76 protein-coding genes and 2 pseudogenes are annotated in these 85565 nt (G+C 72.1%); 52 read left to right on the top strand and 26 right to left on the bottom strand.

What is annotated here, in order from left to right:
- Positions 1 to 597 precede the first annotated feature (597 nt).
- The 4 genes from AVW11_RS12770 (at position 598) to AVW11_RS39250 (ending at position 3778) form a co-directional block, all read left to right on the top strand.
- Positions 598 to 1794: a helix-turn-helix domain-containing protein gene (locus AVW11_RS12770; protein ID WP_240528168.1), complete on the top strand. Its 1197-nt coding sequence runs from the start codon at positions 598 to 600 to the stop codon at positions 1792 to 1794.
- 155 nt (positions 1795 to 1949) lie between these two features.
- Entirely contained in the window at positions 1950 to 2291 is a 342-nt protein-coding gene (locus AVW11_RS12765; protein WP_076044041.1) for a hypothetical protein, read from the top strand.
- A complete protein-coding gene (locus tag AVW11_RS12760) occupies positions 2284 to 2556 on the top strand; it encodes a DUF7848 domain-containing protein (protein WP_076044035.1) in 273 nt (90 codons plus the stop codon). The genes AVW11_RS12765 and AVW11_RS12760 overlap by 8 nt, the downstream gene beginning before the upstream one ends.
- Positions 2557 to 3199: 643 nt before the next feature.
- Positions 3200 to 3778, top strand: a complete 579-nt coding sequence (locus tag AVW11_RS39250; RefSeq protein WP_078857939.1) for a suppressor of fused domain protein — start codon at positions 3200 to 3202, stop codon at positions 3776 to 3778.
- 179 nt (positions 3779 to 3957) lie between these two features.
- Here AVW11_RS39250 and AVW11_RS35775 read toward each other — a convergent pair.
- Positions 3958 to 5165, bottom strand: a pseudogene (locus AVW11_RS35775) (tyrosine-type recombinase/integrase); the annotation flags it as partial.
- Positions 5166 to 5285: 120 nt separating this feature from the next.
- On the opposite strand from AVW11_RS35775, the pseudogene AVW11_RS39245 reads away from it, so the two are divergent.
- The 3 genes and pseudogenes from AVW11_RS39245 to AVW11_RS12735 all read left to right on the top strand — a co-directional run.
- Positions 5286 to 5486, top strand: a pseudogene (locus AVW11_RS39245) (polymorphic toxin type 30 domain-containing protein); the annotation flags it as partial.
- Complete coding sequence (locus AVW11_RS39240) at positions 5438 to 5608, top strand: polymorphic toxin type 30 domain-containing protein (RefSeq protein WP_420856377.1); 171 nt, start codon at positions 5438 to 5440, stop codon at positions 5606 to 5608. The pseudogene AVW11_RS39245 and the gene AVW11_RS39240, both read left to right, overlap by 49 nt.
- 918 nt (positions 5609 to 6526) lie before the next feature.
- The gene (locus tag AVW11_RS12735) at positions 6527 to 7144 is read left to right on the top strand and encodes a dihydrofolate reductase family protein (RefSeq protein WP_076044032.1); all 618 of its coding nucleotides are present in this window, start codon (positions 6527 to 6529) and stop codon (positions 7142 to 7144) included.
- Positions 7145 to 7199: 55 nt separating this feature from the next.
- On the opposite strand, the gene AVW11_RS12730 is transcribed toward AVW11_RS12735, so the two are convergent.
- Entirely contained in the window at positions 7200 to 7568 is a 369-nt protein-coding gene (locus AVW11_RS12730; RefSeq protein ID WP_143568836.1) for a hypothetical protein, read from the bottom strand.
- A 118-nt stretch (positions 7569 to 7686) separates the two neighbouring features.
- Between AVW11_RS12730 and AVW11_RS12725 the strand changes: the two genes are divergently transcribed.
- Entirely contained in the window at positions 7687 to 8625 is a 939-nt protein-coding gene (locus AVW11_RS12725; RefSeq protein WP_240528167.1) for a DMT family transporter, read from the top strand.
- A gap of 75 nt (positions 8626 to 8700) precedes the next feature.
- Here AVW11_RS12725 and AVW11_RS12720 read toward each other — a convergent pair whose 3' ends face one another.
- Positions 8701 to 9714 (bottom strand): Gfo/Idh/MocA family protein, encoded by a 1014-nt coding sequence (locus tag AVW11_RS12720; RefSeq protein WP_030855617.1) that lies wholly within the window; start codon positions 9712 to 9714, stop codon positions 8701 to 8703.
- A 242-nt stretch (positions 9715 to 9956) separates the two neighbouring features.
- On the opposite strand from AVW11_RS12720, the gene AVW11_RS12715 reads away from it, so the two are divergent.
- The 9 genes from AVW11_RS12715 (at position 9957) to AVW11_RS12675 (ending at position 17897) form a co-directional block, all read left to right on the top strand.
- Positions 9957 to 10967, top strand: a complete 1011-nt coding sequence (locus AVW11_RS12715) for a sugar ABC transporter substrate-binding protein (RefSeq protein ID WP_076044031.1) — start codon at positions 9957 to 9959, stop codon at positions 10965 to 10967.
- Positions 10964 to 12001 (top strand): ABC transporter permease, encoded by a 1038-nt coding sequence (locus tag AVW11_RS12710; protein ID WP_030855619.1) that lies wholly within the window; start codon positions 10964 to 10966, stop codon positions 11999 to 12001. The genes AVW11_RS12715 and AVW11_RS12710 overlap by 4 nt, the downstream gene beginning before the upstream one ends.
- Entirely contained in the window at positions 11968 to 12933 is a 966-nt protein-coding gene (locus AVW11_RS12705; RefSeq protein WP_225884972.1) for an ATP-binding cassette domain-containing protein, read from the top strand. Before AVW11_RS12710 ends, AVW11_RS12705 begins: the two co-directional genes overlap by 34 nt.
- Positions 12930 to 14111: an ROK family glucokinase gene (locus AVW11_RS12700; RefSeq protein WP_060177701.1), complete on the top strand. Its 1182-nt coding sequence runs from the start codon at positions 12930 to 12932 to the stop codon at positions 14109 to 14111. The genes AVW11_RS12705 and AVW11_RS12700 overlap by 4 nt, the downstream gene beginning before the upstream one ends.
- A complete protein-coding gene (locus AVW11_RS12695) occupies positions 14108 to 14701 on the top strand; it encodes a hypothetical protein (protein WP_060177702.1) in 594 nt (197 codons plus the stop codon). Before AVW11_RS12700 ends, AVW11_RS12695 begins: the two co-directional genes overlap by 4 nt.
- Positions 14702 to 14796: 95 nt before the next feature.
- The gene (locus tag AVW11_RS12690; protein WP_060177703.1) at positions 14797 to 15429 is read left to right on the top strand and encodes an MBL fold metallo-hydrolase; all 633 of its coding nucleotides are present in this window, start codon (positions 14797 to 14799) and stop codon (positions 15427 to 15429) included.
- A 123-nt stretch (positions 15430 to 15552) separates the two neighbouring features.
- Complete coding sequence (locus tag AVW11_RS12685; protein WP_030855153.1) at positions 15553 to 16338, top strand: exodeoxyribonuclease III; 786 nt, start codon at positions 15553 to 15555, stop codon at positions 16336 to 16338.
- A gap of 236 nt (positions 16339 to 16574) precedes the next feature.
- Positions 16575 to 17015: a DUF6278 family protein gene (locus AVW11_RS12680; RefSeq protein WP_030855151.1), complete on the top strand. Its 441-nt coding sequence runs from the start codon at positions 16575 to 16577 to the stop codon at positions 17013 to 17015.
- Between the two features lie 138 nt (positions 17016 to 17153).
- Positions 17154 to 17897, top strand: coding sequence for an amino acid ABC transporter ATP-binding protein (locus tag AVW11_RS12675; protein WP_030855148.1), 744 nt, complete (start codon positions 17154 to 17156; stop codon positions 17895 to 17897).
- 46 nt (positions 17898 to 17943) lie between these two features.
- Here AVW11_RS12675 and AVW11_RS12670 read toward each other — a convergent pair whose 3' ends face one another.
- On the bottom strand, positions 17944 to 19542 hold the full coding sequence (locus tag AVW11_RS12670) for a CocE/NonD family hydrolase (RefSeq protein WP_060177704.1): 1599 nt from the start codon (positions 19540 to 19542) through the stop codon (positions 17944 to 17946).
- Positions 19543 to 19674: 132 nt separating this feature from the next.
- The gene (locus AVW11_RS12665; RefSeq protein WP_030855146.1) at positions 19675 to 20868 is read right to left on the bottom strand and encodes a L,D-transpeptidase; all 1194 of its coding nucleotides are present in this window, start codon (positions 20866 to 20868) and stop codon (positions 19675 to 19677) included.
- A 269-nt stretch (positions 20869 to 21137) separates the two neighbouring features.
- Here AVW11_RS12665 and AVW11_RS12660 point away from each other — a divergent pair, with 269 nt between their 5' ends.
- From AVW11_RS12660 to AVW11_RS12635, 6 genes are all read left to right on the top strand, one after another.
- Positions 21138 to 22253: a lipid II:glycine glycyltransferase FemX gene (locus tag AVW11_RS12660; protein WP_420856376.1), complete on the top strand. Its 1116-nt coding sequence runs from the start codon at positions 21138 to 21140 to the stop codon at positions 22251 to 22253.
- Complete coding sequence (murJ, locus tag AVW11_RS12655) at positions 22250 to 23917, top strand: murein biosynthesis integral membrane protein MurJ (protein WP_076044028.1); 1668 nt, start codon at positions 22250 to 22252, stop codon at positions 23915 to 23917. The genes AVW11_RS12660 and murJ overlap by 4 nt, the downstream gene beginning before the upstream one ends.
- A gap of 41 nt (positions 23918 to 23958) precedes the next feature.
- Positions 23959 to 24642: a response regulator transcription factor gene (locus tag AVW11_RS12650; RefSeq protein WP_030855140.1), complete on the top strand. Its 684-nt coding sequence runs from the start codon at positions 23959 to 23961 to the stop codon at positions 24640 to 24642.
- A gap of 6 nt (positions 24643 to 24648) precedes the next feature.
- A complete protein-coding gene (locus tag AVW11_RS12645) occupies positions 24649 to 26094 on the top strand; it encodes a sensor histidine kinase (RefSeq protein ID WP_030855137.1) in 1446 nt (481 codons plus the stop codon).
- Complete coding sequence (locus tag AVW11_RS12640; RefSeq protein ID WP_143568835.1) at positions 26091 to 26633, top strand: hypothetical protein; 543 nt, start codon at positions 26091 to 26093, stop codon at positions 26631 to 26633. Before AVW11_RS12645 ends, AVW11_RS12640 begins: the two co-directional genes overlap by 4 nt.
- 65 nt (positions 26634 to 26698) lie before the next feature.
- A complete protein-coding gene (locus AVW11_RS12635) occupies positions 26699 to 27958 on the top strand; it encodes a cytochrome P450 (RefSeq protein ID WP_076044027.1) in 1260 nt (419 codons plus the stop codon).
- Here the strand turns inward: AVW11_RS12635 and AVW11_RS12630 are convergent.
- Positions 27918 to 28643, bottom strand: coding sequence for a hypothetical protein (locus AVW11_RS12630; RefSeq protein WP_030855131.1), 726 nt, complete (start codon positions 28641 to 28643; stop codon positions 27918 to 27920). The genes AVW11_RS12635 and AVW11_RS12630 overlap by 41 nt on opposite strands.
- Positions 28644 to 28877: 234 nt before the next feature.
- On the opposite strand from AVW11_RS12630, the gene ggt reads away from it, so the two are divergent.
- Complete coding sequence (gene ggt, locus AVW11_RS12625; protein ID WP_413081802.1) at positions 28878 to 30650, top strand: gamma-glutamyltransferase; 1773 nt, start codon at positions 28878 to 28880, stop codon at positions 30648 to 30650.
- A 16-nt stretch (positions 30651 to 30666) separates the two neighbouring features.
- Here the strand turns inward: ggt and map are convergent, their stop codons facing one another.
- Complete coding sequence (map, locus tag AVW11_RS12620; RefSeq protein WP_060177709.1) at positions 30667 to 31434, bottom strand: type I methionyl aminopeptidase; 768 nt, start codon at positions 31432 to 31434, stop codon at positions 30667 to 30669.
- 64 nt (positions 31435 to 31498) lie between these two features.
- On the opposite strand from map, the gene AVW11_RS12615 reads away from it, so the two are divergent.
- The 12 genes from AVW11_RS12615 (at position 31499) to AVW11_RS12565 (ending at position 43366) form a co-directional block, all read left to right on the top strand.
- Entirely contained in the window at positions 31499 to 31750 is a 252-nt protein-coding gene (locus AVW11_RS12615) for a helix-turn-helix domain-containing protein (RefSeq protein WP_030855121.1), read from the top strand.
- 147 nt (positions 31751 to 31897) lie between these two features.
- The gene (locus AVW11_RS37375) at positions 31898 to 32074 is read left to right on the top strand and encodes a hypothetical protein (protein WP_158076127.1); all 177 of its coding nucleotides are present in this window, start codon (positions 31898 to 31900) and stop codon (positions 32072 to 32074) included.
- Positions 32075 to 32388: 314 nt separating this feature from the next.
- The gene (locus tag AVW11_RS12610) at positions 32389 to 33051 is read left to right on the top strand and encodes a fasciclin domain-containing protein (RefSeq protein ID WP_060177710.1); all 663 of its coding nucleotides are present in this window, start codon (positions 32389 to 32391) and stop codon (positions 33049 to 33051) included.
- Between the two features lie 45 nt (positions 33052 to 33096).
- Positions 33097 to 33477, top strand: coding sequence for a PPOX class F420-dependent oxidoreductase (locus AVW11_RS12605; RefSeq protein WP_030855118.1), 381 nt, complete (start codon positions 33097 to 33099; stop codon positions 33475 to 33477).
- Between the two features lie 99 nt (positions 33478 to 33576).
- On the top strand, positions 33577 to 35337 hold the full coding sequence (locus AVW11_RS37370; protein ID WP_158076126.1) for a hypothetical protein: 1761 nt from the start codon (positions 33577 to 33579) through the stop codon (positions 35335 to 35337).
- A 229-nt stretch (positions 35338 to 35566) separates the two neighbouring features.
- Positions 35567 to 36409: a nitrilase-related carbon-nitrogen hydrolase gene (locus AVW11_RS12595; protein WP_076044024.1), complete on the top strand. Its 843-nt coding sequence runs from the start codon at positions 35567 to 35569 to the stop codon at positions 36407 to 36409.
- On the top strand, positions 36406 to 37701 hold the full coding sequence (locus tag AVW11_RS12590; protein WP_076044023.1) for an aspartate aminotransferase family protein: 1296 nt from the start codon (positions 36406 to 36408) through the stop codon (positions 37699 to 37701). Before AVW11_RS12595 ends, AVW11_RS12590 begins: the two co-directional genes overlap by 4 nt.
- A gap of 12 nt (positions 37702 to 37713) precedes the next feature.
- Positions 37714 to 39114, top strand: coding sequence for a dihydropyrimidinase (gene hydA / locus AVW11_RS12585; RefSeq protein ID WP_030855109.1), 1401 nt, complete (start codon positions 37714 to 37716; stop codon positions 39112 to 39114).
- Positions 39115 to 39135: 21 nt separating this feature from the next.
- Entirely contained in the window at positions 39136 to 40152 is a 1017-nt protein-coding gene (locus tag AVW11_RS12580) for a TIGR03842 family LLM class F420-dependent oxidoreductase (RefSeq protein ID WP_076044022.1), read from the top strand.
- A 275-nt stretch (positions 40153 to 40427) separates the two neighbouring features.
- Positions 40428 to 41252 (top strand): inositol monophosphatase family protein, encoded by an 825-nt coding sequence (locus AVW11_RS12575; RefSeq protein WP_076044021.1) that lies wholly within the window; start codon positions 40428 to 40430, stop codon positions 41250 to 41252.
- A gap of 74 nt (positions 41253 to 41326) precedes the next feature.
- A complete protein-coding gene (locus AVW11_RS12570; protein WP_076044020.1) occupies positions 41327 to 42745 on the top strand; it encodes a phytoene desaturase family protein in 1419 nt (472 codons plus the stop codon).
- Between the two features lie 102 nt (positions 42746 to 42847).
- On the top strand, positions 42848 to 43366 hold the full coding sequence (locus AVW11_RS12565; protein ID WP_076044019.1) for an O-acetyl-ADP-ribose deacetylase: 519 nt from the start codon (positions 42848 to 42850) through the stop codon (positions 43364 to 43366).
- A gap of 56 nt (positions 43367 to 43422) precedes the next feature.
- Here the strand turns inward: AVW11_RS12565 and AVW11_RS12560 are convergent, their stop codons facing one another.
- Positions 43423 to 43905 (bottom strand): Lrp/AsnC family transcriptional regulator, encoded by a 483-nt coding sequence (locus AVW11_RS12560; protein WP_037834552.1) that lies wholly within the window; start codon positions 43903 to 43905, stop codon positions 43423 to 43425.
- 136 nt (positions 43906 to 44041) lie between these two features.
- Here AVW11_RS12560 and AVW11_RS12555 point away from each other — a divergent pair, with 136 nt between their 5' ends.
- The 5 genes from AVW11_RS12555 to AVW11_RS12535 all read left to right on the top strand — a co-directional run bounded on the left by AVW11_RS12555 (position 44042) and on the right by AVW11_RS12535 (position 51269).
- Positions 44042 to 45019 (top strand): DMT family transporter, encoded by a 978-nt coding sequence (locus tag AVW11_RS12555; RefSeq protein ID WP_240528166.1) that lies wholly within the window; start codon positions 44042 to 44044, stop codon positions 45017 to 45019.
- On the top strand, positions 45012 to 46226 hold the full coding sequence (locus AVW11_RS12550) for an amino acid aminotransferase (protein ID WP_060177717.1): 1215 nt from the start codon (positions 45012 to 45014) through the stop codon (positions 46224 to 46226). Before AVW11_RS12555 ends, AVW11_RS12550 begins: the two co-directional genes overlap by 8 nt.
- A 297-nt stretch (positions 46227 to 46523) precedes the next feature.
- A complete protein-coding gene (locus AVW11_RS12545) occupies positions 46524 to 47633 on the top strand; it encodes a sulfite oxidase (RefSeq protein WP_076044018.1) in 1110 nt (369 codons plus the stop codon).
- Complete coding sequence (locus tag AVW11_RS12540) at positions 47630 to 48994, top strand: MBL fold metallo-hydrolase (RefSeq protein ID WP_076044017.1); 1365 nt, start codon at positions 47630 to 47632, stop codon at positions 48992 to 48994. Before AVW11_RS12545 ends, AVW11_RS12540 begins: the two co-directional genes overlap by 4 nt.
- A gap of 208 nt (positions 48995 to 49202) precedes the next feature.
- Positions 49203 to 51269 carry a SpoIIE family protein phosphatase gene (locus AVW11_RS12535; RefSeq protein WP_060177720.1) on the top strand — a complete coding sequence of 689 codons (2067 nt, stop codon included), beginning with the start codon at positions 49203 to 49205 and terminating at the stop codon, positions 51267 to 51269.
- A gap of 48 nt (positions 51270 to 51317) precedes the next feature.
- On the opposite strand, the gene AVW11_RS12530 is transcribed toward AVW11_RS12535, so the two are convergent.
- Entirely contained in the window at positions 51318 to 54137 is a 2820-nt protein-coding gene (locus AVW11_RS12530; RefSeq protein WP_063898478.1) for a SpoIIE family protein phosphatase, read from the bottom strand.
- 299 nt (positions 54138 to 54436) lie between these two features.
- Entirely contained in the window at positions 54437 to 55585 is a 1149-nt protein-coding gene (locus AVW11_RS12525; protein WP_060177722.1) for a glycerate kinase, read from the bottom strand.
- Between the two features lie 143 nt (positions 55586 to 55728).
- Here AVW11_RS12525 and AVW11_RS12520 point away from each other — a divergent pair, with 143 nt between their 5' ends.
- From AVW11_RS12520 to AVW11_RS12510, 3 genes are read left to right on the top strand one after another with little or no spacing between them, the layout of a single operon-like run.
- The gene (locus AVW11_RS12520) at positions 55729 to 57396 is read left to right on the top strand and encodes a BCCT family transporter (protein WP_076044016.1); all 1668 of its coding nucleotides are present in this window, start codon (positions 55729 to 55731) and stop codon (positions 57394 to 57396) included.
- 9 nt (positions 57397 to 57405) lie between these two features.
- Positions 57406 to 57906, top strand: a complete 501-nt coding sequence (locus AVW11_RS12515; protein ID WP_060177724.1) for an NUDIX domain-containing protein — start codon at positions 57406 to 57408, stop codon at positions 57904 to 57906.
- Between the two features lie 36 nt (positions 57907 to 57942).
- Positions 57943 to 58371, top strand: a complete 429-nt coding sequence (locus AVW11_RS12510) for a hypothetical protein (protein WP_030855062.1) — start codon at positions 57943 to 57945, stop codon at positions 58369 to 58371.
- A gap of 7 nt (positions 58372 to 58378) precedes the next feature.
- On the opposite strand, the gene AVW11_RS12505 is transcribed toward AVW11_RS12510, so the two are convergent.
- Complete coding sequence (locus tag AVW11_RS12505; RefSeq protein WP_030855060.1) at positions 58379 to 58768, bottom strand: SHOCT domain-containing protein; 390 nt, start codon at positions 58766 to 58768, stop codon at positions 58379 to 58381.
- Positions 58769 to 58971: 203 nt separating this feature from the next.
- Between AVW11_RS12505 and AVW11_RS12500 the strand changes: the two genes are divergently transcribed.
- On the top strand, positions 58972 to 60042 hold the full coding sequence (locus tag AVW11_RS12500; RefSeq protein ID WP_076044015.1) for a class I SAM-dependent methyltransferase: 1071 nt from the start codon (positions 58972 to 58974) through the stop codon (positions 60040 to 60042).
- On the opposite strand, the gene AVW11_RS12495 is transcribed toward AVW11_RS12500, so the two are convergent.
- From AVW11_RS12495 to AVW11_RS12445, 11 genes are all read right to left on the bottom strand, one after another.
- Positions 60024 to 60524 carry a methylated-DNA--[protein]-cysteine S-methyltransferase gene (locus tag AVW11_RS12495; protein WP_076044014.1) on the bottom strand — a complete coding sequence of 167 codons (501 nt, stop codon included), beginning with the start codon at positions 60522 to 60524 and terminating at the stop codon, positions 60024 to 60026. The genes AVW11_RS12500 and AVW11_RS12495 overlap by 19 nt on opposite strands.
- A 9-nt stretch (positions 60525 to 60533) precedes the next feature.
- On the bottom strand, positions 60534 to 62018 hold the full coding sequence (locus AVW11_RS12490; RefSeq protein ID WP_060177727.1) for an AlkA N-terminal domain-containing protein: 1485 nt from the start codon (positions 62016 to 62018) through the stop codon (positions 60534 to 60536).
- Between the two features lie 616 nt (positions 62019 to 62634).
- On the bottom strand, positions 62635 to 63417 hold the full coding sequence (gene pssA, locus AVW11_RS12485; RefSeq protein WP_220818446.1) for a CDP-diacylglycerol--serine O-phosphatidyltransferase: 783 nt from the start codon (positions 63415 to 63417) through the stop codon (positions 62635 to 62637).
- Between the two features lie 64 nt (positions 63418 to 63481).
- Positions 63482 to 64138 (bottom strand): phosphatidylserine decarboxylase, encoded by a 657-nt coding sequence (locus tag AVW11_RS12480; RefSeq protein WP_030855772.1) that lies wholly within the window; start codon positions 64136 to 64138, stop codon positions 63482 to 63484.
- 186 nt (positions 64139 to 64324) lie between these two features.
- A complete protein-coding gene (locus tag AVW11_RS12475; protein WP_060177728.1) occupies positions 64325 to 65530 on the bottom strand; it encodes an acyl-CoA dehydrogenase family protein in 1206 nt (401 codons plus the stop codon).
- 2 nt (positions 65531 to 65532) lie between these two features.
- Positions 65533 to 66045: a MaoC family dehydratase gene (locus AVW11_RS12470; RefSeq protein WP_030027414.1), complete on the bottom strand. Its 513-nt coding sequence runs from the start codon at positions 66043 to 66045 to the stop codon at positions 65533 to 65535.
- A 5-nt stretch (positions 66046 to 66050) separates the two neighbouring features.
- Positions 66051 to 67043 carry an HpcH/HpaI aldolase/citrate lyase family protein gene (locus tag AVW11_RS12465; RefSeq protein WP_076044013.1) on the bottom strand — a complete coding sequence of 331 codons (993 nt, stop codon included), beginning with the start codon at positions 67041 to 67043 and terminating at the stop codon, positions 66051 to 66053.
- A complete protein-coding gene (locus AVW11_RS12460) occupies positions 67040 to 69121 on the bottom strand; it encodes a protein meaA (protein ID WP_030855765.1) in 2082 nt (693 codons plus the stop codon). Before AVW11_RS12460 ends, AVW11_RS12465 begins: the two co-directional genes overlap by 4 nt.
- Before the next feature lie 31 nt (positions 69122 to 69152).
- On the bottom strand, positions 69153 to 70490 hold the full coding sequence (gene ccrA, locus AVW11_RS12455; protein ID WP_030855763.1) for a crotonyl-CoA carboxylase/reductase: 1338 nt from the start codon (positions 70488 to 70490) through the stop codon (positions 69153 to 69155).
- A gap of 387 nt (positions 70491 to 70877) precedes the next feature.
- Positions 70878 to 71696, bottom strand: coding sequence for a TetR family transcriptional regulator (locus AVW11_RS12450; protein WP_030855762.1), 819 nt, complete (start codon positions 71694 to 71696; stop codon positions 70878 to 70880).
- 163 nt (positions 71697 to 71859) lie between these two features.
- A complete protein-coding gene (locus tag AVW11_RS12445) occupies positions 71860 to 73656 on the bottom strand; it encodes a 3-hydroxyacyl-CoA dehydrogenase family protein (RefSeq protein ID WP_076044011.1) in 1797 nt (598 codons plus the stop codon).
- A 397-nt stretch (positions 73657 to 74053) separates the two neighbouring features.
- Here AVW11_RS12445 and AVW11_RS12440 point away from each other — a divergent pair, with 397 nt between their 5' ends.
- Positions 74054 to 74608, top strand: a complete 555-nt coding sequence (locus AVW11_RS12440) for a HEAT repeat domain-containing protein (RefSeq protein ID WP_030855760.1) — start codon at positions 74054 to 74056, stop codon at positions 74606 to 74608.
- A gap of 12 nt (positions 74609 to 74620) precedes the next feature.
- Positions 74621 to 75034, top strand: coding sequence for a RidA family protein (locus tag AVW11_RS12435; RefSeq protein WP_076044010.1), 414 nt, complete (start codon positions 74621 to 74623; stop codon positions 75032 to 75034).
- A 43-nt stretch (positions 75035 to 75077) separates the two neighbouring features.
- On the opposite strand, the gene AVW11_RS12430 is transcribed toward AVW11_RS12435, so the two are convergent.
- Both AVW11_RS12430 and AVW11_RS12425 read right to left on the bottom strand, forming a co-directional pair.
- Positions 75078 to 76652 carry an alpha/beta hydrolase gene (locus tag AVW11_RS12430; RefSeq protein ID WP_107423268.1) on the bottom strand — a complete coding sequence of 525 codons (1575 nt, stop codon included), beginning with the start codon at positions 76650 to 76652 and terminating at the stop codon, positions 75078 to 75080.
- 112 nt (positions 76653 to 76764) lie between these two features.
- Positions 76765 to 77796, bottom strand: a complete 1032-nt coding sequence (locus AVW11_RS12425; RefSeq protein ID WP_076044009.1) for an Rv2578c family radical SAM protein — start codon at positions 77794 to 77796, stop codon at positions 76765 to 76767.
- Between the two features lie 142 nt (positions 77797 to 77938).
- Here AVW11_RS12425 and AVW11_RS12420 point away from each other — a divergent pair, with 142 nt between their 5' ends.
- The 5 genes from AVW11_RS12420 (at position 77939) to AVW11_RS12400 (ending at position 83518) form a co-directional block, all read left to right on the top strand.
- Positions 77939 to 78475 (top strand): hypothetical protein, encoded by a 537-nt coding sequence (locus AVW11_RS12420; protein ID WP_076044008.1) that lies wholly within the window; start codon positions 77939 to 77941, stop codon positions 78473 to 78475.
- Positions 78476 to 78553: 78 nt separating this feature from the next.
- The gene (locus tag AVW11_RS12415) at positions 78554 to 79003 is read left to right on the top strand and encodes an SRPBCC family protein (protein ID WP_030855754.1); all 450 of its coding nucleotides are present in this window, start codon (positions 78554 to 78556) and stop codon (positions 79001 to 79003) included.
- A 265-nt stretch (positions 79004 to 79268) separates the two neighbouring features.
- Positions 79269 to 80102, top strand: coding sequence for a M55 family metallopeptidase (locus tag AVW11_RS12410; protein ID WP_076044007.1), 834 nt, complete (start codon positions 79269 to 79271; stop codon positions 80100 to 80102).
- A 1-nt stretch (position 80103) separates the two neighbouring features.
- Positions 80104 to 81507: a M20/M25/M40 family metallo-hydrolase gene (locus AVW11_RS12405; RefSeq protein ID WP_107423267.1), complete on the top strand. Its 1404-nt coding sequence runs from the start codon at positions 80104 to 80106 to the stop codon at positions 81505 to 81507.
- 13 nt (positions 81508 to 81520) lie between these two features.
- The gene (locus tag AVW11_RS12400; RefSeq protein ID WP_076044006.1) at positions 81521 to 83518 is read left to right on the top strand and encodes a prolyl oligopeptidase family serine peptidase; all 1998 of its coding nucleotides are present in this window, start codon (positions 81521 to 81523) and stop codon (positions 83516 to 83518) included.
- Positions 83519 to 83521: 3 nt separating this feature from the next.
- Here AVW11_RS12400 and AVW11_RS12395 read toward each other — a convergent pair whose 3' ends face one another.
- Both AVW11_RS12395 and AVW11_RS12390 read right to left on the bottom strand, forming a co-directional pair.
- On the bottom strand, positions 83522 to 84580 hold the full coding sequence (locus tag AVW11_RS12395; RefSeq protein ID WP_076044005.1) for a vWA domain-containing protein: 1059 nt from the start codon (positions 84578 to 84580) through the stop codon (positions 83522 to 83524).
- Between the two features lie 100 nt (positions 84581 to 84680).
- Positions 84681 to 85406 carry a hypothetical protein gene (locus AVW11_RS12390; protein ID WP_240528165.1) on the bottom strand — a complete coding sequence of 242 codons (726 nt, stop codon included), beginning with the start codon at positions 85404 to 85406 and terminating at the stop codon, positions 84681 to 84683.
- Between the last annotated feature and the right edge of the window lie 159 nt (positions 85407 to 85565).

Raw genomic sequence — 85565 nt, 5'->3', positions numbered from 1 at the left:
TCAGAGTTTCTTTACTTGATCAAGGCGGCCCGCTGACGCGGCCCGCGCGCTCCGGCCCCTCGGGGCCGCCGCCCGCTCCTGTCTCCGCCCCGCTTGCCGGCGGCCCCGCTGGTCCGGGCGCGCAAGAGTCGCCAGCGTGGATTGTTCTGGGGCTCTGCCCCAGGCCCCGGCCCTCTCTCCGAGGGGGAGGAGGCCGAATGTAGGTGCGGCTCCGCCGTGGTGATGGGCGGTCGGGGTCGCGGGAGGGGTCCCTCGTCGCCCGGTCACCGGAGGCATACCAGGAACCCCCGGGGGCCGCCAAGGCCGAGCGCAAGCGTCACGGGGTGAGCCTTGGCGGCCCCCGGAGAACCCTGGTACGGCGAAGCTGCCCGACCGACGAGGGACCCCTCCCGCTCAGCCCTGATCCTGGCGGGGCCAGCCCTGCGTGGTGATGGCCCCCTGCTCGGCACAAGTCGGTGGTGGGTCACCGCTTCGGGCGGGTATCTGCCGGATAGCCCTCGGTTGACTCGTCGGACCGGCGTACCGTGGCGCTGGAGGTGGTCAGCTGTGACTACGGAACTGGCGGACAACGTCCGTAAGTACCGGCGTCGGGCCGGTATGAGTCAGGAAGATCTTGCCCATGCCGCGGCCGTCTCGCCGGGCACGGTGCGCAAGGTCGAGCAAGGCGGAACGGTTCGGATGGAAACCCTTCACGCCCTGGCCCGCGCGCTGAGCGTGACCACAGGCGCGCTGATGGCGTCCGATGCCCCCGAACCCGTGGGCCGCACGGAGGAACCGAACCGGGTCAACCTGATCCGGCTTCGCGCCGTACTCACCCCGGCTGTCGGGCTCGTGGACCAGGGCGCCGAAGTGTTGGGCGAGGAACCCAACCTGCGAGCCTTCAGCCGGACGGTGGCAGACGCACGGGTCCTGTACTTCTCCGACAGCTACAAGAGCGTCGCGTCCCAACTACCGAACCTGCTGCGCGATGCATCAAGGGCCGTTGCCTACTACGACAGTGGAAACGAGCACCAGCAGGCCCTACTGGCCCGAGCCGAGGCGCTGCGGCTGGCCGGCACTTACCTCACCCAGGTCCGGCAGTACGACATCGCCTACACAGCCCTGGCCGGTGCGATCATGGATGCCCGGCAGGCCGGGGACATGCTCGCGGCAGGCTCGGGCGTCGGAGGTATGTGCTGGCTGCTGGTGCGGCAGGGCCGGCTGGACGAGGCGGAGCGGATCGCAGCCCAGAGCATGGACGCGGTGGAACCGAAGATCACCGGGGCGGAGCCGGACCACTACGCGGTGTGGGGCGGTCTGGCCATGGAGGCCGCAGCCGCAGCTGCCCGCAACAACCGCCCGGATGCGGCCAAGGAATACCGGAAGGCAGCCCGCGTGGCGGCAGCCGCCGTCGGTACGTCGCACCGCAACGTCTCCCGGCACTGGTCCGTCTTCGGACCGGTCACCGCCGCGATGAAGGCCCTCGAAGACTCCATGGTCGTAGGGGACGCGCGCGCCGTGGTGCGCAAGGCAGGCGAGCAAGAGGAGTTGTCGCCCAAGGCGTGGAAACGCTTGGGCAGGCCCAGCACGAACGACGGGAACCGCTTCACCCTCGACGTGGCGCGCGCCCACACGCGGACCGGGGACCTGTCGGCCGCCATGGATGAGCTGACCCGCGCCCGGGAGGCAGCCCCCGAGTGGATGCGGCACCAGAACATGGCCGCCGAGACCATGCAGGAGATCCTGGGTAAGCGCAAGCGCACCCTCACGACGGAGATGCGGGAGATGGCCTCCTACCTGGGGGTCGTCGGATAGCTACCACGCAACGCCATACTTCCGGCACCCTCCGTCGTCAACTGGCATGCCTCATGGATGGAGTGACGGACAGTCGGCCCCTACGGTCGCCGTATTCCATTCGGCGACCCAGGTGGGGGTGCACGGTGAGCACATCGAGGACCGACGCGGACCGCATGCGCCGCAGAGATCTTCACGACGCAGCAGCAGGTGTGACCGGTCCCCGCTTACTGCCATGGACCACTCAGGACGGGAACCCCTGCTACCTCAGCACCGACGGCAGGGGCTACCTCTCCTCACTCGCGGACAGCATCGAAGAGGTACAGCTCGACATGGGCCAGGAACTTCTGGAGCACGCTCGCCGAGTCGTGGCCTCCGGAGCCCAGATGCTCTCGGCCGCCGAGTACCGGTGGCTGGCATGCCGGCTGACCGAAGCCCTCACCGACGCGCTTCGGGTGGCGGAGTCGCGTGGACTGCGCATCGCGGACCCGCAGGAACGGGCGACCGGCCATGCCTGACGCCACCACCAACGCTCCGGCGCACAGGCGTTACCGCTTCCGCGAGTACCACGTGACCAGCGTCGTGGACTCCATGGCCCTGCCCGCCTTCGAGGCCGTCTGCGTCACCGGAGAAGACCACGGCTGCGGCACCACCTCCGGCGAGGTGCACACCGAGGACGAGTTGACCCGCTGGATCGCCGAGCACTGTGCCCAGACCGGCCACGACTTCTACCAACGCACCACCCGCGCCACCCTCCACGCTGAACCCGGCGCCTGGCAGTGAACGCCCCCGCCGTCGGCACCGCTGACGGCAGTAGCGACGGCAACAACCACGGATCTCCCCGCACAACCAAGGACGCCAGCGGAACCTTGAACCGCCTCTCACCTGCATAAACACAGGTGAGAGGGCCCTGGCCAGCACACGTACTATGTGCTGGCCGGCGCCACGCCAGTCCTGGTTCATAATTGCAACGGGGCTGATCAGGTTCCGCTTTACCGCTCTCCTGGGGCGGGTAATAAGGCTAGTGAGGCAAACGGTCTAAATGCTGCCAATCATGCCGGTGATCACCCAACGGCGTACCTGTCCAACCTTCCTGAGGGGGCGGCTCACTATGCGGGTAACGGGCACGATCTCGGGATGCACGTCTTCACAATGAAGCCGGGATTCAGGGAGGCATTTAGAGGCCTGGAATTTCCGCTGGAAAATTCAATGGGGCTAACCAAGGGGCTGACTGAATGGCGAATTCCGGCGAGTCGATTCGATGAGTTTAACTCGTATATTGATCATGGTCTGACTGAATGGTGGGATGCGGCCGACGGGCACTTCTTCCAGCCGCCAGGATCAATACATTCTCCGTAAGCCTGCTGGGGCGGGATGATCCTCATGGAGGGTCATCCCGCCCGTTGCGATAGAAGGTGGTGCTCAAATGGTTCAGTCTAGTAGTCCTGATCGGTTCGCTCGCTTCGTGGGGCGCTTGAGCTCTGCATTTGGAGCTGATCCAGAGATCCATGAAGTTGTGCCGCGTGTCCCGGCAGACGGGCAGGTCGTCTCGGTGACATACGCAGACAAGCCGGAGTCTGGATTCGTTACTGGAGTCACTTACGGGCTCTCTCTATTGGTGGATTCACCGGCCTCAGGGCGCGAGCTTTGCATCACCATGCATTCAGATGATCCGAGGTGGGCGATGGTTCCAGCTATCACCGTCGCCGCCTTGCGCGGCTTGTGTCCCTTTGATCCGGGGATGGTCATCGGCTACATGAAGCCATATGTGGAAGGCTCCGGCTTGAGCAGCCTTCTCTTGGGTGCACCTGATTCCAGGCTGGCAGTAGGCCGCAGGATTGATCTTGCTCTCTCGCCCGGACAGGATGCCGAGGATTCGGTAGAGCTTGTTGGCGCTTATCCGATCTACGCCTCGGAGAGGAAGTTTTTCCACGCTCACGGAGCCCAAATGGCATGGAACTCTGGGTGGGATCCGTCTGATCCGACCCGACCTTCCTTGATTTGAAGCGGAGCCATCCCCTGATCGGGTGACGTGGGAGAGTCCCCGCCGGCGGGTCAGATTTCCGGAAGTTAGTGGCTGCTATGGCGCTTTCGCCATAACAGTTCTCAGAATTACAGCGGCCCCACCGGGTTTGATTCCGATGGGGCCGCCGGGGTGTCTGACGGCAGTAGTTGACGGCAACGTCAGCGGACGGATGCTGCACAAAGTGGCGGTTCGTCGCCGTCGGGCCGGGGAGCGGGTTCGGCGGGGTGGCGGAGGGCGTTGCCGAGGAGGTTGATGGCGTCGCGCTGGAGGCGGAGTCGGACGTGGGCATACACCGTCGCAGTCACCCCGATGTGGGCATGGCCCAACAGCTCCTTGATCACGACGAGTTCGACTCCCTGCTCCAGCAGGAGGGTGGCCGCCGAGTGCTGGAGGTCGTGAAAGCGGATCCGACGGAGCGCGGCCCGGCGGAGAAGGGTGTTGAAGTGCCGGGTGAGCGTGGCCCCCTCGATCGCGCTGCCGTCGGGCCGCGTGAAGACGTACCCACTGTCCTTCCAGCCGGTGCCCGCCGCTCCGCGTTCCTGTAGCTGTTGGTCGCGGTGCTGTTCGAGGGAGCGCAGGCATGGTGTGGGCAGGGCGATGCGCCGTTCGGAGCTCTGGGTCTTGGTCGGTAGGGCGGTCAGGCCGCTGGAGTTGGTGCGCTGGAGGGTGCGGCGGATGCTGGCGGTTCCGCTGGCCAGGTCGAGGTCTTCCCAGCGCAGGCCGAGGAGTTCGCCCCTGCGGAGCCCGGTGTGCAGGGCGAGCTCGAACAGGGCGTGCAGCCGGTGGCCGTGGGTGGCGGCGAGGAACGCTCGGGCTTCCTGGGTGGTGAGGGGTTCGAAGCGTCGGGGGCGGGTGTGCCCATGCGGACGTTGCGGGCGACGTTGCGGGGGATTTCCTCTTCGCGGAAGGCGTGCTCCAGGGCGGACTTGAGGACAGAGCGGACGTAGGTCAGCGTCAGCGGGGAGAGCCGCTTGCCGCAGCACTTTCCGATCGCGCAGCAGCGCGGCCGACCGGCGGCCTCCGGTGCGTTGGGGTCGCGGGCGGCGTCGAGCCCGCGTGCGCAGCACTGGCAGGTGGTGCGGAGTTGGTCGAGCCAGGTGCGGACGTCCTTGGCAGTGAGCTTGGCGAGCTTCCTCCGTCCGAGGCCGGGGATGAGGTATAGGCGGGTGCAGGCGGTGTAGCGGGTGTGGGTGTTCTCGCGGAGGCGATGGATGGCGACGGTCTTCAGCCAGTAGGTGAGGAACGTGGCGACGCTGCCCTGCGCGGAGGGGGTGGGGACGCCGTGGTTGCTGGTGGCGATCTTCTCGGTGAGCTTGGCCAGGGCCTCTTTGCGGGTGCTGCCGTAGACGCGGACGCGCTTGCGGGTGTACTCACACACCGACATCGAGCCTGAACCCAAAGCGTTTCGGATCAATATGTGCTCGCAGGCGCTACGCCAGTACTCGTCCACAACTGCGGCGGATACGACCTGAGAGGGAAGGATCCGATGAGCATCGTTCCCGACGACGCGGGTGTGCGAGAGTTGACGCCACATTCGAATGGTGGATCACAGTACGGCCTTGAGTTTACCTGGAAGAATAATGCAATGAAGACCGTCCGTCTTCGGATTCGCGGTCCAGACGGGACAGCTCCTCCTGGATCCAACTCGGCAACGGGCGAGACCTACAGAGTGCAGATTGGGCGCCAGTACAAGATGAAGCTGGAAAGCTGTTCCACGAACAGGTACACAGCCCGAGAAGCCCCAACTTCAATCCTGATGCGGCAAATGCCACCCACATCCCATGGCCTAAACAGTTTCCGGGGTTGTGATGGCTGTCGGAACTGAGGGCGTGGTCGCGCTGGTCAGGCGAATTATCTCGGAGTCCCCCTGATGGGTGAGCGGCAGGTGCCGAGAACGCGAGCGACTGGTCACACCTATTCGACCAGGAAGAGGCTGATACGGTCGTGCGATTGCTCGCAATTGCTGCCTCAATCGAAGAGGATGTGCGAGTTCGGGAGACTCAACTCCACACCATTCTCGAAATCTCCGACTCGGTCGCACTGAGGAAAGAGTTGCTCCATCCGTTGCAGCGATTGAATCCCAGAGATTTGAATGCCGGGCAACTGGGATATCTCGGAGAACTTGACATCCGACTGGTAGGTGAATGATGAGGCGTTGGGTAATTTAACGCCGCGATGGACGACTCTTCCTAAAATCATCAAATAACCCTGAAGCCCTACCTCGGCTAGTCCAAGGTGGGGCTTCAGGGGCGTTTGACGGCAACGGGGCCGGCAATGCCAGCGGACGGCGGCCGCAGGGGGGAGGGTTGCCAGGGCCGTCGTCGGCCTCGCCGAGTGCGTCGTTGAGCGTTTCGACGGCTTGGTGCTGGGCTCTGTGGCAGGTGGGTGAGGCCGCTGGCCGTTCCGGTGACGAGGCCGAGGTCTTCCCGGCGGAGGCCCTGGGCCGGGGTGGGTGGTCCTGGTCCTCAGGCGATGTTGCGGGGCAGTCGGCTCGTCGGATTCCCAAACGGGTCGGGTTTTCCCTCACCGTTCGTTGTAGTGCCGTACGCACTACTTCGACGCACATGGTGGGCTCTGCTTCTTGCCCCGGCTTCGGAGGCCGGGTCGGACGCTCGTATGCGGGGACATGCCGGTCGGAGCAGCTCGGTGCTTGCGTGGCGCAGCGGTGAGTTCGTGGTAGTCCGGGAGCTGCAATCGGTGACGGGCACCTATAAGGAGCGCAGAGGCATGGCCGAGCTGACACTGACCACCTTCGTGACGCTGGACGGCGTGATGCAGGCGCCCGGCGGGCCCGACGAGGACCGCAGTGACGGGTTCGAGTACGGCGGGTGGGCCGCGCCGTACGTCGACGAGGGGATGGGGGAGTTCATCACCGAGGTGTTCGGGCGGGCCGGGGCGTTCCTGCTCGGGCGGCGGACGTACGAGATCTTCGCCGGCTACTGGCCTCGGCACGACGACCCCGCCGACCCCGTGGCGGGTGGGCTGAACCGGCTGCCCAAGTACGTGGCCTCGACCACTCTGAAGGAGCCGGCCTGGGGGCCGGCGACCGTGCTCGACGGGGAGAACCTGCAGAGCGAGATCGTCCGGGTCAAGGACGCGCTGGAGGGCGAGTTGCAGGTGCACGGGAGCGGACGGCTCGCGCAGTGGCTGCTCGCACGGGACCTCGTCGACGAGATCAATCTGCTGGTGTTCCCCGTGGTGCTGGGGGTCGGCAGGAGGCTGTTCCCCACCGGCGGGCTGCCGACCGCCTACGAGCTGACAGCCTCCCGTACGACGCCCGTCGGGACGGCCGTCCACACCTACCGGCCGACGGGCCGGGCCTCCTTCGGCACCGTCGGTGACTGACCGGCCCCACCCGGTTCGACGGGCACGCGCCCGAAGCCGTCTGCCCGCGCCGCCGCTACCGGCGGTCCAGGGCCAGTTGGACCACGCGGCCCTCGCGCAGGACCAGGAGGTCCGGGGACTCGTGGGCGTGGTGGCGGATGCGGCCGACCGGGCCCGGCGGGCGGATGTGCGGGGTGAGGAGGAGCAGCAGGTCCTCCAAGGCCGGGAGCTGGTCCTCGTGGATCTCCTGGCGGGCCGTCAGGGCCCAGCCGTCGCGTTCCGCCGGGCCGAACTCGCCCACGAGCATCCCTCCTATGTGCCACGCCGGGCCGCGGGGCGAGAGCAGGCCGTCCCCCGTCAGGTGGCGGCGCACCTGTGCGAGTACGGCGTCGGGCGTGGTGTCGAGCAGGTCGAACGCCAGATCCACGGCGTAAAGATCAGCCATGCGCCCGACTCTACGGGGCAGAGGTGCGAGGCCCGGAAACGGGTCGCCCCGCATGATCGGCTCCGGTACGGTGTGCCCCGCAACCGTGCGAGCCGCCGATGTCTCCACCTCCTCCCCAGTGACGTTGGAGACCTCCGTGGCCGTCGCCTCGCCCACCCTGCACGCCGCACCCCGCCGGGCCTGGCTCGCCGATCTGCCCGTCCTGGCCGTCGCCGTCGTGTGGGGCGGGAGCTATCTCGCGGCCAAGGGGATCACCACCGCGCACACCGTGATCGCCGTACTGGTGCTGCGGTTCGCGCTCGTCCTGCCCGTGCTCGTCGTCGCCGGGTGGGCGCGGCTGCGCGCGCTCACCCCCGCACAGCTGCGCGGCGCCGGGCTGCTCGGGCTCGTACTCGGCGGGATCTTCCTGCTGGAGACCTACGGGGTCGTCCACACCTCGGCCACCAACGCCGGGCTGATCATCAGCCTGACCATGATCTTCACCCCGCTCGCCGATGCCGCGGTGAAGCGGAGGGCACCGTCCGCCGGATTCCTCGGCGCCGCCGCGCTGTCCGTCCTCGGCGTCGTGCTGCTCACCCAGGGCGCGGGCTTCACCGCGCCCGGCCTCGGTGACCTGCTCATCCTCGGCGCCGCCCTCGCCCGGACCCTGCACGTGCTGCTGATGGCCCGCTCGGAGGGCGTCCGCGGCGCCGACCCGCTGTCGCTGACCACCGTGCAGCTGGGCGGGGCCGTGCTCGTCTTCGCCCTGCTGGCCGCCGTACCGGGCACGGGGGCGACACCCTGGGCCGCGGCGGCGGACTTCGGCCCCGCGCAGTGGGCCGGCCTGGCGTTCCTCTCCGTCTTCTGCACCCTCTTCGCCTTCTTCGTACAGATGTGGGCCGTACGCCGCACCTCACCGTCCCGGGTCGGCCTGCTGCTCGGCACCGAGCCGTTGTGGGCGGCCGCCGCGGGCATCGTCGTCGGCGGCGAGCACCTCGGGCCCCTCGGCTACGCGGGCGTCGTGCTGGTCCTGTTCGGCACCGCCTGGGGGCGGCGGGCCCTCACATCCGCCTCCTGAGCGTGTCCGGAAAGCGCCGCAGCCGGCAGCCGGCCTCCGCCATAGGGTGGCCCAATGCCCTGCTCACCGATCCGATTACCGATCCGGCAGGTCCGGGAGCTCCTCCAGCCGGACCCGGCGCCGCTCCCGCCGCGACAGCTCGCAGGCCTCCGCGACCCGCAGCGCGGCCAAGGCCTCCGGCCCGTCGCAAAGGTTCTCGCCCGCGCCGCGCACCAGGTGCACGAAGGCGTTCAGCTCGGCCTCGTACGCGGGGCCGAAGCGTTCCAGGAAGCCGGTCCACGGCTTGCTCGCGGCGGGCGGGCCGTTCGGTTCCGTCGAGGCGATCGGCGTCCGGTCGTCCAGCCCGGCGGAGACCTGGTCCCGTTCCCCGGCCAGCTCCATCCGCACGTCGTAGCCGGCGCCGTTGCAGCGGGTGCCGGTGGAGGTGACCAGGGTCCCGTCGTCCAGGGTGAGGACCGCCGCGGCCGTGTCCACGTCACCCGTCTGCCGGAACTGCGGCGGACCGGCGTCCGATCCGGCCGCGTACACCTCCACCACCTCGTGCCCGGTCACCCACCGCACCATGTCGAAGTCGTGCACCATGCAGTCCCGGTACAGGCCGCCCGAGGTCGCCAGGTAGTCGGCGGCGGGCGGCGCCGGATCGGCCGTCGTCGTCCGTACGGTGTGCAGCCGGCCCAGGGCGCCGGAGCGGACCAGCTCCCGGGCCGTGAGGTAGCCCGCGTCGAAGCGGCGCATGAAGCCCACCTGGAGCAGCCCGCCCAGCGCGGACACCTCGCGCAGTACGGACAGGGTGCGGTTCAGGTCGGGGGCGATCGGCTTCTCGCAGAACACCGGGAGCCCGCCGCGGATCGCCCGGACGACCAGCTCCGCGTGCCCGTCGGTGGAGGAGGCGACGACCACCGCGTCCACCCCCCACGTGAAGACCTGCTCCACGGAGGGCGCGGCCGTGGCCCCGAGCCGGTCGGCGAGGCGCGCCGCCCGCGCGGGATCGGAGTCGGCGAGCAGGAGCGAGCCCGCCTCCGGGTGGCGGGCGAGTGTCGCCGCGTGGAACGAGCCGATCCGGCCAGTCCCGATGAGCCCGATGCGCATGGACTCAACCTGGCCCCGTCGGGGGAACCTGTCAATCCGCTCGCGTCGATCTTGCGGATTTCGCGTGCTGATCTGCGATCCCGCCGTGTCGATCTGCGGGTGCATGCCCCGATGGCCCTTCATGGTCCACTGTGGCGGATACTGGGCGGCTGAAACCGGAAATGACCGAATGGTGACGGACGCGCCGGCCGCCGAGACGGCCGACGAGACGGACGAGATGCACGAGGGAAGGGCGCGGCGACGTGGCTAGGGTTCGGACAGGGGTACGCGTGGTGGGCGCCGTGCTCGCGACGGTACTGGGGGCCTCGCTCGCGGGATGCAGCAGTACGGGCGGCAAGCGCGCCGAGGAGCGGGCGAAGGCCGCCGAGGCGGGCCGGCCCGCCGTCTCCACCCCGCGCTGGACCTTCGCGATGGTGACCCACGCGGGCGACGGCGACACCTTCTGGGACATCGTCCAGAAGGGCGCCAAGGAGGCCGCGGCCAAGGACAACATCAACTTCGTCTACTCCCACGACGACCAGGCCCAGCAGCAGGCGCAGTTCGTGCAGAACGCCATCGACCAGAAGGTCGACGGGATCGTGGTGAGCCTCGCCAAGCCGGAGGCCCTCAAGGACGTCGTCGCCAAGGCCGTCAAGGCCGGCATCCCGGTGATCACGGTCAACTCCGGGTCCGCCCAGTCCGCCGCGTACGGGGCGCTCACCCACATCGGCCAGGACGAGACGATCGCGGGCGAGGCCGTCGGCAGCGAGCTGAACAAGCGGGGCCGCAAGAAGACGATCTGCGTCCTGCACGAGCAGGGCAACGTCGGCCACGAGCAGCGCTGCGCCGGCGCGAAGAAGACCTTCTCCGGGACGATGGAGAACCTGTACGTCGAGGGCACGAACATGCCCTCCGTCCAGGCGGCGATCCAGGCCAAACTCCAGGCGGACCCCTCCGTCGACGCGATCCTCACCCTGGGGGCGCCCTTCGCCCCCACCGCGGTCAAGGCCAAGGAGGCCGCCGGGAGCAAGGCCGAGGTCGACACCTTCGACCTCAACGACTCGGTGGCCCGCGACCTCAAGTCCGGCGCCCTCGGCTTCGCCGTGGACCAGCAGCCCTACCTGCAGGGATACCAGGCCATCGACCTGCTGTGGCTCTACCGCTACAACGCCGACGTGCTCGGCGGCGGCCGCCCCGTGCTCACCGGGCCGCAGATCGTCACCGCCGCCGAGGCCGCCGAGCTGGAGGAGTACATCAAGCGGGGCAGCCGATGAGCGCCGCCGCCACCGCCGTCGACGAACGGCTCGCGCCGGCCTCCCTCGTGCGCAGGCTGCTCGGGCGGCCCGAGCTGGGCGCCGTGGTCGGAGCCGTGGCCGTCTTCGTCTTCTTCTCCATCGTCGCCCCCACCTTCCTCCAGGCCTCCAGCCTCAGCACGATCCTGTACTCGGCCTCCACCATCGGGATCATGGCGGTCCCCGTGGCCATGCTGATGATCGGCGGCGAGTTCGACCTCTCCGCCGGTGTCATGGTCACGACCTCGGCGCTGGTGAGCTCCATGTTCAGCTACCAGATGACCGCCAACGTCTGGGTCGGCGTCCTGGTGTCCCTGCTCGTCACCCTGGCCGTCGGCTTCTTCAACGGCTTCATGCTGACCCGCACCAGACTGCCCAGCTTCATCATCACGCTCGGCACCTTCCTGATGCTGACCGGCCTGAACCTCGGCTTCACCAAGCTGATCAGCGGCACGGTCTCCACCAAGTCCATCGCCGACATGGAGGGCTTCCCCTCCGCCCGCGCCCTCTTCGCCTCCAAGTGGGAGATCGGCTCGGTCACCTTGCAGATCACCGTCCTGTGGTGGCTGGCCCTGGTCGCCGTCGCCACCTGGATCCTGCTGCGCACCCGCGCCGGCAACTGGATCTTCGCCGTGGGCGGCGGGGCCGACGCGGCCCGCGCGGTCGGCGTGCCCGTCGTGAAGACCCGTATCGGCCTCTACATGGGCGTCGCCCTGTGCGCCTGGATCTCCGGCCAGCACATCCTCTTCTCGTTCGACGTGGTCCAGTCGGGCGAGGGCGTCGGCAACGAGTTCCTCTACATCATCGCGGCGGTCATCGGCGGCTGTCTGATGACCGGCGGCTACGGCTCCGCGATCGGCTCGGCGGTCGGCGCCTTCATCTTCGGCATGACCAGCAACGGCATCGTGTACGCCCAGTGGAACCCCGACTGGTTCAAGTTCTTCCTCGGCGCGATGCTCCTGCTGGCCACGCTGCTCAACGCATGGGTCCGCAAGCGGGCGGAGGCGAGCAAGTGACCACCACCGAGACCACCGCGGCCGCCACCGGGGCGAGCGCCCTGGTGAAGCTGGCCGGCGTAGCCAAGTACTACGGCAACATCCGCGCCCTCCAGGACGTCTCACTGGAGGTCTCCGCGGGGGAGATCACCTGCGTCCTCGGCGACAACGGTGCGGGCAAGTCCACCCTCATCAAGATCATCGCGGGGCTGCACCGGCACGACGCCGGCACCTTCGAGATCGAGGGCGAGGAAACCGTCCTCGCCAACCCCCGCGCGGCCCTCGACCACGGCATCGCGACCGTCTACCAGGACCTCGCCGTGGTCCCGCTCATGCCCGTCTGGCGCAACTTCTTCCTCGGCTCCGAGCCGACGAAGGGCCGCGGCCCCCTGCGCCGCCTCGACGTGGACCTCATGCGCCGCACCACCCGCGACGAGCTGCTGCGCATGGGCATCGACCTGCGCGACGTGGACCAGCCCATCGGCACCCTGTCCGGCGGGGAGCGGCAGTGCGTGGCCATCGCCCGCGCCGTCCACTTCGGGGCGAAGGTCCTCGTCCTCGACGAGCCGACCGCGGCCCTCGGGGTCAAGCAGTCCGGCGTGGTCCTCAAGTACGTCGCCGCCGCCCGCGACGCCGGCCTCGGTGTGGTCCTGATCACCCACAACCCGCACCACGCCTACCTGGTCGGGGACCGCTTCGTGCTGCTCAAGCGCGGCACCATGGCGGGCAGCCACACCCGCGACTCCATCACCCTGGACGAGCTCACCCGCCAGATGGCGGGCGGCTCCGAGCTCGACGAGCTGAGCCACGAACTGGAGCGGGTGGCAGAATCGGGATCGGGCGTCGGCGTCACGGACGCCACAGCCCGCGGAGCCGGCCGCACCGGCCCGGCGGGCCCGGCCGACCAGGCCTCCCGCACCACCGCACCCACGAGGGACGACACGACTCGATGAGCACGTACCGGGACTTCACGCTCACCCACCGGGGGTCGGCGCGAGGCACCGTCCTGCGCACCATCGGCACCCGTGAGCGGCGGTCGCACCTGACCGCCCCGCGCGTCCCGACGGTCGGCATCGACATCGGCGGGACGAAGGTGATGGCCGGCGTCGTCGACGCCGACGGCGTCATCCTCGAGAAGATCCGCACCGAGACACCGGACAAGTCCAAGAGCCCCAAGGTCGTCGAGGACACCATCGTCGAGCTGGTGCTGGACCTCTCCGACCGGCACGACGTGCACGCCGTCGGCATCGGCGCGGCCGGCTGGGTCGACGCCGACCGCTCCCGGGTCCTGTTCGCACCCCACCTGGCCTGGCGCGACGAGCCCCTGCGCGACGCCCTCCAGTCACGGCTGGCGGTCCCGGTCATGGTCGACAACGACGCCAACACCGCCGCCTGGGCCGAATGGCGCTTCGGCGCCGGACGCGGCGAGGACCACCTCGTCATGATCACGCTCGGCACCGGTATCGGCGGCGCCATCCTCGAAGGCGGCCAGGTCAAGCGCGGCCGGTACGGGGTCGCCGGCGAGTTCGGCCACATGCAGGTCGTCCCCGGCGGGCACCGCTGCCCCTGCGGCAACCGGGGCTGCTGGGAGCAGTACAGCTCCGGCAACGCCCTGGTGCGCGAGGCCCGCGAACTGGCCGCCGCCGACTCCCCGGTCGCGTACAACATCATCGCCAGGGTCGGCGGGAACGTCTCCGAGATCACCGGGCCGCTGATCACCGAGCTGGCCCGCGAGGGCGACGCCATGTGCGTCGAACTGCTCCAGGACATCGGCCAGTGGCTCGGCGTCGGCATCGCCAACCTCGCCGCCGCCCTCGACCCCTCATGCTTCGTGATCGGCGGAGGCGTCAGCGCGGCCGACGACCTGCTGATCGGCCCCGCCCGGGACGCCTTCCGCCGCCACCTCACCGGCCGCGGCTACCGCCCCGAGGCCCGCATCGCCAAGGCCCAGCTGGGACCCGAGGCGGGTATGGTCGGCGCCGCCGACCTCGCCCGGCTCGTCGCCCGGCGCTTCCGCCGCGCCACCCGCCGACGGGTCGAGCGCTACGAGCGCTACGCGCAGCTGGGCCAGCTGGGCCAGCTGGGCCGCAAGCGCGAGACCGCCGCACCCGAGGACCAGGACCAGTCGTGAACCCGCCCACCCTGCCCCACCAGGCCTCCGCCCCCGACGAGGGCGGCACGCCCCCGCCCGCCCCCGAGGACCGCCGGCACGTCGTCAAGCGCCGCTGGATCACCGCGATCATCATCCTGCTGCTGATCGGCGTACCGGCGGGCTACCTCGCGATCTCCACCCAGCAGAGCCGCGAGAGCGGGCGCGACAAGGCCGCCAAGGTCGGCGCGTCCAAGGTGCGCCCCGGATGGCCCTCCAAGGTGCAGCGCAGCATCTACGAGGTGCCGATCCCGGCGAAGGCCTGGAAGGTCGGATTCCTGGAGACCAACAACTGGCGCACCAGCCGCCTCTTCACGCAGTTCGCGGTGACCCCGGCCGACCTGGACGCCTTCCTCGCCTCCGTCGGCAGCAGCCGCGCCGAGCTGATCGCCGGCGCCGTCACCATCTCGCCGCACGACGCCGACGTCGCGGGCTGGAGCTGGAGCCCCCGCGCCGCCTGGTACGGGACCAGCCTGGAACAGGCCGACCCGCGCCCCAGCCGGGACATCACGGTGGACCTCACGGACCCCGAGCACCCCAAGGTCTACGTGGTCTCCACCACGACCCCCTGATCCGCCGGACACCCCCCAAGGGCCGTCCCGTGATCCCCGGCGGGCNNCGTGCGCTGATCCACCGGGGATTACGGGACAGCCCTTAGCCTGGGATCATGAAGCTCACCAAGCGGCTGCATTCCTGCGTCCAGTTGGACAAGGACGGGCACACGCTCGTCATCGATCCGGGCGCCTTCAGCGAACCGGACGCGGGCCTGGGGGCGGACGCCCTGCTGGTCACGCACGAACACCCCGACCACTTCGACGAGGGCCGGCTGCGGGCCGCCCTCGACGCGAATCCGGCGGCCGGGCTGTGGACCCTGCGCAGCGTCGCCGAACGGCTCGCCCCCGCCTACCCGGGCCGGGTGCACACCGTCGGCCACGGCGACACCTTCACCGCGGCCGGGTTCGAGGTGCAGGTGCACGGCGAACTGCACGCGGTGATCCACCCGGACATGCCGCGGGTCACGAATGTCGGCTACCTCGTCGACGGATCCCTCTTCCACCCCGGCGACGCGCTGACCGTGCCCGGCGTCGCGGTGGAGACCCTGATGGTGCCGGTGCACGCACCCTGGAACAAGGTCTCCGAGGTGATCGACTACCTCCGCGAGGTGGCTCCGCGCCGGGCCCTCGACATCCACGACGCCTACCTCGCCGACATCGCCCGGCCGATCTACGACTTCGCCCTGGACAAACTGGGCGGCACCGACCACGGGCGGCTCACCGCGGGGGAGAGCGCCGAGCTGTGACGGCCGGGCCGTGCCGGTCGGGGGCGACGGCCGGGCCGTGACAGCCGGGGTGGCGGGCCGCCATGCCGGGCCGCCGCGACGGTCGCACGGTCGCTGTCGGTGCCGGGCGGTAGGTTGGCAGGTATGCGTATCGCCACCTACAACGTCAACTCCATCACCGCCCGGCTGCCGCGCCTGCTGGCCTGGCTGGAGAGCTCCGGCACCGATGTCGTGTGCATCCAGGAGACCAAGTGCTCGGCGGAGCAGTTCCCGCACGAGCAGCTGCGCGAGCTGGGCTACGAGGCGGCCGTCAACGCCACCGGCCGCTGGAACGGCGTGGCCCTGCTCTCCAAGGTCGGCCTGGACGACGTGGTCACGGGGCTGCCCGGCGGCCCCGACTACGAGGGCGTCCAGGAGCCCCGGGCGATCTCCGCCACCTGCGGCGGCGTCCGGGTCTGGTCGGTGTACGTGCCCAACGGCCGCGAGGTCGAGCACGACCACTACGGCTACAAGCTGGCGTGGTTCCGCTCCCTGGCCGCGGCCGTCGCCGAGGACGCGGCCGGCCCCCGCCCCTTCGCCGTGCTCGGCGACTTCAACGTCGCCCCGACCGACGAGGACGTCTACGACCCGGCCGTGTTCGCCGGCCTCACCCACGTCACCCCGGCGGAACGGGCCGCCCTGGAGGCGCTGAGCGCCGCCGGCCTCTCGGACGTCTTCCCGCGCGCGCTGAAGTACGACCGCCCGTACACCTTCTGGGACTACCGGATGCTCGCCTTCCCCAAGAACAAGGGCATGCGCATCGACCTGGTCTACGGCAACGAGCCCTTCACCAAGGCCGTCACCGACGCCTACGTCGACCGCGAGGAGCGCAAGGGCAAGGGCGCCTCCGACCACGCGCCGGTCGTCGTCGACCTCGACCTCGACCGCTAAGGGCTGTCCCGTAATCCCCCGCGGGCGCACGACGACAGCTACGGCACCTCGCTGCGTTGTCGGAACGCCCGAATACGCCCAGTATGAGGACGCCCCTCCGCCTTGCGATGCACCGCATCTGACGCCGTGCGCTGATCCACCGGGGATTACGGGACAGCCCTTAGGCCGGCGGCCCGCCGAAACGGCCCAGGCGCGCCCTGTGGCCACCGGAGGATCCTGGTGCGACGCTGGGCGGTATGAACATCCCTTTCCTGGACAACTGGCTGAACCGGCGTGAAACACATCAGGGTGCGGGGCTCGCCGCCGCCCTCGTGGAGGACCCCGAGGGCGTCGCCGAGTTGTTCTCGGAGTGCGAGATGCTGCGGGTCCACGCCCGGGCGGCCGGGCTCGAACTCGACGGGAGCCCGGCCTCGTTGGAGGCCCTCGACCAGCTGATGCCCCGCTGGCGGCGGGACCCCGAAGCGGTGCCCTGGCTCGGCAACGACGCGGGCTTCTACCTCGGCACCGTGATCGTCCGGACCGTCCCGGGAGCGGCCTGGCAGGTGTGGCCCAACGGCCAGCCGGTGATCCGCCTGGCCTCGGGCCGGGAGCTCAACGTCATCGAGTCGGGGGTGTCCTGGGCGATGAGCGGTTCCCCCGAGCTCAGCCAGGCGTACGCGGAGGCCTCCGAGGGCTGATGCGTTCCCGGCGTCCGCCGCGGCCGACCGCTGCGGGGGCTGCGGACGGCTGCGGGCGGCGTGTCGCGGCGAAGTGCCCTTCCGCTGCTGGATAGTTTGCGCTGACCGGCATCCGACACCGAGTGGGCAGGGCAGCGCATGGCCGTCGATCCGTTGATCGAGCTGCGGGACGTCAACAAGCACTTCGGACCGCTGCACGTGCTGCGGGACATCAGCCTGACCGTCGGCCGCGGGGAGGTGGTGGTGGTCATCGGGCCCTCCGGCTCCGGGAAGTCCACCCTGTGCCGGGCGATCAACCGGCTGGAGAGCGTCGAGTCGGGCACGATCCTGATCGACGGGGAGCCGCTGCCCGCCGAGGGGAAGGACCTGGCCCGGCTGCGCGCCGAGGTGGGGATGGTCTTCCAGTCCTTCAACCTCTTCGCGCACAAGACCGTCCTGGCCAACGTCTCGCTCGCGCAGGTCAAGGTGCGCGGGCGGGCGCGGGGCGAGGCGGACCGGCGCTCCCGCGAGCTCCTGGACCGCGTCGGCCTCGCCGACCAGGCCGACAAGTTCCCCGCCCAGCTCTCCGGCGGCCAGCAGCAGCGGGTGGCCATCGCCCGCGCACTCGCCATGGACCCCAAGGCCCTGCTCTTCGACGAGCCCACCTCCGCACTGGACCCGGAGATGATCAACGAGGTGCTGGAGGTCATGCGGCAGCTCGCCCGGGAGGGCATGACCATGGTGGTGGTCACCCACGAGATGGGCTTCGCCCGCTCCGCGGCCAACCGCGTGCTGTTCATGGCCGACGGCCGGATCGTCGAGGACCGCACCCCGCAGGAGTTCTTCACAGCCCCCGAGAGCGACCGGGCCAAGGACTTCCTCTCCAAGATCCTCAAGCACTGAGGGTCGGGAGCGGGTGCGCCCGCGCCCGGCCGCCGGGGTGGTTCACTCACTGCTCGCGCAGCGGCACCGAGACGTAGCTGGGGTCGCCGGGCGGCGAGGAGAAGGTCAGTTGCGCGCCGGTGGGGTTGTGCTCGATGTAGAGCGGGTCGACGGTGTCCACGACGAGGGCGAGCCGGTGGCCCGCGGGCACGTCGTAGGCGGTCGAGAAGAGCTCCAGGTCCACGCCGAAGGCCCGGCCCGGGGTCTTGCCGTGGAAGGTGTAGGGGGCGTTGCTGACCAGCTTGCCGATGCCGAGCGGGCCGACGTCGTAGAGGTACGCGACGAAGGTGCCGTCGCCCTTGGTGGGCGTGAGCGTGGTGTGCAGCCGGACGGTGCCGCGGATGCGGCGGGCCTCGTCGTAGCGCCCCGACTGCCAGACGGCGGCGAAGGAGCGGGGGAGGAGCGGGATCGAGGCGACCGGGGGTGCCTTGAAGAACTGGTCGAGGACGCTGGAGAGCAGCACGACGCCGCCGTTGGCCCCGGAGTCGACGTTCGCGAACAGGTGCTCGCTGTCGGAGAGCGCGAGCCTCTCGGTGCCGCCGGAGCCGACCGAGGCCCAGTCGGCGTAGCCTTCGTAGCCGCTGTCGCTGCGGGACTTGATCTGCACCGCGGCCTCGGTGTCGATGCCGTTGCGCTCGCCCTTGAGGTAGCGGTCGAACCAGCGGTGGGCGCTGGTCCAGGTGTCGTTGGGCAGGCCGAGCAGGCCGGTGCCCTCGGCGGTGGCGTGGTCGCCGGGGCGGAACTCCAGCCGCTTGGGGCCGGTCAGGCGCTCGTAGAACTTCGCGTACTGGTTGGGCGGGAAGACCGTGTCGCCCCAGGCGTTGCCGAGCATGATCGCGGCGCCGTTGGCGTTGATCCGGTCCACCTGCTCGGCGGCCGACCGCTTCCTGCCCCACTCGATCATCTGCTGTTCGCGGTCCAGCCGGGAGCCGAGGAAGTCGTCCAGGATCGACCGGAGTTCGGGGCCGGGCCGGCCGGTGAGGTAGCCGGCGGCACCGAGCAGCCCGGCGGCCTGGCGGTGCTGGGTGCGGCCCGAGTAGATGGATTCGATGAGGTCGGCCCAGCCGCTCATGGCGACCACGGCCTTGACGCGCGGGTCGTGCGCCGAGGCCAGCAGGCTGATGCCGGCGCCGTACGAGACCCCGCCCAGGCCGATGCGGTCCGCGTCGGCGGGGGTGTGGGCGAGGGCCCAGTCGATGACGGCGGAGACGTCGGCGACGTCCGGCGGGCCGGCCACCTCGATCTCCCCGCCGGAGAGCCAGAAGCCGCGGGAGGTGTAACTGACCACGACATAGCCGGAGTCGGCGAGCTTCTTGGCCTGGGCGATGTATTCGATCTGCGGCATGCCCCAACTGGTGGGCAGCACGATCAGCGGGTAGGTCCGGCCGCTCTGCGCTGCGGCAGGCGTGAAGACGTTGCCCTTGAGGGTGATGCCGCCCGAGCCCGGGATGTCGTGAAAGCGCAGGTCCGCCGCGGCGGTCTGCGGGGCGGCGGCGGTGGCGGCCGCGCTGGGTGCGGGAGCCGCCTGGGCCTGGTGGGGGGCCAGGCCCAGGGCGGTCGCCGCCAGGAGTGCCGCGACGGCCGCGGCGGTGGTGGTGCGTTCCATCGGTCGCTCCTCGCGTGCACCGGAGTCCTGAAAGTGACCCGACGGTAACGGGAGCGGCTTACCGAAGGTAACCCGTCGGTAAGTTACGTGGTGGTAACAATTGAACGAGAGTCAGGAGGAGAGGTCCGCAGGTCAGCCGTTCTGCGGGGCGGCCGACAGGGCGCTCTTGGTCTTCCACTGGTCCCAGGAGAGGTTCCACTCGCCGTAGCCGTTGCCGATGTCGGCGTTGCCCTTGGAGCCCTCGCCGACCACCTCGAAGGCGTCGCCGATCTGGGACTGGGCGAAGAACTCCTTGGCGTTGGCGTCGCTCATCCCCACGCAGCCGGAACTGCTGTTGCTGCGGCCGAAGTTGGCCTCGTTCCACGGCGCGGCATGCGCGTACATGCCCGACCAGGTGAGCCGCATCGAGTAATCGACCATCTTGTCGTAGGCGTTGTCCAGGCCCACCGTCTGGGAGTCCATCCGGATGGTGCCCTCCTTCGACATGATCACCATCTTCCCGGACCAGGACGCCTTCTTGCCGCCCGGGGTGCCGGCCGAGATCGGGATCGTCTTCTGCGTCTGCCCGTTCTCGGTCACCGTGAGCTTCTTGGTGTCGAGGCTGACCTGGACCCGGCGGTCCTTGCCGATCTTGAACTCGGTGTTGTAGTCCCGGGCGAACATCCCGCCGCCCTTGCCCGAGTCCACGCCGTTCAGGTTCATCTCGACCTTCACGTCGGTGCCGGACTTCCAGTACTCCTTGGGACGCCAGTCGACGCGGTCGTTGCCGGAGTGGTCCTTGATCCAGCCCCAGGAGCCCTCGGTGTTGTTCGAGGTGGTGACCTTGAGCTGCTTCTCCACCTCGGCCTTGTTGGTCACCGGGTTGTCGAAGACGAGCGACACGGGCATCGCCACGCCCACCGTGCTGCCCTTGGAGATGTTGATCGAGACCTTGTTCACCTTGTCGGCGGCGCTGGTCCTGAACTGCGTGGTCGCGCTCTGGCTGTCGGTGTTCTGCGCCTCGACCTTGTACTCCGCGCCGGCCGGGGCGTTGCGCTCCGAGGTCCAGGTCCTGCCGTCGTCGGCTATCTTCCCGGGCAGCTCCGCACCCTTGGCGTCGGTCACCTTCACCGCGGCGAGCTTGCCCTCGGCGACGGTCACCGTCACCGGCTGGCCCGCCTTGACCTGATCGCCCGTGAGGTTCACCGAGACCGCCATGGGCGCCTTCGGCTTCGACTCGTCCTTGCCCTTGCCGTCGCTTGCGCCGTCACTCCCGCCCGAGCAGGCGGTCAGCGCGGCGGCCAGGAGTGCGGTGCCCGCAATGGCGGTGCGGCGTGTGCGGCTCAACGAAGGGCCCCTTCGAGTCGTGGTGGTGGACGTTCTCAAAAGAAGATGAGAACGGGGCGACTTTAGGTTGCACAAACAGCAGAAAAGATCAGCCTTTCTGTTGTGACCTCGACCGCAGCGAAACGGTCATCATCCGGTCACATTCGTTGCGCACTTCGGTCACGGGTGGCTGTGAGAGTCCTGTGAACGACCCCTCAGGACGATCAGGAAGGCCGTCAGCCGTGTGCGCACTACTCGTCACCCCCGCCCGGCAGGACCAGGACCACGAGATCCGAGTGCGCAGGCTGTCCGTCCCCGAATACCAGTCCTTCCTCTCCAGGACCCCGGCGGCGAGCTTTCTGCAGCACCCGTCATGGGGCCGGGTGAAGGACCTTTGGCGCTCGGAAATGATCGGATGGCACTGTCCGGGCGGCGAGATCGAAGGTGCCGGACTCGTTCTCTATCGGCAATTCCCCGGCACCCGCAAATACTTCGCCTACCTGCCCGAAGGGCCCGTCGCCGACTGGTCCGACCCGCGCATCGACCGCTGGCTGGACCCGCTCATGCGCCATCTGCGCGCCGCCGGCGCCTTCGCCGTCCGCATCGGCCCCGGCCCCGCCTACCGCCGCTGGGACGCGGCCACCGCCAAAGCCGGCACCGGAACGGGCCGCCAGATATCCGACGTCCTCGCCACCGAGGTCGACCCCGTGGGCGCCGCCCTCGCCGACCGGCTGCGCACCCGCGGGTGGAAGCGCTGCGGCGGCGAGGACGACGGCGACGCCCAGCCCCGCCACGTCTTCCGCGTCCCGCTCGCCGGACGCAGCCTCGACGACCTGTGGTCCGGCCTCAACCAGGAGTGGCGGCGCAACGTGCGCAAGGCCGGCAAGGCCGGCGTGGAAACCGTCCTCGGCACCGCCGCCGACCTGCCCGAGTTCTACCGGCTGCTGCGGATCACCGAGGAGCGCGACGGCTTCCGGCTCGGCCGCTCCCTCGCCTACTACGAACAGCAGTACCGCGTCCTGAACGAGGAACAGCCCGGCCGGATGCGGCTCTACCTGGCCGTCCACCGCGGCGAGATCCTCGCCGCCCACACCATGATCAGCACCGGCAGCAGGGTCTGGTACCAGACCGGCGCCTCCGCCGACCACCGGCGCGAGGTACGGCCCAGCAACGCCCTGCAGTGGCGCATGATGCGCGACGCACACGCCCTCGGCGCCGACGAGTACGACATGCGCGGGGTACCCTCCACCCTCGACCCCGACGAACGTTCCTTCGGGCTGCTGCGCTGGAAGCTCGGCACCGGCGGACAGGTCGTCGAAACGCTCGGCGAATGGGAGATCCCGATGGACGGAGTGGCCAACGCGGCGCTCTACAAGGCGTTCCAGGCCTACCTGGCCCGACGGTGACGGCCACCGACACCCGAGCGGCCGGCCCCGCCGCCGACAGCCCGGCACCGGCGAAGACCTCGGTGCTGCGCAGCGGCGCGCTCATGGCGGCCGGTTCGATCGTCTCCCGCGCCACCGGCTTCATCCGCTCCGCCGTCGTCGTCGCCGCCCTGGGCACCGGACTGCTCGGCGACGGCTACGCCGTCGCCAACACCGTCCCGAACATCCTCTACATCCTGCTCGTCGGCGGCGCACTCAACGCCGTCTTCGTACCCGAGCTGGTCCGGGCCGCCAAGGAACACGCCGACGGCGGCGCCGCCTACACCGACCGGCTGCTCACCGCCTGCACCGCGGCCCTCGTCGCCCTCACCGCCACCGCCGTGGTCGCCGCCCCGCTGATCGTCTCGGCGTACACCGGCTACCGCGGCGCCCAGGCCGACACCACCGTGGCCCTGGCCCGGTACTGCCTGCCCCAGATCCTCTTCTACGGGCTCTTCACCCTCCTCGGACAGGTCCTGAACTCCCGCGGCCGGTTCGGCGCGATGATGTGGACCCCCGTCCTCAACAACGTCGTCGTCATCGCCGTCTTCGGGCTGTTCCTGTACGTCTCCCACGACGCCGCCGGCGGCCTCACCGCCGCCGAGACCCGGCTCCTGGGCCTCGGCACCACCGCCGGCATCGTCGTCCAGGCCCTCGCCCTGATCCCGCCGCTGCGCGCGGCCCGCTTCCGCTGGCGCCCCCGCTTCGACTGGCGCGGCAGCGGCCTCGGCCGCCCCCTGCGCAACGCGGGCTGGACCGTCCTGCTCGTCCTCACCAACCAGATCGCCTACTGGGTCGTCACCCGGCTCTCCACCGCCACCGGACAGCGCGCCGTCGACGCCGGCCTCGCGGGCGGCGCCGGCTACACCGCCTACAGCAACGCCTACCAGCTGTGGATCGTCCCGCAGGGCATCATCACCGTCTCCCTCGTCACCGCCCTGATGCCCCGGATGAGCTCCGCCGCCGCCGACGGCGACCTCGGCGCCGTCCGCCGCGACGTCTCCTACGCCCTGCGCTCCAGCGCCGCCCTCGTCGTCCCCGCCGCCGCCCTCATGGCCGTACTCGCCCCCTGGGTGATGGGCGGCGTCTTCGGCTACGGACGCACCGGCGCCGCCGACATCGAGGTCATGGCCGGCATGCTCGCGGCCTTCGCCCCCGGACTGGTCGCCTTCTCCGCGCAGTACGTCCTCTCGCGCGGCTTCTACGCCCTCTCCGACACCCGCACCCCCTTCCTCCTGAACCTCGTCATCGTCACCCTCAACGCCGCCCTGTCGGCCGCCGCCTACCTCCTGCTGTCCCCGCGCTGGGCGGTCACCGGCATGGCCGCCGCCTCCTCCGTCGCCTTCCTCGCGGGCGCCGCCGCCACCGGGTACGCCCTCTCCCGCAGGCTCGGCCCGCGCACGGGCAGCCGCAGCGAACGGCGCGCCACCGCCGTACGCACCCACCTGCGGCTGCTCGCGGCCTGCGCACCCGCGGCCGCCGCGGCGTACGCGGCCGCCCGCGCCGCCGAGGAATTCGGCGACTTCGCCGCGGTCGGCGCGGGAACCGCGGCCCTCGCCCTGGTCGTCGTCCTCCTTGCCCGGCCGCTGCGCCTGGCCGAGATCACCGACCTGGCGGCCTCCCTGCGGCGCAAGACCGGCCGATAGCGGGAGGAAGAGCCGAAGAACCGTCTTGGGATACTGACCGGATGCCACGCGTACTGCTGATCGAGGACGACCCTTCCATCCGCGAAGGGGTGGGCCTCGGCCTGCGCCGCCGCGGCCACGACGTACAGGCCGCCGAGACCGGGGAGGACGGACTCGCCCTGATGGCGAGCTTCCACCCCGAACTGGTGCTGCTCGACCTGATGCTGCCCGGCATCAACGGCGTGCAGGTCTGCCACCGCATCCGCCAGACCAGCGAAGTGCCGATCATCATGCTCACCGCACGCGGCGACGACTTCGACATCGTCATCGGCCTGGAGGCCGGCGCCGACGACTACATCGTCAAACCCGCCCGCACCGAGGTCATCGAAGCCCGCATCAAGGCCGTCCTGCGGCGGCTCAGCGACCCGGTGGGATCCCGCCCCGGCATCGAGACCCACGCGGAACTCGCCATCGACCGCGCCGGACTGACCGTCGCCAGGAACGGCGAACGCATCGCCCTCGCACCCAGCGAGATCAAACTCCTGCTGCACCTGTCGGCCTCGCCCGAGCAGGTCTTCTCCCGCCAGCAGCTCCTGGAGTACGTCTGGGACCACAGCTACCACGCCGACGCACGGCTCGTGGACGCCTGCGTCCGCCGCCTGCGCCACAAGATCGAGGACCCCGCCCGCAGCCCCCGCTACATACAGACCGTGCGCGGCTTCGGCTACCGCTTCGGCCCCCTGTAGGCCCCGGTGCGACGCATAGCACCCCTGGGGCTGCGCACCCGGCTGATAGCGGCCTTCCTCCTGGTCGCCGCGATCAGCGCCGGAACCACCGCGGCCCTGACCTACCAGCAGGCCCGCAACGCCATCCTCAAACAGACCCAGGACACCGCCGTCAGCACCCTGCGCGACCAGGTCGAGCAGCAGGAGATCCGCCTGCCCCTGGAGCAGCAGGAACTCCAGCGCATCGTCATCGAACTCGGCAAGCGCGGCAAACCCCACCCGTGGATCATCTTCGGCGAGTACGGCGGCGTGCACGTCTCCACCAACCCCGGCACGCCCACGTCCACCGTGATCACCGACAGCCTGCGCGACCGCGTCCGCAACAACCAGTACGCCGCCTTCCAGCGCGTCGAGGACCAGCGCGGCAACCCCTGGCTCACCATCGGCGTCCCCGCCGTCTTCGAACACAACGGGCTCACCGAGGCCACCGGGGTCGTCTTCTACGCCAGCGTCCCGCTCTCCACCGAGAAGCAGACCGTCGAGGCCATGGTCGAGGCCGCCCAGCAGGGCGCCGTCCCGGGCCTGGCCATCGCCGTCGTCCCCGCCCTGCTGGCCGCCCGCAGCGTGCTGCGCCCGGTCCGCGACATGCGCCGCGCCGCCCAGAGACTCGGCCGCGGCCGCCTCGACACCCGCATCGAGGTCCGGGGCGCCGACGAACTCGCCGGACTCGCCCGCACCTTCAACGAGACCGCCCGCGCCCTGGAACAGTCCGTGCGCGAACTCCAGGAGGCCGAGGTCCGGGCCCGCCGCTTCGCCTCCGACGTCTCCCACGAACTGCGCACCCCGCTCGCCGGGATGCTCGCCGTGACCGAGGTCCTCGACGAGGACGCCGCACGCCTCGACGCGGACACCGCCAAGGCCCTGCACCTGGTCAGCGCCGAGACCGGCAAACTCGCCGTCCTCGTCGAGGACCTCATGGAGATCTCCCGCTTCGACGCCCGGGCCGCCGAGCTCAACCTCGACGACGTGGACATCGCCGAAGCCGTCCGCAAGACCCTCGAACGACGCCACTGGGACGACGACCGCGTCGTGACCGCACTGCCCCACGGGGTGCGCGCACGCCTCGACCCGCGCCGCTTCGACGTGGTCCTCGCCAACCTCGTCGGCAACGCCCTGCGGCACGGCGGAGCCCCCGTGCACGTCACCGTGCGCACCGCGCCCGGCGAGGACGGCGAACGGCTCCTCATCGACGTCGCCGACAGCGGCCCCGGCATCGCCCCCGACGTGCTGCCCCACATCTTCGACCGCTTCTTCAAGGCCGACGCGGCCCGAACCCGCTCCGCCGGCAGCGGCCTCGGACTCGCCATCACCCTGGAGAACGTCCGCCTGCACGGCGGCACCCTGCGGGCTGCCAACCGGCCCGCCGGCGGCGCCCTCTTCACCCTCGACATGCCGCTGGAGGCCCACGTATGACAGGGAGGAAGACGAGAGCCGGCGCGGTGTCGGCCACCGCCGCACTCGCGGGCTGCGCCCTGCTCCTCGCCGGCTGCGGGATCAAACGCACCGGGGTGATCGAGAGCGGCCACGCCGCGACCGTCAAGGTGCCCGGCAGCAAGAACGCCGCCACCCTCTACTACGTCTCCAAGGACGGCGACCGGGTCGTCCCGGTCCCCTTCTCGATCGGCACCGACTACATGCTCGCGCCCGTGCCGCTCCTGCGGATCCTGCTGGACGGCCCCACCGGTCCGGCCTCGGCGGCCGGACTCACCACGGCCCTGCCCAAGGTGCCCGTCTCGGACGCCGACTCCGAGAGGGTGGCGGTGAGCACGTACTCGCCGGAGAAGGGGGTCACCGTCGGGGTGCCGTTCCCCGTGGCCGGCCTGTCCGACATGGCCCGCAAGCAGCTGGTGTGCACCTTCGGCGTCTCCGCCGTGCGCGATACCGTCACCCCGGTCGCGATCCGGGGCACCGACACCACCCTCCCCGCCGCCGACTGCAACCCGCGGCGCTGACGCGGCGGACATCCGCCCGCGGCGCGCCCTTGCGGGCGGGGCCGCCGGCCCGCCACGGTGGCCCCATGGACCACGCCGCGGACGTCCCCGACGTCTTCGACCCCCGCATCTACGCCGCAGGCGTCCCCCACGAGCGCTACCGGCTGCTGCGCGACGCCCACCCCGTCGCCTGGCAGCCGGAGCCCGAGATCGCGCCCTGGCCCGCCGGCCCCGGATTCTGGGCCGTCACCCGGCACGCCGACGTCGTCCGGGTCCTGCGCGACCACCGGACGTACTCCTCCTGGCTGGGCGCCACCCAGATCCGCGACCCCGACCCGGCCGACCTGCCCTTCCTGCGCCGCACCATGCTCAACCAGGATCCACCCGAACACGGCAGGCTGCGCCGCCTCGTCGCCCGCGCCTTCACCCCCGCCCGCGTCGACGCGTTCGCCGGGCGGGTACGCGAACGGGCCCGCACACTGCTGGCCGCCGCCCGGGACGCCGCCGAGGACGGCGCCGCCGACCTCGTCGGCACCGTCACCGACGAGTACGCGCTGCTCAACCTCACCGACCTGCTCGGCGTCCCGCCCGCGGACCGGGCCCTGCTGCTGGAATGGACCGTACGGGTCATCGGCTACCAGGACCCCGACGACGCCCCCGCACCGCTCCTCGGCCCCGACGGCAAGCCCCTCAATCCGCGCTCCCCGGCCCTGCTCGGCGAGATGTTCGCCTACGCCCGCGCACTCGCCGCACACAAACGCGACCACCCCGGCGACGACGTGATGACCGCCCTCGCCACGGCCGGGCTCGACCCCGCCGAACTGGAGATGTTCTTCTTCCTGCTCACCGTCGCGGGCAACGACACCGTACGCAGCGCCGCCCCCGGCGGCCTCCTCGCCCTCGCCCACGCCCCCGACGAACACCGCCGGCTCGCGGAGGGAAAGGCCACCGCGCAGAGCGCCGTGGAGGAACTCCTGCGCGTCCACCCGCCGGTCCTCAGCTTCCGCCGCACCGCCACCGTCGACCACGAACTGGCCGGGCAGCCGGTCCGGGCCGGCGACAAGGTCGTCGTCTTCCACGCCTCCGCCAACCACGACGAGCGCGTCTTCGCCGACCCCGGCCGCCTGGACCTCGGCCGCACGCCCAACCCGCACGTGTCCTTCGGGGACGGCCCGCACGTCTGCCTGGGCGCGCACTTCGCCCGCCTCCAGCTGCGCACCCTCTACGAGGAGTGGTGCGCGGCCATGCCCCCACCCGAACTCGCCGGGCCGCCGAAGCGGTTGGTGTCGAACTTCATCAACGGGATCACACGGCTGCCGCTGCGGGTGTCCGGGCCGCCCGGGTGACGTCCGCGACCAGCTCCGTCACGTCCGGCCCGTAGGCGTCGGAGTTGACGACCTTCAGCACCAGGCAGAAGGAGTCCGCCCCGTACTTGCGCGCCAGCTGCGTGTGCTGCCGGTTCAGGTACCGGGCGGCGGCCTGGTTGCTGACCGCGGTCTGCCCGGACAGCAGGAACACCGGCCGGCCGCCCTCCCCGCCCGTCAGCCGGGCCAGCAGCACGTACTCCTCCAGCCCGTTGCGCCACCGGTAGGTCTCACCGCCCACCTGGATCGCACCCCGGTTCTCGTGCTGCTCGGAGTCGGTGTTGACGGTGATGCCCGGCAGCATCGACGCCAGGTGCGCGGTGGTGCGGGCGTTGGAGGTCGGACCGCCGACGCAGAACTCGGCTCGGTCACCGAAGCCCTGACGGGCGGTGTCGTGCGTGACGACCTGCACGTTCGCCCCGCAGTCCTTGATCAGCGCGGAGATCTCCAGCAGGGCGAAGGCGTCGTTGCGGTGCAGGGAGGATTCCTTTCCCCCCATCTGCCGGTTGACCACGAACAGGCAGTCGGCGCCGGTCGGCAGACCGAAGAACGCCTGCTTGCGGCGGAGCGCGCGCCGCCAGAGGTAGGTCCGGGAGAACCAGCCGAACCCGCCGCTGACGGCGGTGGCTATCACCCCGAGCACGATGTTGCGCACGTCGTCGTCCATGCGCGGGATGCTAGCGGTGCCGGCGGCGGGGATCACCGGCCCGGTGCCCTTGCGCCCCGTTCCGCCCTCCGGTGTCCCTTTCACCCGCCGGTGGGGCGCCACGCCGGACGGTGCCACGCCCGACGGCGCGCCCCGGCAGACGCCCTGACGGGGCGCCGGGCCCGGCGCTAGGCTCGCCCCACGCTGCCACTGGAGGTCCGGATGCACCGTCCCGCCGTCGCCCGCACGTTACCGATGCTGACCGTCGTCGCCGCACTCGTCGGGGCCGGAGCCGCCCCGCCCTCCGCCGCCGCCCCGGCACCGCCGGCGAAGGTACCCGTCGCCGCCGGCCACGGCGGAGCCGTCGCCAGCGTCGACGCCGACGCCTCGGCCGCCGGGATCGCCGTACTGCGCTCCGGCGGCAACGCCGTCGACGCGGCCGTCGCCACCGCCGCCGCGCTCGGCGTCACCGAGCCCTACTCGGCGGGCATCGGAGGCGGCGGCTACTTCGTCTACTACGACGCCCGCGCCCGCCGGGTGCACACCATCGACGGCCGGGAGACCGCCCCGGCCACGGCCACCGCCGCCCTCTTCCAGGAGAACGGGCAGCCGATCCCCTTCGCGGAGGGCCAGACCAGCGGCCTCGGCGTCGGCGTCCCCGGCACCCCCGCCACCTGGAAGAGCGCCCTCGACGCCTGGGGCAGCCGCCCGCTGCGCCAACTCCTGCGGCCCGCCGAGAAACTGGCCCGCGACGGCTTCACCGTGGACGCCACCTTCCGGGCCCAGACCGAGCTCAACGAGGCCCGGTTCAGGGACTTCCCGGACACCTCGAAGCTGTTCCTGCCCGGCGGCTCCCTGCCGGTCGTCGGCTCCACCTTCAAGAACCCCGACCTCGCCGACACCTACGCCGAACTCGCCCGGAAGGGGACCGGCGCCCTCTACCGGGGCCCCATCGCCGACGACATCGTCCGCACCGTCCGCACGCCCCCGGTGGACCCCGCCGCCACCCGCCGGGTCCGGCCCGGCGACCTGACCGCCGGCGACCTGCGCGCATACGGCACCAAGCGGCAGGAGCCCACCCGGGTGGGCTACCGGGGCCTGGACGTCTACAGCATGGCGCCCTCGTCCTCCGGCGGCACCACCGTCGGCGAGGCGCTGAACATCCTGGAACGCACCGACCTGTCGAAGCTGTCCGGGGCCCAGTACCTGCACCGCTTCATCGAGGCCTCCCGGATCTCCTTCGCCGACCGCGGCCGCTGGGTCGGCGACCCGGCCGCCGTCGACGTACCGACGCGCCAACTGCTCTCCCAGCGCTTCGCCGACTCCCGCGCCTGCCTGATCGATCCCGACCGGGCCCTGACCAGCCCGCTGGCCCCCGGAGACCCGCGCCACCCGCAGCCCTGCGCCACCACCGGTCAGGCCGCGCCGACCACGTACGAGGGGGAGAACACCACGCACCTGACGGTCGCCGACCGCTGGGGCAACGTCGTCTCCTACACCCTGACCATCGAGTCCACCGGAGGCAGCGCGATCACCGTCCCCGGCCGCGGCTTCCTGCTCAACAACGAGCTCACCGACTTCTCCTTCGCCCCGGCGGCGCCCGGGGTCCCGGACCCGAACCTGCCCGGCCCCGGAAAGCGGCCGCGCTCGTCCATGTCCCCGACGATCGTGCTGGACGACGGCCGGCCGGTGCTCGCGGTCGGCTCGCCCGGCGGAGCCACCATCATCACCACGGTCCTGCAGACCCTGACCGGCCACCTGGACCGCGGCCTGCCCCTGGTCGACGCGATCGCCGCACCGCGGGCCAGCCAGCGCAACCAGACCACCACCGAGCTGGAACCGGGCCTGTGGAACAGCCCGCTGCGCGCCGAGCTGGAGGCCCTGGGACACGGCTTCCGGCAGAACCCGGAGATCGGCGCCGCCACCGCGGTCCAGCGGCTGCCCGACGGCCGATGGCTGGCGGCGGCCGAGACCTCCCGGCGCGGCGGCGGCTCGGCCATGGTCGTACGCCCGCACGGCACACCGTAGGGCCGCCCGACGGCGGTCACGGCGCGGTGAGGATCCGCGGGCCGCGTGCGGTGATCGCGACCGTGTGCTCCGAGTGGGCGGCGCGGCTGCCGTCGACGGTGCGCAGGGTCCAGCCGTCGCCGTCGCACCGGTAGTCGTCCGTACCGCCCGCGATCAGCATCGGCTCGATGGCGAGGACCATGCCGGGGCGCAGCTTCATCCCGCGCCCCGGCGGGCCCTCGTTGGGCACGCCCGGGTCCTCGTGCATGCTGCGCCCGATGCCGTGGCCGCCGAAGCCGTCGGGGACGCCGTATCCGGCGGACCGGCAGACCGTGCCGACGGCGTGGGCGATGTCCCCGATCCTGTTGCCGGGTACGGCGGCGGCGATGCCGGCCGCGAGGGCCGCCTCGGACGTCCCGATCAGCCGCAGGTCCTCGGGGCGGGCGCGGCCCACGGTGAAGCTGACCGCCGCGTCCCCGGCCCAGCCGCCGAGCTTCGCCCCGCAGTCGATGCTGACGAGGTCGCCGTCGGACAGCCGGTAGCCGTCGGGGATGCCGTGCACGATCGCGTCGTTGACGGAGGCGCACACCACCGCGGGGAAGGGCGCGGGTGCGAAGCTCGGCCGGTAGCCGAGGAAGGGCGAGGTCGCCCCGGCCCCGCGGAGCACCTCGCGGGCCACCCGGTCCAGGTCCGACAGGGCCACTCCGACGTGCGCGGCCTTCCGTACGGCGGCCAGGGCGCGGGCGACGACCCGGCCCGCGGCGCGCATCTTCTCGATCTCGGGTGCTGTCTTCAGTTCCACCATTCCAATAACTATACCGGTATAACTGTAACGGGATACTTATTGGCCGTCCGGGTAGGATGGGCTCATGGTCCGTACCCCTCTCACCCCCGAAGAGCGCGAGCGCGGCGAGCGTCTGGGCGCCCTGCTGCGCGAGGCCCGTGGCACCCGCAGCATGGTCGAGGTCGCGGCCGGGGCCGGGCTCTCCGCCGAAACCCTGCGCAAGATCGAGACCGGTCGGGCGCCCACCCCCGCCTTCTTCACCGTCGCCGCGCTCGCCGAGGCGCTCGGGCTCTCGCTCGACGACGTGCTCAGGCGCTGCGCGGCCGTACCCGCCTGAGGCCCGGGCCGCCGGGGCCGCCGCCCCGCCCGCCGGGACGCGCGCCGTCGCGCCGCGGGGCCCCGCGCGGTGCCGTTCGGGCGGCAGCCGGGGCCGAACGGCCCAATCCGGGGTGGGACTTGCCGCGCACGGGGCAGGCGTGAAGGCGTGTCAGCCACGAACGCAGCCGAACGACTCGGATGCGCAGCCGTCGGCGCCCTCCTCGCCGGAGGGCTGCTGCTGGCGGCGTGCGCACTGCCGGACGACCGGCCGGGTCCCGTACGCGAAGCGGACGGGCGGGAACGGACGGGAGCGGTGGAGCCGGGCGGGCCGTACGGCCGCTGAGTGGTGACACCCCGCTCTCATCCGGCGGGGTGAGCACCCATCCGCCGGGCGGACCACACCGAATCCGAGGTGTGAGTACCTTCCGCACCACCCTCGCCCGACCGCGTCCGCCGCTCGTCGCCACCGCCCCGGGCAGGCGGTCCCTCCGCTCCCGCCGCCGCCGGGCACCCGCCGTCTCTCCGCTCCCGCCGCCGCCTCGGGCAGGCCCGTCCCTCCGGGCCCCCTCCGGCCCGCCTCGGCCCGCCGCCACAAGGCACAGCGGCTTGGCCGCCGTGCCCTGCATCCGATCACCCCAGTGCAAGGAGCAGCCGATCATGAACAACACCCGCACCGCCACCCGCATCCGCCGTACCGCGATCGCGGTGGCCGCGGCCGCCGTCCTGCCCTTCTCGCTCGCGGCCTGCTCCGACTCCGGCGGCGACGCCGGCGCCGCCCCCGCCGCCGGGTCCGCCCAGGACCGGGCGGCCGACACCCCGGCGGCCGCCGACGGCGCCGTGACCGCCGAAGGACCCTTCGGCCCGGCCTGCGCCGGCGTGCCCAAGCAGGGAGCGGGCTCCTTCGAAGGCATGGCCAAGGACCCGGTCGCCACCGCCGCCTCCAACAACCCGGCCCTGTCCACACTGGTCGCCGCGGTCAAGAAGGCCGGCCTCGTCGACACCCTCAACAACGCCAAGGACATCACCGTCTTCGCCCCCACCGACGACGCCTTCGCGAAGATCCCGAAGGCCGACCTCGACAAGGTCCTCGCCGACAAGGCGACGCTGACCAAGATCCTCACCTACCACGTCGTCGGCCAGAAGCTCACGCCGAGGCAACTGGAGAGCGGCACCTTCGAGACGCTGCAGAAGGGGGAGCTGACCACGGACGGCCTGGGGGAGGAGTACAAGGTCAACGGCACCTCCAACGTGGTCTGCGGCGAGGTGGAGACCGCCAACGCCACCGTCTACCTCGTCGACACCGTCCTGATGCCGAAGTAGCGGGTGGTGGGCCGGGCCGCCGGCCGTCCGCGCTAGGGTCCGGGTATGGGTCTCCAGGAGCTCGGCAGCGCGCGGTACGTCAGCCTCACCACCTTCCGCAAGGACGGCACGCCCGTGGCGACGCCGGTGTGGGCGGTCGCCGACGGGGGTGAGCTGTACGTGTGGACGCGCAGCGACTCGTGGAAGGTCAAGCGCATCCGCAACGACGGGCGGGTCACCGTCGCCGCGTGCGACGTGCGCGGGCGTCTCGAGGAAGGCGCGACCGTGGTCGAGGGGCAGGCCCGGCTGCTCGACGAGGAAGGCCTGCGCCGCGTGCGCAAGCTCATGTCGCGCAAGTACACCTGGCAGTTCTGGGCGGTGGACGTGCCCGCCGCTCTGGTGCGGCGGGGGAAGCGGCCGCACACCGCGATCGCCGTCAAGCTTTGAGACTCCCGTAGCCCGCCCGTAACACGGGTGGGGTCCAATGCGGTCATGGAGACCGCGACTTCACTGGCGATCAGTCAACTCTCCGGATACTTGCGGGGATTGACGCAGAGGCTGGATGCCGGGGCAGGCTGGTACGGGGAGTTCCTGCGCCGGGATCCGGAGGGCATGCGGGCCTGTCTGGACGGGGCGGCGATACCCCCGTGGGACGTGATGGAGTCGCTGCTGAGGGACCTGGCGGGGGCGGCCGGCGCGGAGCTCGCGGCGCGGGAGACCGTATACGCGGCGCGGCTGCGGGCGGCGGCCGTCACCGTGTGGGACCGGCTGCCGGGGGGTGAGGAGGAACTGCGGACCCTGCTCGCGGCGGCCGCCGCCCAGCGTGCCGGGTCGGAGGCCGCCCTGCGGAGCCTGACCGCCCGCCTCGGCGGGAGCGCCGACCGGGCCGAGACCGACGCCCTGACCCGCGAACTGTCCTGGACCCAGGACGACATGGCCCGCGCCGCGGCCCGCCACGAAGACCTGGCGGCCCGACTGGCCGCCCTGGAGACCACCCCCTCGCCGACCGCCCGCCACCAGGGATCCCCCCACCCGCCCCGGCCCGCGACCCGAACGGAACCCCGACCTGCGCCGGCGGCGGGCCCCGACGCCGGCGCTCCGGGCGCGGGGGCCTGGCGCGCGTCAGCGCCGGGAAACATTGCGCCCGCGATGCCGCACGCCCGGCCGCAGGCCCCGGACGGTGCGGGCGCGGGGGCCTGGCGCGTGTCAGTGCCGGGTGGGGGTGCCACCGCGGATCCCGCCGCCTCGCCGCACGCCGGGCCGCAGGTCCCGGACGGTGCGGGCGCGGGGGCCTGGCGGGCGTCGGTGCCGGGTGGAGGTGCGTCCGCGGAGCCCGCCGCCTCGCCGGGCGCCCGGCCGCAGGCCCCGGACGGTGCGGGCGCGGGGGCCTGGCGGGCGTCGGTGCCGGGTGGGGGTGCGCCCGCGGAGCCCGCCGCCGTGCCGCACCCCGCGGCCCCGGCCCCGGGGGGAGGGGGCGACGAGGCAGCGGCGGAGTCGGCGGCGCTGCCGCCCGTCGGGCGGGCCGAGGGGCGGTGGCTGCGCGGGGCACGGCGGGCCGGGGGCGCCCGGTACGCCGGGGCGGCGGCTGCCCAGGCCCAGGTCTTCACCCCGCCGCCGGGCCACCCGGACGCCGAGGCCGCCGGCGGGCCGGGGAGTCCGCAAGGACGTTCCGTACCGCGCGGCGCCCGGTTCGGCCGACCCGAGCCCGAGCCGCAGCCCGAGCCGGAGCCGCGGCCCGAGCGGGCGACCGCGGCGGAGACAGCGCCCGCCCCCGCGCAGCCGGCCGGCAGGCCGCGGGCCGTCGCCGCCGAGCTGCTCACGCTGCGCGCGCAGGGCCGTACCGGCGAGGCGCACGCCCTCCTGTGCCAGGCCGCGGCCTGGCCCGCCGGGCAGCTGCCCGAGCTGGCCGCCGAACTGGCCCGCGCCGGCCTCGCGGCCGACTGGACCACCCTGCTGTGGGAGGCGGCCTCGCTGCCGCCCGAACAACTCGCCGCGGCGGCCGCCGCCCTCGGCGACGCCGGCCGGGAGGCCGACCGCGACGCCCTGCTGCGCCAGGGTGTCGCCCGCCCCTCCGCCGAGGTCGCGGACGCGGCCCTCGCGCTCGGCGCGGCCGGCCGCAACCGCGAGGCCGACGCCCTGCTCGGGGCCTTCGTACGGGTCCGCACCGCCGAGGAGGCCGCCGCCCTGGCCCGGCACGACCCTCGGTGGCTCGCCCCGCGCCTGCTCCACGCCGCCGGTCTACTCCCCGGCGCCCGCCACCGCGACCTCCTCCACGCCCTGCGCGTGGCCGGCATCGTCGCCCCCTAGGAGACGTCCGCGAGGCGGCCGATTCCCCTGCCGCCTTGCGGACAGCCCCGGTTCATGTCGTCAAAGCCCCGCCCGCTGACCGCAAACGACCACGACGCGACGTAACGTGATCGACTACTCCAACCGTGCACGGCGGTCTTGCCCCACGCTGTGACGAGGCCTACGTTCTACTCCCTACGCACTCCGTCTACGTGCGTAGAACCGGCGTTCCCGTCGCAAGGAGCAGCTCATGGCCCAAGTCGTCCGCGCCGCGCTGGTCCAGGCCACCTGGACCGGAGACACCGAATCGATGATCGCCAAGCACGAGGACCACGCCCGCCGGGCCGCCGCCGAGGGCGCGAAGATCATCGGTTTCCAGGAAGTGTTCAACGCCCCCTACTTCTGCCAGGTCCAGGAGCCCGAGCACTACCGCTGGGCCGAGGCCGTCCCCGACGGCCCGACCGTCCGCCGCATGCAGGACCTCGCCCGCGAGACCGGCATGGTCGTCGTCGTCCCGGTCTTCGAGCTGGAGAGCGAGGGCTTCTACTACAACACCGCCGCCGTCATCGACGCCGACGGCACCTACCTCGGCAAGTACCGCAAGCACCACATTCCGCAGGTCAAGGGCTTCTGGGAGAAGTACTACTTCCGCCCGGGCAACCTCGGCTGGCCCGTCTTCGACACCGCCGTCGGCAGGGTCGGCGTCTACATCTGCTACGACCGCCACTTCCCCGAGGGCTGGCGCCAGCTCGGCCTGGCCGGCGCGCAGCTCGTCTACAACCCGTCCGCCACCCACCGCGGCCTCTCCGCCCACCTCTGGCAGCTGGAACAGCCCGCCGCGGCCGTCGCCAACGAGTACTTCGTCGCCGCGATCAACCGCATCGGCCGGGAGGAGTACGGCGACAACGACTTCTACGGCACGAGCTACTTCGTCGACCCGCGAGGGCAGTTCGTCGGGGACGTCGCCAGTGACAAGGAAGAGGAACTCCTCGTCCGCGACCTCGACTTCGACCTGATCAAGGAGGTCCGCGACCAGTGGGCCTTCTACCGCGACCGCCGCCCCGACGCCTACGGAGGGCTCGTACAGCCGTGACCGACCCGACCCCGCTCCACAACCGCCACCGCACCGTGCTGCCCGACTGGCTCGCGCTCTACTACAAGAACCCCATCGAGCTCACCCACGGTGAGGGACGCCACGTCTGGGACGCCGACGGCAACCGCTACCTCGACTTCTTCGGCGGCATCCTCACCACCATGACCGCCCACGCCCTGCCCGAGGTCACCAAGGCCGTCTCCGAGCAGGCCGGACGGATCATCCACTCCTCCACGCTGTACCTCAACCGGCCGATGATCGAGCTGGCCGAGCGGATCGCCGCCCTGTCCGGCATCCCCGACGCCCGCGTCTTCTTCACCACCTCCGGCACCGAGGCCAACGACACCGCCCTGCTGCTGGCGACGACGTACCGCCGCTCCAACCAGATCCTGGCGATGCGCAACAGCTACCACGGCCGGTCCTTCTCCACCGTCTCCATCACCGGCAACCGCGGCTGGTCCCCGACCAGCCTGTCCCCGCTGCAGACGTACTACGTCCACGGCGCGGTCCGTACCCGGGGCCCCTTCGCCCACCTCGACGACACCGCCTTCACCGCCGCGGCCGTCGCGGACCTCGACGACGTCCTGGGCCAGGCCCGCGGGGGAGTGGCCGCCCTCATCGCGGAGCCGATCCAGGGCGTCGGCGGCTTCACCTCCCCGCCCGACGGCCTGTACGGCGCCTTCCGCGAGGTCCTCGACCGGCACGGCATCCTGTGGATCAGCGACGAGGTGCAGACCGGCTGGGGCCGCACCGGCGACCACTTCTGGGGCTGGCAGGCCCACGCCCAGAACGGCCCGCCGGACATCCTCACCTTCGCCAAGGGCATCGGCAACGGCATGTCCATCGGCGGTGTCGTGGCCCGCGCCGAGGTGATGAACTGCCTGGACTCCCAGTCCATCTCCACCTTCGGCGGTTCCCCCGTCACCATGGCCGCCGGCGTCGCCAACCTCGGCTACCTCCTGGAACACGACCTCCAGGGCAACGCCCGCCGCGTCGGCGGCCTGCTCCTGGAGCGGCTGCGCGGCATCGCCGCCGCCGTGCCCGCCGTACGGGAGGTCCGCGGCCGGGGACTGATGGCCGGCATCGAACTGACCAGGCCCGGCACCGACGAGGCCGATCCCGACGCCGCCTCCGCCGTCCTGGAGGCCGCCCGCGAAGGCGGCCTGCTGCTCGGCAAGGGCGGCGGCCACAACACCAGCGTGCTGCGCATCGCGCCGCCTCTCTCCCTCACCGTCGCCGAGGCGGAAGAGGGCGCCGAGATCCTCGAACAGGCACTGCGCAGCGTGGAGTAGGGGGAACCTCCCATGAGCAACCGCACTCTGATCACCGGCGGCCTGGTCGTCACCGCCGCCGACGAACTCCACGCGGACGTCCTGATCGAGGACGGCCGCGTGGCGGCGCTGGCCGCGCACGGCTCCGCGGCCGCCGGCGCCTGGACCGCCGAACGCACGATCGACGCCACCGGGAAGTACGTCATCCCGGGCGGCGTCGACGCGCACACCCACATGGAGCTCCCCTTCGGCGGGACCTCCGCCTCGGACACCTTCGAGACGGGCACCAGAGCCGCCGCCTGGGGCGGCACCACCACCATCGTCGACTTCGCCGTGCAGAGCGTGGGCCACTCCCTGCGCGAAGGGCTCGACACCTGGTACGCCAAGGCCGACGGCAACTGCGCCGTCGACTACGCCTTCCACATGATCCTCTCGGACGTCAACGAGGGCACCCTGAAGGAGATGGACCTGCTGGTGGGGGAGGGCGTCACCTCCTTCAAGCTGTTCATGGCCTACCCGGGCGTCTTCTACAGCGACGACGGGCAGATCCTGCGCGCGATGCAGCGCGGCGCCTCCAACGGCGGGCTGATCATGATGCACGCCGAGAACGGCATCGCCATCGACGTCCTCGTCGAACAGGCCCTGGCCCGCGGCGAGACCGACCCCCGCCACCACGGCGAGGTCCGCAAGGTGCTCCTGGAGGCGGAGGCCACCCACCGCGCCATCCAGCTCGCCCGGGTCGCGGGATCCCCCCTGTACGTGGTCCACGTCTCGGCGGAGGAAGCGGTCGCGGAGCTCGCGGCCGCCCGCGACAAGGGACTCCCGGTGTTCGGGGAGACCTGCCCGCAGTACCTGTTCCTGTCCACGGACAACCTCGCGGAGCCGGACTTCCAGGGCGCCAAGTACGTCTGCTCCACCCCGCTGCGGCCCCGCGAACACCAGGCGGCGCTGTGGCGGGGGCTGCGCACGAACGACCTCCAGGTCGTCTCCACCGACCACTGCCCCTTCTGCTTCCGGGGCCAGAAGGAGCTCGGCCGCGGAGACTTCTCGAAGATCCCCAACGGGCTGCCCGGTGTGGAGAACCGCATGGACCTCCTGCACCAGGCCGTGGTCGACGGCCACATCAGCCGCCGCCGGTGGATCGAGATCGCCTGCGCCACGCCCGCCCGGATGTTCGGCCTCTACCCGAAGAAGGGAACCATCGCACCCGGGGCCGACGCCGACATCGTCCTCTACGATCCGCACGCCGAGCAGGTCATCTCCGCCGAGACGCACCACATGAACGTGGACTACTCGGCGTACGAGGGCAAGCGGATCACCGGACGCGTCGACACCGTGCTCTCGCGCGGCGAACTGGTCGTCGACCGGCGGGAGTACACCGGCCGGGCCGGCCACGGGGCCTTCGTCCACCGCTCCACCTGCCAGTACCTGTAAAGAGCGTCAAGGAGCCGCCCGATGGACTTCGGCCTCGTCCTGCAGACAGACCCGCCCGCCTCCCAGGTCATCAGCCTCATGAAGCGCGCCGAGCGCAACGGCTTCCGCTACGGCTGGACCTTCGACTCCGCCGTGCTGTGGCAGGAACCCTTCGTCATCTACAGCCAGATCCTCGCCAACACGCAGAAACTGCACGTCGGCCCGATGGTCACCAACCCGGGCACCCGCACCTGGGAGGTCACCGCCTCCACCTTCGCCACCCTCAACGACATGTACGGCAACCGCACCGTGTGCGGGATCGGCCGCGGCGACTCCGCGATGCGCGTCGCCGGCCGGGCGCCCAACACCCTGGCCCGGCTCGGCGAGGCCATGGACGTCATCCGCGACCTCGCCGAGGGACGCGAGGCGTCCGTCGACGGCAACCCGATCCGCATCCCCTGGATCAAGGACGGCAGACTCCCCGTCTGGATGGCCGCGTACGGCCCGAAGGCGCTGGCCCTGGCCGGGCAGAAGGCCGACGGGTTCATCCTCCAGCTCGCCGACCCCTTCCTCACCGAATGGATGATCCACGCGGTCCGCGAGGCCGCCACCGAGGCCGGCCGGGACCCGGCCGCCATCACCATCTGCGTGGCGGCCCCCGCCTACGTCACGGCCGACGACTCGGCCGGAGCCCTGGCCCACGCCCGGGACCAGTGCCGCTGGTTCGGCGGCATGGTCGGCAACCACGTCGCCGACCTGGTCTCCCGCTACGGAGAGCACTCCAGCATGGTCCCGGAGGAACTCACCGAGTACATCAAGGCCCGCCAGGGCTACGACTACAGCCACCACGGGCGGGCCGGGAACCCGTCCACCGACTTCGTCCCCGACGAGATCGTCGACCGCTTCTGCCTGCTGGGCCCGGCCGAGGCACACATCGACAAGCTCCGCGCCCTGCGCGACCTGGGCGTCGACCAGTTCGCGGTCTACGACATGCACGACGCGAAGGAGTCCACGATCGACGCCTACGGCACGCAGATCATCCCCGCCCTGAACACCTGACCCGCCCCGCCGGCCCGGCCGCCACGGCCCGGGCCGGCCGGCAGGGGGCAGGCCTTCCCGCAGCCGCGCAGGCCCAGGCCGAGCCGCCGGCCCCTGCTCCCCCGTCGGGCACGCCGCTCCTCACCCCACCCCGCCCGCGGCCGTCGCCGCAGCGGCTCCGGGGCCGGCCGGGGCGGCGGCCGCGGCGGCGGGTTCACCCGGAGGTCACCCGGTGTCCGCGTCCGTGTCCGGTACCGGCGGTGGGGTTTGTCGGCCGGGCGTGCTTTGCTGGAGGCATGATCGATGAGTTCCTGGCCCAGGGCCTGCCCGATGTGGAAGAGGCCGTCCGCAAGGCGGCGGCGGTCGAGATCATGCCGAGATTCAGGCAACTCGCCGAGCACGAGGTCGTCGAGAAGAGCGGCCCCCACGACCTGGTGACCGTCGCCGACCGCAGGGCCGAGGAACACCTCACGGCCTCCCTGACGCGACTGCTGCCCGGCTCGGTCGTGGTCGGCGAGGAAGCCGTCCACGCCGACCCCACCGTGTACGACGCCCTGCGCGCGGACGCCCCGGTGTGGATCGTCGACCCCGTCGACGGGACCCGCCAGTTCGTGGGCGGCGACCCGGCCTTCTGCACCCTGGTCGCCCTGGCACAGCGCGGCGAGATCCTCGCCTCCTGGACCTTCGCCCCGGCACTGGAGGAGCTCGCGACCGCCGTACGGGGGCAGGGCGCGTACGTCAACGGGCAGGTGATCCACAGCGGTTCGCCCGAACCCGGCGCCGACCTGCGGGTCGCCATCGCCCACCCGCTCTACACCACCGACGAGAACAAGCGCACCCTGGCCCGGCTGGACGTGCCCGGAGTCGCGGCCAGGCCCTGCGGTTCGGCCGGCCTGGAGTACCTGAAGGTGGCCCGCGGGGAGGTGGACGCCCTCGCTTTCACCTGGCCCTCGGCCTGGGACCACGCGGCCGGGCTGCTGCTGGTCGCCGAAGCCGGCGGCGCGCAGAGCACCGTCGACGGGGTCCCCTTCCGGGTGGACCGCGACAACGCCCTGCCGTTCGCCGTCGGGCGGGACGAGGCCACCGTCGTACGCGTCCGGGAACTGCTCCGGGGCCGATAAGGGGTCCGGCAGCGCGTACACCTCGCCATATCCTGGGGGTGCAGGCGCCGCCGCCGGAAACGAAGGAGTCGCAAGTGCCGTCGATTTTCGATGTGGTCGTGGTGGGGGCGGGGCCGAACGGGCTGACGGCCGCCGTCGAACTGGCCCGGCGCGGCTTCTCGGTGGCCGTCTTCGAAGCCGCCGACACGGTCGGCGGCGGAGCCCGGACCGAGGAGCTCACCCTCCCCGGCTTCCGGCACGACCCCTGCTCGGCGGTGCACCCGCTCGGCGCCGGATCACCGGTGTTCGCCACGATGCCGCTGAAGCGGTACGGGCTGGAATGGCTGCACGCCCCGCTGCCCATGGCGCACCCCTTCGACGACGGAACGGCCGCCGTCCTGTCGCGCTCGGTCGCGGAGACGGCGGCGTCCTTCGGGCCGCGTGACGCCGGAGCCTACCGGCGCCTGGTCGGGCCGTTCCTCGGCCGATGGGACACCCTGGCCCGGGACTTCATGTCCCTGCCGAACACCGCGCTGCCCCGCGACCCGCTGACCCTCGCCCGCTTCGGGCTCGCCGGCCTGCCGCCCTCGACCTGGCTGCTGCGCCGCTTCCAGGACGAACGGGCGCGGGCGCTGTTCGCGGGGCTGGTGGCCCACGTCATCGCACCGCTCGGCGGAATCGGGACCGGCGCCGTCGGCCTGGTCTTCGCCCTCGCCGCCCACGCGGGCGGCTGGCCGATGGCCCGCGGCGGCTCCCAGTCCGTCTCCGACGCCCTCGCCTCCTACCTCCGCGACCTCGGCGGGTCCATCCACACGGACTTCGAGGTCAAGCGGCTCGATGACCTCCCGCCCGCCCGCGCCTACGTCTTCGACACCTCGCCGACCGCGCTGGCCCGGATCGCCCGCCTGGGGCGCGTCTACGACGGCTACCGGTACGGCGCCTCCGTATTCAAGATCGACTACGCGCTGGACGGCCCGGTCCCGTGGACGGCCGAGGAGCCGCGCCGCGCCGGAACCGTCCAGATCGGCCCGCGCACGCGCGACATCGACGCCGCCCTGCAGCTCGCCTCGGGCGGCCGGGCCCCCCGCACGCCGTTCCTCATCACGGCGCAGCCCAGCCTGGCCGACCCCGGCAGGGCCCCCGAGGGCAAGCACGTCTTCTGGGCGTACGGGCACGTCCCCACGGGCTGGGACGGCGACCTCACCGAGGCCGTCGAGCGCCAACTGGAGCGCTTCGCGCCGGGCTTCCGCGACCTGGTCCTGGCCCGGGCCACCGCCGGCCCGCCCCAGCTCGCCGCCCGCAACCCCAACTACGTCGGCGGCGACATCGCCTGCGGAGCCGCCTCGGGCCTCCAGCTCCTGCTGCGCCCCAGGCTCAGCCTCTCCCCGTACACGACGGCCCACCCGGCGGTCTTCCTCTGTTCCTCCGCGACCCCGCCGGGGCCGGGCGTCCACGGAATGTCCGGTCACAACGCCGCCAAGGCGGTCTGGCGCCACCTGCGCCAGGCCGGCTGAGGCCGCACGCCCGCCCCAGGGGTGTCCTGCCGGGCAGGCGGGGCTCCCTGATCCGCCCGACCGACGAGGCCCCCCGGCCCCCCGACCCGCGAAAGGACCGCCATGGTCCGCATCACCCTGGTCCGCGGCGACATCACCGCCGAGCGGGCCGACGCCATCGTCAACGCCGCGAACTCCTCGCTGCTCGGCGGCGGCGGGGTCGACGGCGCCATCCACCGCAAGGGCGGCCCGGAGATCCTCGCGGCCTGCGAGGACCTGCGCCGCGGGCACTACGGCAAGGGCCTGCCGACGGGCCGGGCCGTGGCCACCACCGCCGGCCGGCTGGCCGCCGAGCACGTCATCCACACGGTGGGCCCCGTCTGGTCGCGCGAGGAGGACCGGTCGGAGCTGCTCGCCTCCTGCTACCGCGAGTCGCTGCGCGTCGCCGACGAGCTGGGCGCCCGTACGGTCGCCTTCCCGGCCATCTCCACCGGCGTCTACGGCTGGCCCATGGACGACGGGGCGCGGATCGCGGTGCACACCGTCCGGGCCGCCCGCACCGAGGTGCAGGAGGTGCGGTTCGTCCTCTTCGACGAAGCCGCCCACGCCGCCTTCGCGGCCGCGGTCGCCGCGGCCCGGTAGGAGCCCGCGCGTCGCGTCGCGCAGGAGGCCGGCGGGGCTCGCCGGGTCGGGCGTGGTCAGCGCGGGCGGCGGGAGGCGCCCGGCGCCGGCTTCGGGTAGGTCCGGGACTGCTTCACGCTGCCGTAGGCGAAGCTCGACTCGATCGAGGCGATCCCGGGGATGGCGTGGATCCGGTGGCGCACCAGGGCCTCGTACGCCTCAAGGTCCTCGATGACGACCCGGAGCAGATAGTCGCTGCTCCCCGCCATCAGGTAGCAGTCCTGGATGTGCTCGATCCCCGCCACGTGCTCCTCGAAGAGCCGCACGGCCTGCGCCGTGTGCCGCTCCAGGCGGATCCGGACGAAGACGGTCACCGGCAGCCCGTAGGCGACCTGGTCGACCATGGCCGTGTAGCCGCGGATCAGGCCCGCCTCCTCCAGCCGCCGGACCCGGCGCAGGCAGGGCGACGGGGACAGCCGGACCCGGTCGGCCAGTTCCTGGTTGGAAAGGCGCCCGTCCGTCTGCAACTCCCGGATGATCTGCAGATCGACTGCGTCCACGGCCACTCCTTGGCAGATTCTGCCCCAAACGTATGTCCGAGCGGCAGAACTGGCAATCGGCTGCCCCGGCCGAAGCCCTACCGTTGCCCTCGAACGGACCGGACCGGCCCGTGATCCTGAGGCTGGAGTGGATTCCTTGGTCGCGACGCACACCACCCGGGCGACCCTGCCTCCCGATGCGGCGGGCCCGCGCGCCGGACACCCCGGCCGGCGCGGGCTCTCCCCCCAGGCCCAGGGCATGCTGGCACTGCTGGTGACGGTGTCGATCTGGGCGGCGTTCGCGCTCAGCGCCCGCGCCCTGAGCCAGTCCTCGCTGCTGCCCGCCGACGCGGCCCTGCTGCGGTTCGGCCTCCCCCTCGTCGTCCTCCTCCCCGCCCTGTGGCGCCGCAGGCGCGCCATCGCCGCGGTGCGGCCCGGCCCCGCGCTGAAGATCGTCTGCGGTGCCGGGGTGCCCTTCTTCCTGGCCGCGATGCACGGCGGAGCCCTGACCTCCGCGGCCTTCGTCGGCTCCATCGTCCCCGGCATGGTCCCGCTCTTCGTCTCCCTGATCATGATCCGCCGCGGTCACGGCGTACCCAGGGGCACGCAGGCCGTCGGCCTCGTCCTGATCGCGGCCGGCGTCGTCGCCCTCGTCTGGCGCTACGTCGTCCCCGTGGACACCGACGTCCTGGCCGGCTCCGGCATCCTCCTGGTCGCCAGCGGCCTGTGGGCCCTCTACACCGTGGGGCTGCGCGAGGTGGACCTCGATCCGATCGGCTCCATCGGCCTGCTGTGCCTGCCCTCGTTCGCGATCGTCGGACTGCTCGTCCTCACCGGTGTCCTGCCCACCGGGATCGCACACGCCGCGGGCGCCGACATCGCCCTCTTCCTCGTCGTGCAGGGCCTCGGAGTGGGGCTGTGCGCCGGCCTGCTGTACGCCTTCGCCATCCGCCGCCTCGGCGCCGAACGCAGCTCCGTCGTCGGCAGCCTCAGCCCCGTCGCCGTGGTCCTGCTCGCGATCCCCCTGCTCGGCGAATCACCGACCGCCGCCGTCCTCGCCGGCGTCCCCCTGATCACCGCCGGCGTCGTCCTCGCCAACCGCCGCCCCCGACCCGAGGTCCCCGCAGATGCTTGAGCTCCTCCCCACGCCGCCCACCGACCCGCTGTGGGACCTGACGTACGAGTTCGGCGGCGACGAGCGCCCCGAACGCCTCAACCTCGTCCTCGGCGTCTACCGGGACCAGAGCGGCACCACCCCGGTCATGGCCGCCGTCCGCGAGGCCGAGATCCGGCTGGCGCAGCGCTCCGAGTCCAAGGAGTACCGCGGGCTCTCCGGCAACGCCGCCTTCAACCAGTGCCTGCTGGACCTGGTGCTGGGGCCGGACGGGCCCGCGGAGCGGGCCGCCGCCGTCCAGACCGTCGCCGGCTCCGGCGCGCTGCGGCTGCTCGCCGACCTGGTCTTCCGCACCCGCCCCGGGGCCACGGTGTGGATCAGCGACCCGGCCTACGTCAACCACCGGCCCATCCTGGAGGCCGCCGGACTCAAGGTCCGCACCTACGGCTGGCGGGACGCCGCGGGCGGCTTCGACACGGCCGGAGTGCTGCGGGAGCTGGCGGACGCGGGGCGCGACGACGTCGTCCTGCTCCAGGGGTGCTGCCACAACCCCACGGGCGTCGACCCCCTGCTGGACGACTGGGAGGCGCTGGCCGAGTCGGCCCTGCGCGGCGGCTGGGTGCCCTTCGTCGACCTCGCCTACCACGGACTCGGCGACGGCCTGGAGGCCGACCTGCTGGCCACGCGGATGCTGGCCTCCCGGGTGCCCGAGATGCTGATCGCCGTGAGCTGCTCGAAGAACTTCGGCCTCTACAGCGACCGCGTCGGCTGCGCCATCGTGCTCGGCGCCTCGGCCCGGGCCGTGCGGCACGCCGAGACGGCCCTGCAGAACGCCGCCCGCACCCTGTACTCCATGCCGCCCGAGCACGGCGCCGCCGTCGTGACCGCGATCCTCCAGGACGCGGGGCTGCGCGCCTCCTGGCGGGCCGAGCTGGACGTGATGCGCGGCCGGATCATGGCCAACCGGGCGGACCTGACCGCCCACCTGGGCAATCTCGGCTGCGCGGAGCAGGCCCGCTCGCTGGCCCGGCAGAAGGGCATGTTCTCGATGCTGCCGCTGACCCCGAACCAGATGCTGCGGCTGCGCAGGCAGTACGCCATCTACGGGACGACCTCGGGGCGGATCAACATCGCGGGCATCCCGGCCCACCGGATCCCGTGCCTGGCCCGGGGAATCGCGGCGGTCCTGGACACGGCCGACGCGCCCCGCCTGCGCGAACTCGCCTGAGCCCGAGACAGGACCCGGCCGCCCCTGAACACGACAGTCCCCGGCAGTCCTTCGGTGCCATGAGCCATCCGCCGTCGCCGATGGCTCCCGTGGCCGACAGGTGCTGCCGGGGGCCTGGCCAGAGCCTGGATCGAAGTCACTCGGGCCTCAGGACGTCTCCTGGGGGAGGTGCGGCTCTCTCCGGTGATCCGGTGTAATAGTGAGTTTCCTCCCTATTCGTCCTGAGTCAAGAGTTTTCGGGACGTAGGCTGGAAGAAATTCGCGTCGCTCCGCGTGAGGCCGACGGGAGGTGTGGCCATGACCGCAGCGCCCGATTCCCGGGTCGCCCGCGGGCCCGGCGCCACCGTCTGGGCACCCGAGACGGTCACCGCCGACCCGTACAACGCACAGACCCCGTCGGCCGCGCTGGCCGAGCCCCTCACCCCGGCCGCGGCCTTCTTCGTACGCGACCACTTCGGCATCCCGCCGACCGACCCCGACCGGTGGCGGCTCCACGTGGGCGGCGCCGTGGCCGGCGCCTTCTCCATCGGCCGCGACGAACTGCTCGCACTGGAACACCGCGAGCTCGACGTCGTCGTGGAATGCGCCGGCAACGGCCGCGGCCTGATGCGCCCGACCCCGCCCGGCCTGCCCTGGGGCCAGCGGGCGGTGGGCTGCGCGCATTTCGCGGGCGTGCCCTTCCGCCTCCTCGCGGACCGCGCGGGAATCGACCCGGAGGCCGTCGAAATCGTCTTCACCGGAGCCGACTCCGGCACCGTGCGCGGCCGCCGGACGCCCTTCGAACGCAGCCTCCCCCTCAGCGTGGCCCGCCACCCCGACACCCTCCTCGCCACCCGCATGAACGGCGAGCCCCTCACCCCCGAGCACGGAGCCCCGGTCCGCCTGGTGGTCCCCGGCCGGTACGCCGTCGCGGACGTGAAATGGCTGGTCGGGGCGCGGGCCGTGACCGCCCCCTTCACCGGGGTTTTCCAGGCCGAGGAATACCTCTACGTCACCCCGCGCGGCACCCCCGAAGGACCCGTGACAACCCTGCGCGTCAAGTCGCTCATCACCGAGCCCGCACCCGACGAGGACCTGCGGCGCGGCCACGAGACCCTGGTCCGCGGCCGCGCCTGGTCGGGCGACGGGGTGCCCGTGCGCAGGGTCGAGGTACGGGCCGAGCACGAGGACGACGGCCGCGACCCGGACCACGTCCGGGGCTGGCGCGAAGCCGTCCTCGAACCACCGGCCGGCCCGTACGCCTGGAGCGGCTGGTCCTACCGGTGGACCCCGCAGCAGCCGGGACCGTACCGGCTGCTGGCCCGCGCGACCGACGCCCGCGGCGACGCACAGCCGCCGCAGGCCCCGTGGAACGCCCGTGGCTACGGCTGCAACCCCGTGGCCTCCGTGGAGGTGGTGGTCGTATGAACGGTTCCGAGGCGACGATCGAGGTCATCGCCACCCCGTCGCTCGGGGACACCAGCTACCTGCTCGTCAGCGGCGACGAGGCCGCCCTCGTCGACCCGCAGCGCGACGTCTGGGGGCTGACCGACTCCTGTACCGCCAAGGGGGTCAGGATCCGCTACGTCCTGGAGACCCACGTGCACAACGACTACGTCTCCGGCGCGCTGGAGGTCCGCGCGGCGACCGGCGCCACCGTCGCCGGCCCGGCTCGCGCCCCCTACGCCTTCGACCACCTGCCCTTGGCGGAGGACGACGAGATCCGCGTCGGCGACGCGACCGTACGGGCCGTGGAAACCCCCGGACACACCGCCGAACACACCTCCTACCTCGTCTTCGACGACGCGGGAACCGCCCCTACGGCCGTCTTCACCGGAGGCAGCCTCCTCGTCGGCAACGCCGGCCGCACCGACCTGTCCGGCAGCGGCCGTACGGAGGAACTCGCCCGGGCCCAGTACCGGACGCTGCGCCGGCTCGCCCTGCTCCCGGACGGCACCCGCGTGCTGCCGACGCACGGCGCGGGCAGCTCCTGCGCGGCCGGACCGGTGTCGGGGGAGCGGACCAGCACGGTCGGCGCGGAGCGGCGCACCAACCCCGTGCTGACCGCCCAGGACGAGGAGGAGTTCGTCCGGGGACGGATGTCGGGCCTGCCCCCGTACCCCGCCTACTACCGCCACATGGCGCCCGTCAACCGGCACGGGCCGCGGATCCTCGGCGGCCCGCCCGCCCTGCGCCCGCTCACCCCGAACATGGTGGAGGGGCTCGCCGGCGGCGGCGCGCAGATCGTCGACGGGCGCGACCGGGCGGCCTTCGCCGCCGGCCACCTGCCCGACTCGATCTGCGACGAGCTCGACGAGCGCTTCGCGAGCCTGGTCGGCGAGGTCGTGCCCTTCGGGACGCGCCTGGTCCTCGTCCTGCCGGAACCCGCCGAGGAAGCCGCCCGCGAGGCGGCGGTCCAGCTCCTGCGGATCGGATACGACGACATCGCCGGATACCTGGCGGGAGGCGTCGACGCCTGGGCCGCCGCCGGCCGGCCCCTGCGCAGCTTCCGCACCGCGGACGCGGCCGAGCTGGCCGGGCACCTCGACGGCAGACGGGTGCTCGACGTCCGCCCGGACCGCCCCGAGGGCGGCATCCCCGGCTCCCTCGCCGTGCCCCTGGCCGAACTGCCCCGCAGGATCGGCGAACTGCCCCGGGACCGGGAGATCTGGGTGGTGTGCGGCAGCGGCCGCCGGGCGGCCGTCGCGGCGGGCCTGATCGACCGTGCGGGGATCCCGGTGACCGCGGTCATCAGCGGCGGCGCCCAGGAGCTGCTGGCGCACCCCTGACGGGTTGTCCGGTACCGCTCCGCCCGTGACGGCCGAGCGGCCGGGGGATGCGCTTCGCCGCCAGCCACCGGACGGCCCCGCCACCGGGTTTCCCGCCGCCCCCGCGGAGGTAGTGGTCCTACCCGCCCTCGCGGCGGACACAGAGCCCGGCGCCGACGCCTCGGATAGGGTGAATCGGTAGGAATCAGGCCCCCGGGGTGAGGTCGGTGTGGACACGTACCAGTCGACGAGCGAGGTGCCGGACCCGCCGGCGGCGGTTGTCGGCTACGCGGGCGTACTCCGCGAACTGCTGCCGATCGCCCTGTGGCGCGAGGACGCCGACGGGCGCATCGCGGAGTGGTCCCTCGCCGCCCAGGACCTGCTCGGGCACCGCCCCGAGGACATCATCGGCCGCCCCGGAACCTCCGTACTGGTCCCCGAGGCCAACCATCAGCTCGCCGACCAGCTGACCCGCCGCGTCCAGGCGGGCGAGACCGTCGTGGGCACCCTGCCCGTGCGCCACCGCGACGGGCACCGCGTCGTGATGGAGATGTGGATCGTCCCCGCCGTCGACGCCGACGGACGGACCGGCGCCCTGCTCATCGCCGTGGAAACCTCCGAGGTCCTCCACATGCGCGACTCCCTCGCCGCCCTGCAGAGCCTGTTCACCCAGTCGCCCATCGGCCTGGCCACCCTCGGCCCCGACCTGCGCTTCCTCAGGGTCAACGACGCGCTCGCCCGGATGAACGGCGTCTCCGCCGCCGAGCACCTCGGCAAACGGCTCACCGAAGTGGTCCCCGGCGTCAACGCGGCCGCCCTGGAGGCGACGATGCGGCAGGTCCTCGACCGCGGCACCGCCGTCGTCGACGTCCGCCGCACCGGGCGGACCCCCGCCGACCCCGACCACGACCGGACCTGGTCCTGCTCCTACGCCCCGCTCCTGGACGGCTCCGGACGGCCCCTCGGCCTGATCGCCTCCCTCATCGACATCACCGAGAGCCAGCAGGCCCAGGCCGAGGCCGAACTGGCCCGCAACCGCTTCGCCCTGCTCGCGGAAGCGGGCACCCGCATCGGCACGACCCTGGACCTGCGCCAGACCGCCCAGGAGATCGTGGACCTGCTGGTACCGCAGTTCTCGGACTCCGCCGACGTCCAGCTCCTCGAATCCGTCCTCGGCCCCGACGAGGGCGCGGCCCCCGCGGCCTCCACCCGCGGGGTCCTGCGCCGCCTGGCGGCACACTTCCCCGACCCGGGCGCACCCACCGCGAAACTCACCGCCGGCCAGACCTTCCAGATCCCCGCGGGCACCGTCTACGAGCAGGTCATCACCGAGGGCCGGCCCATGAACCTCTACGTCTCCGACATCCCGGCCCTGATCACCTCCCCGCGCGCCGACGCCCTGCGGGCCTACCTGGCCACCCTGGGCTCTGCCCGCCTGGTCCCGCTCGTCGCCCGCGGCACCGTCCTGGGAGCCGTCACCGTCACCCGGACGCGCGAGCGCGAGCCCTTCGACGAGCAGGACTGCGTCCTGGTCGACGAGCTCGTCGCCCGGGCGGCCCTCAACATCGACAACGCCCGCATGTACACCCGCCAGCGCCAGGCCGCCCTGACCCTCCAGCGGAGCCTCACCAACAGCGTCCTGCCCGAGGTCCCCGGCCTCGAACTCACCGGCCGCTACCTGCCCGCCAGCGACCACGACGTCGGCGGGGACTGGTTCGACGCCATCCCGCTGCCCGGCGGCCGGACCGGCCTGGTCATCGGGGACGTCATGGGCCACGGCATCCACGCGGCGGCCGTCATGGGCCAGCTGCGCACGGCCGTACGCACCCTCGCGCGCCACGGCGTACCCCCCGCACAGCTGCTCCGCTCCCTCGACGCCGTCGTCGCGGACCTCGGCGAGGACGAGATGGCGACCTGCGTGTACGCCGTCCACCACGCGGCATCGGGCACCTGCGTGATCGCCCGCGCCGGCCACCCGCCGCCCGCCGTCGTCGCCACCGACGGGGCCGTGTCCTTCCTCCACGGCCCGCCGGGGACCCCCCTGGGCGCCGGCGGACGGGACTTCCGCACCGAGGAGGTGCACCTGCCCCCGGGCAGCCTGCTCGTCCTCTACACCGACGGACTCATCGAGGCCCGCGACCGCGACCTCGACCAGGGCATGGAACAGCTGGGAGAGGCCCTGCACGGGGTGGAGCAGCCCCTGGAGGGGCTGTGCGACCAGATCCTGCGGCGGCTGCTCCCGTGCGCCCAGCAGGACGACGTGGCGATGCTGCTGGCCCGCTCCCGGCCGCTGTGACCCGTACGCCGGCCACGGCCCGGGGAGGCCGCCCGGCGGCCCGCCGCGTCACCAGGCCAGGTCCTCCAGCGAGTCCAGGTCCAGCGGCTCCGGCGGCTGCGGCTCCGCGCCGCCGGTCAGCGGCAGCTCGGCCCAGATGACCTTCCCGCGGTCCGTGTAGCGGGTGCCCCAGCGTTCGGCGTACTGCGCGACGAGGAACAGCCCGCGCCCTCCCTCGTCGGTGGTCGCCGCGTACCGCAGGTGCGGGGAGGTGCTGCTGCCGTCGGAGACCTCGCAGATCAGGCTCCGGTCGCGCAGCAGGCGGACCCCGACAGGGGCGCTCCCGTAGCGGATCGCGTTGGTGACCAGCTCGCTGAGGATCAGCTCGGCGGCGAAGGCGATGTCCCCGAGGCCCCACTCGACGAGCTGCGCCGAGCCGGCGTTGCGCACCCGGGACACGGCCGCGTGCTCGCCGGGCACCTCCCATTCGGCGATCCGGTCCGCCTCCAGCCGCCGGGTGTCCGCGATCAGCAGTGCGATGTCGTCGCTCGGGACCGGGAACAGCATCGTCGTGAGCACGTCCGACGCCGCCTGGTCGGGGCTGCGGCCGGGCCGCGACAGCGCGTCGGCGAGCAGGCGCAGACCGGTGTCGAAGTCGCGGTCGCGGTCTTCCACCAGGCCGTCCGTGAACAGCGCGAGCCGGCTCCCCTCGGGCAGCTGGAACTCGACCGCCTCGAAGGGCATACCGCCCACGCCGAGCGGCAGCCCGGTCGGCAGCTCGGGGAACTCCACCCGGCCGCCGGGGCGGACCAGCGCGGGCCCGGGGTGCCCGGCGCTCGCCATCCGGCACCGTCCGGAGACCGGGTCGTAGATCGCGTAGAGGCAGGTGGCGCCGGTGATGGCGGAAGCATGCCCGGACACCCCGTCGGGCCCGGCGCCGTCCCCGCCCGCGCCGTCGCCGCCCGCGCCGTCGCCGTCCGCCCCGGCGCCGTCCCCGCCCGTCCCGTCGCCGTCCCCGCCGTCCGGGCCCCCGCCCCCGGCCTCGTCCTGGTCGATCCGGTTGATCAGCTCGTCCAGGTGGCCGAGCAGTTCGTCGGGCGGCAGGTCCAGGGTGGAGAAGTTGTGCACCGCGGTCCGCAGCCGGCCCATGGTGGCCGCGGCGTGCACCCCGTGCCCGACGACGTCGCCCACGACCAGCGCCACGCGGGCCCCGGGAAGCTGGATCACGTCGAACCAGTCGCCCCCCACCCCGGCCGTCGCCGGCAGGTAGCGGTAGGCCACGTCCACGGCGCTCTGGTCGGGCAGCACCCGGGGCAGGAGGCTGCGCTGGAGGGTCACGGCCATCGCGTGCTCGCGGGTGAACCGGCGGGCGTTGTCGATGGAGACGGCCGCCCGCGCACCCAGCTCCTCCGCGAAGGACAGGTCCTCCTCGTCGAAGGGCTCCGGGGTGTCGGCGCGCCAGAAGTTGGCCATGCCCAGGACCACCCCGCGGGCCTGGAGGGGTACGGAGATCAGCGAGTGCAGGCCGTAATCGAGGGCCGCGCGGGTGCCCTGGGAGTCCTGGGCCCGCCAGCCCATGGCGGCGTTCAGGTCGGCCGCGAGCACCGCGTGCCCGGCGGCCAGGGCCGCGGCCATCGGCGCCGTCGGCACTTCGAACCGGATGAGGTCGCCCACCGGCTGGAGCGGCGAGTCGGCCCGCACGCCCGAGATCGCCGCCCGGCGCATCTCGGTGTACACGCCGCCCACGGAGGGCTCGTCACCGCGCAGCACGGGCTCCAGCAGCTCCACCGTCACGAAGTCGGCGAAGCGCGGTACGGCCACCTCCGACAGCTCCTCGGCGGTGCGCGCCACGTCCAGCGTGGTCCCGATCCGCACGCCCGCGTCGTAGAGCAGCTGGAGGCGGCTGCGCGCGACCTCGGCCCGGCCGGAGAGCGAGGCGAGCTCGGTGGTGTCGCGCAGGGTCACCACACGGCCGGCGGGCCGTCCCGCGTACGCCACCGTGGGCCGGACGTTGACGGCGAGCAGCCGGTCGCCCGCCAGGTGCACGTGGTCGGTCACGACACGGCCGGAGGCGAGGAGCTCGGTGGTGCGGGGGTCGAGACCGAGGTCGCCGACAGCGCGCTCCTCGGCGTCCTGCGGCAGGTCGAGGAGTCTGCGGGCCTCGTCGTTGGCCAGGATGAGCCGCTTGTCGTTGCCGATGATGAGCACGCCCTCGCGCACGGCGTGCAGAACGGCCTCGTGGTGTTCGTTCATCCGGGTCATCTCGGCGGCGCCCAGCCCCCGGGTCTGGTGCAGGAGCCGCCGGCTGACCAGGGCGGCTCCGGCGGTGCCGAGCAGCAGACCGGTCGCCGTGGCGCCGACGAGGAGGGGGAGCTGCCCCTCCACCGCGTCGGAGACGTTCTTCACCTCTATCCCGGTGCCGACCAGGCCGATGACGGTGCCCTCCGCGTCGCGCACGGGTACCACGGCGCGAACGGCGTCGCTCGGCTGGCCCTCGAAGACCTCCGTGAAGGACTCCCCGGCGACGGCCCGGGAGACGTCCGAGGCCCGCTGGCCGATCAGCTCGGGCCGCGAGTCGGTGTAGCGGACCCCCCGGATGTCCATCACCGCGATGAAGTCGAGGCCGGAGGCCCTGCGGGCGGCCTCGGCCAGCGGCTGGAGCGCGGCCGTGGGATCCCGCGACATCAGCGCCTCCGGGAGGCCGGGGGCGTGCGCGAAGGCCTCGGCGGCGGCGAGCGAGCGGTTGCGGGCGTCACGCTGGCTGTCGTAACGGGCCTGGAACACCAGGGCCAGCGCGGCGGCGCTGATGAGCAGCACCACGATGACCGCCTGCAGGGCGAAGACCTGACCGGCGACGCTGTGGGCCCCCCGGGACAGGCGCGCGGACATGCGCGAACCCCTCCCGGTCGGTTGTCGACCAAAACGTCCGGTCATGAGCCCTTTCTAACACTGTCCAGGGCTTTGGGCGTGGCCGGGCCGCCGGACCGGCCGGTGCCGCTCGCCGCCGTGCCCTCCCGCGGCCCGGCCGACCGCGTCGGTGTCACCCGGCCGGCACGGCGCGCGCACCCGGACGGGTGCGCAGCCACCCGCTCCGGCCCGTGCACGGCGAAGGCCCGGCGGACGGGGAGGCCCGGCGGACGGCGAAGGCCCGGCGGCCGGCGGCGGACCGGGCCTTCCGTCCGGGTGGGTCAGAGGACGTCGGCGGCGATGTTCGCCGCGACCTGCTCCAGGAGGGGACCCGCGTTCGGGATGGACTTGGCCGGGTCGGGCTCCAGGTCCGTCAGCGGGTACGCCTTGCCGATGCCGGCCGCCTCCAGGGCCTCCTGGTCCAGCAGCAGTCGGCCGCAGACCGCCACGACCGGCTTGCCGGCGGCGCGCGCTGCCGCGGCGACGCCCGCGGGCGCCTTGCCGTGCAGGGTCTGCTCGTCCAGCGAGCCCTCGCCGGTGATGACGAGCGTGGCCCGCTCCAGCGCCGGCGCGAAGCCCAGCACATCCAGCATCAGCTCGATGCCGGGACGGAAGCTCGCGCCCAGCAGCAGCGCGCCGTAGCCGATGCCGCCCGCACCGCCCGCGCCCGGGGAGGCGGCGAGCTCGGCGGCCTTCGGGCCGATCGACTTCTCCAGCACCTGCGCGTAGTGCGCCAGCGCCGCGTCGAGCGCCGCCACGTCCTCGGGCGAGGCGCCCTTCTGCGGGCCGTAGACGGCCGCGCAGCCCTTCGGGCCGGTCAGCGGGTTGTCCACGTCGCTGGCCAGGACGAAGTCGACCTCCGCGAAGCGCGGGTCCACGCCCGACAGGTCGGCCGAGGCCAGGCCGGCCAGCGCGCCGCCGCCCGGTCCGACCGGCTCGCCGTCCGCGTCCAGGAACACCGCACCGAGGGCCGCCAGCATGCCGGCGCCGCCGTCCGTGGTGGCGCTGCCGCCGACGCCGAAGACGATCGAGCGGGCGCCCGCGTCCAGCGCCGCCTTGAGGACCTCGCCCGAGCCGTACGTGGTCGCCGTCAGCGGGGCGAAGGCGCCCGCCGGCAGCAGCTGGAGGCCGGAGGCCTCCGCCATCTCCACCACCGCGGTCTCCCCGCGCAGCGCGAAGGCGGCCGTGACCTGCTCGCCCAGGGGGCCGGTGACCTGAACCTCCCGGCGTTCGAAACCGGCCGCCACGGCGGCCGCGACCGTGCCGTCGCCGCCGTCCGCGACGGGGAGGGTCTCGATCTCCACGCCCGGCACGGCCCTGCGAAGCCCGGCCGTCACCCGCTCCGCGACCTGAACGGCCGTGAGCGAGCCCTTGAATTTGTCCGCGGCGATGAGCACGCGCGCGGCCTCAGTTACTGCTCCGTCCGTCACCTTGCTATTCCCTTGCTATCGAACAGTGCAGTCGCGCCGCCATGAGCTTATCCGGAGGATCCTCCTATGCCCATGAGTGGCCTGGGCCACACCCGGCGCGCCATGCCCCTAAATAGGGATATACGCCTGCATAGTGTGGCCGCATGAGCGCCGAATCACTGGAACAGCCACGTCCGGACACCCCCGGAGGGGGTTCCGGCAGCCCGGTGGACGGCGCCCCCGACCACACGGTCGTCACCGTCGGCGTGATCGCCGTGCTGGCCGTCGTCGCCTGGGCGGCCCTCGGCGGGGACTCCTTCGACGCCGCCTCCACCGTCGCGCTGGCGTGGGTCCTGAACAACTTCGCGTGGCTGTTCGTGATCGCCGCCGACGTCTTCCTCGTCCTGTGCGTCGTCCTCGCGATCAGCCGCTTCGGCCGGATCCGCCTCGGCGCGGACGACTCCGAACCCGAGTTCACCAACCTGTCCTGGATCGCGATGATGTTCAGTGCCGGCATGGGCATCGGCCTGATGTTCTACGGCGTGGGCGAACCCCTCACCCACTACCTGGCCCCGCCGCCCGCCTCCGCAGCGGCGCCCCGCACGGGCGCGGCCGCCCTCGCGGCCATGGAGTACTCCTTCTTCCACTGGACCCTCACCCCGTGGGCCATCTACGGCATCGCAGGCCTCGCCCTCGCCTACGCCACCTTCCGCAAGGGGCGCGGCAACCGCCTCAGCTCCGTCTTCGTCCCCCTGATCGGCCGCGAACGGGCCGACGGCGGCCCCGGCCGGGCCATCGACCTGCTCGCCGTCTTCGCCACCGTCTTCGGCACCGCCACCAGCCTCGGCCTCGGCGCACTCCAGGTGTCCAAGGGCCTCAGCCTCACCACCGGCATCGAGGACTCCACCACCGTCGAGCTGATCATCATCTGCTCGCTCTCGGCGGCCTTCGTGCTCTCCGCCTTCTCCGGCCTGCACCGGGGCGTCAAGTGGCTGAGCACCGGCAACATCGTGCTCGCCGCCGTCCTGGTGCTCTTCGTCTTCCTGCTCGGCCCCACCGTCCACATCCTCGACGTGATCCCCGCCGGCGTCGGCGGCTACCTGAGTGAGCTGCTGCCCATGGCAAGCCGCACCGGCGCCTTCACCGACAGCGCCTGGCTCGGCGCGTGGACGATCTTCTACTGGGCGTGGTGGCTCTCCTGGGCGCCCTTCGTCGGCACCTTCATCGCCCGCATCTCACGGGGCCGCACCATCCGCGAGTTCCTCATCGGCGTGCTGCTCGTGCCCAGCGGAGCCACCGTCGTCTGGTTCTGCGTGATGGGCGGCACCGCCATCCGCCTCGACTCCACCGGCGCCGTCGACCTCGCGGCGGAGCTCAAGGAGGGCACCGAGGCCTCCCTCTTCGCGATGCTGGACGCGCTGCCGCTGTCCACGCTCACCTCGTGGGTCGCCATGGCCCTCGTCATGGCCTACTTCGTCACCAGCGCCGACTCCGCCTCCCTGGTCATGGGCTCCCTCACCAGCCGCGGCTCCCTCCACCCGCCCACCTGGCTCGTCGTCACCTGGGGCGTGCTGATGGCGGCCGTGGCCGCCGTCCTGCTCCTCGCGGGCGGCCTGAAGTCCCTGCAGACCGCCACCATCCTGGTCGCGCTGCCCTTCGTCGTCGTCATGCTGCTGCTCTGCTGGGCCCTGCTCAAGGAGCTCCGCGAGGACCCCGGCGCGGGACCCGCCCGCCACCATCCCCTGCACGGCGTGCGGGACGCTGTCCGGGCCATGGTCGGCGACGCCGTCACCGGACAGGGGCCGGCGGCCGACCGGAGGCCCCCTCGGTAGGGTGGCCGGGTGACCACCACGGATGACTTCGCCACGTACATCGCGAGCCTGCCCCGGGTGCTGGCCGGCGCGGCCGCCCTCTACCGGGACGCCGAGGGGCGGGTCCTGCTCGTCGAGCCCAACTACCGCGAGGGCTGGGCCCTGCCGGGCGGCACCATCGAGTCGGACCAGGGCGAGTCGCCGCGCACCGCCGCCCGCCGGGAGAGCGCCGAGGAGATCGGCATCGACATCCCCCTCGGCCGCCTCCTCGCCGTGGACTGGACGATCGGCCCCGGCCGCCCGCCGCTCGTCGCCTACCTCTACGACGGGGGAGTGCTCGACGAGGCCCGGCTGGCCTCGATCAGGCTCCAGGAGGAGGAACTGCTCTCGTGGCGCCTGGTCGACCCCGCCGAACTCACCGCCTACCTGCCCGGATCGCTCGGCCGGCGCACCGAAGAGGCGTACCGCGTCCTGCAGTCGGGTGAGGGCACCGCGGAACTGGAGAACGGCCGGCGACCGGTCACCCCGTAAACACCCGGCTTACTTCGACCAGGACAGAATCAGAAGATGATCACGATGTACGCCTGGCCCAGCACGGCCGACGGGCCGGACGCCCTGCCCATGGTCCACTTCACGACGGAGCAGCAGGCCGGTGGCGAGGTGACCCCCGACGGGACGCCGGTGTGGCTCTTCGACACCGCGATACGCGAGGGCGGCTGGGCCCGGTTCGCCGACTTCGAGGGCTGGTCCACCCCCGCCGCCGACTGGCGGGCCCTGTACCGCCGCGAGGACGACTTCCTCGCCGTCACCGGCCCCGGCGCCTGCGAGGGCTGGTACGAGGGCGGCCTCGGCGCCGACGCCGACTGGGTGGCGGCCGCCGCCGCCACCCAGAGTGTGGTGCTGCTCGCCGCCCCCGTGCAGCACCCCTCGCTCTACGGCTACGCCGTGGAGGCCGGCGCCGCCTTCGCCCTGCTCGTCCCGCTCCTCGTGGTCTGACCCCGGGTCAGGCCAGCAGCTTGGCCTTGGCGCGGTCGAACTCCTCCTGGGTGATGTCGCCCTTGTCCTTGAGGACGGAGAGCTTGTGCAGCTCGTCCGCCGAACCGCCGCCCGGGCCGGCCGCCTGCTGGACGTAACTCTTGAAGGCCGCCTCGTTCTCCTGCATCTGCTTCATCTCCCGCTCGGTCATGCTCTTCCCGCGGGCGATGAGGTACACGAACACGCCGAGGAACGGCAGGATCAGGACGAAGATCAGCCATCCCGCCTTGCCCCAGCCGCCCAGGGTGTGGTCACGGAAGATGTCCGTGATGATCTTGAAGAGCAGGAAGAACCACATGATCCACAGGAACAGCCACAGCATCGTCCAGAAGAGGTTCAGCAGCGGATAGTCGTCCATGCCCGGCTCCGATCGTGTAGCGGTATTTCTTTCATACAGGTGCTCTGGTATGTCCGCATGTGGAGCGATATGCCGCCAGACCCCTTGGAGTGACGTCGGTCCCGCCGCCGCTGCGGCGACTGCGCCGGACGGCGCCCGGGTGCTTGCCTTGGGGCTCCGGGCCGCACCCCGCCGCCCCCGCCGACCCACAGGAGCACCCACCCATGGCCGCACCCCGGGAACCGGACGCCTCCAAGGTCGAAGCCTTCATGGAAAAGGCACTCGGAGACCTGAGCGGAGCCATGACCACCGCCCTGTGCGCCGTCGGCGACCGGCTCGGCCTGTTCAAGGACCTCGCCGCGGCCGGCCCGTCCCGCAGCCAGGACCTGGCGGACCGCCTGGGCCTGCGCGAACGCTACGTCCGCGAGTGGCTGCGCGGCCTCACCGCTTCGGGCTACCTGACCGAGCCCGAACCGGGCACCTTCGCCCTGCCCCCCGAGCACGCACCGGCACTCGCCTACGAATCGGGACCGATGTTCCTGGGCGGCGTCCACCAGATGCTCCCCGGCCTCTGGCAGCCCTACGAACAACTCGTCGAAGCGTTCCGGACGGGCGGCGGCGTACCGCAGGCCGCCTACCCGCCCTCCGTGTGGGACGGAATGAGCCGCTTCTCCGGCAGCTGGTTCGAGAGCGTCATGGTCGACGACTGGCTCTCCACCTTCCCGCACGTGGTCGGGAAGCTCGAACGCGGCAGCCACGTCGCGGACGTCGGCTGCGGCGCGGGCCGCGCCCTGATCGTCCTTGCCAAGGCGTTCCCCCGCTCACGGTTCACGGGCTTCGACGTCTTCCCCGCCCAGGTCGAACGCGCCCGCGCCAACGCCGACCGGGCGGGCGTCGCCGACCGGGTCTCCTTCCGCATCCTCGACGTCGCCCAGGGCCTCCCCGAGCGCTACGACATCGTCACCACCTTCGACGTCATCCACGACGCCGCGGACCCCCGGGGCCTGCTGGCCGCCATCCGAGCCGCCGTCAAGGACAACGGCGACTACCTCATGCTCGAGGTCAACTCCCGCGACCGCCCCGAGGACAACGTCGGCCCCGTCGCCTCACTCCTCTACGGGTTCAGCGTCTTCTACTGCATGACCACGTCCCTGGCCGACGACGGAGCCGCCCTCGGCACCTGCGGCCTCCCCGAGGAGACCGTCCGCGCCCTGTGCGCCGAGGCCGGCTTCCGCGAAGTCACCCGTTCCCCCACCGAGGACCCCTTCAACGTCCTCTACGACGTCAGACCCTGACCCGCCTCGAAGGCCAGCAGCCGCACCTTGCGCTCGACCCCGCCGCCGTAGCCGGTCATGCCGCCGGAGGCGCCGATCACCCGGTGGCACGGCACGATGATCCCGACCGGGTTCTTCCCGTTGGCCAGACCCACCGCGCGCGAGGCGTTCGGCTTGCCCAGCTCCGCCGCCAGCTGCCCGTACGACCACGTCTCGCCGTAGGGGATCCGCACGAGCTGGTCCCAGACGCTGCGCTGGAAGGCGGTGCCCTCCAGCCGGAGCGGGAGGTCGAACGCCGTCAACTCCCCGGCGAAGTAGGCGGCCAGCTGGCGCACCACTTCGGGGAAGGGCTCCTCGGCGGCCGCCACCCGCTGCCCGAAGGACTCCTCGGCCGGCCGGTGGCGCTGACCGGTCATGTACAGGCCGCTGAGGACACCGTCCGCGGCGACCAGGGTGAGCGGACCGTACGGACTGTCGACGACGGTGTGCTGCTTGACGTTCACGGCTGCTCCTCAGACCGGCAGGTGGTTGATGGGGTGGGCGTCCGTGGCCCACAGGTACTGGACGGCGTACGCGCGCCAGGGCCGCCAGCCGGCGGCCCGCGCCGTGAGCGCTGAGGGCGACGACGGCAGCCCGAGCCCCTGCGCCGCGCGCCGGACACCCAGATCGGACGCCAGGAACGCGTCCGGGTCGCCGAGCGCCCGCATCGCGATCACCTCGGTGGTCCAGGGGCCGAAGCCGGGCAGCGCCGACAGCTGCGCCCGGGCCGCGTCCCAGTCGCTGTCGATGCCCAGCGGCAGCGAACCGTCGGCCAGCGCCGACACCAGGGTGGTCAGCGTGGCCCGCCGGCTGCGCGGCAGGGCCAGCGACTCCGGGTCGAGCCCGGCCAGCGCCTGCGGGGAGGGGAAGAGGTGCGTCAGCCCGCCCAGCGGGTCCTCGACGCGCTCCCCGTACGCCGTGACCAGCCGGGCGGCGTGCGTGCGCGCCGCCGCGGTCGACACCTGCTGGCCCAGCACGGCCCGTACGGCGAACTCCGCCGCGTCGACCGTACGGGGCACCCGGCGCCCCGGGGCCTTGTCCACGAGCGGCGCCAGCAGCGGGTCGGAGCGCAGTTGCTCGTCGACCGCCTCGGGGTCGGCGTCGAGGTCGAGCATCCAGCGGCAGCGGCTGATGGCGATCGTCAGGTCGCGCAGGTCGGTCAGGGCCAGGCGGCAGCCGATGTGGTCGGGCCGCGGGGTCAGCGCCACGACGCCGGTGCCGTGGGGCAGGCGCAGGGTGCGCCGGTAGGCGCCGTCGCGCCATTCCTCGACACCGGGGACGGCGGTCGCCGCGAGGTGCCCGAAGAGGTTGTCGGGGTTCAGGGGGGCCCGGAACGGCAGCCGCAGGCTGATCGTCCCGGGGATCCGGGGCGGGGCGTCCTTCTTCCGCCCGGCCTTCACGGCGCGGTCCCGCAGCTCGCTCGGGGAGAGGGCGAAGACCTCGCGGACGGTGTCGTTGAAGGTGCGGATGGAGGAGAAGCCGGCGGCGAACGCGACATCGCCCATCGGCAGCTCGGAGGTCTCGATGAGCAGCCGGGCGGTCTGGGCGCGCTGGGCCCTGGCCAGGGCGAGGGGCCCGGCGCCGAGTTCGGCGCCCAGCTGCCGTTCGACCTGGCGGGTGGAGTAGCCGAGGCGGGCGGCCAGGCCCGGGACGCCCTCGCGGTCGACGACCCCGTCCTGGATCAGCCGCATCGCCCGGGCGACGGCGTCGGCGCGGGCGTTCCACTCCGGGGAGCCGGGGCTGGTGTCGGGCCGGCAGCGCTTGCAGGCGCGGAAGCCGGCCTGCTGGCAGGCGGCGGCGCTGGGCAGGAAGGTCATGTTCTCGACCTTGGGCGGCACGGCGGGGCAGCTGGGGCGGCAGTAGATCCGGGTGGTCAGGACGGCGGTGAAGAACCAGCCGTCGAAGCGGGCGTCCTTCGACTGCACGGCCCTGATGCAGCGCTCGGTGTCGGTGTGCATGGCTCCAGGATCCGGGGCACGATCCCCGGCGGCTGGCGGTTTTCCGACATCAAGGCTAGCGGTGGTCGGGGCGGAGCGGGGTCGGTGGTGGGGGCGGGGCCGCGCCCGGCGGCGGGGCGGGGGCCGTCCGGGGTAGGCATGATTTATGGCCCCTCAGCCGGATCGGGATCGCATTCGGTGGTCCGGGCCAACAAATCACGTTTTACACCCCGGACGACCCCCGCCCCACCACCGACCCCGTCCCCGCCCGGGCCGACACGACACCCGTCCAGGAGGCTCACGGGGTAACAAAGGCAGGGCCTCGGCCTACCCCGATGCGGGCCCGGGGACGTGCAGGAGGGATCGGCGGCGGCACGGGACCAGGGACGGGCGGACGGTGACCTGAGGGGGCGGTGGTGGGGTGGGGAGTGTCCGGGGTGTCAAACGTGATTTGTGGCCCTTGCCGCCGAGTTCTGTGCGCTCCCGCTCGGGGCCATAAATCATGCCTACCCCGGACACTCCCCACCCCGCCGCCGCCCCCGGCCCAGCCCCGCCACCGCCCAGCCCCGCCACCGCCCCGGACACGCAGGAGGCCCCGGATGCCTGTGGCATCCGGGGCCTCCTCGAACCTGCCGAGCTAGCGCAGCGACGTCGCTCGGGCCTCGCGGCGGTTGTGCCGGAAGGTGTTGGCCCTCCGCGTCGTCGCGAACAGCGGAATCGTCGCCGCCATCGCGATCTGCAGGGCGCAGCCGGTCTGGAGCAGCAGCTGACCGCCCGGGGCGTCGAACGCCCAGGCCGCCAGCAGCCCCATCGCGCTGATGATCCAGCAGAGCATCGCCACCGCGAGGACACCCCGCGGCTTGGGGTACTCGACCCGGCTCACCATCAGCCACGCCACCCCGATGATCGCCAGCAGCGTCGGGATGAACGGGAGCTCCAGCAGCACGATCGAGACGACCGTCAGCGCGCCGAAGGGGCTCGGCATGCCCTGGAACATGCCGTCCTTCATCGTCACGCAGCTGAATCTCGCGAGTCGGAGCACCACGGCGAGCAGCACCACGATCGCGGCCAGCGCCGACATCTTCTGGTCCGCGTCGACGGCGACCATGCCGTAGACGAGGACGAAGTAGGCCGGGGCCAGACCGAAGCTGATCAGGTCGGACAGGTTGTCCAGCTCGGCACCCATCGGCGAGCTGCGCAGCTTGCGGGCCACGATCCCGTCGAAGAGGTCGAAGACCGCGGCGAGCAGCATCAGTATCACCGCCGTGGCGGCGCTGTTGCGTGCCATGCCCGTCTCGCCGCTCCCGGTGAGGTGCGGGATGAGGATTCCGGTGGTGGTGAAGTACACCGCCATGAATCCGCACGTGGCGTTGCCGAGGGTGAGGGTGTCCGCTATCGACAGCCGCAGCGAGAGCGGCATGTCGTCCTCGGCGGACTCCTCCTCGGAGGACTCGGGCACCCAGCCGGTGGCCGGAGTCTCAGGGTCAGTCACGGTCAATTCGTGTCACCCCCGCGGTGGTGGCCTGCCCGACCTCGACCGCGACCTCGACGCCCTCCGGGAGGTAGATGTCGACGCGGGAGCCGAAGCGGATCAGACCGATGCGTTCGCCCTGTTCCACCTTGGTGCCGGCCGGCAGGTAGGGGACGATGCGGCGGGCGACGGCGCCGGCGATCTGCACCATCTCGATGTCACCGAGCTCGGTGTCGAAGTGCCAGACAACGCGCTCGTTGTTCTCGCTCTCCTTGTTGAAGGCCGGGACGAATCCGCCGGGGACGTGCTCCACCGACGTCACCGTGCCCGCGAGGGGCGCGCGGTTGACGTGGACGTTGAGCGGGCTCATGAAGATCGCGACCCGGGTCCGTCCGTCCTTCCACGGCATGATGCTCTGCACCACACCGTCGGCGGGCGAGATGACACGGCCCTGAGCGATCTCACGCTCGGGGTCGCGGAAGAACCACAGCATGCCCGCGGCGAGCGCGGTTGCGGGCACGGCCACGGCGGCCCAGCGTCCGGACTTGCGGGCCCGGGTGAGGCTGAGCGCCGCGGTGGCGACGGTCGGCAGAAGCCACGGCGATGCTCCGCGGGCGAGACGTACGCCGAATCGGCTGTCGCGGGGTGCAGAGGTTTGGCTGTGGGGCATGGATGACCTTCGTAGCGGGTGATTGCCGCGCCGCAAACAGGGGGACGGGACGGCGGCTTTACTGGAATGCTATCGGTTGCGCGCAACAACTGGGCAAGCCAGAAGCCGAGTCGATGACCGTCGGCCAGTGACTGGTAGTGACCTTGCTGCGACGGACCCGGGGAGGATCCGCCGCAAAAGGGACTTTCAGCCCTGGAGTCGGTACTCCTCGAGCAGGCGTCGCCCGATGATCATTTTCTGGATCTCGGCGGTACCTTCGCCGATCAGCAGCATCGGGGCCTCGCGGTAGAGGCGCTCGATCTCGTACTCCTTCGAGAATCCGTATCCACCGTGGATGCGGAAGGCGTCCTCCACCACCTCCTTGCAGTATTCGGAGGCGAGGTACTTCGCCATCCCTGCTTCGAGGTCGTTTCGTTCCCCAGAGTCCTTTTTGCGTGCTGCATTCACCATCATCGCATGAGCGGCTTCGACCTTGGTAGCCATCTCGGCCAGCTTGAACTGGATGGCCTGGTGTTCGGCGATCGCCTTGCCGAAAGTGTGACGTTGCTGGGCATACGAGACGCCGAGCTCGAAAGCACGCTGCGCGACGCCGCAGCCACGCGCCGCCACGTTGACCCGGCCGACCTCGACGCCGTCCATCATTTGGTAAAACCCTCGGCCGGTCTGGCCTCCGAGGACGCGATTGGCCGGAATGCGCAGTCCGTCCATGATGAGCTCGGTCGTGTCGACGCCCTTGTAGCCCATCTTGTCGATCTTGCCGGGGATGGTCAGGCCGGGGCGGACCTCACCGAAGCCGGGCTCCTTCTCGACGAGGAAGGTCGTCATCGACTTGTGGGGCGCGGTGCCCTCGGGGTGTCCTTCGTCACTGCGGACGAGGACGGCCACCAGCGTGGAGCTGCCGCCGTTCGTCAGCCACATCTTCTGGCCGTTCAGGACGTACTCGTCGCCGTCCTTGACCGCCTTGGACGTGATGGCCGACACGTCGGAGCCGAGCGCCGGCTCGGACATCGAGAACGCGCCGCGCACCTCGCCCAGCGCCATGCGCGGGAGGAAGTGGTCCTTCTGCTCCTGCGTGCCGTGCTGCTTGAGCATGTACGCCACGATGAAGTGCGTGTTGATGATGCCCGACACGGACATCCAGCCCCGGGCGATCTCCTCGACGCACAGGGCGTAGGTGAGGAGCGACTCACCCAGGCCGCCGTACTCCTCCGGGATCATCAGACCGAAGAGGCCGAGCTCCTTGAGGCCGTCGACGATCGCCTGCGGGTACTCGTCGCGGTGCTCCAGCTCGGTGGCGACCGGGATGATCTCCTTGTCGACGAACTCGCGGACGGTCTTGAGGATCTCCCGCTGGACGTCGGTCAGCCCGGCGGTCTGGGCGAGTCGGGCCATGGCTACTTCTCCTGGGTCTTCAGCTGGGGGCGGCCGGGCTGCTCGCCGCCGCGCTCCTTGATGTACGTCTCGGTCGGGACCATCACCTTGCGCCGGAAGACGCAGACGAGGGTGCCGTCCTGCTTGTAGCCCTTGGTCTCGACGTAGACGATGCCGCGGTCGTTCTTCGACTTCGACGGGGTCTTGTCGAGGACCGTGGTCTCGCCGTAGATCGTGTCGCCGTGGAAGGTCGGCGCCACGTGCCGCAGGGACTCGATCTCCAGGTTGGCGATGGCCTTCCCGGAGACGTCCGGCACGGACATGCCGAGCAGCAGCGAGTAGATGTAGTTGCCCACGACCACGTTCTTGCCGAAGTCGGTGGTGTTCTCGGCGTAGTTCGCGTCCATGTGGAGCGGGTGGTGGTTCATGGTCAGGAGGCAGAAGAGGTGGTCGTCGTACTCCGTGACCGTCTTCCCGGGCCAGTGCTTGTAGACCGCCCCGACCTCGAACTCCTCGTACGTGCGTCCGAACTGCATCGGGATCAGGCCTCCGCGGTCTTCTCGGTCGAGGGGAGTTCGAACTTGGTGGTGCGCTGCATGCCCGCGGCCCGGCCCTTGCCCGCGATGACCAGGGCCATCTTGCGGCTGGCCTCGTCGATCATCTCGTCGCCGAGCATCGCGGAGCCCTTCTTGCCGCCGGCCTCGGAGGTGCACCAGTCGTAGGCGTCGAGGATCAGCTCGGCGTGGTCGTAGTCCTCCTGGGAGGGGGAGAAGACCTCGTTGGCCGCGTCGACCTGGCCGGGGTGCAGGACCCACTTGCCGTCGAAGCCCAGCGCGGCGGCCCGGCCGGCCACCTCGCGGTAGGCGTCCACGTCGCGGATCTGGAGGAAGGGGCCGTCGATGGCCTGGAGGTTGTGCGTACGGGCCGCCATCAGGATCCGCATCAGGATGTAGTGGTAGGCGTCCGCCGGGTAGCCGGGCGGCTGCATGCCCACGACCAGGGACTTCATGTTGATCGAGGCCATGAAGTCGGCCGGGCCGAAGATGATGGTCTCCAGCCGGGGGGAGGCGGCGGCGATCTCGTCGACGTTCACCAGGCCCTTGGCGTTCTCGATCTGCGCCTCGATGCCGATCTTGCCGACCTCGAAGCCCATGGTCTTCTCGATCTGGGTCAGGAGGAGGTCGAGGGCCACGACCTGCTGGGCGTCCTGGACCTTCGGCAGCATGATGCAGTCGAGGTTCTGGCCGGCGCCCTCGACGACGGTGACGACGTCGCGGTAGGTCCAGTGGGTGGTCCAGTCGTTGACGCGCACGACGCGGGTCTTGCCGGTCCAGTCGCCGTTGTTCAGCGCGTCCACGATGGTGTGGCGGGCGCCTTCCTTGGCGAGCGGGGCGCAGGCGTCCTCCAGGTCCAGGAAGACCTGGTCGGCCGGCAGGCCCTGGGCCTTCTCCAGGAACCGCGGGTTCGAGCCGGGCACCGCGAGGCAGGAGCGACGCGGGCGAAGGCGGTTCACCGGGTGGACTGGCGTGGTCATGCGGGGACCTCCGTGCTTGCAACGAGTGCGTTGTCTGTGTCGAGGGGGGCGAGCTTGTTGGCCTTGCGGATCTCGTCGACGATACGGCCGATGATCTCCGTGATGCCGAAGTCCTTCGGGGTGAAGACCGCGGCGACCCCCGCGGCCTTGAGCGCGACGGCGTCGGCGTTCGGAATGATGCCTCCGACGATGACGGGGATGTCACCCGCCCCCGCCCCGCGCAGCCGCTCCAGGACGTCCGGGACGAGCGCGCTGTGCGATCCGGACAGGATGGACAGTCCCACGCAGTGCACGTCCTCGGCCAGCGCGGCGGAGGAGATCTCCTCCGGCGTCAGCCTGATGCCCTGGTAGACCACCTCGAATCCGGCGTCGCGGGCGCGGACGGCGATCTGCTCGGCGCCGTTGGAGTGCCCGTCCAGGCCGGGCTTGCCCACCAGCAGGCGCAGCCGGCCCGAGCCGAGCTCGTCGGCGGTGCGGGAGACCTTCTCGCGGACCTCGTGCATCGGCGTGCCCGGTTCGGCGGTCACGGCGACCGGGGCCGAGGAGACCCCGGTCGGGGCGCGGAACTCGCCGAACACCTCGCGCAGCGCGCCCGCCCATTCGCCGGTGGTGACACCGGCCCGGGCGCACTCCAGGGTGGCCTCCATCAGGTTCTCGGTGCCCGCCGCGGCCTCCTTCAGCCGCTCCAGCGCCTGCTGGGTGGTGGGGAAGACGAACGGGTCGCCGTTGCCCTGGCGGTCCGAGGACTCCTGGCGCTCGGCGCGCCAGCGGCCGATGCGCTCGACGGTGAGGGCCTCCACGGCCCCGTCGACCGTCATGATGGCGCCGTCGAGGTCGGCCGTGAGCGGGTTCGGCTCGGTCTGCTCGAAGCAGTTCACGCCGACGATCTTGTCCTCGCCGGCCTCGATCCGCGCCCGCCGCTCGGCGTGCGAGGAGACCAGCTGGGACTTCAGGTAGCCGGACTCGACGGCGGCCATGGCGCCGCCCATCTCCTGGATCCGGTCGATCTCGGCCAGGCAGTCGGCGACCAGGGAGTCGACTTTGGCCTCGATGACGTGGGATCCGGCGAAGATGTCGTCGTACTCCAGCAGGTCGCTCTCGTGGGCGAGGACCTGCTGGATGCGCAGCGACCACTGCTGGTCCCAGGGCCGGGGCAGGCCCAGCGCCTCGTTCCAGGCGGGCAGCTGCACCGCGCGGGCGCGGGCGTCCTTGGAGAGGGTGACCGCGAGCATCTCCAGCACGATGCGCTGGACGTTGTTCTCCGGCTGTGCCTCGGTGAGCCCCAGGGAGTTGACCTGGACGCCGTAACGGAAGCGGCGCTGCTTCGCGTTCTCGATGCCGTAGCGCTCCTTGGTGACCTTGTCCCAGATGCGGCCGAAGGCGCGCATCTTGCACATCTCCTCGATGAAGCGGACACCCGCGTTCACGAAGAAGGAGATACGGGCGACAACCTCGCCGAAGCGCTCCTCGGGGACCTGCCCCGAGTCGCGCACCGAGTCGAGGACGGCGATCGCGGTGGACATCGCGTACGAGATCTCCTGGACCGGGGTGGCCCCGGCCTCCTGCAGGTGGTAGCTGCAGATGTTGATCGGGTTCCACTTCGGGATGTGGTTGACCGTGTACGCGATCATGTCGGTCGTCAGCCGCAGGGACGGCCCCGGCGGGAAGACGTGCGTCCCGCGCGAGAGGTACTCCTTGACGATGTCGTTCTGGGTGGTGCCCTGGAGCTGGGAGATGTCCGCGCCCTGCTCCTCGGCGGCCACCTGGTAGAGCGCCAGCAGCCACATGGCGGTGGCGTTGATCGTCATCGAGGTGTTCATCTGCTCCAGGGGTATGTCCTGGAACAGCCGCCGCATGTCGCCGAGGTGGGAGACCGGGACCCCGACCCGGCCGACCTCGCCGCGGGCGAGGATGTGGTCGGGGTCGTAGCCGGTCTGCGTCGGCAGGTCGAACGCGACCGACAGGCCGGTCTGGCCCTTGGCGAGGTTGCGGCGGTACAGCTCGTTGGACGCCTCGGCCGTGGAGTGGCCGGCGTACGTCCGCATGAGCCACGGACGGTCCTTCTGGCGCTCTGTCATCTCAGGCTGTCCCTTAGGCCTTTGAACGGACTCAGACGTTGCGGAAGCGGTTGATGGCGTCGAGGTGCTTGGCGCGCATCTCGTGGTCGCGGACGCCCAGGCCCTCCTCGGGGGCGAGCGCGAGGACGCCGACCTTGCCCTGGTGGAGGTTGCGGTGGACGTCGTAGGCGGCCTGGCCGGTCTCCTCCAGGGAGTAGACCTTCGACAGGGTGGGGTGGATCTTGCCCTTGGCGATCAGGCGGTTGGCCTCCCACGCCTCGCGGTAGTTGGCGAAGTGCGAGCCGACGATCCGCTTCAGCGACATCCACAGGTAGCGGTTGTCGTACTGGTGCATGTAGCCCGAGGTCGAGGCGCAGGTGGTGATGGTGCCGCCCTTGCGGGTGACGTAGACCGAGGCGCCGAAGGTCTCGCGGCCCGGGTGCTCGAAGACGATGTCGATGTCCTCGCCGCCGGTCAGCTCGCGGATCTTGGAGCCGAAGCGCTTCCACTCGCGCGGGTCCTGGGTGTGCTCGTCCTTCCAGAACTTGTAGCCCTCGGCGTTGCGGTCGATGACCGCGGTGGCGCCCATGGACCGGCAGATGTCGGCCTTCTCGGGGGAGGAGACGACGCAGATCGGGTTGGCGCCGCCGGCCAGCGCGAACTGGGTGGCGTAGGAGCCGAGGCCGCCGCTGGCGCCCCAGATCAGGACGTTGTCGCCCTGCTTCATGCCGGCGCCGTTGCCGGAGACCAGCTGGCGGTATGCGGTGGAGTTGACCAGGCCGGGGGAGGCGGCCTCCTCCCAGCTGAGGTGGTCGGGCTTGGGCATCAGCTGGTTCGACTTGACGAGCGCGATCTCGGCGAGGCCGCCGAAGTTGGTCTCGAAGCCCCAGATGCGCTGCTCGGGGTCGAGCATCGTGTCGTTGTGGCCGTCGGAGGACTCCAGCTCGACCGAGAGGCAGTGCGCGACGACCTCGTCGCCGGGGTTCCAGGCGTTGACGCCGGGGCCGGTGCGCAGGACGACGCCCGCGAGGTCGGAGCCGATGACGTGGTACGGGAGGTCGTGGCGCTTGGTGAGCTCCGACAGCCGGCCGTAGCGCTCCAGGAAGCTGAAGGTGGAGACGGGCTCGAAGATCGAGGTCCACACCGAGTTGTAGTTGACCGAGGAGGCCATGACGGCCACCAGGGCCTCGCCCGGGCCCAGCTCGGGGAGCGGCACGTGGTCCAGGTGCAGGGACTTGCGCGGGTCCTTCTCGCGCGTGGTGAGCCCCGCGAACATCTCCGCCTCGTCCTTGTGCACGGTGATCGCGCGGTAGGAGTCGGGCAGCGGCAGGGCCGCGAAGTCTGCGGCGGTGGCGGACTGCGACTGAATCGCGTCCAGGATGTCCTTCACGGTGAGCCTCCGGCTAGCGCTGATGAGGGTGCGCTGAGGTGAACGGGTGCGTGGAGCGGGTGCGGTGTGCCGTCGGTCCGGCTGTGCTGTGGTGCTGGGCGCCGCCCGTGGTGGGGCGTGCGGGTGCCTGGTGACGCAGGCGTCCGGGGCGCGTTCCGTGCCGTGTGGGCGTGGGTCGCGGGGACATCCGGACGACTTCAACGTATGGCACCCCGTGTCACCCGGCAAGGCACCGCGTGCCAAAACTTTCTCTCATTTGCCTATTGACCTGCGCAGATGAGCGATGATCGATCAGAGTTACTGCCGAGTAGGGGCAAGCTGGACATACGAAAGCGGCCGCCCCCTCCTCGGGGACGGCCGCTGTGACGAGCATCGCTCGCGGCGGTGCTACCTCGCGCGCAGTGCCTCTTCGATGGTCCGCATGACCTCGTCCAGGGGCGCGTCGGTACGGGCCACCGCCACCAGCACCTCGCCCTCCGTGCGGACGGCGGCGGACGGCGCGGAGGGCGCCGCCGGGCTCAGCGTGCGGCCCGCGCCGATCCCCGTGCCGAAGGTCTTGCGCACGATCGAGAAGGCGTGGTCCAGCTGCGCCTCCACGTCGCCCTGGCCGCCGGCCCGCAGCCAGCGCCGCAGCACGTGGTTGTGGGCCGTGACCACCGCCGAGGCGGCCACCTCGGCCAGCAGCGGGTCGTCGTTGCCGTCGTGGTGGTCGGTCTCGTCGAAGTGCGCCAGCAGGTAGCGCGTGAAGAGCCGCTCGTACCGGGCCACGGAGGCGATCTCCCGCTCCCGCAGCGCCGGCACCTCGCGGGTCAGCCGGTAGCGCTCCACCGACACCGCGGGCGAGGCGGCGTACATCTTCATGACCTCCTTGATCCCGCGGCACACCGTGTCGAGCGGGTGCTCGTGCGCCGGGGCCACGTCGAGGACCGCCTCGGCGCGGATCAGGGTGTCGTCGTGGTCGGGGAAGATGGCCTCTTCCTTCGACCGGAAGTGCCGGAAGAAGGTCCGCCGCGCGACCCCGGCCGTCGCGGCGATCTCGTCGACCGTCGTCGCCTCGTACCCCTTGGTGGCGAACAGCTCCATGGCCGCCGTGGCGAGCTCGCGGCGCATTTTGAGCCGCTGGGCGGCAGCCCGGGTGCCGGCCGCGCTCTCCGGGGCGTCGGGGGCCGAGGAGGCGCGGGGCGAGGTCTTGGCGGGCTGGGACATAGAGCGAAAGTACTTCATTCGCGCAGGGGAGCGCGCCTGAGGGGGGTGGGAGAGGGGTGGATGCGGGGGAGAGCCCGCACTGGGCTCGGGAGGGTCAGTCCGCCGTGAGGGTCCGGCGGACCCGAGCAGCCCTCCCCACGCATCCGGCTCATGGCCCGCTCGGTCACCGCCGGGCGTACTCACGGAATCCGCGGCCGGTCTTCCGGCCCAGGCAGCCCGCCGCCACCAGGTGCTCCAGCAGCGGGGACGGGGCCAGGCCCGGGTCGCGGAACTCCTTGTGGAGGACCTTCTCGATGGCCAGCGAGACGTCGAGGCCGACCACGTCGAGCAGCTCGAACGGTCCCATCGGGTAGCCGCCGCCCAGCTTCATCGCCGCGTCGATCTGGTCGAGGCTCGCGTAGTGCTCCTCGACCATCTTGATCGCGTTGTTGAGGTACGGGAACAGCAGCGCGTTCACGATGAAGCCGGCCCGGTCCCCGCAGTCCACCGGGTGCTTGCGCACCTTCACGCAGATCTCGCGGACCGTGGCGTGCACGTCGTCGGCCGTCAGGACGGTCCGGACGACCTCGACCAGCTTCATCGCCGGCGCCGGGTTGAAGAAGTGCATGCCGATCACGTCCTGCGGACGCGAGGTCACCCGGGCCACCGCGATGACCGGCAGCGAGGAGGTGGTGGTGGCCAGCACCGCACCGGGCTTGCAGACCTTGTCCAGCGCCGCGAACAGCTCCTGCTTGACCGCCAGGTCCTCGGCGACCGCCTCCACCGCCAGGTCCACCTCGGCGAAGGCGTCCAGCGACCCGGCCGGGCTGATCCGGCCCAGGGTCTCGTCGGCCGCCTCCTGCGTCAGCCGGCCCTTGGACACCGCACGGCCCAGGGACTTGCCGATGGCGGCCTTGGCGGCCTCCGCCTTCTCCTGGCTGCGCGCCGCCAGGACCACGTCGAACCCGGACTGGGCGAAGACCTGCGCGATGCCGCTCGCCATCGTGCCGGAGCCGGCCACGCCGACCGAGCTCACCGGGCGGCCCGCCCCCAGCAGCGACCCGTCCAGCGGGGTCTGCAGGTCGCGGACGATCACCGAGCTGCCCGGCGCCTCGTAGGTGTAGAAGCCGCGCCCGGACTTCTGACCGGCCAGTCCGGCCTCGGCCAGCTGCCCCAGGATCGGCGCCGGAGCGTGCAGCCGGTCGCCGGAGGAGGCGTACATGGCCTCCAGGACCGTGCGGGCCGTGTCCACACCGATCAGGTCGAGCAGCGCGAGCGGACCCATGGGCAGGCCGCACCCGAGCCGCATCGCGGCGTCGATGTCCTCACGGGAGGCGTACTTCGCCTCGTACATGGCGGCGGCCTGGTTGAGGTAGCCGAAGAGCAGGCCGTCCGCGACGAAACCGGGCCGGTCACCGACCGCGACCGGCTCCTTGCCGAGCTCGCGGGCCAGCTCCGTGACCGCCTCCACGGCCGTCGGGGCGGTCAGGACGCAGGAGACGACCTCGACCAGCTTCATCGCCGGGACCGGGTTGAAGAAGTGCAGGCCCAGCACGCGCTCGGGGCGCTGGGACTCGGCGGCGAGCCGGGTCACCGACAGGGCGTTGGTGCCCGTCGCCAGGATCGTGTCGGGCCGCACGACCGCGTCGAGCTCGCGGAACACCTGCTGCTTGACCTCGTAGGACTCGGGCACGACCTCGATGACGAGGTCGGCCTCGGCCGCGGCGGCCAGGTCGGTGAAGGTGCGGAAACGGGCCAGGACGTCCGCCCGCTCCTGCTCGGTGAGCCGCTCCCGGGTGACCGAACGCGCGGTCGCCGCGGCGAGGGAGGCCGAGGCCCGGCGGGCGGCGCTCTCGCTGATGTCGATGCCGATGACCTCGCGGCCGGCCCGGGCGAGGACCTCGGCGATGCCGGTGCCCATCGTGCCGAGGCCGACGACGGCGATGGTCTGGAGGGTGGGCTGACTGGACTGACGGTCCATCGAGGGACTCCAGTGGAAGAGGGTGACGACTGAGGGGAGCGCGCGGCGCACAGCGCGCGCGGATGCCGTACGGAAATGCCGTGCGGTGAGGAGCCCGGGGCGCGGAGGCCCGGACCGGGAACCCGGCGGGAAGGAGACCCGGGGGCAAAAGCGGCACGACCCTGTCCCGGGGCCACACCGTGCATGCGAAACGAACCGACCGGCACGAGGCGGCTGCGTCACCAGGCCGCCCTCGTACGTGTCCCACGACAGTAACCCGCGGGTAACTGCTGCGCCAGAGCGCGGAGATGTGACCTGTACCGCCGAAATGTACCGATCATCGATCATCGATCAACCGACCTTGATCATCTGCGGGAACCCGGCGTGCCGACCGCCCCGCCCCCCTAGGGTGGGCCGCGTGAACGACGTGCTGGAGCGCCTGCGGGCGGAGGCGGGCGGATCGCCCGAGTACGAGGTGCTGCTCGCGGCCGGACCCGACGCGCTCGCGGACTCCCTGACCTCGGCCGGGCTGCCCCTGTGGGCCCGCGAACTGGCCGCCTACCGGCTCGGGCTCGCCGCGGACCCGCGTGCCTTCGAATCCCTCGTGCTGCTCCTCAACCACCGGGACCCGCCCCGCTGCACGGCCGCCGCCGAGGCCCTGGCCGTCCTCGGCGACCCGCGCACCGCCCGCGCGGCCGCGGCCCTCGCCACCAACGGCCTGCGCACGGCCTACGCCCTCCAGCCCGTCCGGCTGCTCACGGCCCTGCGCGCCCCCGAATCCGCACCGGCCCTGATCGCCACCCTGTCCCGGCTGCTGTCCCCGAACGACCCCTACTGGCGAGTGGCCCTGGCCTGCGTCGAGGGCCTGGGCGCCCTCGGCGACCCCCGCGCCCGGGAGGTCCTCACCCGCGCCCAGTCCCACCCCCGCCTGGCCGTGGCCGCGACGGCCGCCCTGCGAGCCCTGCCCGACTGACAGGATCGGTCCATGACCGATCACAGCGGAAGCCACCTGACCCGCATATCCGCACCCCAAGGGGTCAGCCCCGGAGCCCACTACAGCCACGTCGTCCTCGGCACGGGCCGGTTCGTCGCCGTCTCCGGGCAGTGCGCCCTCGACGAGAACGGCGCGGTCGTCGGCGAGGGCGACGCCCGCGCGCAGGCCCGCCAGGTCTTCGAGAACCTGCGGCGCTGCCTGGCCGCCGCAGGGGCCGGCTTCGACGACGTCGTGAAGCTGACGTACTTCGTCACGGACGTCGCGCACCTCCCGGCGGTGCGGGAGGCGCGCGAGGCCGTCATCCCCGCCGACCGGCTGCCCGCTTCCTCTGCCGTCCAGGTCTCGGCCCTGTTCCGGCCGGAGCTCCTGGTGGAGGTCGAGGCCTTCGCCGTGCTGGCGCAGTGAGGTCCGGCGGGCCGGCCGACGGCGGGCCCGCCGGCTCCTGCGGTCAGCCGCGGAAGCCCAGCAGGCCGTGCAGGGCGGCGCCGCCCGCCGAGGACGGCACGGCCCGGGTCGCCGTCGTCGGCCGCGGGTCCGCCTGCGCGGGGCAGGTGGCGTCCGCGGCCTGCCCGGTCCGCAGGTAGGCCGCGACCTTCTCGTCCAGGCACGTGTTCCCGCTCAGGGCGATGCCGTGGTTGCCGCCGCCCTCCTCGACCACCAGGGCCGAGCCCGACAGCTTCTCCCGCATGCTGACCGCCCCGTCGAAGGGGGTCGCCGCGTCGTCCGTCGCCTGCAGCAGCAGGGCGGGCGGCAGGTCCGCGTTGGTCACGTCCGGGGCCTGCAGCGGCTCGGTCGGCCAGAACGCGCACGGGGCGTTGTACCAGGCGTTGTTCCAGGTCATGAACGGCGCCTTGGTGTGGGTGCGCCACATGTCGGCGCGCCACTCGTTCCAGTCCCGGGGCCAGGCCGAGTCCCGGCACTGGACCGCCGTGTAGACGCTGTAGCTGTTGCCCGCCGAGGGCTCCACCGCGCCGAACCGCTCGTAGGCCGCCACCAGGGGCTTGGGGTCCTTCTTCACCGTGTACGCCGCGAAGGCCTCCGCGAGGCTGGGCCAGTAGCCGTTGTAGTAGCCGCCCGGCATGTAGGTGTCCTCCAGCTCCGACGGGCCCACCTTGCCGCCGGCCGGCGTCCCGCGCAGCGCCTGCCGCATCGCGTACCAGCGCGCCTCGACCGCCGCCGGGTCGGTGCCGAGCCGGTAGGTGGCGTCGTGTCGGGCGACCCACGCGAGGAACGCCTTGTGGCGGGCGTCGAAGGCGAGGTCCTGGGCGAGGTTGTCCTGGTACCAGACCCCGTTCGGGTCGACGACGGAGTCCAGGACGAGACGGTGCACCCGGCCCGGGTGGAGCTTGGCGTACACCGCGCCCAGGTAGGTCCCGTAGGAGTAGCCGAAGTAGCTGATGCGCTCCGCCCCGAGGGCGGTGCGCAGCACCTCGATGTCCCGGGCGGCCGAGACGGTGCCGATGTGCGCCAGCACGTCCGCGTGCTTGGCGCCGCAGGACTCGGCGAAGGCCCGCACGCGGTCCAGGTTGGCGTGCTCGGTGGCCGCGTCCTGCGGCACGGAGTCGGGCCGCACCGGGGAGAAGTGCCCGGACCCGCAGTCGAGGGCGGGCTCGCTCTTGCCGACACCCCGGGGGTCGAAGCCGATCACGTCGTACTGCGCGGCCACGTCCTTGGGCAGGGCGGAGGCGACGAACCCGGCGAGCGCGCGCCCGCTGCCGCCCGGGCCGCCCGGGTTCACCAGCAGCGGCCCCTGGGAGGTCTTGGCGGTGTGGGGGACCCGGGTCAGCGCGAGCGTGATCGTCCGGCCGGCGGGCCGGTCGTGGTCGAGGGGCACCTCGAGGGATGCGCACTGCAGCGTCGGGTAGCGGGGCGTCGCGCAGCCGGTCCAGCGCAGTGCGGCCTGAGCGGCCGTCGAGGCCGGGGCGGGCGAGGCCGGGGCGGCCGTCACCGGGCTCGTGAGGGCGGCGGCGACGGTGGAGATCGCCAGCAGGACGGCGGCGCGCTTCTTCAAGGGGTGGAGCATGGGGCCTCCCAGCCGAGGGTTCTGGGCGGAATCGTCCCGGAAACCGCGCCTGGAAGACGGGATTGGCAGAGCTATTGGCCCGATGTGATGACCGGTCAGGGCGTGATGGACGTCAGAGAAGGGTGAGCTGGGTGGCCCCGGCCGGCTCGGGCCCGGCCGGGCGTCCGGGACCGACGGTCTTCCGGGCGGCCCCCCGCCGGGCCGGGCCGATGCCGAATTCGGCCGCAAGTTCGTGGACTTGGCGGGTGATCATCCGCTGGTACCAGGTGGGCGCGTACGAGCCGCCCGCGTACATCCGCTCGTACCGCTCGACGAGGTGCGGGTGGTGCTCGCCCAGCCAGGCGGTGAACCACTCGCGGGCCCCGGGCCGCAGATGGAGTACCAGGGGTGTCACGGAGGTGGCGCCGGACGCGGCGACCGCCCGCACGGTGTCCCGCAGCTGGGCGGGAGAGTCACCGAGGAAGGGGATCACCGGGGCCATCAGCACCCCGCACTCGATCCCGGCGCCGGTCAGGGTCCGTACGGCGTTCAGCCGGGCGGCGGGCGAAGGGGTCCCGGGCTCCACGGTCCGCCACAGGGCCGTGTCGGTGAAGCCGACGGAGACCGAGATCCCGACCTCGGTGGCCTCGGCAGCCTCGCGCAGGAGGGGGAGGTCGCGCAGGATCAGCGTGCCCTTGGTGAGGATCGAGAAGGGGTTGGCGCGGTCGCGCAGGGCCTCGATGATCCCCGGCATCAGCCGGTAGCGGCCCTCGGCGCGCTGGTAGCAGTCCACGTTGGTGCCCATGGCGATGTGCGCGCCGGTCCAGCGCGGTGCGGCGAGCTCGCGGCGCAGCAGCTCGGGGGCGTTGGTCTTGACGACGATCTGGGAGTCGAAGCCGAGGCCGGTGTCGAGGTCGAGGTAGCTGTGCGTCTTGCGGGCGAAGCAGTACACGCATGCGTGGCTGCAGCCGCGGTAGGGGTTGACGGTCCACTCGAACGGCATGCGCGAGGCGCCGGGGACCCGGTTGACGATCGACCGGGCCCGTACCTCGTGGAAGGTGATCCCCCGGAACTCGGGCGTGTCGATGGTGCGGGTCACGACGGCCCCGGCCCCGAAGAGCGCGGCCGGCCCGGCAGGGCCCTCGGTCAGGTTCTCCCAGCGCATGGTGCGCCTCCCTTGCTGGCTCTGCCGAGAGAATAGAACAAACGTTCCCATGATCGTGCGCGTCGGGAAACGCGCTGATGGGAGCGGTGCGGGGGTGGGAGGCTGCGCCCGGTGCGCGGGCGGTCCGCGCGGACTGCTGGAAGTGACGGAGCGGTGGGAGCGGGCCGCGGCCTTCGCCCGGCTCGTCTGGGACGGCTGGCAGCAGGTGGTGCGGGCGCACCCGCCCGGCCGGCCCTACGGGTACTTCGCGCCCAAGCGGCACAAGGACATGGCCTGGTCCGATTACGTTGCCCTCGGAGACCCCGCCTACGACGCGTACGACACCCGGCCCTGCCAGGTCGCCTTCCGGGAATGGGCCGCCGCGTACGAGACGGGAGCCGACGCCGCGGACCTGCGGGCCGTGCTCCTGGACATCGTCACCGATCCCGTGGAATCCATCGGCGACTGCCCCCGCGAGGACTTCTCCCGACGCGGCGCCCGCTGGACCGTGGGGCTCTGCAGCCTGCTCACGCTCGACGGCTGGTGGCGGAAGGACGGCGAGCCGCCGCTGCACGGAGCCTGTGACGCTCCCGGGAGCTGCCCCCACCCCCCGCCGGTGGCGGACGAGGGCGGCGGGGCCGGCCGGCGCGCCGCGCTGCCCGCCGACACGCTCCTCGTGCACGTCCGCTGCCAGGTGTGACGGTCCGGATTTGGGCCACCGCGCCGGAGGTGGTTGGCTTCGCCGTGACGAGCGGACACAACTGCTGGAGGAACAGGTATGGCGCAGGTCGAGGCCACCACGGAGCGCATCATCGGGGCCGACGCGGAGACGGTCTTCGACACGCTGGCCGACTACAGCGGAACTCGGGGCAAGCTGCTGCCCGAGCACTTCAGCGAGTACGAGGTGCGTGAGGGCGGTGACGGCGAGGGCACTGTCGTGCACTGGAAGCTCCAGGCCACCAGCAAGCGCGTGCGCGACTGCCTGCTCGAGGTCACCGAGCCCACCGACGGGCAGCTCGTGGAGAAGGACCGCAACTCCTCCATGGTGACCACCTGGGTGGTCACCCCGGCCGGCGAGGGCAGGTCCAAGGCCGTCGTCACCACCGTGTGGGACGGCGCCGGCGGCATCGGCGGCTTCTTCGAGCGCACCTTCGCGCCCAAGGGCCTCGGCCGCATCTACGACACCCTGCTGGACAACCTGGCCGCGGAGGTCGAAGGCAAGGCCTGAGCAAGGCCGTTGCCCGGGCCCGGGCGGGCCCGGGCAGAGCCGGGCCGCCTCACCGGATCGGGTGGACTTTCCGCCCCCGCCCCCGCCCCCGCCCTTCCGGCCCCCGGCACCCCGCCCTCCCGGCCCCCGGCCGGCCCCGTCTCCCGCCCCGCCGCGTCCGTGCCGCGCGCTGATCCGCCCCGGACGGGGGGACAGCCCTTAGGCTGGGCCCAGTGCGCGCCGGCCGCGTCGCGCGCGAGCGCGCAACCGACTGCCCGGGGGCCCGATGAAAATCCTCATCTCCGCCGACATGGAAGGCGCCACCGGCGTCACCTGGCCCGCGGACGTGCTGCCCGGGACGCCCCAGTGGGAGCGCTGCCGCGGGATGTTCACCTCCGACGTCAACGCCGCCGTGCTCGGCTTCTACGACGGCGGCGCCGAGCAGGTCGTCATCAACGAGGCCCACTGGAGCATGCGCAACCTGCTGCTGGAGCGGCTCGACGCCCGGGCCGAGATGCTCACCGGCCGCCACAAGTCCCTCTCCATGGTCGAGGGCGTCCAGCGCGGCGACGTCGACGGCGTCGCCTTCGTCGGCTACCACACGGGTGCCGGCACCGAGGGCGTCCTCGCCCACACCTACCTGGCCAACTCCATCACCGGAGTGTGGCTCAACGGGACCCGCGCGAGCGAGGGGTTGCTCAACGCCCACGTCGTCGCCGAGTACGGGGTCCCGGTCATCCTGGTCACGGGGGACGACCTGACCTGCGTGGACGCCGCCGGCTACGCCCCGCAGGCGGTGACCGTCGCGGTCAAGGACCACGTCTCGCGCTACGCGGCCGTCTGCCGGACCCCCGCCCGCACCGCCGCCGACATCCGGGCCGCGGCCAAGGAGGCCACCGCCCTCGCCGTCCGGCGCGAACCCGTGGCCGGCGGCCCGTACACCGTGGAGCTGGAGTTCGACGCCGAACACCTGGCCATGTCCGCCACCGTGGTCCCGGGGGTCCGGCGCAGCGGGGAGCGCAGAGTCGCGTACACCAGCGAGACGATGTATGAGGGGATCCGCGCCTTCAAGGCCGTCACGACGGTCGTCTCGGCGGCCGTGGAGGAGCAGTATGGCTGACATGCGCGCAATCGACACCGGGGCTCCCGCCGAAGCCGGCGCAGCGGTGGACGGAGTGGACGCCGGGACCACCGTGGACGCGGTCGACGCGGTCGACGCGGTGGCCCTCGACGAGGCCGTCGCCTTCACCTCGGACCTCATCAGGATCGACACCTCCAACCGGGGCGGCGGCGACTGCCGCGAGCGGCCCGCCGCCGAATACGTCGCCGAACGGCTCGCCGCCGCCGGCCTGGAACCGCTCCTGCTGGAGCGCACCCCGGGCCGCACCAACGTGGTCGCCCGGATCGAGGGCGCCGACCCCTGCGCCGACGCGCTCCTCGTCCACGGCCACCTCGACGTGGTTCCCGCCGACGCCGCCGACTGGAGCGTGGACCCCTTCTCCGGCGAGGTCCGAGACGGTGTCGTCTGGGGCCGCGGCGCCGTCGACATGAAGAACATGGACGCGATGGTGCTGGCCGTCGTACGGGCCTGGGCGCGCGCGGGGGTCCGGCCGCGCCGGGACATCGTGATCGCCTACACCGCCGACGAGGAGGACAGCGCCGTCGACGGCTCCGGCTTCCTCGCCGACCACCATCCGGCCCTCTTCGAAGGCTGCACGGAGGGCCTGAGCGAATCCGGCGCCTTCACCGTCCACACCGGCCCCGGCCGCGCCCTCTACCCGATCGCCGCCGGCGAACGCGGCACCGCATGGCTGAAGTTGACCGCGCGCGGCACCACCGGCCACGGCTCCAAGCCCAACAGGGCCAACGCCGTGACCCGGCTCGCCGCCGCGGTCGCGCGGATCGGCGAGTACCAGTGGCCGGTCCGGCTCACCGACACCGTCACCGCGTGCATCACCGAACTCGCCGCCCTCCAGGGCCTTTCCGTCGACCCGCGGCGGCCCGGCTTCGACCTCGACTCGGTCCTCGGCAAGCTGGGTCCGGCCGCCGCCCTCGTCGAGGCGACCGTCCGCAACAGCGCCAACCCGACCATGCTCAGCGCCGGCTACAAACTGAACGTGATCCCCGGCCAGGCCACGGCCTTCGTCGACGGGCGCATGCTGCCCGGCGGCGAGGCCGAGTTCACCGCCACCCTCGACGAGCTCACCGGCCCCGACGTCAGCTGGGAGTTCCACCACCGGGAGGTCGCCCTCGAAGCACCCGTGGACGGGCGGACCTACGCCGTCCTGCGCGAGTGCGTCGAACGGTTCGACCCGGACGGTCACGTGGTGCCCTTCTGCATGGCGGGCGGCACCGACGCCAAGCAGTTCTCCCGGCTCGGCATCACGGGCTACGGCTACTCCCCGCTGAAGCTGCCACCCGGCTTCGACTACTGGTCCCTCTTCCACGGCGTGGACGAGCGGGTCCCCGTGGCGGCCCTCCACTTCGGCGTCCGCGTCCTCGACCGCGCGCTGCGGACCCTGTGAACGGGGCCCGGTGATGGCCGCCGCGCAGACCTGCCCGTACGGGAGCTGGCCCTCGCCGATCGACGCCGCTCTCGCGGCCTCGCTCGACGGACGCCCCGAATACCTCGGCACGGTCGGCCCCGAGGTGTGGTGGACCGAGCCCCGGCCGCAGGAGGCCGGCCGCCGCACCCTCGTGCGCCGCCGCCCCGCCGGGTCCGGGACCGAGGTCAGCGAGCTGCCCGCGCCGTGGAACGTGCGCAGCAGGTTCACCGAGTACGGCGGGCTGCCCTGGGCGGGCGCCGAGCGCGCGAGCGGCGGTCCCCTGCTGGTCTTCGTCCACTTCGCCGACCAGAGGCTGTACGCGTACGAGCCGGACGCGCCCGGCGCCCCCGAGCCGCGGCCGCTGACGCCGGTGTCCGCGACGGGCGGCGGGCTGCGCTGGGCCGATCCGGTGCTGCGCGGGGACGAGGTCTGGTGCGTGCTGGAGGAGTTCACCGGGCCCGCGCCGACCGATGTGCGCCGGGTGCTGGCCGCCGTCCCGCTGGACGGATCGGCCGCGGGGGACCGCGCCGCCGTACGGGAGCTCACCGACGACCGGTACCGCTTCACCACGGGCCCCCGGCTCTCCCCGGACGGGCGGCGGGCGGCCTGGCTGGTGTGGGACCACCCGCTGATGCCCTGGGACGGGACCTTGCTGCAGCTGGCCGAGGTCACCGCGGAGGGGGAGCTGTCCGGTGCGCGGACGGTCTTCGGCGGTCCCGACGAGTCCGTCGCCCAGGTGGAGTGGACGGCTGACGCGACCCTCCTCGCGGTCAGCGACCGCGGCGGCTGGTGGAACCCGTACCGGGTGGACCCGGACACGGGGTGGGCCGTCAACCTGTGCCTGCGGGAGGAGGAGTTCGGCGGAGCCCTGTGGAAGCCCGGACTGCGCTGGATCGCCCCGCTCCCCGACGGGCTCGTCGCCGTACTGCACGGCCAGGGATCCTCGGTGCTCGGCATCCTGGACCCGGAGAGCGGCGACCTGGTGGACGCGGCCGGGCCCTGGACGGCCTGGCAGCCGACGCTCGCCGTGCACGGCAGCCGGGTCTACGGGGTCGCCGCGAGCCCGCGCAGCGCCTACGAGGTGGTCGAGCTGGACACCGCGAGCGGGCACGCCAGGGTCGTCGGCGCGCAGGGCGGGGACCCGGTGGACCCGGCCTACTACCCCGAGCCGCAGAGCCGCACCTTCCTCGGCCCGGACGACCGGCAGATCCACGCGCACGTCTACCCGCCGCACCACCCGGCCTGCCGGGCACCCGCCGACGAGCTGCCGCCGTACGTGGTGTGGGCGCACGGCGGGCCCACCGACCATGTGCCGCCCGTACTGGACCTGCACATCGCCTACTTCACCTCGCGGGGGATCGGCGTGGTGGAGGTGAACTACGGCGGCTCCACCGGCTACGGCCGCGCCTACCGGGAGCGGCTGCGCGAGCAGTGGGGTGTGGTGGATGTGGAGGACTGCGCGGCGGTGGCCCGCGCACTGGCCGCCGAGGGCACCGCCGACCCCGCCCGGCTCGCGATCCGCGGCGGCAGCGCGGGAGGCTGGACCGCGGCGGCGTCGCTGGCCGCGACCGACCTGTACGCCTGCGCGGCGATCATCTATCCGGTGCTGGACCTGCTGGGCTTCGCCGAGGAGACCCACGACCTGGAATCCCGCTACATCGACGGCCTGGCCGGGCCGCCCCAGACCCTCGCCGTCGTGAGCCGCGAGCGCTCGCCGGTGGCCAACGCCGACCGGATCACGGCGCCGTTCGTCCTGCTCCAGGGGCTGGACGACGCGGTCTGCCCCCCGGCGCAGGCGCAGCGGCTGACAGCCGCGATGCGGGGCCGGCCGGTCCCGTACGCCTATCTGGCCTTCGAGGGCGAAGGCCACGGCTTCCGCCGCGCCGACACCATGGTCCGGGCGCTGGAGGCCGAACTGTCGCTGTACGCACAGGTCTTCGGGATCGAACGCACCGACGTGCCCAGGCTACGCCTGGAGACCTCTTCGTGAAGCTCAGACCAGGACGAGCAGGCGCGTCTGCGCCTTGAGCTTCCTGCTCGCCGAACGGCTCTGCACGTACACCTCCAATTCGGGATTGTGGCCCGCCTTCACGGAGACCGTTCCGTGGATTCCCGTGCCGAAGAGCAGGCTGCGTGCCGCGTCGCCCGTGTACGCGCGGCCGGTCTGCTTTTCGACCACGATGACCTCCTTGTCGGGCTGGACCTGGACGCGCGTACCCAACTGGTAGTAGCAGGAACCGCGTTCGTAGGTCACGTCGGGATGCGCATCGACGAAGGAGCGGATGTTGGTTTCCGTATCCACCGGCAGCAGACGGTATTTGTCGGCCGCGATCGGTTCGAGGTTCGCCCGTACGTCGTCGACGGAAAGGTCCTGGCCGACCGCGAACAGGTTCTTCGTGCCGCGCACGCCCTTCTCCCGGCCGCGCAGGAAGCTGGTGGCGGCGGCGCGCACGGTGCCGATGGCCTCCTTGACGCCCTCCTGGGAGTCCGCGTCCCAGAGGGCGATGTTCCCCGCCGGGAAGCCGTAGTTCTGCGCGGTCCGCTTCGCCAGGGAGTTCGGCACGAGGATCGCGGAGGTCCAGTGGTCCGGGAGCCCGCCCATCCTGGCGGTGATCCGGTCGAGCCAGGGGCCGAGCACGGCCATGTCGCCGTCGTGCCGGCGGTCGCCGCCGGAGGCGTTCTCCTCGCCGTCCGTCACCACGATCTGCAGGAAGCTGTGCTCGCCGTACTCCTCCCAGATGTGGTCGAGGTCGTCCAGGGATTTCAGGGAGGCCTCGATGAGCGCCGTCGCGCCGTTCTTCACCTTGTACAGGCCCCGCATGGACGGAAGGTGCTTCACGTCCATGTCCCAGACCAGGTTCTCCACCCGGTGGTCGAAGGAATAGAGGCTGATCCGCGTCTCATGGCCGAGGCTGTCCGATTCGGCTTTCAGTCCTGAGACGAACTCGTCGACGACGCGGATGAGTTGGTTCTGGTGCTGGTACATGGAACCCGAACAGTCCACCACCAGCGCGACGTGGTTCACCTTGTGCCGGATCTTGTGTGCGGACATGAATGTGCTCCTTCTGCGAAGCTCCCCGAGTGATGCGTTCACACTATGGGGAGCCACTGACAACGGAGCTTGACGGACGCTCAGCCGCGAGAGGGGCACCTCACGCGGTGTGCAGCCAGACGCGCAGCGGGCCGATCGCGGTGAATCCGTTGCGCAGTGCGGCGTCCAGGTCCTCGCCGTGCTCGTAGCCGACCACCGGCAGGTCCGGCCGGCGGGCTGCGATCGCGGCCAGCGTGCCCGCCCAGGCCGTGTCGGTGCCGACCCCGTCACGGGCGAACAGGTTGGAGACGCCGATCGCGCCGGCGCAGGTGTGCGCGACGGCCCCGGCGACGATCCGGTCGCCGACGCGGCCGGCGAGGAAGGCGCTGTCACCGCCGAGCAGGGAGGGCCGGAACAGCCCGGTGGCCTCCTCGCCGTCCCACGCGGCCTCCCAGACGGCCAGTTCCGCGGCGTCGCGGACCTCGGACCACCGCGGGGCGTCCGGGGCCGCCGCCGGGACCGCCGCCCCGGCCGGACGGTGGATCCACTGGGCCTCGAAGAGGACCTCGAAGCCGTGCCCGGCCAGGTCCAGGGCGGCGAAGCTGTCCTTCACCGAGCAGCCGGGGGAGGAGGTGTCGACGGGCGGGAGCACGCTCGCCGCCGCCACGCCCGCGTCCAGGGTCACGGCATCGGGGTACAGCGGCGGCGTCCGTACCGTGCTCAGCCAGAGGTCCCGGCCGTCGTACCGCGGCGACAGGCCGTGCGCGCGGCAGACGGCGTCGCACCAGCCGGCGTTGTTCAGCGCCGCCCGGCGGCGCAGCGCCGCACTCGTCTCATCCGTGATCACGAGCTTGATCGTGTCACAGCCCCCCAAGGGCTGTCCCGTAATCCCCGGCGGGCGCACGACGACAGCTACGGCACCTCGCTGCGTTGTCGGAACGCCCGCATACGCCCAGTATGAGGACGCCCCTCCGCCTTGCGATGCACCGCATCTGACGCCGTGCGC

This window comes from Streptomyces amritsarensis (assembly GCF_001953875.1).
Lineage (GTDB): Bacteria > Actinomycetota > Actinomycetes > Streptomycetales > Streptomycetaceae > Streptomyces > Streptomyces amritsarensis.
This window is presented reverse-complemented; position numbering and strand designations above follow the sequence as displayed.

Bases quoted from the DNA above. Each gene is read 5' to 3' on its own strand.
- AVW11_RS12770 (WP_240528168.1), top strand. From the start codon at position 598: ATGAGTCAGGAAGATCTTGCCCATGCCGCGGCCGTCTCGCCGGGCACG.
- AVW11_RS12765 (WP_076044041.1), top strand. From the start codon at position 1,950: ATGCGCCGCAGAGATCTTCACGACGCAGCAGCAGGTGTGACCGGTCCC.
- AVW11_RS12760 (WP_076044035.1), top strand. From the start codon at position 2,284: ATGCCTGACGCCACCACCAACGCTCCGGCGCACAGGCGTTACCGCTTC.
- AVW11_RS39250 (WP_078857939.1), top strand. From the start codon at position 3,200: ATGGTTCAGTCTAGTAGTCCTGATCGGTTCGCTCGCTTCGTGGGGCGC.
- AVW11_RS12735 (WP_076044032.1), top strand. From the start codon at position 6,527: ATGGCCGAGCTGACACTGACCACCTTCGTGACGCTGGACGGCGTGATG.
- AVW11_RS12730 (WP_143568836.1), bottom strand. From the start codon at position 7,568: ATGGCTGATCTTTACGCCGTGGATCTGGCGTTCGACCTGCTCGACACC.
- AVW11_RS12720 (WP_030855617.1), bottom strand. From the start codon at position 9,714: ATGCGCATCGGGCTCATCGGGACTGGCCGGATCGGCTCGTTCCACGCG.
- AVW11_RS12710 (WP_030855619.1), top strand. From the start codon at position 10,964: ATGAGCGCCGCCGCCACCGCCGTCGACGAACGGCTCGCGCCGGCCTCC.
- AVW11_RS12705 (WP_225884972.1), top strand. From the start codon at position 11,968: ATGGGTCCGCAAGCGGGCGGAGGCGAGCAAGTGACCACCACCGAGACC.
- AVW11_RS12700 (WP_060177701.1), top strand. From the start codon at position 12,930: ATGAGCACGTACCGGGACTTCACGCTCACCCACCGGGGGTCGGCGCGA.
- AVW11_RS12690 (WP_060177703.1), top strand. From the start codon at position 14,797: ATGAAGCTCACCAAGCGGCTGCATTCCTGCGTCCAGTTGGACAAGGAC.
- AVW11_RS12685 (WP_030855153.1), top strand. From the start codon at position 15,553: ATGCGTATCGCCACCTACAACGTCAACTCCATCACCGCCCGGCTGCCG.
- AVW11_RS12680 (WP_030855151.1), top strand. From the start codon at position 16,575: ATGAACATCCCTTTCCTGGACAACTGGCTGAACCGGCGTGAAACACAT.
- AVW11_RS12675 (WP_030855148.1), top strand. From the start codon at position 17,154: ATGGCCGTCGATCCGTTGATCGAGCTGCGGGACGTCAACAAGCACTTC.
- AVW11_RS12670 (WP_060177704.1), bottom strand. From the start codon at position 19,542: ATGGAACGCACCACCACCGCCGCGGCCGTCGCGGCACTCCTGGCGGCG.
- AVW11_RS12650 (WP_030855140.1), top strand. From the start codon at position 23,959: ATGCCACGCGTACTGCTGATCGAGGACGACCCTTCCATCCGCGAAGGG.
- AVW11_RS12640 (WP_143568835.1), top strand. From the start codon at position 26,091: ATGACAGGGAGGAAGACGAGAGCCGGCGCGGTGTCGGCCACCGCCGCA.
- AVW11_RS12635 (WP_076044027.1), top strand. From the start codon at position 26,699: ATGGACCACGCCGCGGACGTCCCCGACGTCTTCGACCCCCGCATCTAC.
- AVW11_RS12630 (WP_030855131.1), bottom strand. From the start codon at position 28,643: ATGGACGACGACGTGCGCAACATCGTGCTCGGGGTGATAGCCACCGCC.
- ggt (WP_413081802.1), top strand. From the start codon at position 28,878: ATGCTGACCGTCGTCGCCGCACTCGTCGGGGCCGGAGCCGCCCCGCCC.
- map (WP_060177709.1), bottom strand. From the start codon at position 31,434: ATGGTGGAACTGAAGACAGCACCCGAGATCGAGAAGATGCGCGCCGCG.
- AVW11_RS12615 (WP_030855121.1), top strand. From the start codon at position 31,499: ATGGTCCGTACCCCTCTCACCCCCGAAGAGCGCGAGCGCGGCGAGCGT.
- AVW11_RS12610 (WP_060177710.1), top strand. From the start codon at position 32,389: ATGAACAACACCCGCACCGCCACCCGCATCCGCCGTACCGCGATCGCG.
- AVW11_RS12605 (WP_030855118.1), top strand. From the start codon at position 33,097: ATGGGTCTCCAGGAGCTCGGCAGCGCGCGGTACGTCAGCCTCACCACC.
- AVW11_RS12595 (WP_076044024.1), top strand. From the start codon at position 35,567: ATGGCCCAAGTCGTCCGCGCCGCGCTGGTCCAGGCCACCTGGACCGGA.
- hydA (WP_030855109.1), top strand. From the start codon at position 37,714: ATGAGCAACCGCACTCTGATCACCGGCGGCCTGGTCGTCACCGCCGCC.
- AVW11_RS12580 (WP_076044022.1), top strand. From the start codon at position 39,136: ATGGACTTCGGCCTCGTCCTGCAGACAGACCCGCCCGCCTCCCAGGTC.
- AVW11_RS12575 (WP_076044021.1), top strand. From the start codon at position 40,428: ATGATCGATGAGTTCCTGGCCCAGGGCCTGCCCGATGTGGAAGAGGCC.
- AVW11_RS12565 (WP_076044019.1), top strand. From the start codon at position 42,848: ATGGTCCGCATCACCCTGGTCCGCGGCGACATCACCGCCGAGCGGGCC.
- AVW11_RS12550 (WP_060177717.1), top strand. From the start codon at position 45,012: ATGCTTGAGCTCCTCCCCACGCCGCCCACCGACCCGCTGTGGGACCTG.
- AVW11_RS12545 (WP_076044018.1), top strand. From the start codon at position 46,524: ATGACCGCAGCGCCCGATTCCCGGGTCGCCCGCGGGCCCGGCGCCACC.
- AVW11_RS12540 (WP_076044017.1), top strand. From the start codon at position 47,630: ATGAACGGTTCCGAGGCGACGATCGAGGTCATCGCCACCCCGTCGCTC.
- AVW11_RS12530 (WP_063898478.1), bottom strand. From the start codon at position 54,137: ATGTCCGCGCGCCTGTCCCGGGGGGCCCACAGCGTCGCCGGTCAGGTC.
- AVW11_RS12520 (WP_076044016.1), top strand. From the start codon at position 55,729: ATGAGCGCCGAATCACTGGAACAGCCACGTCCGGACACCCCCGGAGGG.
- AVW11_RS12510 (WP_030855062.1), top strand. From the start codon at position 57,943: ATGATCACGATGTACGCCTGGCCCAGCACGGCCGACGGGCCGGACGCC.
- AVW11_RS12505 (WP_030855060.1), bottom strand. From the start codon at position 58,768: ATGGACGACTATCCGCTGCTGAACCTCTTCTGGACGATGCTGTGGCTG.
- AVW11_RS12500 (WP_076044015.1), top strand. From the start codon at position 58,972: ATGGCCGCACCCCGGGAACCGGACGCCTCCAAGGTCGAAGCCTTCATG.
- AVW11_RS12490 (WP_060177727.1), bottom strand. From the start codon at position 62,018: ATGCACACCGACACCGAGCGCTGCATCAGGGCCGTGCAGTCGAAGGAC.
- pssA (WP_220818446.1), bottom strand. From the start codon at position 63,417: ATGCCGCTCTCGCTGCGGCTGTCGATAGCGGACACCCTCACCCTCGGC.
- AVW11_RS12480 (WP_030855772.1), bottom strand. From the start codon at position 64,138: ATGCCCCACAGCCAAACCTCTGCACCCCGCGACAGCCGATTCGGCGTA.
- AVW11_RS12475 (WP_060177728.1), bottom strand. From the start codon at position 65,530: ATGGCCCGACTCGCCCAGACCGCCGGGCTGACCGACGTCCAGCGGGAG.
- AVW11_RS12470 (WP_030027414.1), bottom strand. From the start codon at position 66,045: ATGCAGTTCGGACGCACGTACGAGGAGTTCGAGGTCGGGGCGGTCTAC.
- AVW11_RS12465 (WP_076044013.1), bottom strand. From the start codon at position 67,043: ATGACCACGCCAGTCCACCCGGTGAACCGCCTTCGCCCGCGTCGCTCC.
- AVW11_RS12460 (WP_030855765.1), bottom strand. From the start codon at position 69,121: ATGACAGAGCGCCAGAAGGACCGTCCGTGGCTCATGCGGACGTACGCC.
- AVW11_RS12450 (WP_030855762.1), bottom strand. From the start codon at position 71,696: ATGTCCCAGCCCGCCAAGACCTCGCCCCGCGCCTCCTCGGCCCCCGAC.
- AVW11_RS12445 (WP_076044011.1), bottom strand. From the start codon at position 73,656: ATGGACCGTCAGTCCAGTCAGCCCACCCTCCAGACCATCGCCGTCGTC.
- AVW11_RS12435 (WP_076044010.1), top strand. From the start codon at position 74,621: ATGACCGATCACAGCGGAAGCCACCTGACCCGCATATCCGCACCCCAA.
- AVW11_RS12430 (WP_107423268.1), bottom strand. From the start codon at position 76,652: ATGCTCCACCCCTTGAAGAAGCGCGCCGCCGTCCTGCTGGCGATCTCC.
- AVW11_RS12425 (WP_076044009.1), bottom strand. From the start codon at position 77,796: ATGCGCTGGGAGAACCTGACCGAGGGCCCTGCCGGGCCGGCCGCGCTC.
- AVW11_RS12415 (WP_030855754.1), top strand. From the start codon at position 78,554: ATGGCGCAGGTCGAGGCCACCACGGAGCGCATCATCGGGGCCGACGCG.
- AVW11_RS12410 (WP_076044007.1), top strand. From the start codon at position 79,269: ATGAAAATCCTCATCTCCGCCGACATGGAAGGCGCCACCGGCGTCACC.
- AVW11_RS12405 (WP_107423267.1), top strand. From the start codon at position 80,104: ATGCGCGCAATCGACACCGGGGCTCCCGCCGAAGCCGGCGCAGCGGTG.
- AVW11_RS12400 (WP_076044006.1), top strand. From the start codon at position 81,521: ATGGCCGCCGCGCAGACCTGCCCGTACGGGAGCTGGCCCTCGCCGATC.
- AVW11_RS12395 (WP_076044005.1), bottom strand. From the start codon at position 84,580: ATGTCCGCACACAAGATCCGGCACAAGGTGAACCACGTCGCGCTGGTG.